This window comes from Curtobacterium sp. SORGH_AS_0776 (assembly GCF_031453355.1).
Classification (GTDB): domain Bacteria; phylum Actinomycetota; class Actinomycetes; order Actinomycetales; family Microbacteriaceae; genus Curtobacterium.
The window spans coordinates 1,866,518-1,979,776 of the sequence record NZ_JAVIYU010000001.1 but is presented as its reverse complement, the minus strand read 5'-3'; the positions used below and the strand labels follow the sequence as shown (position 1 = coordinate 1,979,776).

Sequence of the window (113,259 nt, the reverse complement as noted above, 5' to 3'; positions counted from 1 at the left end):
CCGTGCGCAGCCGCCTCGACGGACTCAACGAATGGACTCGCCTGTCAGCGACTACTGATGAGCGCGAGACGGATGACGAGCACCGAGTCCAAGCGGTGACCTACAAGCTCCGCTCGCCCGAGGAGGTGCAGTGGCGTCACTGCGACGCGACACTGACTCTCCGCGCCGAGTGGAGGGTGGAGGAGCGTACCGACGGCTACAACCGCGCGGTGGAGCTGTCGGACAACGTAGTTCTCGAGAGTCAATTCGATGACGGCCCTCGCTCGTTCTTCGACCACTTCGCAGAGCAACGCAAAGTCGCTTCGCTGCTCGTGTTCCTCTACGGGCGTCAGATCTCGTTCCGAGAGCACAAGGTTCAAGACGAACGGTTCGCGTCGAGGATGATGGACGGGAGGGTCTATCACCACCCATTCGTGGAACTCATCTCCGAACGAACCGTGCGCGAGCGATTCACACCTGCCCCTTCTCGTAAGGAGCTCGGACGAGCCATCGCTCATCTGCAGCAGATCGGGCCGGACGGGCTTTCCGAGTGGTCGACGCAGTACGACGCCTGGAGCCGCTTCATCCTTCCGAGCGCTGGAGTGTTGAGCCGGAAGCGGGCCTTCATCGAAGACCGGGTCATTTCGACGTCAATGAGCCTCGAAGCGGCAGGGGCGATGATCGGCGAACGGCCCGGGGAGAAGGAGACCTACGGGCGTGGCCGTCCATCCACCGCCACGAACATCTACAGGTGCTTGGACCTGCTGCAGGTCGACTGGGGCAAGCATGTGGTCAGCGATGTGGGGCTCGCTCGGGCGATCGCGAACAACTACAACGACGTCAAGCACGCGGACCGGGGTGACTTCCCCAACTCGGAGCACACGTACTTGGTCAGCTCGGTCAACAGCTTGCTCGTTCGGCTTCTAGCTCTTCACCTGACGGGTAAGGGCGACGAACTTCTCGAGCCCTACCGCAACGGTGACGAGCTCTGGGGCATTCGGCAGCGGTTCGAGAGCGTCGGGGTGCGAGTGACGGAGGAGGGCGTGTGGGATGAGGTGACGAGCGAGGATCGCGACCAACAGGTGGGTCGTGGTGGAAGTTGAATCGGGCACAGTCATCGTCGGCGGTAGGTGACACACTCTCACTGAGTCGCCAGAGGGGCGTTCACGAAGGTTGGAGCCAACATGACCGTACAGATCACACACGTCCGCTTCGGCGGGACGACGAAGACTGAGTCGAGCATCGTGAAGTACCGCTGGGTCAACCCCGCAAACGGTAAGACCGGCGACAACGACAAGTCCACGATGGTGGCTTTCCTCGAACAAAAGAACGCAACGGCCTATGTCGGTGTCGGTTCGACGCGTGTTCCTGTTGGGGTGGTTCGCCCCGAATCTGGGGCTCCGTACCTCCGCACCTACGCCGACGGCAAGTGGACGAACAACCTCGTCAACCTGCCGACGTTCTAGCCCGGCCAGCGGGCCGCAACTAACGCTTCAAAGCGGGCGATCTGGTCGTCGTAGTCGGTCGGATACAGGTGCCCATAGATGGTGTCATTCATGGAGACCGAGGCGTGCCCCATCCACCGCCTGGCCTCGTACGGCTTGAAGCCCGCGGCGAGCACGAGCGAGGCGTACGTGTGGCGCAGGTCTTGGAAGCGCATGTGCAGCAGACCAAACAGGCCGCGAGACCCGCAGACTAGGGCTATCGAGGGTAGGCTCTGAGCCATACTCTGCTTTGTGTGAACAAGCACGTTTCCTTCGCCGTCATGGCTATCGCGGCAGTCAGCATCGTGGCGAGCTCCGGCGCGTTCCCATCGGGTGCGGCTTCGGCCGCTCCAGAGCAGACACTTTCAGCAAGCGAGTCGACACCCACAGCGACGCCTAAGAAGTCGAAGCGGATCCAGAAAGCCGAGAAGCTGGTCCTCGCTGAACTGCCGGACGCGCCGATCTGGGAGGGTTTGACCGTCAACGGGGTCAAGGTCAGCAAGCGAGTGATCTGCGTGGACCGCACGTGGGCCCCTGGCGGCGGGCCCGACGACAAGGGCGGTAACGCCGGGTACGTCGTGGTCAAGTTCCCGAAGAAGAAGAAGACCGGCAAGGTCAAGCTCGGCGTCCCGCAGGACGGCCTGTGCGCCGACTACGCACCCGTGGCGGCGACGCCCGCAGCAAAGGTCGACGTGCCCAAAAAGCTCAAGAAGAAGAAGGGCCTCCTCGTCAGCACGAAGTTCGGTGACGAGTGGCCGCTGACGGTGCCGTACGCGGTCGTCCGATGCAAGATCATCACGGCGGGCGGGATGGACCTCAACGTCGTGACGCTCGACGCCCCGGACGGTACCCGCTACGCAGTCAACGGCACCGCGCAGGCCCACACCTCCTACCCGGAGATTGATCCGATCTGGGCACCCGACCCGAACGTTAGCGGCCTGAAGATCAACATTTCTCCGGTGATCGACGCTGGGCTGAAGCTCTGCAAGTAGGGAGAACCGCACCCCGTCAGGAAGCGACACCAACCGCGCTCCGCCGCCCCTACCCGAGCCGAACCGACGTGAACCACCGTAGCCCTCGTGAATGTCCGAAAATACGGGCGAGAACGGCCCAATGAGGGCCGGAACGGTTCACGTCGGTTTGTGCTGGTAATGAATGAGGGACGTTCTTCCAAACTGGCCACGCGGGTTCGATTCCCGTCATCCCCTCCGGTTCCCGTCCGGCTCAGGTCGTCTTCGTGAGTCCGTGCTCGGTCTTCTCCCAGTAGTGCGGGCGCGTGATCAGCTGCCAGAGGCCCTTGTACGCCGCGATCGAGTGCAGGACCCAGTAGAACGGGTTGAGCAGCGCCCACCCCATCAGGTCGAAGCGCGCACGCTTGTACGGCCCCATCATGGTGAGGTAGATCATCGTCGCGTTGCCGAGCAGGAAGTCGAGCACGCAGAGCCAGAGCACGGGCGTCGGGAACACCGGCGCCGTCCACGAGCTCGGGAGCACGAACGTCGCGATGGTGACGACGATCCCGGGCAGCATCCCGAGGAACGTCAGCGGCGTCCCCGCGATGAGCAGCGTGAACGCGGCGGCGCGGCGCACCCCGATCTCTCGGACGAGCGCGCGGGGTCGGCGGGCGTGCACGAGGGCGGTCTGCATGTAGCCCTTGATCCACCGCGACCGCTGCCGCACGAAGTTCGGGATCGACGTGTTCGCCTCCTCCATGGTCGTGGAGTTGACGACGGACACGCGGTAGCCCACGGCGGACGCACGGATCCCGAGGTCGGCGTCCTCGGTGACGTTGTAGGGGTCCCAGCCACCGAGCTCGCGCAGGAGCTCGGTGCGGAAGTGGTTCGAGGTGCCGCCGAGCGGGATCGGGAGGTTCCGGGCGTCCAGCCCGGCGAGCATGTAGTCGAACCAGTAGGAGTACTCGAGCGTGAACATCCGGGTGAGGGCGTTCTCGTCGGCGTTGAAGTAGCTCAGGGCAGCCTGCACGCACACGGTGTCGGCACCGGCGCGGCCGAACGACACGAAGACCTTCTTGAGCTGGTCCGGGTCGGGACGGTCCTCGGCGTCGTAGATCACGACGTACTCGCCGCGCGCGATGGCGAGTCCGACGTTGCACGCGCGGGGCTTCGTCTGCGGCGTGCCCGGGGGGACGATGACGACGCGCATCCACGGCGGCGGGCTCGCGTCGAGGACGGCCTGTCGCGTCTCGTGGTCCTCGGCCTCCACGAGCACGAGGACCTCGAGCCGGTCTTTCGGCCAGTCGAGCACTTCGAGGTTGCGCACCAGGTCGTGCACGATGTTCGCCTCGCGGAAGACGGGCACGAGCACGGTGTACGTCGGCAGGGTCGATTCGTCGAGCGCCTCGATGTCCGCGGTCGACACCTGCTCGACGAGGTCGAACCGCGCCCCGACCATCGACACCCAGAACTTGAAGACGATCCCGGCGAGGAAGCCGAGCGAGAGGACCGCCGTCGCGATCGCGGCCGTGGTGCCTGGGGCGAGGACGAGGCAGAGGACGAACACCAGCAGGGCCGCGGCACCGCCGACCTGCTGTCCGCGCGACAGCACCGTGCGTGCCGACATCGCCGGGTTCGTGCGGGCGAGGTCGTGCGCGGCGATGTCCGCGAGCTCGTCGTCCAGCTCCCACATGATGCGCTGGCGGACGACGGACTCGTCGACGGTCCGGAGCACGACGGGCTCGCCGAACTCCTCGGTCAGCGCCGCCCGCAGCACGTCGGGGTCCGACCGACCGCTGGTGAGCACGAGCACGCCGTCACGGACCCGGGCCGAGGCGACCCAGCCCTCGTCGACGTGCCGACGGACCGAGCACCGGTGGACGGGTCGCCAGTCGGTGTCCGCGCCGCGGTGACGCGGGGCCGCCGTGGGAGCGTCGGTCGGCACGAGCGCGGTCACGAGGCCACCGCCGCGACGAGGACGTGCATCCACTCGAGGACGACCTCGCGCTGGAACGCCGCTGCCCAGGCGAGCGGGATCTGCAGCGCCGCGAGCACGGTGATCAGCACGCTCGTGGTCCGGGTCGTCGCTCGGGGCAGGATCGCCACCGCGACCGCGAGCATCGTCACGAAGGTGTTGCCAGCGGTCGCAGCCGGGATCAGGCCGATCGCGTACCCGGCGAGGATCCCGGCGAACAGGACGAACACGATCGCGATCGCCCCCGGGCGGTGCACGAGGAGGGCGAGCAGGCACCCGGCCAGCACCATGGCACCGAGCAGGAGCCCGTCGAACGAGGTGAAGAGGTGGTCCAGGACCGCCAGACGCTGGGGGTCGAGGCTCACGGTGCGCCGGAGGGCCGCGAACGGATCCCGCAGGACGAGCAGGTCGAGGACGGCCACGGAGCCGAGGACCGCGACGCTCGGGAAGACGAGGACCATCGTGTTCGCGCGCCGGAGCCCGTGCTGCCCCTGCCGGGCCACCTCGAGCAGCGGGACCGTCACGGCTGCGACGACGACGTAGACGAGTCCCATCGGGTCGAGCAGCGTCGAGAGCATGAGCGACAGCCCGGCCCGGAAGCCAGCCTGCGTGTCGCCGTAGGACGAGAACCGCACCATGTCCGTCAGTGCGACGGCGAAGAGCGCGATGCCGAGGAAGGCCTGCAGGTCGTTCAGTGCCACGAACGCGTAGAGGGGGTTCGCCCCGAGCGCGATGGTGAACACGACGACCTTGCGCATCCGGACACCGCGCCGGAGCATCGCCTGTGCGAGGACCTGGAGGAAGACACCTGCCGCGACACCCCCGAGCACCGCGGCGCCGTGCACGCCGAACGGCAGGAACCGCAGCAGGACGCCGGAGAGCAGTGGGTAGAGCTGGCCGATCGCCTGGACCACTCCTCCGTCGAGCGCGGCGGTCGCCCGGTCCAGGGTGGCCTGGTTGCCGGTGGCAGCGAGCTGCGGAGTCGTCGCGGCGCCGACGGTGAGCAGTGCCACCGTCACGTAGGGCAGCGCGAAAGCCGCGCGGAGCAGCCAACGCGTCGTGGACGCAGGGAGCGGCCGGAGGGCGGCGCGGGAAACCGAACGCGCTGGCGTCGAGACGACGATGCGTCGGGGAACCGAGACGGTCATGCGTGCTCCTTCGGGTGAGCAGACGTACGAGCCCCTCCATCCCAGTGCACGGACCGTTCCGCCGACAGACCACGAATGGGGTACAAACTTGTCCTCATTACGGCCCACTTGTGACCCATCCGGGGGGAATTCCCCTTCCCGTCCACAATGCCGGGCATGGGCCATCGGCAAAGACTTGTTTGCAACGTACTGTTTGCAAACAAGTCTTTGCGGTGTACGGTGGAGCCATGACCGACGAGACCCGCATCCTCGACGTCGCCGCCCTCAAGGCGCTGGCGCACCCGCTCCGGGCGCGCCTGCTCGACCTGCTCTCCCAGAACGGCCCCTCGACCGCGACGTCGCTCGGCGCGAAGCTGGGCGAGTCGAGCGGCTCGACGAGCTACCACCTCCGGCAGCTCGAGCGCCACGGGTTCGTCCACGAGCTCCCCGACCGCGGCAACGCCCGCGAGCGCTGGTGGGAACGCACCGCCGGTCGGATCAGCATCGGCAGCCCCGACGAGGGCCCGGCCTCCCCCGCGCAGCAGACGGCGACGCAGCTCGCGAGCCTCGCCGTGATGGACGCCGAGAACGACCTGGTGCGCGAGTGGACCACCCGTGACCCCGACACCGTCCCGGCCGACTGGCGTGGCGTCTCGGGGTCGTCGACCTACGTGGCCCTGACGCCCGATGAGTACGGCGCGATGTGGCGGGAGTTCGAGGCCGTCATCGAGCGGTACCGCGCCATCCGCGGGCAGGCCGCCGATCTGCCCGAGGGCGTCCGTCGTGTGTTCGCCCAGGTCCGCAGCGTCCCGATCATCGACGAGGAGCCGACACCGTGACCACCTACCAGCCCCGCACGCTCCCGGTCCCGCCGATCTCGCCGGTCGAGGTCCTGACCAACCGACTCGGCACCGCGCTCGTCCGCTGGAGCCTCCGCCACGCCGAACGCCGTGCTCTCCGAGCCGTCACGGCCCGCGAACGCGCCCTCCGTCGCGCGCTCGGTGAGCGGGCCCCGGCGATCACGAGCACGACGACCGACCTGGTCGCGGCCGAGCTCCGTCGGCGCTGGTGACCCGGCCGTCTCGGGAAACCACCCAGAACTGGGGATGGGACGCCTGAGTCACCTCTTGCATACTTGAGCGTCCCTCGCCGCACCAAGGAGCTCAGTGTCGAACACCCGCCCGTCCACAAGTCCGATCGCCCGACGCGCTCGGCGTCGAGTACCGATCATCACGTGGCTCGGCATCGTGGGTACCGCCATCCTCGCCTTCGCCGGCTTGGCATCGACAGGGGTCTGGGGGATGCTGATGATGGTCGCCCTCATCGTGTTCCCCACGATGCTCTACGGTGTCACCTTCCGACGCTCGACGTGGCTGCGGATGCCACGGAAGCGCGCGACTGCTGCGATCGGTGCGGGCATCGCCTTGGCGGCGCTGATCGGGTCGACCTCTGCGTACGGCGCGACCCACCCGTTGCCGGAAGCACCGGCGCAGCTCGCCTCTGTGACGGCCCCGAGCTCAACGGCGCACACGAAGCCGACGAACTCCGCTACGCCGACATCCACGGTGACGCACACACCCACCCCCATGCCCACGCCGGTGGTGACGACGGAGACGGTGACCGAGACCTCACGGATCTCATTTGACTCCACCACAGTGGAGAGCTCGACCCTGGCTCGAGGCACGACGTCGGTCACGACGCCAGGGGTGCGCGGTGTCAATACAAAGACGTACGTTGTCACCTACACCGACGGTGTGGAGACCGGACGAGTCCTGAGGAGCGATCGGGTCACCACCCCACCGGTGACACAGGTCACCACGGTCGGAACCTACGTCGCCCCCGTCGCGCCGGCCGCACCCGAAGCACCGACATGCACGAACGGTAGCTACGTCAACACCGCAGGCACAACGGTCTGTCGCCCCGAAGTCGCTTCGAGCGCGCCTGCCGGCGCCACGGCCAAGTGTGGTGACGGCACGTACAGCTTCAGCCAGTCCCGACGAGGAACGTGCTCATCCCACGGCGGCGTCGCCGTCTGGCTGTGAGGCAGTACGGCTGACAGGGCCACCCCATGCCGCACAACGCCTAGAGCGCAGCCACCGGCTCCTCTTCGACTTCCTGCCGCAGCATCCGGTAGTGCCGCTCCCATCCGGGCGTACCTCGGCCGGCGGCGTGCAGCGCCGTCCTGACGGCGCCGAGCGCACGATCGAGCGCACCGAACTCGTCGTCGGCGACCACACCGATCGAGAAGGTGAGGGTGCCGGTCGTGAGGTCGGCGGTCAGATCCTGATCGTGGACGTCTTCAAGATCGAACAGCGCCTCGCCGATGACGTCGAAGTCCGTCGTGAGCTCGGCCCGGATGTCGTCCGCCGCTCCGAACAACATTGCGCACTCGACGCGTACGAGGTAGTTCGTCATGACGTTCTCCTGTCCCAGCAGTCTGTTCGCGCGAGCCGATACTTCAGATGCACAACGTACCAGGGGTTCGACGGCGTCATGTGGACCGTGTGCAGGTGCACACCACACGGGCAGTACGCCTTGTAGTACTTCCGCCCCTTCACGAAGCGCCACCCTCGCGCTTCGGCGGTGCGCATGACGTGCTCGATCTCCTTCTTGGGATGTCGTGGCCGTTCGACCATCGGCACCTCCCCTCCACTGCCTGCGACGGTAGGGAGCGAAGAGGAAGTGCCGAACGTCGGCGGGAGACATTGTGGAGCTGGTCCGTGACCGCCCACGCTGTGGAGGAGTGTCAGGGGCCCGCGAGCTCGAGGGTGATCGCCGGTTCGTCGCCCAGCTCGACACCCGCGCGACGACGTTCCGCTGCCCGGAGGGGCACGAGGTACCCGCCGTCCTTCGGGAAGAGCGAGGTCGTCCAGGTCACCGACCCGATCGTCACGCGGGCGGGGATCACGCCCCAGCCGTAGGTGAGCATCGGCGCGAGGTCGTGGATCACCTCGGCGGCGTCCGGCGGCACGACGGCGTAGAAGAACGGCGCCGGACCGCGCCACTCGATGACCTCGCCGGTGAACTGGAGCTCCACGTCGCGATCGTACGGCGGTCCGCATGCGGACGGGCGGGTTCGGCCGCGTTCGTGGCCGTTCCGGTTCACGGTTCCCGGGTTCCGCGAACCAGAACGGTCTGCGCGCACGTGCAGATCCTGCTCCAGCGACTGCGGCCAGGACCACCGTGGTGCTGGCCTCTCTTCAGCTCACTCCCGTGACATCCGGACCGTCGCGGTACTTCCGGCGATCGTGACCGGGAAACTGATCTCGCTGTCCTCGTAGGAGAAGTCCTTCGTGGCATCGGTTGATGCAAGCAGGGCAGACTCGGTGGCGGCCTCGTCGCGGGTCGAGGTCCAGACGTAGGGCGACGAGTCGTCCGATGGCGGGGTGAAGCTGCCTGCCCAGAACAGGGATGTCGTGTCGCCCCCGTTGGTCACGAAGTTCGCCGTGATCGTGTTCGCGGTGATGGTGGCCGTCATCCAACCGTCAGCACTCGCGGAGTTGTTCTGCTTCCACTCCCCGGCGAGCTCGGGAGGATTGATCGCCTCTGGCGTCGGGGAAGGTGTCGGGGAGGACGTGCCTGTCGCGCGGACCGCCTCGGGGGTCTTCTCGGACGTCGAGAGGGTCGAACAGCCGGCCAGGAGGACGACGATGGCTCCTGCAGCCGCGACGGCGACGAGCGCCTTCTTCGGGATCATGGTGATGCGGTCTCTCGTTGGTGAGCCTCTGTCGAAGCTTCGGGTTCGCTCACGATAGCGACGCCGCGCATCCAAACCCGACCGAACCTCCCCTTCTGGGGGCGAGAGATGCGGTGATCCGCAATGGAGGAGGCGAGGGACGGGACGGACGCGCCCCGCGCCTCCTGGACCGTGCCGAGGAGACGCGGGGCGCGAGCCGCCGCACCGGACTCGACCTCAGTGGTAGGACGCGGCCTGCCCGTAGAGCACCTGCGTCATCGACGACACGTACGACGAGACGTCACCGTCCGGCAGGTTGTACGTCATGAAGACGCCGTACCCGTCGGCCTTCGTGCGCTGTGCGAGCGACACTGCGGTGGACTGCGCCGTGTTCTGGATGTCCACCGCGGCGGCGGACAGCTTCGCCTTCCCGAGGCCCGGGATCGACGGCGCCGAGTAGGTGCCGTAGTACGGGTTCCAGGCGTAGTCGAGCTTCGAGCCGATGGTGCTGCTCGACGACGAGAGCGACGACGACGCCGGGCCGATGTCGTAGAACGAGATGAGCTTGCCGGGCATCTGGGCACGGAGCGCGGTGATGAGCCAGCCGATCGACTGCTGGTTCGGCTGCGGCGTGCCGTTCGCGCCGTAGTCCGAGTACTCGTCGTCGAGGTCGACCCCGTCGAGGCCGTACTTCGTGACCGTGGCGGTGACCTGGGACGCGAAGTCCGCGGCGGCTGCCTGGGTCGGGAAGTTGGCGATCCCGGCGCCCTGGTGGTTGCCGAGGATCGACAGCGAGACCTTGATGCCCTTGGCCTGCAGCGGCTTGATCTGCGTCGCCGCATCGTCGAGCGTCGCCTGCACCTTGTCGTTGTTGTACAGGACGGCCTTCGAGCCGTTCCAGTTGATGTTCGCGGCGAAGATGATCGCCACGTCGAACGCGTTCGCCCCGTTCGCCAGCTGGTAACGGCCGACGTTCGCGAGCTGGTCGTTGTTGACCTCCACGTACGCGATGCTCGTGGGCCCGGACTTCGTCGCGCTGGTCGCAGACGCGGTTGCTCGCGCCGGGTCAGCCGACGCTGCGGACGGCACGAGTGGTGCCGCCACCATCGCGGCGATGGCCGCCACGATGCCGAACTTCATCGTCTTCTTCATCACATTCCTCCTTGAATGGGTCGGTCGTTCAGTTGTGTGGGAAGCGGAAGGTCCGTACCTCGTAGGCGTCGATGGCGAACGAGGTTGCGTCCGTCTGGGTCAGCGGCTCCTCGAGCAAGGTGACCTCCGCCCCCGGACCGAACGGCCCGTCGACCACGATCCCGCCGGTCCCCCGCTGCCCGGACGGCTCGTACACCCGCACGACCAGGTCGCCGGACCGGTCGTCGGCGAGCTTGACGCTCGACAGCACGACGTCCCCGGAGACCTGCACGAGCGGGTCGAACCCGTGCCCACCGGTGGTCACCCGTGCAGCGGCGTTCATGACCACGCCGGCCGCCGTCGCCCCGAGCTGGTCGGTGCCGATGACGATCCCGTACCGGTGCGTCTGCACGCCCTGGTCGGTCTCGGGGTCGGGGAACCGCGGTGCCCGCAGCAGTGAGAGCCGCACGGTGGTGGTCACGTGCCCGTCGACGGCGTCGCGCGTGGTGTCGAACCCGTGGATCGAGTCGTTCACGAGGGCGACGCCGAAGCCCGGCTCGGACACGAGCACGTAGCGGTGCATCGAGGTCTCGAACTTCGCGGCCTCCCACGAGGTGTTCGTGTGCGTCACCCGCTTCTGCGCCCCGAACTGCGTCTCGGCGACGGTGTGCTCGGCGCGGACGTCGAGCGGGAACGCGACCTTGAGGAACTTCTCGGTCTCGTGCCAGTCGGTCATCTGGTCGAACTCGAGGGTGCGGGAGTCCGGCGCGAGCACGAGCTCCTGCCGGACCGTCGAGTCGCCGAACGCCCGCTCGACGACGACGCGCGCGACGCCGTCAGCGTCGACCGAACCGTGCAGCCCGGTGACCGACACGAGGTCCTCGACCCGGTTCCGGTAGTACCGGTCGACGTCCCACGCGTCCCACATGTTCGGGAAGTCCTGGTGCAGCTGCAGCAGGTTCGCCGCCTGCCCGGAAGCGATCGCCTCACGCCCGGTCGCCCGGTCGACGGCGCTCGTCACGAGCCCCTGCGCGTCGACGACGACCCGGACGAGGTCGTTGGCGAGCACGTACCCGCCGTCCTCCTCGGTCAGTCCCACGGCGGTCGGCTCCGGCACGTCGGTCGCCAGGACCGCGCCCTGCGCGGGTGCGCCGGCCTGGAGGAACGGGGCCGGGTTCACGACGACGGCCGCGTCCCCGGTACCGGCGAGCGCCGACAGCGCCTGGTCGATGATCGCGGTCAGGGCGCGGTCCGTCTCGGCGTACTTCGCGACCGCTTCGCGGTGCACCCACGCGATCGAGGTCCCCGGCAGGATGTCGTGGAACTGCTGGAGCAGGACCTGCTGCCAGAGCGCGTCGAGCTCGTCGTACGGGTACTCGTACTCGGTCCGGGCCGCGGCGGTCGTGGCCCAGAGCTCGGCCTCGATGAGGAGCTGCTCGGAACGGCGGTTGCCCTGCTTCGTGCCGTGCTGGCTGGTCAGGGTCGCACGGTGCAGCTCGAGGTAGAGCTCCCCCACCCACACCGGCGGGTCGGTCAGCTCGGACTTCGCCCGGTCGAAGAACGTGTCCGGGTGCTCCCAGCGGACCTTCGCGCTCCCCTCGAGGTCGGCGAGGCGCTTCGCCGTGCCGGTCATCTCGCGGGTCGTACCGCCGCCGCCGTCGCCCCAGCCGACCGGCGCGATCGACCCCGAGGCGAGCCGGTTCTCGCGGAACTGCCGGGAGGCCTTCGCGACCTCGCTGCCGGACAGCCGCGAGTTGTAGGTGTCCATCGACGGGAAGTGCGAGAACACCCGCGACCCGTCGATGCCCTCCCAGAGGAAGGTGTGGTGCGGGAACTTGTTCACCTGGTTCCACGAGATCTTCTGCGTGAAGAACCACTCGAAGCCCGCGCGACGCATGAGCTGCGGCAGTGCCGGGGAGTACCCGAAGCTGTCCGGCAGCCAGACGCCCTTCGGCCGGATCCCGAACTCGCGCTCGAAGAACCGCTGCCCCTGCGAGAACTGGCGGACGATGCTCTCGCCCGTCGGCATCACGGTGTCGGACTCGACCCACATGCCGCCGATCGGCAGGAAGCGTCCGGCCGCCACGGCGGCCTTGACCCGGGCGTAGACCTCGGGCCGGTGCTCCTTGATCCACGCGTACTGCTGCGCGCTCGACATGCCGTACAGGAAGTCGTCGGTCTGGTCGATGAGCTCGGTCATCGTCGAGGTGGTGCGGGCGACCTTGCGGATCGTCTCGCGGACCGGCCAGAGCCAGGCGGAGTCGATGTGCGCGTGCCCGACGGCGGAGATCGTGTGGGCGGAGGCATCGGCGGGCGCGGCGAGGACGTCCGCGAGGGCCGCTCGGGCCTCGGGGGCGGTCGCGGCGATGTGCTGCAGGTCGAGCCGGTCGAGGGCGTCGTCGAGCGCCTGCAGGATCCGCATCCGCCGCGGCCCCTCCGGGAGCTCGGCCTGCAGTTCGAGCAGGACGTCGATGTCGAGCGCGAGTTCGTGCACCTCGGACTCGAAGACGGCGAGGTCCATCCGGCGACTCGTGTAGAGGCGCGTCGACGACGAGGTCTGGACGTCGCCCTCCTGCGTCGGGAGGAAGGGGTGGTAGTCGAGCAGGACGGGGTTCGACGCCGCCTCGACGAAGAGCTCGACGGTCTCGCCGCCGACGGCCTGCTCCGCGACGAGCACCCACTGGTTCCGGGGGTTGATCGACTTCACGGGCGTGCCGTCCGCGCGGTAGACGAGTCCCTCGCACTGGAACCCCGGCATGTTCTTGTCGAAGCCGAGGTCGACGACGGCCTCCACACGGCGGCCGGCCCACTCGTCCGGCACGGTCCCGGTCAGCCGGAACCACGTCGTCCCCCACGCGGCACCCCACGTCGTGCCCACCTCGTACGGCGTGAACTCGAGCGCGAGCCCGGCGGCGGGCGCGATCGGCTCCCCCGGCAGCTCGTGCCACGCGGTGTCGAGCGGCGTCGCGGTGGCGTGCACCGCCGGCAGGATGCGTTCGTCGAGGACGCGTCGCGCCCGGCCGGTGGTGAGGGGGATGTCGTCGTGCATGGAGACCTTCCTGTCGTGCGGTGGTGCTGGACGTGCGGGTGTGCGGGGTGTGCGGCTCAGGCCATCGTGGCCGGGTGGGCCACCGACAGGAGCTCGGTGGCGGTGTCCTCGGGGACGTCGACGCACCGGGTGATGCCCCGGGCGGCGAGCAGCGCGTGGTCGTCGACCCGCGAGCGCAGGACCACCTGGGGGCCGCGTCCGTCCGGGGCCGTCGAGGCGAGGTCGAGCCAGGCGGCGGCGAACCGGCCTCCCGGCGCGCAGTCGGCCCGGAGGCCGCCGCGTGCGGTGCCGTCCGCGAGCACGTCGTCCAGCACGAGGGCGGTGGTCGGCGGCGCGGACACGGCACCGGTCGTGTCGGCCCGACCGCGGGTGCCGTGCTCGCGGGCGAGGGCGGCGAAGGCCTCACCCGCCGGTTTCAGCCGACCGTCGTTCGTGAAGAGGCCGAGGTCGTACTCGAGCTCCGGGAAGTCCGCGAGCGACCGCGAGACGTCGTGCGAGCACCACCACGTGACGCCGAGCACGTGCTGCGCGTCCAGCACGTGCCGGATCGTCTGCTCGGTGAACGCGGCGGCGTCGGCGGGGTCGACCACGTTCGTCGGGGCGCCCACCTCCTGCAGCCAGTTCGGGCGCTCGGGGTCGCGGTTCCACGCGCTCGCGAGCTGCAGCAGGTACTCGCCGTGGCGGACCGAGCCGGCCCCGAGTGCGCCGTGCAGGGTCGCCGAGCCGTTGAACACCCACGAGTGCGTGACGGTCGCGTCGCCGTGGTCTGCCGCGTGTTCGGGGCCGAACGGCTGGGCGTCGTCGTACCAGGCCGCGTCGTACTGCGCGACGGTGACCAGGGGCCGTGGACGCGACCCGGTGCCGGGGCGGGCGGACGGCTCCGAGCCGAGCCGCGCCTCCAGGCCGACCGGACTCGACAGCCCGGCCCGCGCTGCCGCGACCATCGCGGCCGCCCACGCGTGCCCCTGCTCCGCCGTGATGTCGTGCGGTGTCGGGTGCGGCGCGTGCGCGAACTGGTTCACCTCGTTGCCGATGGTGATCCCGAGCAGGTTCGGCTTGTCGGCGACGGACGCGGCGAGCGCCTCGACGTAGGCCGCCGTCGACGCGACCACGTCCGGGTCGGTGAACATGTTCCGGCGGTGCCAGCTCTCGAGCCACGAGGGCACGAAGTCGAAGCTCGACAGGTGCCCCTGCAGCGCGTCGACGTTGACGTCGAGCCCGAACGAGCCCGCGATGTCGACGACCGTCGCGACGTCCCGGAGCGCCGACTGCCGGATGAGCGTCCGGTTCGGCTGCACGACCGGCCAGAGCGGGAAGATCCGCACGTGGTCCGCGCCGAGCGACGCGATCTGCTCCATGTCCCGCGCCGTGTCCGACGGCGAGAAGTCGAGCCACGAGTGGAACCAGCCGACCGAGGGGGTGTGGTTGACGCCGAAGCGCATCAGCCCTTCACCCCGCCCTCTTCGACGCCCTTGAAGAAGAACCGCTGCAGGATCGCGAAGATCACCGCGATCGGGATGAACGCGATCATCGTGCCGGCCGCGATCATGCGCTGGTCGGTCGCGAAGGTGCCCTGCAGGTACTGCAGCCCGACGGTCAGCGTCAGCTTGTCCGGCGACTGCAGCACGATGAGCGGCCAGAGGAAGTCGTCCCACGCGCCGATGAACGAGAAGATCGCGATGACGGCGATGGTCCCCTGCACGGCGGGCAGCGAGATGTACCGGAGCCGCTGCAGGGCGTTCGCGCCGTCCATCACGGCTGCCTGGTCGATCTCCTCGGGGATCTGCCGGAACGCGTTGAACATGAGCAGGACGTTGAGCGCCGCGATCATGCCGGGCAGGGCGACGCCGACGAGGGAGTCGGCGAGGCCGAGGTCCTTCACGGTGACGAACTGGGAGATGATCGTCGCCTCGCCCGGGAGCACCAGGGTGGCCAGGAAGAGCCCGAGCACGGCCTTTCGGAAGCGCCACTGCAGCCGGGCGAGCGCGAAGCCCGCGAGGGTCGCGAACACGATGTTGCCGAGCACGTCGATCGCGGCGACGACGAGGGAGTTGCCGATGTACCCGAACACGGGGATCGCCTCGCCCACCCGCAGGTAGTTGCCGAAGGTCGGCTGCGTGGGGATGAAGGACGGGTTCGCCGTGTAGATGTCCTCCCCCGTGCCCTTCAGCGAGGTCGACAGCTGCCAGAGGAACGGCCCGATCGTGACGAAGAGGACCACGACGAGCAGGACGTAGCGGAGCACCTTCTCGCGGGTGGACATGACGCCCCACGCGGCGCGGCGCCGCTTGCGTCCGTCGCGTCCGTTGCGCCCGTTGCGTCCGTTCGGTCGGGAGGCGCGGCTCCCGTCGGTCGCGCCGGTCACGTCCGGCGTGGGTGCGGCCGCGCCGGCGGCGCCCCCGAGGACGGGTTCGGTGGTCGAGGTCGTGTTGGTCACTTGTCCGCCTTGCTGTTCATCCGGGCGAGGGCGAGCATCGGGATGAGCGTCACGACGAAGAGCAGGAGGCTCAGGGCGGACGCGTAGCCGAGGTTGCCGGTGAAACCGCGGGCGTACTGCTGGATGAGCATGACGAGCGAGTTGTCCTGCCCGCCCGGTCCGCCGGTGCCGTTGGTGAGGATGTAGAGCTCGCTGAACACCCGGAGCGCGCTCACGCACACGAGGATGCCGACGAGGGTCATGGTCCCCCGGACACCGGGCATGGTCACGGACCAGAACCGGCGGACGGAGCCGGCTCCGTCGAGGGCCGCGGCTTCGTGCAGGTCCTTGCCGACGTTCCCGAGGGCCGCCAGGAAGATGATCATGTAGTACCCGAGGCCCTTCCAGACCGTCAGGCTGATCGCGCTGAAGACGAGCAGCCACCGGTCGGTGAGGAACGGGATGGAGCTCTGCACGATCCCGAGGGACTGCGCCATCTCGTTGATGACGCCGCGGTCGTCGAGGATCCAGTTCCAGATGAGTCCGACGACGACGGCGCTGGCGATCACCGGCGTGTAGTACGCGGTCCGGAAGAACGCGATGCCGGGGAGCTTCCGCTCGACGAGCACCGCCATGAGCAGCGGGAGCACCGTCAGCAGCGGCAGGCACACCGCCATGTAGATGACGCTGTTGAGGAGCGCCTCCCACACCTGCGGGTCGGCGAGCAGCGTCTCGAAGTTCTCGAGGCCCACCCACTGGCTCACGCCCCCGAGCGGGCTGGCGTTCGTGAACGACAGCCGGACGGTGTTGATCGACGGCCAGAGACTGAACGCGAGCAACCAGAGGAGCGCCGGCAGGACGAGCAGCCAGGGCGTGAACCAGCGGTTGGCGCGCATCAGCTGTTCGCCAGCAGGCTGTTCATCTTGGTCTGCGCGGTCTGCAGCGCCTTTTCGGGCGTCGTGCCGCCCTTCATGGCCAGCGCGATCTGCTGGTCGAGGAAGTCGGTCATCGCCGAGTTCGCCTCGACCGGGTTGAGGTTCTTCGCCGTCTTCAGGGCGTCGTTGGCGAGCACGCGGGCCTTGGCCTCGACGGTGCCGTCGTCCTTCGAGAAGTACGGGTCGGACTGCGACGAGGTGGTCGACGGGAAGATGTTCACCAGGTGGGCGAAGGCCTCCTGGTTCTTCGCGTTCGTCATGAACGCGGCGAGCGCCTCGGCCGTGGCGATGTGCTTGCTCTTGGCGCTGACGCTGAGGCCCTGCACGTACAGCGGCGGGTTGTCGAGGGCCGACGACACGACGATGTTGCCCTTGAGCGACGGGTTGTTCTTCTCGAAGTCGCTGATCGCGGTGGCGCCACCGGTGGTCCAGGCGACCTTGCCCTGCGTGAACAGGGTGGAGTTGCCGAGGTAGTCGGTGTTCAGGACGGACGAGGGCATCAGGCCCTCTTTGTAGGCCTTCGCGTACTTCGCGATGAGGTCGGCCGCCTTCGACGAGTTCGCGAAGGTGAACTTCGTGCCCTGGTCGTTGATGATCTTGACGCCGGCGAGCGAGAAGTCCGACAGGCCGGGCTTGCGGCTCATCAGGTAGTCGTCCGGGCACTTCTGGTGCATGGTCTCGGCCTGCGCGAACAGCTCGTCCGTGGTCTTCGGCGGGTTCGCCGGGTCGAGGCCGCACTGCTCGAACATCGTCTTGTTCCAGTAGTCGACGTCGGTGTTGAGGTACCACGGGTAGCCGAAGGTGCCGTCGACGCCCTTGTAGTTGTAGGCAGCGAGCGCACCCTTGACGTACGTGCTCGAGAGCTTCGAGTCGTCCTTCGCGACGTCCTGCAGGAAGCCGCGCTTGGCGAGGGGCAGGGCGATGTCCGGCGGCAGGTTGATCACGTCGGGCAGGGAGTTCGACGACGCCTGGCTGAGGACCTTGTCGGCGTAGCCGTCGCCGGGCTGGTCGACGAGCTTCACCTTCGCGTCCGGGTACTTCGCCTCGAAGTCCTTGATCACGCCGTTGAGGTAGTCCGTGTAGGTCGGGGTCAGCGCCCAGGTCTGCAGGGTGATCGATCCGTCGACCTTGCCGCTCCCGCCGCCGCTGCCGGCGCTGCTGCCGCTCGAGCAGGCGGTCAGCGCGAGGGCCGTGACGGCCGCTCCGGCGAGGACCGCGAGGGCGCGTCCCGTCGTCCTGCGTGTGGTGTTCTTCATCGCTCGTGACTCCTTCGTCGTGGTGCGCGTCGTGCTGAACCGGTTCAGTCCCCGTCACCGATCCGTGTGAATGGAGCGATGATTTCCGACTAAAGCGTTATAGTCAACCCTGTGGCCCAGAACCGTCGCACGACGATCGCCGACATCGCCGCACGAGCCGGCGTGTCCATCAGCGCCGTCTCGTTCGCGCTCAACGACCGCCCCGGCGTGTCCGACGAGACCCGCGCGCGGGTGCAGGCCATCGCCCGCGAACTCGACTGGCAGCCGCACACCGCCGCACGCGCCCTGGGCGGTGCGAAGGCCGGGTCGATCGGCTTCGTGCTGAACCGGCCGGCCCGAACACTCGGCACCGAGTCGTTCTTCGGCGACCTCATCTCGGGGATCCAGCTCGGGCTCGCCGGCAGTCACGTCGGCATGAACCTCCTCGTCGCGCGGGACGCCGCCGAGGAGCTCCAGACCTACCGCGACTGGTGGCGCGGACACCGGGTCGACGGCGTGATCGTGATCGACCCCCGCCGCGACGACGACCGGCTCACGCTGCTCACCGAGCTCGGGATGCCCACCGTCGTCGTCGGGTCGCACCCCTCGGCCGAGCCCGCGGCACCGACGGTCTGGATCGACGACTCCGACGCGACCGACACCGTGCTGCGGTACCTGCACGCGCTCGGGCACCGGCGGATCGCGCACGTCGCCGGACGACCGGAGTTCGAGCACACGGCGATGCGGATCGACCGCCTCCGCGAGTTCACCGCGGCCGAGGGGCTCGAGGACGCCGTGTCGATCCCGACCGACTACTCCGCCGAGGCCGGGGCGAGCGCGACCAGGACCCTGCTCTCCCGGAGTGTCCGCCCCACCGCGATCGTGTACGACAACGACGTGCTCGCGGTCGCCGGACTGGGCGTGGCCAGCGAGATGGGGGTGAACGTGCCGGGGGACGTCTCGATCGTGTCGTTCGACGACTCGGCGATGGTCCGGCTCGTGCGGCCGTCGATCACCTCGCTCACGCGTGACACGGTCGAGCTCGGGCAGCGGGCGGCGACGCTCCTCCGCGAGCAGATCGACACCGGCTCGCCGCTGCCGTCGCGTCCGGGGCCGTCGCTGACGCTGAGCGTCCGGGAGTCGACCGGCCGCGTGCGCCCGTGATCCCTCCGACCCGCGGGACAGTGTGCGAGGTTCCGCCCGCCGTGCGACGTCGCGACCGCCGCACGGTGCGCGGAACCTCGCACACTGCTCGTACGCCCGTCGACACGCCGATCCTGGGCGCCGCGTGCGCACGGGCAGCGCGGCCGACTTGACGCCGGTTCGAACACACGTTCGAATACTCTCGTGGGACGGCGTCGCGAGAACCGGTGGCAGCCCCCGGAACACCCGGAGGTCGAGCGTCCGCGCGCCTACTCCCTCTCCGAGGACGCCCGCGGTCCGGACGTCTGCCACGCCGTCACCCCCGTGCCGGTCTGGGCGTGGGTCCAGTTCCCCACGTTCCACGTCCGCGTGAAGGCCTTCGCGAAGAGCTGGACCCGCGACGCCGTCCTCGTCGAGTGGGCGCAGTTCGGGCAGCAGGCGAACGCGTGGGTGTGGCGGTCCGCGGTGAAGCACCGCACCCTGCGCGCGGATGCGACGCGGCGCAGTCCGCAGAACGCACCGCCGCATTGACTTGCCCGGACATGGCGAGGATCGTTTACGGAACACCGGTACAGCAAGTAACTCACTGATCGAGACATTCGGTCCGAGTGCTGACACTGGGAGGAGGCACCATGAAGAAGAGCGAGGTGCCGTCCTGGGTCGCCCACGTGCTCACCCCGCCCGAGGTCATCGCGGCCTACGTCGAACGACGGGTCAACGACCCGGCGTTGCTGACGGGTGAACACACGGAACCCACGTACGCGGACTTCCTCCGCGACGAGTAGACGGTCTTCCCGGAGGCGCGGCACACGTTCCGGACTCACGGAACGGGATCCGCGCCTCCCGTTCGACCGCCCCGATCACGACGTGCGGACAGCGTCACGCCCACGCTCGCGGCGGTGACGCACGCGAGGGCGACGACCTCGAGCAGCGCGAGCCCTTCGTGCAGGATCAGCAGGCCCGCGAGGGCCGCGATCGCCGGCCCGAGGCTCTGCAGCACCCCGAAGACACGGGTCGGCATCCGCCGGAGCGCGAGCATCTCGAGCGCGTAGGGCAGGACGCTCGAGAGCACGGCGACACCGCCGAACACGAGGAGGAGCACCGGTTCACGGACGACCCCGTCGACCGCCGACCGGAGCCCGAACGGCAGCGACACGAGCATCGCGACGAGCATCGACACGGCGAGCCCGTCCACACCGGGGATCGCGGCGCCCACGTGCCGGTTCATGACGATGTAGCCCGCCCAGCACACCGCGGCGAGGACGGCGAACACGACACCGCCGACCGCGGTCACCGCCGCCGGACCGACCCCGAGCAGGACGACCCCGGCGAGCGCCAGCACCGCCCAGAGCACGTCGCGCCACCGCCGGGTGTGCACGAGGGAGAGGGCGAGCGGGCCGAGGAACTCGATCGTCACCGCGACCCCGATCGGGATGCTCGCGAACGCCACGTAGATGAAGACGTTCATCCCGCCGAGCGCCAGTCCGAGGCCGATCGCACCGAGCCACTGCTGCCGGGTCCAGTGCCGGACGCGCGGCCGGACCACGAGCGCGAGGACGACGGCGCCGATGACGAGCCGCAGTGTGGCGGCGCCGACCGAGCCGACGTCGTCGAACCGGGTCTTCGCGATCGCGGCGCCGAGCTGCACGGACACCATCGCCGCGAGGGCGAGGAGCGGCGCCGGGACGCGGTTCACCGGTGCACCGTCACCCGAGGTAGGCGAGCACGGCGAGGACCCGGCGGTGGTCCTCGCCCGTGTCCTCGAGCGCGAGCTTGCCGAAGATGCTCGAGACGTGCTTCTCGACCGCGCCGGTGCCGATCACGAGCGCGCGGGCGATCGCGGCGTTGGTGCGCCCCTCGGCCATCAGCCCGAGGACGTCGCGCTCGCGCGGCGTGAGCGCTGCGAGCGGGTCACGGCGGCGGCTCATGAGCTGGGTGACGACCTCGGGGTCGAGCACGGTGCCGCCGGCGGCGATGCGGCGGACGGCGTCGTCGATCTCCTCGAGCCGGGTGACGCGGTCCTTGAGCAGGTAGCCGATGCCGGTCGCGCCCGCCGCGAGGACGTCCTCGGCGTAGGTGGCCTCGACGTACTGGGAGAGCAGGAGCACGCCGGTGCGCGGAGCCCGGCGCCGGGTCTCGACGGCGGCGCGGACGCCCTCGTCGGTGAAGGTCGGTGGCATCCGCACGTCCATCACCACGACGTCGGGGGCACCGTCGGGGAGCGTGGCGAGGAAGGAGTCGGCGTCGGCGTACTGCCCGATGACGTCGATGCCCGCTTCGTCGAGCACGCGCGAGAGTCCTTCGCGCAGGAGCACGGCGTCGTCGACGACGACGGCCCGGATGCGTGCTGCATCCGGGCCGTCGCTCATGCCGACCAGCCTAGTGGGAGCGCGGACGCTCCCGGGGGCTCACGAGCGCGTCGCGGGCACGCCGTTCAGGGCGCCGAGCGGGATCCGTGCCGTCGCCTCGGTCGGACCGCCCTCGGGGCTCGAGACCGTCAGCTCGCCGTCGAGGGCGCGCATCCGACCCATCAGCCCCTCGATGCCGTGCCCCTCCTGCGGCCGGGCACCGCCGCGGCCGTCGTCGGTGACACTCACCGTGAGGTACCAGACGCCCGACGCGTCGACCACGAGCCCCAGGTACACCCCGGCGGTCGAGGCACCCGCGTGCTTCGTGGTGTTCGTCAGCAGCTCGCTCACCGTGAAGTACACGTTGCGCTGGATCTCGGTCGCGAGTTCGAGCCCGTCGGGCAGGCGGACGTCGAGCCCGACGGGGATGGGGGTCCGGGCGACGAGGGCCTCGAGCGCGGCGACGAGTCCCCGGTCGAGCAGGATGGGCGGTGCGAACCCGCGGGACAGGGCCCGCAGTTCGTCGAGGGCGTCCTGAGCGTGCGTCGACGCTTCGCCGATGAGCTGCTTCGCCTTCGCCGGGTCCTTGTCGAAGGCGCGCTCGGCCGCGGACAGGTCCATGCGCAGGCGGACGAGTCGCTGCTGCGGCCCGTCGTGCAGGTCCCGCTCGATCTGCCGCAGGGCCTGCCCCTCGGCGGTGACGGCACCGGCACGGGAGGCCTGGAGCCCGGCGACCCGACGCTCGAGCTGCTCCGCACGGAACCCGCCGAGCAGACCGAAGTCGATCCAGAAGTGCGCGATCACGGAACCGCGGGCCCACAGCGGGAAGAGCACCACCGAGGCGGCCATCGACAGGAGTCCGAGGAACCCGAAGCCCAAGACGGACGTCATGTCCCACCCGAAGTACTGCGCGCTCATGCCGTTCACGAACGCGACCCCGCCGAGGCCGATCGGCCAGAGGAAGCCGGCGAAGAGGAGTGCGCCGGCCCCCACCGTGCACAGCGCCGCGATCGGGTACACGACCGCCGCGTGCAGCAGGTACAGCCAGTAGTGCGGGTTGGCGACGGCCGAGCCCGTGCGCGTCCACCAGTTCTGCTGCCACCGGGGCGTCCAGTCGACCGGTCGGATCGGGCGGTTGTCGGCCCACCCGATGCGGAGCTTCTCGAACTGGCCGAGCCACCGCGCGACGAACAGCGCGATGAAGAACATCAGCAGGACGAACGGGTTGAAGAGGTCGCGGAAGCCGCCGCCGAAGATCGCCGCGGGGAACGCGGCGTAGAGCGTGCAGAGCAGCACCGCCGTCAGGGCCATGTAGCCGAAGTCGCGCGGCAGGCGCTTCCACGCCTCGCGGTAGAACGCACCGGCGGTCATGCCCGTGCCCGACCCGGACCCGGCGCTCGCGGGCGGCGTCGACGACCACGACGGGGGCGTCTGGTTCGGCTGTGCGGGCATCGGTTCGGTGGTTCCTGGCGGGACGGAGTCGTGCAGCGGGACGGTCTCGGCTTGGTCGAGGCGGGCGGTGTCGGTCATGACACCAAGCCTCGCGATCACCGGCTCGATCCCCCATCCTGCCCCCTCCCGAACCGGAGGTGGGGTTATCCCCCGCACCGGCGTACCGTGTGGGCCATGGGGAACACCACGGGGGTCCGGGTCGCGTCGGCGGCCGCCATTGTCGCAGCGCTCGTCTTCGGTGCCGAGGGGCTCGGCGACGCGTGGGGGGTCCTCGCCTTCGGCCCACCGGCGTTGCGGCTCGGCGGCACGGTCGTCGCCGGTGTCTGCGGAGCGGTCGTGCTCGTGGCTGCGCTGCGTTCCCGGGACCGCCGCGTCCTCGCGTTCGGGGTCGCCGTGCTCGCGTTCGCCCTCGCCTGGGCCGTTCCCGGGCCGATCGCTTCGGGACTGTACTGGGTCGCCCGTGCTGCGCTCGTGGCGTTCGGCGTGCTGACCGTCCGAGGTCTGCGCCGACCGCAGCGCGCGCTCGGCTGGATCGTGACGATCGCCGCTGCCCTGTGGTTCATCGCGGCACTGCTCACGCAGACGGTCCCACCGCCGTCCACCACACAAGCGGTGCTCGTCGTCGTGTACGCGATCCCGAGCCTGCTGCAGGCGATCGCGTTCCTCGCGGCGGCGGTCCTCGTCGCCGTGCCCCTGCTCCGCCCGGTCGGCACCGGCGTCTCGTCGCTCTGGTCCTCCGCCGAGGTCCGCTGACCCGGTCGCCCGGGGCTCACGCGCCGAGCGACGCCAGCCGTTCGGAGCGACGCGCGGCCTGCTCGACCGGGTCCGGCACGGGTGCCGCCTGGATGAGCCGCCGCGTGTACGGGTCCTGCGGCGCGCGCAGGATCGCGTCGCGGCTCCCCTGCTCGGCGACCCGTCCGCCGTGCAGCACCACGACCCGGTCGCAGAGCGTGTCCACCACGGCCAGGTCGTGCGTGACGAAGAGGCAGGCGAACCCGAGTCGTTCCTGCAGCTCCCGGAAGACGTCGAGCACCCGTGCCTGCACCGAGACGTCGAGCGCGCTGGTGGGCTCGTCCGCGATGAGCAGCGCGGGGTCCAACGCGACGGCACGGGCGATCGCGACGCGCTGCCGCTGGCCGCCGGAGAGCTCGTGCGGGAAGCGCTCGCGGAAGCCGCCGTCGAGCCCGACGTCCGCGAGCAGGCGCTCCACCCGCTCCCGGACCTCGTCCGCGGGCAGTCCGAGGATCTGCCGGAGCGGTTCGGCGACCGTCTGCCCGACCGTGTACCGCGGGTTCAGGGAACGCAGCGGGTTCTGGAAGACGACGCCGACGCGACGGCGCATGGCACGCCGGGAGGCACGGTGCGCGCCCGCCACGTCCGTCCCCTCGACGAGGACGGCGCCCGCGGTGATCGGTGCGAGTCCGACGGCGGCTCGGCCGATGGTGGTCTTGCCGCTGCCGGACTCCCCGACCAGGCCGACGATCTCTCCCCGGCCGACGGTGAACGACACGTCGTCGACCGCACGGAAGCGCCCACGGAGTGCGCCGCCGTACTCGACCACGAGGTGCCGGACGTCCAGGACGGGTGTGGCGACCTCCGCGGCGGGGCCGACCCGCGCCTCCTGGACCGCACCGGTGCCCATCCGCGGGACGGCGGCGAGGAGTTCGCGCGTGTAGTCGGCGGCGGGTGCGGCGAAGACCGCGCGCGCCGAGCCGGTCTCGACGACGCTTCCGCGGCGCATGACCACCACGCGGTCGGCGATGTCCGCCACGACGCCCATGTCGTGCGTGATGAGGAGGATCGCGGTCCCGGTGCGTTCGCGCAGCCGGCGGAGGACGTCGAGGACCTCGGCCTGCACGGTCACGTCGAGCGCGGTCGTCGGCTCGTCCGCGATGAGGAGGTCCGGGTCGGCCGCGAGCGCCATCGCGATCATGACGCGCTGGCACTGGCCGCCGGAGAGTTCGTGCGGGTACTGGCCGAGTCGGCGTTCGGGCTCCGGGACCTCGACGGCGCGGAGGAGGTCGAGCGACCGTTCCCGCACCGCGGCACGGTCGAGGCCGTCATCGGCGCGACGGACGGCCTCGGCGAGCTGGAACCCGACCGTGAAGACCGGGTTCAGTGCGGCGGACGGATCCTGGAAGATCATCGAGACCCGGCGGCCGCGTGCGGCTCGGAGGGTGCGCTCGTCGGCTCCGAGGACCTCGAGGTCACCGAGGCGGATGCTGCCGGTGGCACGTGCGCCGTCCGGGGCGATGCCCATCGCCGTCATCGCGGTCATGCTCTTGCCGGAGCCGGACTCGCCGACGACGGCGACCACCTCGCCACGACCGACGGTGAACGAGGCGTCGTCGACCGCTCGGACCACGGTGCCGTCGACGTCGAACGTGACGCTGAGGTGCTCGACGGTGAGGACGTCGCTCATGGGGTCTCCGATCGGTCGGGGTGGTCGCGGGCGTCCTTGAACGCCTCCCACTCCTCGAGCATCTTGCGGTGGTAGCCCTGCAGCCACTGCATGTAGTCGCGGCCGTTGAGCAGGCGCTCGCGGACCTCGGCGTCGACGTCGCCGGAACCGGTCCGGCCCGCCGCCTCGACGACGGCGAGACCGTGGCCGATGATGTCGCGCTGGCGGTCGAGGTACTTCCGCTCGCTCGCGAGCCAGGACCCCCACACGTCGGCCTCGGCGCGGAAGTAGTGGCTGCGCTCGCCGGGGACGGTGTGTCGCTTCACGAAGCCGGAGTCGACGAGCCGCCTGGTCGCCATCGACACCGAGCCCGAGCTGGCGCCGAGAGCGGCCTGCAGGTCGGCGGACGACGAGTGCGGGGCGCGCGTCATCATGAGGTACCCGAGCACCCGGGCGTCGGTGAGGGGCATGCCCGCGGCGTCGTTGAGCATGAGGGCGAACTCCTCGACGAAGGTCTGCCGCTCCGGTTCGAGGACGACGTCGTCGACGGTGGCCTCGTCGCTGTGGACGCCGGTCGCGCCGCTGCGGGCGTCGTCGCTCACGGCTCGAGTCCCGCCGCGACCTCGGGCCGCTCGGACGGGATCGTCCAGGGCTCCTGGCTCATGCCGCCGCCTCCGCGGATCGAGCGGACCGTGCCGTCGGCGTCGCGCGCGTAGGTGATGTCCTCGTCGATCGACCCGAAGCGGTTGCCGTGGGTCATCCGGAGCGTGTCGGCGTCGACGACCTCGAGCCGGGTCGGGGTGTCGAGCGGCTCGGGGCCCGACGGGTCGACCTCGACGAGTCGGTCCCCGATCCGGGCGATGTCGGTGACGCCCCACGGGTTCGCGAAGCGGCCCGTGAACGTGTCGGTGTCGACGTCGTCGGGTACCGGCGTCCCGGGGGCGTCGTCGTCCGCCGCGGCGTCGAGGATCCGGATGATCGCGGTGGCGATGAGCGTCGCCGGGCCGGCCGCGGCGCTGGTGAGCACCGAGACGACGAGACCGGAGGCCGGGTCGAACATCGACTGCGTGATGTGCCCGGGGAAGCCGCCGGAGTGGCCGCGGATCTCGCGACCGCCGATCCGGTCGACGATGAACCCGGCGCCGTAGCCGCGCGCCGCGGGGTCGTCCGTCGCGCTCCACGCCTTGCGCTGCGCGAGCCGCTTCGAGTGGTCGTCGAGCAGGGTGCCCTGCCCGATGACGTGCTGCGAGAAGTACCGGACGAGGTCGGAGGCGGTGCCGTGGAAGCCCGTCGCCGCTGCCATCGCGCGGGTGTCGACGTGGTCGATCCGCCGACGCTGCCGAGCGACGTGGAACCCGGTGTACCCGACCACGAAGTCGTCGGCGCGCGCGGGGTCCCAGTCGGGCCCGGTGTTCCGCAGGCCGAGCGGTTCGGTGATCGACTCGCGGACGAAGTCGTTGTACGACCGACCGGACACCGCGGCGATGACGAGCCCGAGCAGGGAGTACCCGAGGTTCGAGTAGTTGAACGACGATCCGGTGGGCACCTTCTGCCCGCGGTCGAGGACGAGCGCGAGGAGTTCCTGTTCGTCCGGGAAGGGCCGGAGCAGCGACCAGTAGTCGCCGTCGTGACCGTCCCGGATCACGCCGGCCCCCATCTCCATGAGCTCCCGGATCGTGGCGTCGGCGAGGGGCGAGCCGCCGTCGACGAGCGCCGGGACGTACGTGCCCACCGTGTCGTCGAGCCGCAGCGACCCGCGCTCGGCGAGCTGCAGGAGCGCGGTGGCGGTGAAGGTCTTCGAGTGCGAGGCGATGCGGAACAGGTCGGTGGTGGTGAGGCGGCGCCCGGCCTCGACGTCCGCGTAGCCCCAGGCCTCGTCGAAGAGGACCTCGTTGCCGTACCCGATCGCGACCTGCACGCCGGGGACGCGGAGCTGCCACACCTTGTACGACACCCACTCGTGGATGTAGGGCAGGGTCTTCCGGTAGGCGGCGAGGGTGTCTGTCACGGTGGTCCTTTCGAGGGGCGGTGGGTCGAGTCTGACGGATCAGCGCCGTCGCGGGTCGAGCGCGGCGCGCAGCGTGTCCCCGAGCGCGATGACGCAGAGCACCGTCACGGCGAGGAACACCGCGGGTGCGACGAGCATGTGCGGCGCTCGGAGGAACTGGCTCGTCGCGGCGGAGAGCTGCAGTCCCCACGAGATCGCCGGACTCTCGAGCCCGATGCCGAGGTACGTCAGGGACGACTCCGACACGATGACGCCGCCGACGGTGATCGTCGCGAGCACGAGCAGGGGTGAGATCGACGACGGCAGGACGTACCGCGTCGTGATCCGCCACGTGGAGAGCCCCATCGTCCGCGCGGCGAGCACGAACTCGGCGTTCCGGACGCTCCGCACGCTCGACCGCACGAGCCGGGCCATCGTCGGCCAGCCGAACAGCGCGAGCACGAGCGAGACCGTCAGCACCGAGCGCTCCCCCACGCTGTTCAGGACGACGACGGCGCCGAGCAGGAACGGGAAGCCGAGGAACACGTCGGTGAGCCGCGCGAGCACCGCGTCGACCCAGCCGCCGACCATGCCCGCGACGGTGCCGACGACGACGGCGACGACCCCGGCGAGGACCGTGGTGAGCACGGCGACGGCGATCGACGACCGCGTCCCGTAGACGACGTTGGCGTACACGTCGCAGCCCTGCAGGTCGAAGCCGAACGGGTGACCGCCGGTCGGCGACGCGCCGCTCCGACCGAGGTCGCACACGCGCGGATCGCCGTGGCCGAAGAAGCCGGCGAAGAACCCCGGGAAGACGGCGACGAGCACGACGACGGCGAGGACCCCGGCCGGCAGCCAGAACCCCGGACGACGGACGGCCGCACGCAGGGGACGCCGCTTCGTGACGACGGAGGACGGGACGGTCGCGCCGATGGCGGAGGTGGTCATGCGGAGGCTCCTGTCCGGACGCGCGGATCGAGGGCGGCGTGCAGCAGGTCGACGAGCACGCTCGTGGCGAGGAACACCAGGATGAGTGCCGTCGAGATGCCGACGACGACGGCCCCCTCGTGCGACCGGATGCCCTGGAACAGCAGGTTCCCGACACCGGGGAGGTTGAAGATGCCCTCGATGATCACGGTCCCGCCCATCAGGTAGCCCAGGTCCGTGGCGAGGTAGGTCGCCGTCGGGATGAGCGAGTTGCGCATCACGTGCACGCCGACGATCCGACCCGGAGCGAGTCCCTTCGCCCGGGCGGTCCGCACGAAGTCCGCGTCGAGCGTCTCGATCATCGACGTCCGTGTCAGCCGGGACACCGCCGCGAGACCGAACAGCGCGATCACGAACGCCGGCAGCACGTAGGCCGTCGGCCACCCCGCCGTGGCGCCCGCGACCGGGAACCAGTGGAGCCGGACCGAGAACACGAGCTGCAGCGCGACGCCGAGCACGAAGACGGGGACGGCACCGACGACGATCGTCCCGACCAGGACCGTCTTGTCGAGGACGGTCCCGCGGCGGAGGGCCGAGACCACGCCGAGCCCGATGCCGAGCAGGATCTCGATCGCCCAGGCCGTCAGCGCGAGCGTGATGGTGACCGGCCAGCGCGACGCCATCTGCTCGCCGACGGACTGGCCGCTGAAGTCCGTGCCGAAGTCGCCCCGGAACAGCCCCGCGAGGTACTGCACGTACTGCAGCCACAGCGGCTGGTCGAGGTGGTACTCGGCGCGCAGCGCCCGGACGACGGCGTCGCTGAGCGGCCGGTCGCCGCCGAGCGCCTTGATGGGGTCTCCCGGCAGCGCGAACGTCATCGCGTAGATGAGGAAGGTCACCCCGAGGAAGACGACGACCAGGCCGCCGACCCGGCGACCGACGGCGAGCGCCGGGCGCATCACGCGCCTCCTGGCACGGACGTCGCGAGGGACGGACGGGAGGCGCGGGTCGACCCCGCCACGTGACTCGCGCAGGCGAGGATCGCGCCGAACTGCACCCCCACCAGCTTGCTGATCGGGATCGGCTCCGCGCCGGTCGCCTCGTCGGCCTGCCAGGTCGCGTACCGCTGGGCGAGGCGGTCGCGGAGCCGCCGCAGCGGCGCGGGCGCGGTCCCCGCGGTCGTCTCGGCCTCGAGTGCCCGGAGCAGCATCCCGCCGTACCGCAGGCGGAAGCAGCGCACCAGGTCCTCGCAGCCGAACCGCTCGGCGACGGTGGCCGTCCGGTCCGCGGGCTCACGGTCGGCGCGGGCCCGGTCGGTGTCGGTCATCCCGGCGATCATCGGGATGAACGCGCGGGACCCCTCGAGGAACGGTGACTCGATCGTGAGCATCGGCGAGGCGTCGTCGAGGATCTCCTGCAGTTCCGCGCCCGAAGTACCGAGGTCGTCTGCGCAGCGGCGGAGCAGATCCGCGTAGGACTCCGCCGTCGGGGTCTGGTCGTCGGCGTCCGGGTGGCTCCAGTACGGGAGCTCGGCGACCATGCACAGCGCTCCGTGGCGCATCGCCCACGCGGCGCTGGACGCCCCGTGGATGTGCTCGCCGGGGTCGACGCCGAGGCCCTCGAGGTAGTCGTACGCCGTCTCGATGCCGTCCATCGCGAACACCGCCGGGGCGAGCTCGCGCAGGTACGGCGACTCCGGCTCACCCGTGTCCAGCGGGAGCCCCAGCGAAGCAGGCACCGCGTGCAGGGTGTCGATCACGTCCGGTAGGTCCTCGGACAGGTAGTAGTAGACCCCGCCCATCTCGCCGTTGTGCAGCGACACGAGCAGGTCCGGCCGGGTGTCGTCGATGAGCCGCATGAACGCCAGGGTCTCCGGCAACACCTGGTCGAAGTACACCGACCGGTAGCTGTTCGGGAACGTCCACTCCACCTGGCTGTCCGGCGCCGGACGGTAGAAGTGCCGCGCGTACCAGGCCCGGTCGAACGGGTCGCGGAACCACGCCTCGTTCAACCGCATGCCGTCCGGGTCGATCGTCGGGACGATGTGCCACGTCGTGTCCAGTGCCCGGGCCGTCGCCTCGTCGCCGACCATCGTCTCGGCGAGGTGCAGGGCCGTCCACGAGCCGATCGGTTCGTTCGGGTGCACGCCGCCGACGACGACGGCGGCGTGCGACCCGGAACCGATGCGGTAGCTGTGGAGCGGCTCGCCGAGCCGACTGGTGCCGATCCGGGTGACGGTGACCTGCTCCGGATGGGCCGCGGCGAGCGCGTCGAACCGGGCGTGCAGGTCGTCGACGAGCGGGAAGCCCTCGTGCTCGGGGACCTCGGCGACGAGGCGGAGGATGGTGCGCTGGTCCATGCGGTGGTGCCGGTCCCTACTTGACGGTGATCGCGGGGACGACCGGGCTGCCGTCGACCGCGGGCAGCGAGGCGATCTTGTCGCTCACCACGTACGAGTACTTGTCGAAGAACGTCGGGACGATCGGGAAGTCCTCGAGCACGGCCTTCTGCGTCTGGGCGTAGTACTCGTTCGCCTCGTCCTGCGAGCCGGCGGAGTCCGCCTTCGCGAGGAGCTGGTCGACCTCGTCCGACTGGTAGTAGCCGCTGCAGGGTGCGCAGCCACCCGCGGAGGTGAACAGTGCACGGAGGGTGTTCTGCTGGCTGGCGTAGAGCGCACCCCAGTGCCCGAAGTGCGGCCCCTCGATCTTCTTGTCGGTGAGCTCGGAGTAGTACGAGGCCCAGTCGGTGGTGGCCTTCGCGACGGTGTCGACGCCGAGGTTCTGCCGGATCTGGTTCGCGTACGCCTGGTAGAGCGAGTCGAGGCCGTTGCCGCCGGGGTAGACGAGGGTGATCGTGCCGTCGAATCCGCCGGCCTTCGCGAGCAGCGCCTTGGCCTTCGACGGGGAGAACTCGCACGCCTCGCCGCAGATGCCTTCTTCAGTCCCGGACATGTTCGGCGGGGTCAGCGCGGTGGCGGGTTCGTACAGCCCGCCGTAGATCGCCGTGTTGACCTGCTTGCGGTTGATCGACATCGAGATGGCCCGGCGCACGTCGGGGTCCGAGTAGCGCTCGTCCCAGAGCGGGAAGCCGAGGTAGTCGATGCCGGGTGCGTCGAACGAGTGCAGGCGGTCCCCGAAGTCCGCTCCGGCGCTGGTCATCTTGTCCGCCGGCAGGAAGAGGACGTCGGCGTTGCCCGCGAGCACGTCGGTGTAGGCGGTGTTCATGTCCGAGTAGCTCTTGAAGGTGACGTCCTTCGTCTTCGCCTTCGTGCCCTCGTAGCCCTTCCACGCGGTGACGGTGAACGGCTGGTTCGCCTTCCACGCCTCGGTCATCTCGTAGGGGCCGTTGCCGATCGGCTTGGCGTCGTAGGCCTTCAGGTCCTCGTAGGCGGCCTCGGGCATCGGGTAGAACGCGGTCTGCGCCTGGCTGAGCTGGAGCGGGAACTGGCTGTCCGCGTGGTCGAGCGTCACGGTGAAGGTGTCCTTCCCGGTCACCTTGAGCCCTGACATCTCCTTCGTCTTCGGCGTACCGGACGCCGGGTTGAGGTCCTCGTAGCCGACGATCGCGGCGAGCTCCCCGCTGTTCTCCCACGCGTTCGGGCCGTAGGCGGTGTGGTTCCACGCCTTGACGTAGCTCTCCGGCGTGACCTCCTCGCCGTTCTGGAACGTCCACCCGTCGCGGAGGGTGATCGTCCACGTGGTGTTGTCGGTCGACTCCACGCTCTTCGCGGCGACGTCGTGGAGCTTCCCCTTCGAGTCGGTCTCGGTGAGCGGCGCGAACAGGCTGAGCACCTGGGTGAAGGCCACCGTCTGGCGACCCGGTGTGAGGTGGTCGGGCTCGCCGGTGGCGTAGACGAGGCTCCCGCCGGAGCCGGCCTGATCGTCCGCGTTCCCGGTGGCCGAACAGCCCGTGGCCACCAGCGCCAGCGTGGCTGCTGCAGCCAGCGCGGCGATCGTCCTGCGTCGCATGTGTGCTCCTCGAGTCCCGCTCCCGGGTCCGGCCCGGTCGTCGTTGACCGAGAAGCTAGGCCCGGCGGAAACCCGAACACAAGACTTCTTTCAGTGATCTCTGAAAGCTTTACCGTTCTGAAACACACCGGAAACGGCGGCCCTCGCGCCGTGGTCACCGCGTGTGCCACGCTGGCGGACATGCGACACACACCGCACTTCCTGATGACCGACGTCGACGAGGTGCGACGCCTCATCGGGGGCAACCCGTGGGCGACGATCGTCTCGCACACCGAGGCCGGGCTGGTCGCGTCGCACTACCCGTTCCTGCTCGAGACGCCCACAGCGGGCGACGCTGCCGACCCCGACGAGCTCGTCCTGGTGTCGCACGTCGGCCGCCCGGACGAGGTGGCCCACGAACTCGGTCGACACGAGGTGCTCGTCGTGTTCCAGGGCCCGCACGGCTACGTCTCGCCCGCCTGGTACCCGCCGGAGCAGTTCGTGCCGACCTGGAACCACGTGACGGCGCACTGCTGGGGCACGCCGGAGATCCTGTCCGACGAGGAGAACTTCCACGTCCTCGGTGAACTCGTCGACCACTTCGAGCGGGTGATGCCAGAGCCGGTCTCCCTCGAGGTCGACGAGGAGACGGCACGCCGGATGGCGAAGGGCACCGTCGGGATCCGCATCCGCGTCACCCGGTTCGACGCCCGCGCGAAGCTCTCGCAGAACAAGGCACCGGAGGTGGTGGACCGGATCGTCGCGGGGCTGCGCGGCGACGGTCCGTACGCCTCGCCGGCACTCGCCGACGAGATGGCCCGTGCACACGGCCTGGAGGCGCGGTGAAGGAGATCCTGCTCCGCACCGTCCGGCGGGTGGGCACGTCCGGCGCCCCGTCCGACGTCCGGATCGTCGACGGGCTGGTCACCGCGATCGCGCCGGCCGGCACGCTCGACCCCACGGACGCCGACACCGACGTCGTCGAGACGGCCGGCGCCTGGCTCGGTCCCGGGCTCGTCGACCACCACGTGCACTTCGACCAGTGGGCCCTCGTCCGCCGTCGCGTCGACGTGTCGGCCTGCGACTCGGCGGAGGCGACCGCCGACCTGCTGGCGGAGGTGGCGCGCACCGGTGTGGCGGACCGCGTCCTGATCGGACACGGCTACCGCGACGGGATGTGGCCCCGCCCCGCACGACGTGCGCTGCTCGACCGGATCGAGCCGCGCCTCCCGATCGTCGTCATCAGCGGTGACCTGCACGCCGTCTGGTGCAACGCCGCGGCGCTGGAGCACTTCTCCGGCGTCGTCGGCCGCCCGCTCGTCGCCGGCGACGACGGGGTACTCCGCGAACAGGACGCGTTCGACGTGACCGGCGCGCTCTCCCGCGTGCCGGACGAGGTGCTCGACGGCTTCGTCGCCGACGCCGTCGAGGCGGCCGCCGCCCGCGGCGTGACCCGGGTGACCGACCTCGAGATGACCTTCGGACTCGACCGCTGGACCCGCCGTGTGCAGGCCGGCACGGACGGCCTCCGCGTCGACTCGGGGGTCTACCCGGGCGACCTCGACGCCGCGATCCGACGGGGACTCCGCACCGGCGACGTCGTCGAGGGCACCCGCGGGCTCGTCCGGACGGGCCCGTTCAAGGTGATCACCGACGGCTCGCTCGGCACCCGGACGGCGGCGACGGCCTCCGGCGACGGCGTGCTCGTGTGGTCGTTCGAGGACCTCGTGGCGATGGTCCGTCGGGCGGTCGACGCCGGGCTCGTCCCCGCAGTGCACGCGATCGGCGACCGGGCGAACACCCTCGCGCTCGACGTCTTCGAGGCGGTGGGCGCACGCGGCACGATCGAGCACGCGCAGTTGCTGGCGGACACCGACCTGGAGCGGTTCGCACGGCTCGGGGTGGCCGCGTCGGTGCAGCCCGAGCACGCGATGGACGACCGCGACATCGCCGACCGCTACTGGGCCGGGATGACCGAGCGGGCGTTCCCGTTCGCGACCCTCGACCGTGCCGGTGCCCGGCTGCTGCTCGGCTCGGACGCGCCGGTCGCGCCGCTCGACCCGTGGGTGTCGATGGCCGCGGCCGTCGGACGCGACCGGGACGGCCGCGAGCCGTGGCACCCGGCCGAACGCCTCGGCGCGCTGAAGGCCTGGCGCGGGTCGACCGAGGGCGGTCGGGTCGGGGTGGCCGTCGGCGACGTCGCGGACCTCGTGCTGCTCGAGGCGGACCCGCTCGCGGCGACCGGGTCCGGGCAGCTCCGGCGAGCACGGGTGCTGGCGACCGCGATCGCCGGACGGTTCACGTACCGGGACGTCTGACCGGCGCTACTTCTGGTCCTTCGGGCACCAGTAGAGCTTGCGGCCGGCCATGTCGGCCATCCGGATCTCGGTGCCGCACACCCGGCAGGGCTCACCCTCGCGGTGGTAGACCCAGTGCCGGTCCTTCCGGGACCGGACGGCCTTCGCGTGCTCGCTCTTCGACAGGCCGTCCATGGTCAGCATGAGGCCGTCGCGGACGCCCTCGTGCAGGAGCTTCGACCAGTCGTGCCAGAGCGCCTTCGCCTGCTTGACGGTGAGCTGCTTGCCCGGCTTGTAGGGGTCGATGCGCTGCCGGAACAGCAGCTCGGCGCGGTAGATGTTGCCGATGCCGCTCACGACGGCCTGGTCCATGAGCAGCTGCCCGATCGCGACGTTCCGCTTCCGGACGTTGTCGACGAAGGTCTTCTCAGCCTCGGGGCCGTCGTCGTTGATCGGGTCCGGGCCGAGCTTGTCGAGTGCCTTCTGCACGCCGGCCGGGTCCTCGACGACGCACGCCGTCGGGCCGCGGAGGTCGGCGACCGTGTCCTCGGTGAGCAGCCGCACGCGTACCTGCCCGACGGGGTCCGGCGGGAACGCCTCGATCGGGTCCTCGACCTTCTCCTGCTCGGCCATCCGGTAGCGGGCGAGACGGGGAGCGCCGATCGACGTCAGGGACTCCTCGCCGTCGTCGTCCGACAGTGCCCCGGCGGTGGAGAGGTCCCCCGCGAAGTCCCACGCCCCGTAGAGGCCGAGGTGGACGCGCAGGAACCGGTCGCCCTCGAACTCGAGGAACATCTGCTTGCCGACGGCCCGGGCAGCGACCATGCGCGTGCCGTCGAGCTGGGCGGCACCGGCGGCGAACCGTCCCTGCGGACTCGACACCTCGCAGCGTTTGCCGACGAAGTGCCGGGTGAACTGGTTGGCGATGCGGTGGACGGAGTGACCCTCGGGCATTGCTCTTGTCTACTCGGCCTTACTGGTCGATCTGCTTGCCGGCGATGAGGCCGGTGGTCTCGTACTCGGCGAGCTGCGCGATGCGGCGGGCGTGACGCTCCTCGCCCGAGAACGGCTCGGCGATGAACAGGTCGACGAACCGGATCGCTTCGTCCTCGGTGTGCTGGCGGGCGCCGATCGAGATGACGTTGGCGTCGTTGTGCTGGCGGGCGAGGAGCGCGGTGGACTCGTTCCACACGAGCGCGGCACGGACGCCCTCGACCTTGTTCGCGGCGATCTGCTCGCCGTTGCCGGACCCCCCGAACACGACACCGAGCGCCTGGACGCCCGCACGCTGGTCCTGCAACACGGCGTGCGCGGCGTTGATGCAGAACGAGGGGTAGTCGTCGAGCGCGTCGTACTCGGTCGGACCGTGGTCCACCACCTCGTGCCCGGCCTCCGTCAGGTGGGTGGCGAGGGTCTTGTTGAACTCGAGGCCGGCGTGGTCCGTTCCGAGGTGGATGCGCATGGGATCGATCCTATTCCTGCGACTACTGCCCCCGGACCACGACCACGACGTACCGCGTGGGCTCCTCGCCCGGGTTCCGGTAGACGACGTCGGCGGGGTCCCCGAGCTCGATGCGGTCCCCCGCGGCGAGCCGCGTCGGCTCGCCGCCGACGACGAGTTCGAGCACTCCGTCGACCACCCAGATGCAGTGGCGCAGGAACGCGTACGCGGACGCCGGGTAGGCCACTTCGCGGCCGGACGGGAGGCGCACCTCGGTGACGTCCGCGGGGAAGGCCGCACTCGAGATCGGTCGACGCCGGTACCCGGTCTCGGGATCGGTCCAGGAGTCGGCGGTCGTGCCGCGCTGGACGCCCCGCGCGTCGTCGGGATCGGTCGCCCGGGGCACCTCGTGGTCGAGGGACTCGTCGAGGAGCTGTGAGACCGTGAGTCCGAACGCTCCCGACAGCCGCCCGAGGATGGTCGCCGTCGGGCTCGACACCCCGCGTTCGACGCGGTTGATCATGGCGCGGGAGACCCCGGACTCCTCGGCGAGCTCGGTGAGGCTCCACTTCCGCTCCGTGCGGAGGCGCTGCAGGCGCTCGCCGAGCCGTCGCTGGTCGGCGTCGTCCGCCGTTTCCGGTTCCGACTCCGGTGCGTCTACGATGTGAGACATGACGACAGCATATGCGACGAACGGGTCGGGTCCGGTCACCGTCCGGGAGTGCGAGCCGCGCGACCTCGACGTCGTCCACGCACTGCACGTCGACGCCGTCCTGCACTCCACCGCCATCTGGCAGGAGGAGCCGCACCCGCGCTCGTACTTCGACGGCTGGCTCGCCGAGCGTCGCGCCGACGGCTACCCGGTCCTCATCGCCGAGGTCGATGGGCAGGTCGCCGGCTACGCGACGTACTCGCAGTGGCGGCCGCACCAGGGCTACCGGCTGACGGTGGAGCACAGCGTGTACGTCGTCGAGGCGTTCCGTGGGCGGGGCATCGCGACCGTCCTCATGGACGCCCTCGTCGCACGGGCACGGGCGGAGGGGCGGCACGTCCTGATGGCGGGGATCTGCAGCGAGAACGCCGGGTCGATCGCACTGCACGCGAAGCTCGGGTTCGACACGGTGGCCGTCGTGCCCGAGGTCGGACGCAAGTTCGACCGCTGGCTCGACCTGACGCTCATGCGGCTCCCGCTCGCCTGAGCCGGGCCGGCGGGGCGGACGCGAGCCGCGCCTCCTGGCCCCGCGCGCAACGAAAGCGCATCCGAACCGGACGTTGCCGTGGTTCGGGCGCACTCCGGTTGTGCGGCGACCATCCGCGCCGCGTGGCGAGCGCGACCCGCGCCTCCAGGCCGCCGCGCGCAGCAACCGGCCGGCAGCGAGCGCGACCGGACGGTCCCCGTGGTCGCGGCGCGTGACGGCGCACAACCAAAGCGCACCCGAACCGGACGTTGTCGTGGTTCGGGTGCACTCCGGTCGTGCGGCGACCATCCGCGCCGCGTGGCGGCGCCGCCGGGCCGACGTCAGTCGGTGGTGTCGAAGATCGGGCCGACCGTCCGCGAGCGCTTGAGCTCGAAGAAGCCCGGGTACTTGGCGACCGCGACGACGCCGTCCCAGAGGTCGAGCGCCTCCTGGCCCTTCGGCGCGGGCGAGATGACCGGGCCGAAGAAGGCGGTGCCCTCGACGGCGATGACCGGCGTGCCGACGTCCTGGCCGACCCGGTCGATGCCGTCCTGGTGGCTGGCGCGCACGGCCTGGTCGACCTCGTCCGTCCAGGCGTACTCGAGCAGGTCGGCGTCGAGGCCGAGCTCCGCGAGCACCGCCGGCACGACCTGCTCCGGGTCCGACTCCTGGCGGTGGTGGATGTGCTCGCCGAGCGCGTCGTAGAGCGGCTTGACGATCTCCTGCCCGAGGCGGAGCCGTGCCGCGGTCACGATGCGCGGGTAGACCTGCCCGGCCACGAGCCGCTCGCGGTAGGTGTCCGGGACGTCCTGGTCCTCGTTGAGGACGAACAGGCTCATCACGTTCCAGGTGACGTCGAGGTCGCGGTGCCGGGCGACCTCGCCGACCCAGCGGCTCGTCATCCAGGCCCAGGGGCAGTTCGGGTCGAACCAGAACTCCACAGCGGTGCGGTCGGCGGTCGTCTTGTCCACAGTCGTGTCGGTCACGGATGCGAGCGTACGCGTGCTCGCTAGGCTGGAGGCGACCGTCCCGCCGGTGCACGACGCCGTGCCGGGACCCCCCTCACGCGGACAAGGACCGTCCGTGTGCAACCGCGAAGATGGAGCGTCCGTGCCCGGAGAGAACCTCACCCGAATCGAAGCCCAGGAACGTGCCGCGATCGTCGACGTGCAGACGTACGACGTCGAGCTCGACCTGACCCGCGGCGCCGAGACGTTCGGCAGCACCACGCGGGTGCGCTTCACCGCCACCGACGGTGCGTCCACGTTCATCGACGCCATCACGAAGTCGGTGCACTCGATCACGCTGAACGGCACGGCGCTCGACGTCGCCGCCGTGAACGACGGGGTCCGCATCCAGCTCGACGGCCTGCAGGAGCAGAACGAGCTCGTGGTCGTCAGCGACGCGCTCTACACGAACACGGGCGAGGGCCTGCACCGCTTCGTCGACCCGGTCGACGACGAGGTGTACCTGTACTCCCAGTTCGAGGTGCCCGACTCGCGTCGCATGTTCGCCGTGTTCGAGCAGCCCGATCTCAAGGCCGAGTTCACCTTCACCGTGACGGCGCCGTCCCGGTGGCAGGTCGTCTCGAACTCCCCCACGCCCGAGCCGCACGTCGACGGCGACATCGCCACGTGGGCCTTCCCCCCGACGGCGAAGATCTCGAGCTACATCACCGCGCTCGTCGCCGGCCCGTACGAGGTCGTTCGAGACGAGCTGACGAGCCGCGACGGGCCGGACCATCCCGCTCGGCGTCTTCGCGCGGAAGTCGCTCGCCGAGTACCTCGACCCCGAGTACGTCTTCGAGACCACGAAGAAGGGCTTCGCCTACTACGAGGAGAAGTTCGACGTCCCGTACCCCTTCGAGAAGTACGACCAGCTGTTCGTGCCGGAGTTCAACGCCGGCGCTATGGAGAACGCCGGGGCCGTCACCTTCACCGAGACCTACGTCTTCCGGTCGAAGGTCACCGACGCCATCAAGGAGCGCCGGGTCGTCACGATCCTGCATGAGCTCGCCCACATGTGGTTCGGCGACCTCGTCACCATGAAGTGGTGGAACGACCTGTGGCTCAACGAGTCCTTCGCCGAGTGGGCCTCGACGATCGCCACGGCCGAGGCCACCGAGTGGACCGAGGCGTGGACCACGTTCCAGGCGATGGAGAAGTCCTGGGCCTACCGTCAGGACCAGCTCCCCTCGACGCACCCGATCGTCGCGACGATCAACGACCTCGAGGACGTCCAGGTCAACTTCGACGGCATCACGTACGCCAAGGGCGGCTCCGTCCTGAAGCAGCTCGTGGCGTGGGTCGGCATCGACGCGTTCTTCGCGGGCGTCTCGGCGTACTTCAAGAAGCACCACCACTCGAACACCGAGCTGCGCGACCTGCTCGTCGAGCTCGAGGCCACCAGCGGCCGTGACCTCTCCGAGTGGTCGAAGGCCTGGCTCGAGACCGCCGGGGTGAACACGCTCCGCCCCGAGATCGAGGTCGACGAGTCCGGCGCGATCACGTCGTTCGCCGTGCTGCAGGAAGCGCCGGCCGACTACCCGACGCTCCGTCCGCACCGTCTGGCGATCGGCGTCTACGCCGTCACGCAGGACGCGGACGCACCGTTCGGCGCCGACACCGCGTCCTCCGGCGGCAAGCTCGAGCGCGTGCACCGCGTCGAGATCGACGTCGACGGTGCCCGCACCGAGGTCCCGGAGCTCGTCGGCGTGCAGCGCGGCGACCTCGTGCTCCTCAACGACGACGACCTCGCCTACGCCAAGATCCGTCTCGACGAGCACTCGCGCCGGACCGCCATCGAGCACCTCGCCTCGATCGCGAACCCGCTCGCCCGCTCGATCGTGTGGGGCGCGATGTGGGACGCCACGCGTGACGCCGAGTCGCCCGCCAGCGACTACGTCCGCCTGGTGCTCGGCAACATCGCCACAGAGACCGAGTCGACCACGATCCGCACGACGCTCTCGCAGCTGCTCCTGACCGCGCGCAACTACGTCGCGCCGGCGAAGGTCGACCAGACCGTGCGCACCGTCGGCGACACGCTCTGGAACCTCGCGTCGAGCGCCGAGGCCGGTTCCGACGCGCAGTTCCAGTTCGTGAAGTTCTTCGCGCAGATCGCCTCCACGCCCGAGCACGTGGCCACCCTGAGCGGCCTGCGCGACGGTTCGGCGACGCTGAACGGGCTCGAGATCGACACCGACCTGCGCTGGGAGCTGCTCGAGGGCCTCGTGCTCGCGGGTGCCGCCTCCGGTGCCGAGGTCGACGCCGAGCTCGCTGCGGACAAGACCGCGTCGGGTGAGCAGGCCGCCGCGCGTGCCCGTGCGACGATCCCGACGGCCGAGGGCAAGCTCGCGGCGTTCTCGTCGCTCGTGGACTCGTCCGAGCTGCCCAACGCGATCGTGCGCCAGACGACGGTCGGGTACCAGCACGTGAATAGCCCGGTCGTGCTCGAGGGGCTCGTCCCGAAGTACTTCGACGTGCTCACGCGCATCTGGGCCGAGCGCAGCTACCACATGGCCGACACCATCGTCTCGGGGCTCTACCCGGCGCCGCTCGCGTCGGCCGAGCTGCGGGACGCCGCGGCCGCGTGGCTCGAGGCGCACCCGGAGACCCCGGCGCTGCGTCGCATCGTGTCCGAGAGCCTGGCGGGGACCGAGCGTGCCCTGCGGGTCCAGGCGGCGGACGCCTGAGTCTCGGATGAGGATCGGCGGGGTCCTGGCGTTCCCCAGGGGACGCCAGGGCCCCGCCCTCTAGCATCGACCGGATCATGACCTTGGTTGCAGTTCCCTCCCCGACCCCGTCAGGCCCGGCAGAGGCCGTCTCGCAGACGTTCGGCGAGTTCGTCGCCACCTGGCACGTCCCGATCACGATCGTCATCACGATCCTCGCCGCGCTGGTCCTGCGGATCATCCTGCGGCACTCGATCAAGGGCGTCGTCGACCGCGTCGTGAACGGCGTGAAGAAGCGTCAGGGCGCGACCGACACGCAGGCACTCATCGCCTCGCCGATCCAGACCGCCCGCGTCGTGCAGCGCACCCGCACGCTCGGCAGCGTGCTCGAGAACCTCGCGACGGTGATCGTCGTCGTGCTCGCACTCGTCGTCATCATCCCGCTCGTCATCCCGAACGCGGCCGTCGGGATCGTCGGCGGTGCCTCGCTCGTCGCCGCCGGGCTCGCGGTCGGCGCACAGAGCATCGTGCGCGACCTGCTCTCCGGTGTGTTCATGATCCTCGAGGACCAGGCCGGCGTCGGCGACGTCGTCGACACCGGCCAGGCCACCGGCGTCGTCGAGAACGTCGGGCTGCGGGTCATGCAGATCCGCGACGTGAACGGCATCCTCTGGTTCGTGCCGAACGGGCAGATCCTGCGTGTCGGCAACCTCTCGCAGGGCTGGTCGCGCGTCCTCGTCGACATCACGGTCCCGTACGACACCGACATCGACGCCGTGCAGGACGCCCTCCTCAAGGCCGCGGTCACGATGTCGCAGGAACCCCGGTGGCGCCAGCGCATCGTCGAGAAGCCGGAGATCTGGGGCCTGCAGTCGATCACGGACGCCGGCATGGTGTTCCGGCTCGTCGTGAAGACCCGGGCGTCCGAGCTCGACGTCGTCGGCCGCGAGCTCCGCGTCCGGCTGAAGCACGCCGTCGACGAACTCGGCGTGACCCTGCCCGCGATGGCGATGATCATGCCCGCCGGGTGGGAGAACGCGACATCGATCAACGGTCTCCGCACCGTGCGGACCCAGCCCACGCCCGCGCCGACCAAGCCCCGACGCGGCCGCAAGAACGTCCTCGGTCAGCCGATCCGGACCGACGACCCCGACGCTGGGAAGGACCCGCGATGACCGACCCCACCCCGCCCGCACAGCCGATCACGCTGCGGGTCGGCGAGCACGGCGCCTCGGCCACCGGCTCCCTCTACGAGCGCATCGGCGGCGCACCCACCTTCGACCGGCTCGTCCGGCGCTTCTACGAGGGCGTCCAGCAGGACGACGTCATCTGGCCGATGTACCCGGCGGACGACCTCGAGGGGGCGATCTGGCGTCTCTCGGCCTTCCTGCAGCAGTACTGGGGCGGCCCGGGGACCTACAGCGAGGAACGCGGCCACCCCCGTCTGCGGATGCGGCACATGCCGTTCCGGATCACGTCCGAGGCCCGCGAACGCTGGCTCCACCACATGCGCGACGCGGTCGAGTCCCTCCAGCTCGCGCCCCTCGACGAGGCAGAGCTCTGGGCCTACCTCGACCGGGCGGCGCACGCCATGACGAACACGTTCGACTGACGGACGTGCGCGGCTGACGGACTGGAGGCGCGGTGCCAGCTGGCACCGTCCCTCCTGGCACGGCCGTCACCCCGCTGGCGCGGTGCGCCGGTACCGGCCGGCGGGGCCCACCTCCAGTCCGTCACCCGGTCGCGTCAGCGGACGTAGGAGCCGTCGGCGAGGTCCTCGACGAGCGAGGGCCGGGTCGGGTTCCACCCGAACGCGCTGCGCGCGTGGGCGCCAGAGGCCTCCTGGTGGAGCAGCAGCGCGTCGGCGTACTCGGTGCCGAGGCGCTCGCGGCTGGCGTCGACGCTCTCGGCCACGATCGGCGAACCGTGCGCTCCCGCCTCCGCGATCTCGCGGACCGACGGGTTGTCCCCGGTGGCCGCGACGACGTAGCCGTCCTGCTCACCGCGGTGCAGGGCGAGGACGTAGAGCTCGCCGAGGTCGTCGGTGTGCACCGTCGTCCAGCGCTGCGAACCGTCGCCGACGAGTCGGACCTCGTGCTCGCCGTCCCCGACGAACATGGCGGGGATGCCGGCGCCACGGCCGTAGACGATGCCGGGCGCGATGATCGTCGTCCGGACGCTGCTCGCCCGCACCGTCGCCTCGTTCGGCACACGCCAGGCGGTCAGTGCCGGCGGCGACAGCGGCGACTGCTCGGAGATGTCGGTCGAGTCGCCGAAGGTGAAGATCCCGCCGGTGTGCACGAACGGCTTCGGGGTGCCCTCGAGCGCCGCGAGCACGGTCGCGATGAAGTCCGCGTCGATGCCCTGGGCCGAGGCCGTGTGCACGACGGCGTCCGCCTCGTGTGCGAGCCGGCGGACGACGTCGGTGTCGGTGACGTCACCGACGAGGGCGCGGCCACCCGCGTCGCGGACCGCCTGTGCCTTCTCGTCCGTGCGGACGAGGGCGGTGACCTCGTGCTCGTGGGCGACGAGTGCGCGGAGGACCGAGGAACCGATGTACCCGGACGCGCCGGTGAGGAAGACGTGCATGGAGCCAGCCAACCACGACCGGTCGGGGAACCGGCTGCCTACGAGTTGAGGGTCCAGGCGCGACGCTTGACGAGCACGTGCCCGCGCGAGGTGGTCAGGCGGCTCCACGGGCCGGTCTCGAAGAGTCGCACCGGGTCGTGGCCGAGGAAGCCGAGGCTCTCCCCGGCGAAGCCCGCGCCGGCGGGGACGTGCTCGATGCCCGCGACCGGACGGCCCCAGACCTCTGACCGGACCTTGCGGACGATGGCCTCGCCGGCGTTCGTCGGGACGGCGTCGGCGACCTCGGCGATGCCGTCGCGTGCGGCACGGCGGAGGAGCTCCGGCGAGACGTCGGGCAGCGGGACCCAGCCACCGCGGGGCGGGGAGATCGCGGCCCAGGTGACGGTGTGGACCTCGAGCGGGAGCTCCACCTCGATCGGGGTCGCCCGGGTGGGGTCTGCGCCGTCGGCGTGCTCGGCGTCGTGCGCGTCGGCGAGCAGCCGCAGACGTTCCTGCAGCGAGGCCAGCGGGACGACCGCGTCGACGGTCGCCGGCTGCGCGAGCGAGAACGTCCGCAGCCCGAGGACCGTCGGCAGTTCGTCGAGCAGCCCGAGCGGGTAGAGGATCGCGGTGTAGACCGCGAGGACGCCGGAGTCCGCGATGAGTCGGACGGAGCCGTCCTCGATGCGGGCGGCCCGTCCGAGGTACGTGCGCAGGTCACCGAGGGAGGCTGCGTCGGGAAGCGTGAACGAGGTGCCCATGTCACCCAGCAGCCTACCGGGCACGGCTCGGCGCCGGGGCGTTCGTAGACTGCTCGGTGTGAACGGCGAACCGGACTTCCTGCGGACCCTCAGACTCGAGGACACCGGCGCGAGCACCGGCGAGACCATCCTCACCGGCGCGAGCCACTGGTCCCCCGGCGGCCGGGTGTTCGGCGGGCAGGTGCTCGCGCAGTGCATCGTCGCCGCGCAGGCCACCATCGAGGACCGCGACATCCACTCGATGCACGGCTACTTCCTCCGCCCCGGCGACATCGACGTCCCGATCACCTTCGGTGTCGAACGCATCCACGACGGGCGGTCGTTCGCCGCGCGGCGGGTGCAGGCCTACCAGCGTGGTGTGCCGATCTTCTCGATGATCGCCTCGTTCCAGCGCCCGGACGTCGGCGTCGAGCACCAGGACCCGTTCCCCGTCGACGTGCCCGAACCGGAGTCCCTACCGTCGGCCGCGTCGATCCTGTCGGCCATCGACCACCCCGTCGCTCGGGCGTGGGCCGAACGCTCCATCGACCTGCGGCACGTCAAGGGCCCGGTGTTCGTCGACGTGCAGGGCGAGCAGATCGCCCACCAGGCGGTGTGGTTCCGGGTCGACGGCGAGCTCCCCGCCGACCCGGCGCTGCACCGTGCCGTCCTCGCGTACGCGAGCGACCTGTCCATCCTCGAGCCGATCATGCGGCGTCACGGGGTGGCCTGGGGCACCCCCGGTGTGAAGAGCGCGAGCCTCGACCACGCGATGTGGTGGCACCGTGACGGCCGGGCCGACGAGTGGGTGCTCTACACGCAGGAGTCCCCGAGCGCGCAGGGCGGTCGAGGACTCGCGTTCGGGCGGATGTTCTCGCCGGACGGCCGGCTGCTGGCATCGGTCGCGCAGGAGGGGATGATGCGCGTCCCGCGCTGACCCGGCCGACTGTGCTGCGGTCCGTCCTACGGGCGCGAGAACTCCGCCGGGGCTTCGACGTAGGCGGCGCACGCGTCCCGCTCGGCCTCGGTCAGCCGACGCGGACGGTTGCTGACGGCGTCGACCATCACGAGCGCGGTCGTCGCCCTGGTGTACAGCACCGCGGGCTCGTGCCCGACCGGCGACCAGACCTCGTACGAGACGTCGATGCTCGCGCCGCCGAGCCGACCGATCCACATCTGGATGTCGAGCGGCTGCCGCAGGTACGGGATCGACGCGAGGTACTCGAGGCGCTGCGCCGCGATCACGGTCATGGTGCCGGAACCCGGCCGCCCGTCGATGATCGGCTCCGGGACCGACCCGTCCGGAGCGCGATCCTCGGGGTCGGGTCCCCAGAACCCCACGATGCGCGCCTCTTCCAGGAGGCGCAGCATCGCGGAGTTGTTGACGTGACCGTAGGCGTCGATGTCGCTCCACCGCATGCGGACCGGAGCGTGCAACCGCGCCACGGTCAGTCGCGGGTGAGCTTGCGGTAGGTCGCCCGACCCGGCTTGGCCGCGTCGGCGCCGAGCCGCTCGATCTTGTTCTCCTCGTACGCCTCGAAGTTGCCCTCGAACCAGTACCAGTTCGGCGTGCCGTCCTCGTTCAGGCCTTCCCACGCGAGGATGTGCGTCGCGATGCGGTCGAGGAACCACCGGTCGTGCGTGATGACCACGGCACAACCCGGGTACTCGAGCAGCGCGTTCTCGAGGCTGCCGAGGGTCTCGACGTCGAGGTCGTTCGTCGGCTCGTCGAGGAGCAGCAGGTTGCCGCCCTGCTTGAGCGTCAGCGCCAGGTTCAGACGGTTGCGCTCACCACCGGAGAGCACCCCGGCCTTCTTCTGCTGGTCCGGACCCTTGAACCCGAACTGCGACACGTACGCACGCGACGGGATCTCGGTCTTGCCGACCTGGATGTAGTCGAGTCCGTCGGACACGACCTCCCACAGGTTCTTGTTCGGGTCGATGCCTCCGCGGCTCTGGTCGACGTACGAGATGTCGACCGTCTCGCCGATCTTCAGTGTGCCGCCGTCGAGCGGTTCGAGGCCGACGATCGTCTTGAACAGCGTGGTCTTGCCGACGCCGTTCGGGCCGATCACGCCGACGATGCCGTTGCGGGGCAGCGTGAAGGACAGGTCGTCGATGATGATGCGCTCGCCGAACTGCTTGTGCAGCTTCTCGGCGTCGATGACCTGCGAGCCCAGGCGCGGGCCGACGGGGATGACGATCTCCTCGAAGTCGAGCTTGCGCGTGCGCTCGGCCTCGGTGACCATCTCCTCGTAGCGGGCGAGACGGGCCTTGGACTTCGCCTGGCGGCCCTTCGTGTTGCTTCGGACCCAGTCGAGCTCCGAGGAGAGGCGCTTCGCGAGCTTGGCGTCCTTCTTGCCCTGGACCTCGAGCCGGGCACGCTTCTTCTCGAGGTAGGTCGAGTAGTTGCCCTCGTACGGGTAGAGACGACCGCGGTCGACCTCGGCGATCCACTGCGCGACGTGGTCGAGGAAGTACCGGTCGTGGGTCACGGCCAGGACGGCACCGTGGTACTGCTGCAGGTGCTGCTCGAGCCAGAGGACGGACTCGGCGTCGAGGTGGTTGGTGGGCTCGTCGAGGAGGAGCAGGTCCGGCTTCTGGAGCAGCAGCTTGCAGAGCGCCACACGACGCTTCTCACCACCGGACAGGTGCGTGACGAGCTCGTCCCCCGGGGGGCACTGGAGCGCGGCCATGGCCTGCTCGAGCTGCGAGTCGAGGTCCCACGCGTCCGCCGCGTCGATGTCCTCCTGCAGGGTGCCCATCTCGGCGAGGAGCGCGTCGAAGTCGGCGTCCGGCTCGGCCATCTGCGCGGAGATCTCGTTGAAGCGCGTGATCTTCGCGTGGATCTCGCCGACGCCTTCCTGCACGTTCTCGAGCACCGTCTTCGACTCGTCGAGCTCGGGCTCCTGCATGAGGATGCCGACGGTGAAGCCCGGGGTGAGCTTCGCCTCGCCGTTGGACGGCTGGTCGAGACCCGCCATGATCTTCAGGATCGTCGACTTGCCCGCACCGTTCGGCCCGACGACGCCGATCTTGGCGCCGGGGAGGAACGACATCGTGACGTCGTCGAGGATCAGCTTGTCGCCGACCGCCTTGCGGGCGCGGACCATCTGGTAGATGTACTCAGCCATATCGCGCCAAGTCTACTGACAGTGCGGGGCGTCCGTCTGCCCGGTCGCCGGTTCGCCGGATCACGCACGGGGGCTGTTGCGCTCGCCGACTTCGACGTACCGTTTCCCCGCTCCGCACCGGGAGCACGGTCGATCGACCACCGGAGAGGATCAGGACATGTTCACCAAGCGTCTGCGCCGTCTCGCGCTCCCCCTCGCGGGAGCCACCGCGCTCACCGTCGCGCTGCTCGCCCCGGCGACGGCTGCCTCGGCAGCGTCGCCCGTCCCGCGCGGCAACCCCTACGTCCAGTACACCGCGCACCTCATCGAGAGCGGCTCGGGCACCGGGTACTCGTCGTACATCAACGTCCACGACGCCCACAACAACGCGTTCGCCGTGGGGATCCAGTCCGACACCGCCTCGTCCGTGAGCAAGGGGCAGCCCCGGTTCATCTGGGAGCGGGTGCAGAACGGCAAGTTCACGTACGGCTACATGGGCGGCGCCTCGCACAGCAAGACGTCGGTCGGGCTGCGCTGGTACAAGAACGACGTCGCGTCGGTCATCCTCAACAACCGCACGGTCGGCACGATCGCCCTGAACCTCGACGGGCGGCTCTTCTTCAACGCCGAGGCGAACGCCCGACTCAACGGTGACGTCGTGCACTCGCAGGTGAACGACATCTCGATCAAGGTCGGCGACTCGTCCGGTCGGACCGGGCTCGCCGGCACGTGGAACACGAGCTTCTCGTTCCACGGGCTCAAGGCGAAGCAGACGAACAGCCCGAAGGTCCAGGGTGCGAGCTTCTCGATCGACGGACGGGTCTCGGGGCTCCCCCGGGGCGGCAACTGGGACACCACCGAGGTCGCGGGCATCGCGATGATCGCCCAGAACTGGCGGTAGGCGCCCGGGAGCGGGGACGGGGACCGGCTCAGGCCGCGGCACGCTCGTCCCCGTCCACCACCGGGTCGACGCCCACGACGACGTCGAACTCGTGACCGATCGCCGCCGCGGCGTGGCGAGCGGCCTCGGCACCGTCGGGCAGTTCCTCGCGGACGTCCGGCTCCGTCGGGTCGGGGTCGACACCCGGCACGGGGGTGCGGTCCGTGCCCGCCGCGCCGACCTCGCCGGTGACCGGGTCGACGTGCGGCAGGACGCCCGGGGTGCTCCCCGGAGGCGCGGTCGCCTCACCCGTGTGCCGCGGGACGCGCACCCAGTTGCTGATCCCCCAGGCGAGGTCGTGCCCGAGTGCCTCTGCGTCGATCTCGACGGAGGTGCCGCCGCGACCGTCCCGCTCCCACGTCCGGATGCGGATGCGCCCGGTGACGACGATGCGGTCGCCCTTCTTCAGGGAACGGTGCACGTTGGCCGCGAGCGATCGGAAGGCCGTGACGGTGTACCAGTTCGTGGCGCCGTTGGTCCAGGTCGAGGTCGCCCGGTCCCAGCGTCGGGACGGTGAGGCGAGGCGCATGCTCGTGATGGCGATGCCGGTGTCGGTCACGAGGTGACGTGGCTCGGTGGCGATGATCCCGCAGACGGTGATGGTGTCGTTCATGCGTCGATCGTCATCGAGCCCCGGGTCGCGGAAGCGACCCGGGGCTCGATCTGTGACTGGATGACCCGATCAGGTGCGTTGTGGAGGACGAGTCCCCCGCGCCTCCTGGTCGAGACGTGGGCACCGCGCGTTCAGTGCGCGCGGAACTCGGGTCGGTCCGCCAACGGGCCGAGCGCTGCGTGCACGGCGCCCTTCGCCGACTCGAGCGACGGGTACGTCCCGCCGCCCGCGCTCCGACCGTAGAGCTCGACGCGGAACCCGCCGTCTGCTCGGTGGATGCTGCCGACCGCTCCCGCTGGTCCGACCGCGACCCAGGTCCCGGTGTTGTTCGTCATCGTTCGACCACCTCCTCGTGGCCCCGACGTCCGGAGTCTCAGGACGCCAGGATGTACTGACTGTAGGCCTTGCGGACCTTGTTCACCTTGGGCAGCGCCACCGCGAGGCAGTAGCCCTGACCGGGGTTCTTCGCGAAGAAGTCCTGGTGGTACTCCTCTGCACGGTAGAAGGTACCGAGCGGTTCGATCGTCGTCACGATGCCGCCGTCCCAGATGTCCGAGGCGCGCGCGATCGCCCGCTCGAACAGGGCCTTCTGGTCGTCGTCGGCCGGGAACATCGCCGAGCGGTACTGCGTGCCGACGTCGGCTCCCTGGCGGTTCAGCTGCCGCGGGTCGTGCAGCGTGAAGAACACGTCGAGGATGACGTCGGCCGGGATGACCGTCTCGTCGAAGGTGACCGCCACCGCCTCGGCGTGACCGGTCGTCCCCGTGCACACCGACTCGTACGAGGGGTTCTCGACCTCGCCGCCGACGTAGCCGGACACCACGTCCTGCACGCCCTGGAGCGTGCGGTACACGGCGTCGAGACACCAGAAACATCCACCTGCGAGCACGAACGTCGTCATGGCCGCAACCTACCGTTCCCCGCTCGGAGCGAGCCGCGATCGGGGCACGCCTCCTCCACAACGCGCACGCCCCCGGCAACGCTCCCCGGGTCGTCCGAGCGCACTCGGCGTGTCGGTGGTCGGCCGTACCGTCGGAGACACACCGACGAGCAGGAGGCACCACGATGCAGACGACGAACGAACCGGTCTTCCGGATCCGTACCGCGCCCGTGGCCCGCTCGCGCGGCGACCTCCGGATCCTCGACGTCCGCGACGACCTCAGCCGCGTGACCCGGGCGAACGGCGAGATCGTCGGGTACGTGGACCGCGTCGACGTCGCCGGGGGCACCGCCTACCGCGCCCGTCGGTACGTGTCGACCGAACGACGCTTCGTCGAGCTCCCGAACGTCTGGTCGGCCGACGACGCCGTGGACTGCCTGCGCTGGGGCTGATCCGGCCCCAGCGGACGACATGATGTTCCACATTGGAATCATGTCCGGTCGGATGCGCGGAACACCGCCCGACCTCCCCGATGCCTGACCGTTTCGTGAGTAGGGTGCGCGCATGGACTGGTGGAACGACCTGACCGACTGGATCTCGTCCGACAACGGCTGGCGCGTGATCTCCGGCGCGCTCATCCCGTTCGTCGCGATCGTCGTGGCGGGCTTCATCGCGGCGCTCATCGGCCGCGGGGCGACGAAGCGGGTCGTGGCGATGCAGGAACGCGAAGCGCGGAACGCCGCCGTCGCGGGCATCGTCTCGGCTGCACGCAAGGCCGCGACCTGGGGTTCCCTCGGGCACGACGAGCGTGCGTACGCCGACCACCTCGCCGAGGACGCCGACATCCGACTCCGTCTGCTCCCCGTTGCGGGTGCGCCCCTCGCGGCGAACTGGACGCAGCACGAGATCGCGGACATCAAGAAGAACTCCTCGACCTTCAGCTTCCAGGCGGAGCAGTCGCTCGCCGAGTTCCGTGACCGCATCCTCCAGTGGCAGGCACGACCGAACCGGGCGCGCAAGCTCTTCAAGAGCGACCTCGAGCGCTGGAAGTTCGATTCGCCCGACCCCGACGCCGAGCTGATCACGCGGCAGCAGGACTGGAACGCCGACCAGGCCGCCCCCGCGCGACCCACGGACGCCGGCACGACCACCGCCGTCCCCGCCGAGCGCCCGACGCCGACGATGACCTCCCTCCGGCCCGCTCCGGCGAGCACGCCCGCCCCGTCGAGCACGGCCGCCGCAGCCCCCGGTGCCGGCGCCGCCGCGGCAGGCACCACTGCTGCCCCGTCCGCGGGCGCAGGCTTCTCGGTCACCCGCGGCGGCTCCGCACCGGTCGACCCGAACGCGACGACGCCGATCTCGGACACCTCCAGTACGAACCGGACGACCCCGATCTCCGACACGAACGCCACGCGCGCGTACGGCGACGGCGCGACCCGCGCGTACGGCGACGGCGCCGCCACCCCGACCCGGGCGCCCCTGGGTTCGCCGGCATCGCCCGCCGGCAACCGCGGCTCGGCGACCGCGTCCGGCACGGACACCGACAACGCCGACGCCGTCGACGACGTCCGGCCGAGCAGCCCTCGCGGCACCGACCGTCCCACCACGGTCCCCCGGAGCAGCGGGCCCCGCGGGGCGGACACGACCGGTCCCGACGCGAGCGCGACGCCGCCGGTCGCCAAGCCGACCTCGGCGGACGCGCACGTCAACCGCACCACGGAGTCCGACGCCCGCGGTGTCGACGCCTCGACGACCGCACACACCCGGTCGATCCCGACCCGCATCGCGGACGGCCCCGCCGAACCGGCCGACGCGAACGAGACCTCGGAAGCGCCCTACACGCAGCCGATCAGCGCGAGCGAGCTCCGTCGCCGCGCTGCCGACGACGACGAGTAGGCAGTCGCCGAACGACACGAAGGCCGCCGTCCCGATGGACGGCGGCCTTCGTCGTGTGTGCCCCCGGCAGGAATCGAACCCGCGGCACGGTGGGTAGAAACCACCTGCTCTATCCACTGAGCTACGGAGGCGGACGGCCCCGATTCTATCCGCGACCCTCGCCGAGGTGCTGCACGAACCGGTCGACCTCCCGCTGCGATCGGAGGTGGACGATACGCAGGTGCGGCGCGGTCTCGACGAGCTCGGGTACCCGACGACGCGTCACGTTCCGGGTGCTGATGCCCCAGCGGAGGATGTGGCCGCGATCGGTGAAGAACGTCCACAGCGACGGTTCGACGTTGCCGTTCCACAGCTCGACACGGCCGAACCGTCGTCGCAGGGTCCGACGCAACAACCTCCACAGCGCCACGGCCGTCGGCAGGTCGATCCACACGAGGGTGTCCGCCCGCTCCGCGAGCATCGCCCTGACGGAGGTGTACTGCCACTCCGTCACCCACGCGGGTTCGCTCGTGTACCGCTCGACGTCGGTGACGAAGGTGTCCCGCGGGACCCAGCCGGGCCCGTGGTACAGCGAGTCGATCTCGGTGTGCGGGATCCCGAGGACCCGGCCGATCCGCCCTGCCGTGGTGGTCTTCCCGACGCCCGTGGTCCCGGCGACGAGGACGCGACGGGGCACCGGGTCGAGGGGGTCGTCGGCTCCGAGCACTCGTCGACCCTAGCCCGCCGTGAGGTCGTAGACCGTGACGCCTCCGATCGTCGACGCGGTGAAGGTCGACTCGACCCACTCGGAGATCTCCGACGCCGCATCGCTGCCGCCGTTCGACTGCCCGACGCTACCGGCGATGAAGTAGTGGATCTTCCCCGCAGCGACGTCTGCCTGGAACTCCGCGAGGGTGGGTGACGGGTCCGAGCCGTTGAAGCCGCCGATGGGCATCACCGAGGCGCCCGTGGCGAGCTGGTAGGTCGCGGCACTGTTCGAACCGATGGCGGCGGCGACCCAGGTGTAGTCGTCGGCGTCCTCCAGGAGCACCTTCCGCAGCGCCGAGGAGACCTCGGTGGACCCGCCGAGCAGGCTCCCGGCACCACCGAACCCGCCGCCACCCGCACGACCGGTCCCGGTCCCGGCCCCGCCGCCGGTCCCGCCGGCCGCGCCCGTCCCACCCGGTCCGCCGGTCCCGCCGACGCCACCCGCGCCTCCAGGGCCGCCGCCAGCACCACCGAACCCGCCGCCACCGCGGGCCCCGCCACCAAACCCGCCGCCACCGAACCCGCCGCCCGCGACGGTCGGTCCAGCCGAGGGCAGCGCCCCGGTGTGGGCGGTCGTCACCGTGTCGATCGAGTACGCCGTCGGTCCGAGCAAGCCGGTGACGACCGCGCCGACGACCGCGACGCTGCCGACCGGACGGGACCACCTCGCGAGCCGGCCGACGTGCACCGGCACCAGCACCGCCGCCGCCGTCACCACCCCGACCACGAGCACCACCCACCGGATCCACGGCTGCCACCCCGACGCCGCCGTGAGCAGGTGCCACTGCCACACCACCGTGACGACCACCGCGAACGCCGCCGTCCCACGCCACCACCACGACGCGCGCCGCTCCCACAGCACCCCGGCGCCGATGCCCACGAGCCCGGCGATGTACGGCGCGAGCGCGACCGTGTAGTAGGGGTGGAAGATCCCGCCCACGAAGCTGAACACCAGCCCGGTCACGAGCAGCGACCCACCCAGCGCGATGACCGTGGCGAGGCGGGAGCGAGCAAGCGACGTCCGCTGCCGGAACCCGATCGCGACGAGCGCCGCCACGAGGAGGACCAGTGCGGTGGGCAGCAGCCAGGTGATCTGCCCGGCGAACTCCGACCCGAACAGCCGCAGCAGCCCGGTGGCGCCCCAGGAGCCGGCTCCGGCAGTTCCGCCGCCCCCGGTCACGCTGCCGGTCTCGTCGCCGGTGACCCGTCCGAGGCCGTTGTACCCGAAGGTGAGCTCGAGGAACGAGTTCGTCTGCGACCCCCCGACGTACGGGCGGGACGACGACGGCACGAGTTCCACCACGGCGACCCACCACCCGCCGGCGACGACCACGGCGAGGGCCGCCCACAGCAGGTGCACGACGCGCTTCACGAACGGCAGCGACGAGCAGGACAGGTACACGCCGACGAGCACGGGCAGGATGAGGAACCCCTGCAGCTGCTTCGTCAGGAACGCGATCCCGACGGCCACGCCGGCCAGGACGACCCATCGCACACGTCCGCTCTCGACACCGCGCAGGACGAGCCAGAGCGACAGCACCATGAGCAGCGTGAGCAGTGCGTCCGGGTTGTTGAAGCGGAACATGAGGGTCGCGACCGGGGTCGTCGCGAGTGCGGCGCCCGCGACGAGCGCGGCCCCGGCGGAGAACCGCCGCCGGACGATGACGTACAGCAGTGCCACGGTCCCGACGCCCATGAGTGCCTCCGGCACGAGGATCGCCCACGAGTCGAGGCCGAACAGGCGCACGGACAGCTCCATCACCCAGAGGAACGCCGGCGGCTTGTCGACCGTGATCGAGTTGCCCGCGTCCGAGGAGCCGTAGAAGAACGCCTCCCAGCTCTGGCTCCCCGCCTGCACGGCCGCCGAGTAGAACGCGTTCGCGTACCCGTTCACCCCGAGGTTCACGAGGTACAGGACGGCCGTCGCGACCAGCAGGCCGAAGAAGGCAGGACGTTCCCACCGTGCTCGCTGGACGGCGGGTGTGCGGGAGCTGGTGCGCATGGCCCCAGCGTCACCGGGCCGGCTTTCGGCATCCGTTGGCAGCGCTGTGGAAGCGCCGGGAGGCGCGGCGTGCGTCCGCCCGGTCGGGTTCCGGAACGGTTCGGCGCGCGTCTGCCTGGTGTTCGCCTCCGCGACACCGCGGCTTCGTAGCGTCCCGAGCATGCGCTCCACCGGTTCCGTCGTCGCGGTCGTCCCGGCCCGTGCGGGGTCGAAGGGCATCCCGGGCAAGAACCTCCGCCCCGTCGCCGGGCGCTCCCTGGTCCGTCGCGCGGTGGAGTCCGCCCGAGCAGCGACGACGATCGACACCGTCGTGGTCTCGACGGACGGCGACGCCATCGCCGCCGAGGCCGTGTCCGCCGGCGCCCGGGTCGTCCGGCGTCCCGCAGCGCTCGCCGGGGACGAGGCCTCGTCGGAGTCCGCGCTGCTGCACGTCCTCGACACGCTCGCGGCCGCGGGCGAGGAGCCCGACGTCGTCGTGTTCCTGCAGGCGACCTCGCCGTTCATCGACCCGGCCGACCTCGACGCCGCCGTCAGCCGGGTCCACGACGGCCACGCCGACTCGGTGTTCGCCGCGGCGCCCTCGCACGCGTTCCTCTGGCGGATCGGCGACGACGGCTCCGCCCGTGCCGTGAACCACGACCAGGCCGTCCGCCCCCGGCGGCAGGACCGCGAGCCGGAGTTCCGCGAGACGGGCGCGTTCTACGCCTTCCGGGCCGCCGCCTTCCGCGAGCACCGCCACCGGTTCCACGGCCGCGTCGAACTCGTCGTCGTCGACGGTGCCGGAGCGATCGACGTCGACGACCCGGCCGACCTCGCGCTCGCGTCCGCCCTCGCACCACGGCTCGACCCTCCCGCGCACCGGTCCGACGAGCACGCACCAGACCACCGTCCGGCCACCGAGCCGCACGTCCCCGCACCGAACGGAGCACCATGACCGTCACCATCGGCACGTCCACGATCGGCGCGGGCCACCCCGCGTACCTCATCGGCGAGATCGGCCTGAACCACAACGGCGACGTCGACATCGCCAAGCGACTCATCGACGTCGCGGCCGACGCCGGGCTGCAGGCCGTGAAGTTCCAGAAGCGGACGCCGGAGATCTCCACGCCGGAGCACATGAAGCAGACGCCGCGGAGCACGCCGTGGGGCGAGATGACCTACCTCGAGTACCGGTACCGCGTCGAGTTCGACCGCGACCAGTACATCGAGATCGGCGACCACGCGACGCTCCGCGGGCTCGACTGGTTCGCCTCGCCGTGGGACGAGCCGTCGGTCGCCTTCCTCGAGGACCTCAACGTGGTGGCGTACAAGATCGCCTCGGCGTCGGTGACGGACCTCGGGCTCCTGGCCGAGGTCGCCGCGACCGGCAAGCCCGTGATCCTCTCGACGGGGATGTCGACGCTCGAGCAGATCGACCGTGCCGTGGAGGCCCTCGGCACCGAGCGACTCGTGCTCATGCACGCCACGTCGACGTACCCGCTCCCCGCCGAGGAGGCGAACCTGCGGATGATCGACACCCTCGCGAACCGCTACGCGGGCGTCCCGGTCGGGTACTCCGGCCACGAGCCCGGGCTGCAGATCTCCATCGCCGCCGTGGCACTCGGCGCGACGGCCGTCGAGCGCCACATCACGCTCGACCGCACGATGTGGGGCTCCGACCACGCTGCGTCGCTCGAACCGCACGGGCTGCAGACGCTCGCGCGCGACGTCCGGATCATCGAGACCGCGCTCGGCGACGGCGTGAAGCGGGTCATGCCCGGCGAGCGGGCACCGCTCGCGAAGCTGCGCCGCGTCGGAGCGTGACGGGCGGCGACCTGGACGCGGCCGGCGGCGGGGGCGAGCCGAGTGAAGGACGGGAGGCGCGCCTCCCGTCCGACGCCCTGCCACGCGTCCGACGCGTGGTCGGTCTGGTCGACACCGACTCGTTCGCGAAGTGGGGCGCCCACCTGCTCGCCACGGCACCCGCGCACTGGGACCTCGAACTGCTCACGGTGGCGACGCCGCGATCTGCGAGCCGCGCGCAGCTGCGGTCGGCGTTCCGGGGGCTCGACGACCGGCTGGCGCACCTGGCCGCGGCGCCGCCGGGGGCGCTCGAGGTCGACGCCATCGTCGAACGGCTCCGGCAGGACCCGCCGGACGCCGTGCTGGTGTCCCTGATCGGACCGGTGGCGGAGCTCGTCATCGAGGAGGTCCACCGTCGTGTGCCGCGACGCCCCGTCCTCGTGACGGGGCTGCCCGGGATCTCCTACCCGGCGAAGTGGAAGGGCGTGTTCTTCCGGGCGCGCGCCGACCTGTTCGTGCTGCACAGCCGCCGCGAGGTCCGCGCCTACGAGGAGCTCGCGACCGAGGGCGGCGTCGAGCCGCACTTCGCGCTCGCGACCCTGCCGTTCGCGCGGCCGTCCGGAGCCGCTGCGAGCCGTGACGGCGCTGCGATCATCCGCGACTCCGTCGTCTTCGCCGCACAGCCGAGCGTCCCCGCGGAACGTGCCGAGCGGGAGCGCGTCGTCGGATGGCTCGCCGAGACCGCCCGTCGGCACCCGGAGTGGCGCGTGGTGATCAAGGTCCGTGCCGCCGCCGGGGAGCACCAGACGCACCGCGAACAAGACCCGTACCCGGACCTCGTGCCGACGGACGCGCCGACGAACCTCGTGGTCGAGAGCGGGCCGATGTCCGCGCACCTCGACCGGGCGGTCGCCCTCGTCACGATCAGCTCGACGGCCGTGCTCGAAGCGGCGGCGAGGGGCATCCCCGCGCTCACCCTGACCGATTTCGGCATCGGGCGACACCTCATCAACGAGGTGTTCGTGGGCAGCGGGCTCGAGGGGGACGCCGTCGACCTGGTGGACGGCCGGTTCGGGACGGTCCGGGCCGAGTGGATGCACGACAACCACTTCCACCCGTATTCGGAGAACGACTGGGCCGAACGAACCGAACGGCTCATGGAGTCCCGCGACGCCGGGGTCCTGCGCGACCGACCGGCGGCACGCCGGAGTCGCGGTGGCGTGCTCCGTCGGGCCTGGGAGCGGAAGAACGCCCTCGGGCCGGACGATCGGAGTGTCCTCGGGGCCGTCGCGCTGGTGATCGGGGCGCCGGTGCGGGCGCTGAAGCGGGTTATCCGGCGGGTACGGCGGGTGGTGCGGCCGGCGGAGGTGCCGGTGTTGCTCGCGCCGACGAGTCAGCGTGCTGCGTCCGGGTCGGGTAGGGCCGCATCCGGAGGGGCCGCGTCCGGTGGTGGCCCGTCAGACCGCCTTGGCGATCGCGAGGAGCAGTTGGTCCCGGGTCGGGACGCCGGGTGACCGGAAGACCTCGGCACCGTCGTCCCGCCGCACGATGATCGTGGGGGTCGACCGGATGCCGAGGTCCTCCGCCTGGTCGGGGTGGTTCGCCACGTCGCGCTCGGTCACGTGCAACCCGGGGACGAGCTCGGACGCCTCGGCCGACACCCGGCGGGCGGCGGCGCACGGGGCGCAGAACGAGGACGTCCAGAGATCGAGCTGCATGTGGTCCTGCAACGCGGGCGCGGCCGGATCTACTCCCGGCGCGGCGCGGCGCGGCCTGGCGCGGCGCGGCGCGGTTGCTTACTCGCGGTCGAACTCGCCGCTGCGGTCCCCGCGGTCCGCGAGGTCGTCCACCGGGTCGGACTCCCCCGGCACGTACTCGAACTCGGCCGAGGTCTGGTCGAGCACCTGGCGGGACTTCGTCATTCGGTAGGTGAACGCGGTCTGGAGTCCCTCGACGTCGGCGAACACCGTGACCTCGTCGTCCAGCGCGTCGCTCGTGGCCGTGCGGGTGTCGGTCGTGCCGTCGAAGGGTCCGCCGTGGAAGATCGCGGTGTACTCGTCGCCTTCGTGGATGGTGATGTCGCTCATGCATCCCTTCTACCAGGCACCACCTGTTGACACATTCATAGCCTCGCTATATAGTTTTGCTATGGAATCACCGCGTGAACAGACGATCGAGACGCTCCTCGTCTCCGTCAACCGCCTGATCCGCACCGCAGCGCAGGCGACGGGGAACACCACGTCCTCCGCCGTCTGGCGCACGCTCGGCATCCTCGAGACCGACCAGCCGCTCCGCCTCGGCGAGCTCGCTGCCGCCTCCCGCGTCGCGCAGCCCACGATGACCCGACTCGTCGCGGGCATGCTCGCCGACGGGCTCGTGTCCCGCAGCGTCGATCCAGACGACTCCCGCGGGCAGCTCATCGAGCTCACCGACGCCGGCCGTGAACGCCTGACGTCCTGGCGGGTCACCCTCACCCGGACGGTCGGCCCGCTCTTCGCCGACCTGTCCGACGACGAGTGGGACACCCTGCACGACGCCGTCGAGGTCATCGCCGCCCGAACCTCCACCGCCACCAGAACGGAGACCCACGCGTGAACGCCCACGCACCCGCCGCACAGTCCGGCAGCATCCTCAAGCAGTCATCAGCGGTCTGGGCGATCGCCTTCGCCTGCGTCGTCGCCTTCATGGGCATCGGCCTCGTCGACCCGATCCTCCCCGCCATCGCCTCGTCCCTCAAGGCCACTGCGGCGCAGACCGAGCTCCTCTTCACGAGCTACCTCGCCGTCACCGGTGTCGCGATGTTCTTCACCAGCTGGGTGTCCAGCCGCATCGGCGCGAAGAACACCCTGCTCATCGGCCTCGCCCTCATCGTGCTGTTCTCGGTGCTCGCGGCGACGTCGAACAGCGTGTGGACGATCATCGACTTCCGCGCGGGCTGGGGTCTCGGCAACGCACTCTTCATCTCCACCGCACTCGCGACGATCGTCGGGGCAGCCTCCGGTGGCACCGCGTCCGCGATCATCCTGTACGAGGCGGCGCTCGGCCTCGGCATCGCCGTCGGCCCGCTCGTCGGCGGCCTGCTCGGCTCCGTCAGCTGGCGCGGCCCGTTCTTCGGCGTCACGACGCTCATGGCCATCGCGTTCATCGCCATCGTCACGCTCCTCAAGACGAAGAACCTCGAGAAGCCCTCGCCGACCAAGCTCTCCGCACCGTTCCGTGCGCTCGGTCGCCCGGCACTCGCCGCCCTCGCCGTCACCGCGCTCTTCTACAACATCGGTTTCTTCGTCCTGCTCGCCTACACGCCCTTCCCGCTCGGCTTCGGCGCACTCGGCATCGGCTTCACCTTCTTCGGCTGGGGCGTCGGCCTCGCGATCACCTCGGTCTGGGTCGCCCCGATGCTCACCGCACGACTCCGCCGCACCACCGTGCTGAAGATCGCGCTCCCGCTGCTCGCGCTCGACCTGTTCGCCGCCGCCGTGGTCGTGCAGTCGCAGGTGGGCCTGATCATCTGCGTCATCATCGGCGGCCTCGTGCTCGGTGTCCTCAACACCGTGCTCACCGAGTGCGTCATGGAGGCCACCGACCTCCCCCGCTCCGTCGCCTCGAGCGCGTACTCCGCGGTGCGCTTCATCGGCGGTGCGATCGCCCCGCCCGTGGCCACCCTGCTCGCCGACCAGTTCGCCCCGTCTGCCGCGTACGTGTTCGCCGGGCTGTCCGTCGCCGTCGCGTTCGTCGTCGTGGTGTGCACCACGCGCGTGCTGCGCCGGGTCGACGACGGCGCCGAGCCCGAGCCCGTCGAGGCCGAGGCCATCGCCGCCGGCGAGATGGCGTAGCCCGGCGCCTGCGGCAGGCGGCGCCGGCGGCGCGGCTGGCCGCGCCCCGCGCTCCGCGCTCCGCGCTCCGCGAGCGGGCGAAGTACGTCCCGCTCACCCGCCGCACCCAGCACCTTCCGCCCGCTCGCGCGCTCACCCGCGCGAGCGGGCGTTCTCCGTCCCGGTTGCACTCCGCACCCCGCGCATTCCGCCCGCTCGCGGATTCCGGGGTGACCGCCTCGAGGCGCGGGTCGACCCCCGAGACCGGCGCCGCGCCTCCAGGCACTCGCGCCCACCCCGCGAGCGGACGAAATCGGGCTCGGTCGCGCCCCGCAGCCGTCACATACCGCCCGCTCGCCGCGCCGCACCCGCGAGCGGGCGCAATCGGGCTCGGTCGCGCCCCGCAGCCGTCGCATACCGCCCGCTCGCCGCGCCGCACACGCGGGCGGGCGAATCCTGCGCGGCCCACGCCCCGCACCCCGCGCATTCCGCCCGCCCGCGCTGGTGGCACGGCCGACGCCTGGAGGCGCGGGTCGGCCCCCCGAGACCGGCGCCGCGTGTCCGGACACTCGCCCGCACCCCGCGCCACGAGCGGGCAGAAAAGGTCCCGTTGGCGCCTCGCAACGCGCACATACCGCCCGCTCGCGCTCCCCCCGCACCACGAGCGGGCGGAAAACGTCCCAGCCGCGTCCCGCAGCGCGCGCATACCGCCCGCTCGCGGACCCCGCCCCGCCGCGGAGCCCGCGCGGCACACGGACCCCCAGCGCGGAGCGGGCGGAAAGCGACCCCGCCCCGCCGCGGAATAGGATCGACACCATGGCAACTGCGAACGACCGCCTCGTCTGGATCGACTGCGAGATGACGGGCCTCGACCTCGAGGTCGACGAACTCGTCGAGGTGGCCGTGGTCGTCACCGACTTCGACCTCGTCCCCGTGCACCCCGGCTTCGACATCGTGATCAAGCCCGACCAGTCGGCGCTCGACAACATGAACGAGTTGGTCACGAACATGCACACCACCTCGGGGCTGCTCGAGGAGATCCCGAACGGTGTGAGCCTCGCGGACGCCGAGTACCAGGTGCTCGAGTACATCCTCGAGCACGTCCCCGCCGAGGGCTCCGCTCCCCTCGCGGGCAACACCATCGGCACCGACCGATCGTTCCTGTCGAAGTACATGCCCCGCGTCGACGGACACCTGCACTACCGCAGCGTCGATGTGTCGAGCATCAAGGAGCTCTGCCGCCGCTGGTTCCCGCGCGTGTACTTCAACGCGCCGGAGAAGCACGGTGGTCACCGTGCCCTCGCGGACATCCTCGAGTCCATCCGCGAGCTCGAGTACTACCGCCGTGCGGGCTTCGTGGCCGAGCCCGGCCCCACCTCGGACGACGTCAAGGCCGTCGCGAGCGAGGTCGTCGCCAAGTGGGAACCGCGGCTCGCGCAGTAGGACACACCGCCTGCGGCGCGTCCAGGAGGCGCGGCTCGCCCCTCGTGTTCTGACCCGCCTCCGGCATGTACTACTATTGAGTGGTCGCGCCGGTCGCCCGGTGTGCACATGGTGGATATAGCTCAGTTGGTAGAGCGCCTGGTTGTGGTCTAGGAGGTCGCGGGTTCGAGACCCGTTATTCACCCCAGTGCTGATGCAGATCAGCGGAAGGCCCCGGTCCCTCGGACCGGGGCCTTCGTCGTTCGATCAGGTTGTCCTGCAACGATCGGCGACGTGATGGAGATGTCCGCCGACGCGTTCGAACAGCTCGTGACCGACGAACTCGACCTGCTGCCGGACGAGATGGTCGACGGCCTCGACAACGTGGTGTTCGTCGTCGAGGACGAACCGGAGAACGGCGAAGAGCTCTTCGGCGTGTACGACGGCATCGCGGCGACCGAGCGCGGGCAGTACGGCTTCGGCGAGCTGCCCGACCGGATCGTGGTGTTCCGGAAGCAGCACCTCGCCGAGTGCGACACGCTCGAGGAGCTCAAGGACGAGGTCCACACCACGCTCGTGCACGAGATCGGGCACTTCTACGGCATCGACGACGAGCGCCTCCACGAGCTCGGCTGGGCGTAGCCGCCGCCCACGCCGCCCGAGTCTCGGCTGGGCGGACACTTTCGTGGCGGTGCGGGCGCGAAACTGTCCGCCGGGTCGAGTCTCGCCACCCGCCCGCCCGCCCGCCCCAGCACCTCAGAACCGCGTCGGCCCCACCTCGTGGTACTTCTCCCACGCGTCCACCGGCCCCCGCCCGTGCAGCGCGTACTCCCCCACGAGCCGCTCCTTGTAGACCGCCGGGTTGTGCGACGCCACGACCCGGGCGTTCCGCCAGTGCCGGTCCAACGCCCGCGTGCGATCGGCCGCCGACGCCCCGCCGACCTCGAACAGCTCCGACGCCGCCCGGAGCACCCGCGGCCCGACCTCGATCTGCGCCTGGTAGACCGCGTTCTCGGCGGCGTCCAGCAGGGCACGGTCGACGCCGGCCCCGGGCTCGTTCGTCCCCACGACCCCGTCGAGCAGCCCGGCCGCGGCGACGACGAGCGACCGGGCCGTGAACGCCCCGGCCGACAACCGACCGAGCACGGCCAGCACCTGCGGGTCGTCCCCGGGCCGCGCGGCGTTCGCGTGGATGTACGTCCGGGTCCGCGGTCGCACGAACGCGACGGCGTCGTCAGACACCGCCTGCCCGATCCCGGCGAGGACCGCCAGCAGGTACAGCTGGTAGAAGGCCTGGATGTGGGACAGCGGGGCGTCCCGGTACGCCGACACCACCGAGGGGTCGACCGACACCCCGTCGAACACCGTGGTGCCGGACGCGGTCAACCGCTGCCCGAACCCGTCCCAGTCGTCGACCGAGGTCACGCCGACCGCATCGGTCGGGACCGCGAACGTGACCCGGTCGCCGTCCCGGTCCGCCGCGAGGTAGATCCAGTCCGAGTAGAGCGTCCCGGTCGAGTAGAACTTCCGGCCGTCGAGACGGACGGAACCGTCCTCGGCGACGCGCACCGTGGTGGAGATGTCGGCGAGCGTCGTCCCGGTCCGCTCCGACGTCGCGTTCCCGATGATCGCCCCGTCGACGATCCGCTGCAGCCACTCGTCCCGCCCGGTCGACGACGGCCGGAGGAGCACGAGTTCGGTGTACCCGAAGTGCCCGCGCCACAGGTGCGCGATGTTCGAGTCGGCAGCGGCGAGGTCGGCGACGAGGTGCACGAGTTCGACGAGCGTCACGCCGAACCCGCCACGGTCCTCCGGCACGCGGAGCCGTCCGAACCCCGCGTCGGCGAGCGCACGGACCTCGTCGTGCGGCAGCGGCCGGTCCCCCGGCGTCCCGGACGCCAGCTCGCGATCGACGGCCCCCTCGCGGATGCGGTCGAACAGCGGCTGGAACCGAGCGCGCAGCTCCGTCAGACGGCTGGTCGCGGTGCCGCCCTGGAGGGACGGCTCGCCCCCGGTGGTCGTCGTCGCGTCGGTCATGCGGTCACCTCCACGGCGTAGCGCGCGGCGTCCGCGCCGGTTCCGGCAGCTCCGCCCGTGAACGCTCCCCGCCACCGCCGCGCCGGGTGGCTCTCGGGCAACTGCGGGTGGCCGAAGAGCTTCTCGCGCAACGTCCCCTCGCGGTACTCGGACTGCATCAGTCCGCGTTCCTGCAGGGTCGGGGCGATGTCGTCCACGAACTCCTCGTAGGAGCCGGGCAGGGTCCAGTTGATGACGTTCACCCCGTCGACCCCGGCGCGCTGCCAGTCGGCGAGCTCGTCGGCGATCTGCTCGGGCGTCCCGACCACGCGGGCACGGAGCTTCGCGGAGAGTCGGGCGAGGTCGGCGATCGTCGGCTCGCGGTCGCCGGCGGCCTCCCGGAGCCACTGCAGGTGCGACTGGCCGGCGTGGGTGCGGACCTCGGACAGCGGGGTGTCCGGATCGAGGGCCTCGCCGGTGTCCGGGTCGAAGCCGAGGTTCGAGTGCACCAAGAACCCGTCGGCGGCCAGGTACTCGTCGATCTCCGCTTCCTTGGCCTTCGCCTCGGCTTCGGTCGAGCCGGTGACGAACGTCAGCCCGAGGAAGAAGGCGATGTCGTCCCGCTGCCGCCCCGCTGCCGAAGCGAGGTCACGGGTCTCGCGGATGAGCTGCTCGGTGGCGTCGCGGTTCGACGTCAGGATGAACTGGGCCTCGGCGTTCCGCGCGGCGAAGGCACGGCCGGCCGGCGAGGACCCCGCCTGGAAGAGCACGGGCGTCCGCTGCGGCGAGGGTGCCGACAGGTGCGGGCCCTGCACGTCGTAGCGCTTCCCGTGGTGGTCGATGCGGTGCACCTTGTCGGGATCCGCGTAGCCGCGCACCGGGTCCTTGAGCACGGCGCCGTCCTCCCACGACCCCTCCCAGAGCTTCGCGCAGACCTCGAGGTACTCCTCGGCCCACACGTAGCGCTCGTCGTGCTCCTCGAGCCGATCGGCGCCGAAGTTCCGCGCGGCGCTGTCGAGGGCGCTCGTGACGACGTTCCAGCCGATCCGGCCCCGCGTGATGTGGTCGAGGGTGGAGACCTTGCGGGCGAAGTCGAACGGGTGCGACTGGATGACGCTCGACGTGAACGCGAGCCCGAGGTGCTCCGTCGACACGGCGAGCGCCGAGAGCAGGACGGACGGGTCGTTCGAGGGGATCTGCAGCCCCTCGCGCAGGTTCGTCGAGTAGTCGCCGCGTCCGGGGCCGTACGTCCCGACGACGTCCGCGAAGAACATCGCGTCGAACTTCCCGCGCTCGAGGGTCTTCGCGAGGTCGGTCCACAGCGTGACGTCGTCGAAATCGGCCTGACGGGCGTCCGGGTGCCGCCAGAGGCCGTGCTGGATGTGCGACGTCGTGTTCATGACGAAGGCCGCGAAGCGCAGCGGGCGGTTCGGTGCATCGCTCATGCGGTCCATGTTCCCCGTCGTGGTGTCGCGGGAGGGCGTGACGTGACCTCGCGTTACGCGGGGTGTTCCCCGAGGTGCGCGACGCGACCATGCTCCTGAGGGTGCCGAACTCGACCACCGCAGCCGCGCCTCCAGTCCGTTCCACCGCACCGTCGACCACCGCGACCCGCCGTCGCGTCGCCCTGGCGTCCTTCGTCGGGACGACCGTGGAGTACTACGACTTCTACCTGTACGCGACCGCGTCCGCGCTCGTGTTCGCGCCCACGTTCTTCCCCTCCGTGACCCCCGCGGTCGGCGTCATCGCGTCGTTCGCGACCTACGGTGTCGGGTTCGTCGCCCGCCCGCTCGGCGGGATCATCGCCGGCCACCTCGGCGACCGGATCGGGCGGAAGAAGCTGCTCGTCGCGTCGCTCGTGCTGATGGGGATCGCGTCGACGCTGATCGGGGTGATCCCCTCGGCCGCGACGATCGGCGTCGGTGCCGTCGTCGCGCTCGTGGTCCTGCGGCTGCTGCAGGGTGTCGCGGCCGGCGCCGAGTGGGGTGGGTCGGCGCTGCTGTCCGTCGAGCACGCACCCGAGCGGCACCGCGGACTGTTCGGGGCGTTCACGCAGATGGGCTCCGCGGGCGGGATGCTCCTCGCGACCGGTGTCTTCACGCTCGTCCGGGGGCTGCTCGGCACCGAGGCGTTCCTGGCGTGGGGCTGGCGGCTGCCGTTCCTGTTCTCGGCGGTGATCGTGGCCGTCGGGCTCGTCATCCGGCTCGGCGTGCAGGACGCGCCGGTCTTCCAGGAGCTGCGCGCCTCCGGGGACATCGAGCGGTTCCCGGTGTGGCAGGCGATCCGGCGGCACCCGCGGGCGATCCTCGTCACCGCGGGGCTGCGGCTCGTGCAGCCGGCGCTGTACTCGATCCTGACGACGTACTCACTGACGTACCTCGGGTCGGTGCGGGGCCCCTCCGGCGCTTCGGCCGGGCTCCAGGCCGTGCTCGTCATCTCCGCGGTGTCGCTCGTGTCGACGCCGTTCTGGGGCTGGCTGTCCGACCGGGTCGGCCGACGGGTGCTGACGATCTGGTCGGCGGTGGGGATCGCGGTGCTCATCTGGCCGTTCTTCGCGTTCCTCGACGCGGGGCCGCTCGTGCTGCTGCCGCTCGTGGCGCTGATCGGGATGTGCGTGTTCCACGACAGCATCTACGGGCCCCAGGCAGCGTGGTTCGCGGAGCAGTTCCCGACCGGTCGGCGCTACTCGGGGATGTCGCTCGGGTACCAGATCGGGTCGATCTTCTCGGTGGGGCTCACGCCGTTGCTCGCGGCCGTGTTCGTCGAGCTCGGTGGGGGCTCGCCGTGGATCCTGTGCGGGTACCTCGGGGTGTACGCGGTGCTCTCGATCGTCGCGGCCGTGTTCGCGGTGGACCCGGTGGCGGCGGCCCGGCGGGGGCAGCGCCCGCACGCGGAGCGCCCTACGTCCGCAGCACCACGTCCGCCAGCTCCGCCGGCCGCTCGGCAGCGATGAACGCCGCCTCCTGCGCCGCCCACCGGTCCCACTCCCGCGCGAAGGACTCGCCGTCACGCCCGATCGCCCGCTCCCACCGGGTGTCGTCGTCGGCCTCGAGCCACACCCGCAACGACGCGAGCGGCGCCGAGCCCCGGGACAGCGCACCGCACCCCTCGACCACGATCGGCCGCCCGGGGTCGACGGCGGCCCACTCCGCCGGGCGCGAGGTCGCCCAGTCCCACCGTCGGTAGCCGGAGCGTCCCCCGAGGACGTCGGTCACCACAGCCTCCGCGGCGGCCTGCAAGCCGTCCCATCCCGGGTAGACGTCGTCGAGGTGGACGACCTGCGCGCCGAGCCGGTCCGCCAGGGAGTCGCCGAGCGTCGTCTTGCCCGTGCCCGACCTGCCGTCGACGAGCACGACGAGGCGGGTGCCGGATGCGGTCGCGACCCCGGCGGCCGCGGCGGCGAGGCCCTCGACGAGCGAGTCGTCGGGACCGGCCGTGCCGTCCGCGCCGCGCGCGCCACCCGCGTCGCGTTCCGTCTCAGGCACGCCACGTCCCCGCACCCACGGCCACCGCGATCGACACGACACCGATCCCGACGAGCACGCCGACCATCGCCCACTCCGGCCCCGCGAACCGCACACTCCGCGCCCACGTCCGCCGCCCGGGAGCGCCGAACCCCCGCGACTCCATCGCCACCGCCAGCGTCGTCGCCCGCCGCAGCGCCAGCACGAGCAGCGCGAACGCCATCGACGCGCCGCGCCGCAGCCGTCCGGTGTCCGCGACGCCGCGGGCCCGACGGGCCATGCCGAGCTGTCGCCAGTCGTCCCCGAGGAGCGTCATCATCCGGATCGCCGCGAGCGCCCCGAGCACGAACCGTGCCGGCAGCCGCAGGAGCTGCGCGAGCCCGTCCGCGAGGTCGGTCGGGTCCACCCGCACGAACAACGCCACCGCCGGCATCCCGATCGCCAGGACACGGAGCGCCGTCGCGAGCGCGAGTGCGAGCGACCCGTCGGTGACGTGCGCGAAGCCGAGGTCGAACCAGGACCGCCCGGACGGCCGCCCGTACAACGCGATGCTCAGCGCGGTCAGCGGCACCGCGACCAGGACCGGCGAGGTCCGCAGCAGCAGCGTGCGGGGCGGGATCCGCAGAAGCGGCAGGAGCAGGAGTTCGAGACCGAGCGCGACCGCCGCGGACACGACGTCGAGGCTGAGCACGAGGCACACGCCGAGCGCGAGGACGCCCAGCAGCGAGGCCACCGGCTGGACGCCGCGGACGCCGCGTGCACGCGTGGTGCCGTCGGGTGGTCCAGGAGGCGCGGCTCGTCCGGGCAGACCGGCCGCGGCGTGGTGCGCGGTCACGGTTGCACCTCCGTGGCCGGGTCGCGCAGGTCGGCGGCCGGCCCGACGGCGGTCGCCCCCGTCGTTCCTGTCGCGCCTTTCGCGCCGAGCACGATCTCGTCCGCTTCGAGCGCGCGGACGAGGTCACGGTCGTGCGTCACGGCGACGATCGCGGTGCCGGAGTCGGCGAGTTCGCCGAGCCGGTCCACGACGGCCTGCCAGGTCGCCCGGTCCTGACCGGAGGTCGGCTCGTCGAGCACGACGACGGGCGGCCGGGAGGCGATGACCGTCCCGATCGCCAACCGCCGCTGCTCACCGCCGGACAGCGTGAAGGGGTTGGCGTCGGCGAGGTGCGCGAGGCCGAACGCGTCGAGGAGCTCGTCGACCCGGACGTCGACGTCCGCCGCTCCGAGGGCGCGGGGGCCGACGGCCAGCTCCTCACGCACGGTGCGGGCGACGAACTGGTGCTCCGGGTCCTGGAATACTGTGCCGATCCGACCGGCCAGCTGCCTGCTCGTCCACGCGGCGGGGGCGTCGCCGATGCCGTCGGCGAGTGCCGTGCCCGCGCGGAGCGTCCCCGCGGCGGGGCGCAGGAGCCCGGCGAGCGTGAGGCCGAGCGTCGACTTGCCGATGCCGTTCGGCCCCGTGACCGCGAGGACCCGTCCGGCTCGGACGTCGAGGTCGATCCCGCTCCCGACCGGCTGCCGCCTGCCCCGGGCGGTCCCGAGCCCCCGCGCCGCGAGCAGCACCGGGTCCCGATCGCCGAGCGGGCGGATTCCGTCCGGTCCCCCGCGGTCGGCCCCGCGCATTTCGCCCGCTCGCCGCGACGTGCGGGTGCCCCGGCGCGCCGAACCCCGCTCGGGCTCGGAGCCGGGCACCCACACGCCCGCCGCGGTCAACGCCGGACCGTGCTCGGCGAGCACGTCCGCAGGCGCACCGTCCGCGACGACACCCCCGGCCGGCTCCAGCAGCACGAGTCGGTCGACCAGGTCCAGCCAGGTCCCGATGCGGTGCTCGACGACGAGCAGCGAGCACCCGGTCTCGTCGAGCAGCGCCCGCACGGCGTCGTGCACCTGCACCACGCCGGAGGGGTCGAGGTTCGCGCAGGGCTCGTCGAGCACGAGGACACCGGGGCGCATGGCGAGCACGCCCGCGAGCGCAAGCCGCTGCCGCTGCCCGCCGGAGAGCATCGTGGTGGAGCGGTCGAGCGGCAGGTCGAGCCCGACGACGTCGAGGGCCGACCGGACCCGCTGCCAGATCTCGTCCCGCGGAACGCCGGCGTTCTCGCAGCCGAACGCCACGTCGTCGCCGACGCGGGACATCACCGTGTGCGCCTCGGGGTCCTGCATGACGAGGCCGACGCGGCCGCGGACCGCGCGTGGTTCGGCACCGTCGACCAGGACCGAGCCCTGGACGGAGGCCGCGGTGTCGTCGGTGGCGTCCGGCTCGTCCGGGAGCACGCCCGCGACCGCCCGCAGCAGCGTCGACTTGCCAGCGCCCGAGGGACCGACGATCGCAACCCGCTCCCCCGGCTCGACGGTCAGGTCGACGCCCCGGACGGCCCAAGCGTCACGTTCCGCGTACCGCCAGCCCCAGTCGGAGAAGGTGATCCGCGCGGCTGGCACGGTCACGCGGATGTGCGAGGACCGCGTCTGGAGTGCTCACGGCCCGCCGCGAACGACGACAGGACGCCGGTCGCAGCGAGCGCTCGGACGAGGAACCACGAGCCGACGCCCGCGATCAGCGCACCGGAGACGATCGCCGAGACAACGTAGACGACCTTGAAGGCCAGGTCGAGTCCCGGGTACCACAGCACCGTGTCGTTCAGCCCGAGCGCCAGCCCGGCCGCGGCACCGGCGAGCACGACCACCGGCAGGCGGTAGACGCGGTACAGGAAGAGTGCGAGCACCAGCTCGGCTCCGAGGCCCTGCACGAGGCCGGCCTCGAGCGTCAGCCAGCCCCACTGCGTGCCGAGGAGCGCCTCGACCGAGGCGGCAACCATCTCGGCGTAGAGGGCCGCTCCGGGCTTCCGGACGATGATCGCGACGACGGGCCCGGCGAGCAGCCACACCCCGCCGAAGAGCGCCTGCGTGCCGGGGAGCACGAGCGCGGCGACGGCGCTGATCGGCTCGTAGCCGAACTCCCAGAGCTTGAAGACGACACCGATCGCGACGGCGAGCACGCTCGCGACGACGATGTCGACGACCCGCCAGCGCAGTGAGCGCCTGACGGGGGTGGACGGAACAGCAGTGTGCGTGCTCGTGGACATGGCCCTGGACTCCTCCCTGCGCCGGCATGATCCGGATCAGGTTCGACGGTCGGAGCGCCACTCGCTCCCTCTCAGCCCGGCGATCCCGGACTCCCGTGTGTGTCCCGCCATTGTAGACGTGGTCGCGACCCGGTGACGGATCGCGACCACGGCACGTCCTGGAGGCGCGGTGCGGGCCCGCACCGCGCCTCCAGGTCCGTCAGTGGGTCACTTCTTCAGGACGCGGACCAGCTTGCGCAGGACGGTGCCGGTCACCCAGATGACCGGGACGCTCACCGCGAGGAGGGAGATCAGGTTCGGCTCGAACTCGAGGTCCTTGCCGGGGCGTCGGACGTAGGCGCCGATCGGGATGGAGACGGCACCGCCGCCTCCGCCACCGTTGTCGTCGCCGTCCCCGCCCCCACCGAAGCCGAACCAGCCGAGGGACACCGGGATGAGGGTCTGGTCGCCGACCTCGACCGGCTCCCCGTAGTTCGTGGACACGCCGACGGGGCGTACCTTCTCTGCGATCTGCGTGACGATGTTGGCCATGCGCGCGACGCTACTCGCCCGTTCCTCCACAGGCGGAGCTGCCCGCGCATCCGTCCACAGCCGGAGCTTGTCTGCGGACGCGGTCGGCTCCCACCGATATGTTGGCGGGACCCACACCTGGAGGACCGTTTGCACACCTGGCCCGGCAACCCGTACCCGCTCGGGGCGACCTACGACGGGAGCGGCACGAACTTCGCCCTCTTCAGCGAGGTCGCCGAACGCGTGGAACTCTGTCTCTTCGACGACGACGGGAACGAACAGTGCATCGACCTCGTCGAGGTCGATGCGTACGTCTGGCACGCCTACCTCCCGAACGTCGGCCCCGGCCAGCAGTACGGCTTCCGGGTGCACGGCGAGTACGCCCCCGAGAAGGGGCTCCGCGCCAACGCGAACAAGCTGCTCCTCGACCCGTACGCCAAGGCGACCAGCGGCGACATCGACTGGGACCAGGCACTCTTCTCGTACACGTTCGGCGACCCGGACTCGACCGACGACCAGGACTCGGCGCCCCACATGATGAAGGGCGTCGTCATCAACCCGTTCTTCGACTGGCAGGGCGACCGGGCTCCTCGGATCCCCTACGGCGAGACGGTGATCTACGAGGCGCACGTCAAGGGCCTCACCGAGACGCACCCCGACGTGCCCGAGGAACAGCGCGGGACGTACGCGGGTGTCGCGCACCCGGCCGTGATCGCGCACCTGCAGCGACTCGGCGTCACCACGCTCGAACTCATGCCCGTGCACCAGTTCGTCAACGACTCGACCCTGCAGGACAAGGGGCTGTCGAACTACTGGGGCTACAACACGATCGGGTTCTTCGCGCCGCACTCGCACTACTCGTCCTCGGGCGACCACGGACAGCAGGTGCAGGAGTTCAAGGCGATGGTCCGCGAACTGCACCGTGCCGGCATCGAGGTCGTCCTCGACGTGGTGTACAACCACACGGCCGAGGGGAACCACCTCGGCCCGACGCTGTCCTTCCGCGGGATCGACAACGCCGCCTACTACCGCCTCGTCGAGGACGACAAGCGGTACTACATGGACACCACGGGCACGGGCAACTCGCTCAACGTCGGGCACCCGCACTCCCTGCAGCTCATCATGGACTCGCTGCGGTACTGGGTCACCGAGATGCACGTGGACGGCTTCCGCTTCGACCTCGCGGCCGCCCTGGCGCGTGAGTTCTACGAGGTGGACCGGCTGGCGGCGTTCTTCGAACTGGTCCAGCAGGACCCGATCGTGTCCCAGGTGAAGCTCATCGCCGAGCCGTGGGACGTCGGCCCCGGTGGCTACCAGGTCGGCAACTTCCCGCCGCAGTGGTCCGAGTGGAACGGCAAGTACCGCGACACCGTCCGCGACTTCTGGCGGGGAGAGCCCTCCACCCTCGGTGAGTTCGCATCGCGGATCTCCGGCTCGGCCGACCTCTACGAGCACGACGGCCGCACACCCAAGGCGAGCATCAACTTCATCACGGCGCACGACGGCTTCACGCTGTACGACCTCGTCGCCTACAACGAGAAGCACAACGAGGCCAACGGCGAGGACAACAACGACGGCGAGAGCCACAACCGGTCGTGGAACTCCGGCGCCGAGGGCCCGACCGACGACGAGTCGATCAACGCCCTGCGGCTGCAGCGCCGACGGAACTTCCTCGCGACGCTGCTGCTCAGCCAGGGCGTGCCGATGATCGCCCACGGCGACGAGCTCGGGCGCACGCAGTCCGGCAACAACAACGTGTACGCCCAGGACTCCGCGCTGAGCTGGATCGACTGGGACGCTGCCGACGACGACCTCATCCAGTTCACGGCCGACGTCGTGAAGCTCCGGCACGACCACCCGACGTTCCGCCGCACGCGGTACTTCAACGGGCGTCCGGTCCGTCGCGGGCAGGACGAGCCGCTGCCGGACGTCGTGTGGCTCACGCCCTCCGGCGACGCCATGGAACCCGAGGACTGGGACTCCGGCTTCGGCAAGAGCGTCGGCATGTACCTGAACGGCAACGGGATCCGCGGGCGCGACTCCCGCGGCGAGCGTGTCACCGACGTCGCCTTCATCACGTACTTCAACGCGCACGACGACACCGTGACGTTCACGCTGCCCCCCGAGGAGTACTCGCCGGGCTGGACGGTGCGGATCGACACCGCCGAACCGGGTGCGCGTGACGAGGTCCTCGACGCCGGCACGCCGCTCGACGTCCCGGCACGCTCGATGATCGTGCTGCGGGCCGAGCCCGACCACGAGGTCACGGTGACCCCGGTGGACACCGACTCGTCACGACCGGCCACGGCAGCACCGCAGGACGCCGTCACACCGGTGAACCCCGCCGGCGCCACGGCTCCCTCCGCCACGAGCGGCGGCCAGCAGTGACCGCCCGGCGCGTCCCGACCTCGACGTACCGGCTGCAGGTCACGCCGGACTTCGACCTGTCGGCCGCACGCGACGTCGTCGACTACGTGCGCGACCTCGGCGCGGACTGGCTCTACCTCTCCCCGGTGCTCCAGGCCGAGCCCGGGTCCCAGCACGGCTACGACGTCGTCGACCACGGCCACGTCGACACCGAGCGGGGCGGTGACGACGCGCTCCGTGCGCTCGCCGACGCCGCGCACGCCGTGGGACTCGGCGTCCTGGTGGACGTCGTGCCGAACCACGTCGGTGTGGCGACGCCCGAGGTGAACCCGTGGTGGTGGTCCCTGCTCGAGCACGGCCAGGGGTCCCCCGTCGCCTGGGCCTTCGACGTCGACTGGGACGCCGGGGACGGCAAGCTCCGCGTCCCGGTGCTCGACGACCGGCTGCTCGACGCGGTCGACCTTCGTGACGGCCGGCTGTACCTGGGCGACACGGCCTACCCGACCGCCCCGGGCACGGTGCACGACGGCGACTCGGTGGCCGACGTCCACGCCCGGCAGCACTACGAGTTCGTGCACTGGAAGCGGGCCGACCACGAGCTGAACTACCGGCGCTTCTTCGCGGTGAACACGCTCGCGGCGATCCGGGTCGAGGAACCCGAGGTCTTCGCGGCCTCCCACGGCACGATCGGCGCGTGGTTCCGCGACGGCCTCGTCGACGGACTCCGCATCGACCACCCCGACGGGCTGTACGACCCCGCCGGCTACCTGCAGGACCTCGCGGCGCTCACCGACGGCGCGTACACGCTCGTCGAGAAGATCCTCGAGCCGGGCGAGGAACTCCCCGCGAGCTGGCCGGTCGACGGCACCACCGGCTACGACGCCCTCGGCGTGCTCGACCGGGTGTTCGTCGACCCCGCCGGTGAGGACTCGCTGACCGCGGCGTCCGGGGCCGAACCGACCGACTGGCAACAGCTGACGCACGACACCCGTCGCGGCATCGCGGACGGCATCCTCGGCAGCGAGGTCGAGCGGCTCGCGCGGCTGCTCGGACCCGGCACCGGCAGTGCTGCGTCCGCACCGCTCCCCCACGAGCGGATCGTCGACGCGGTCGCCGAGATCGTGGCCTCGTTCGACGTGTACCGGACGTACCTGCCCGAGGGCGCGCACCACCTCATCGACGCTCTCGAACGTGCGGCCTCGGCGCGGCCGGACCTCGACGACGTCATCGACCGGATCGCCCCGGCGCTGATCGACCCCGCGAACGCCGCGGCGATCCGCCTGCAGCAGACGAGCGGCATGGTGATGGCGAAGGGCGTCGAGGACACCGCGTTCTACCGGACCTCCCGCCTGACGTCCCTGAGCGAGGTCGGCGGCGACCCGAGCGTGTTCTCGGTGTCGGTCCGTGCCTTCCACCAGGCGCAGCGCGACCGGCTCGGCAGCTGGCCGCACACGATGACGACCCTCACGACGCACGACACCAAGCGCAGCGAGGACACCCGCGCGCGCATCGCCGTGCTCGCCGAGCTCGGGCACGAGTGGGCGTCGACGCTCGAACGCCTGCAGTCCCTCGCCCCGCTCGAGGATGCCGTCCTGGCCGACCTGCTCTGGCAGGCGATCGTCGGCGCGCGCCCGGCCAGCCGGGAACGCCTGCACGCCTACGCCGAGAAGGCCTCGCGCGAAGCCGGCGACAGCACCACGTGGACGGCTCCGGACGAGGACTTCGAACGCCGCATGCACGCGCTCGTCGACGCCGCGTTCGACGACCCGGCCGTGGTCGCCGTGCTCGATGCGCTCGACGAACGGATCGACGCCGCCGGGTGGTCGAACGGGCTCGGACAGAAGCTCGTGCAGCTCACCGCACCCGGGGTGCCGGACGTCTACCAGGGCACCGAGTTCTGGGACCGCTCGCTCGTCGACCCGGACAACCGTCGCCCGGTGGACTACACCGAGCGTCGGCACGTCCTGGCCGAACTCGACGGCCCGGACGACGACGGCCCGGAACGGCTCCCCGCCGTCGGGCTCGACGGTGCGGCGAAGCTCCTGGTGACGAGTCGTGCGCTCCGTGTGCGGCGCGACCACCCGGAGCTCTTCACCCGGTACCTCGCGCTCGAGGCGACCGGCAGCGCTGCGGACCACGTGATCGCGTTCGACCGTGGGGGCGCGGTCACGATCGCGACGCGCCTGCCGATCGGGCTCGAGCGGGTCGGCGGATGGGGCGACACCCTCGTGCACGCCGTGCCCCAGGACCGCGTCGACCTGCTCACCGGCCGCAGCGTGCCGGCCGGCCGGGGCATCGCCCTCGCCGAACTGCTCACCGACTACCCCGTCGCACTGCTCGTGCCGGCGCACGTGGCCGAGGCGACGGACCACGGCACGGAGACCCACGCCGACATCGGGGCGACCGCCGACAGCGGCTCCGGCTCTGCCGGAGAGTCCGACGCGCAGGCCGAGATCGACATCCTGGAGGGTCACGCATGACCGCACCCGACCGCTACGCCGTCTGGGCGCCGACACCGGAGCGCGTGCGCCTCGTGGTCGACGGCACCGAGTACCCGCTGACCCGCGGCACCGACGACTGGTGGACGACCGATGCGATCGTCCCCGTCGTCGGTGCCCGCTACGGCTTCCGCATCGGCGACGACGACGCGGTGCGGCCCGATCCGCGCAGCCGCTTCCAGCCCGAGGGGGTGCACGGCCCGTCCGAGGTCGTCGACCCCGCACGGTTCTCGTGGACGGACGACGCGTGGACCGGGCGTCCGGCACGCGGCGGCGTGATCTACGAGATGCACGTCGGCACCTACACGCCCGAGGGCACGCTCGACGCGGCGGCCGCGAAGCTCGAGCACCTCGTCGAGCTCGGCGTGGAGTTCGTCGAGCTCCTGCCCGTCAACGCGGTGAACGGCGAGTGGAACTGGGGCTACGACGGCGTCGGCTGGTTCGCGGTGCACGCTCCCTACGGCGGCCCGGACGCGTACGACCGATTCGTCGACCGTGCGCACGCACTCGGCCTCGGGGTGATCCAGGACGTCGTGTACAACCACCTCGGGCCGAGCGGCAACTACCTGCCGCTCTACGGGCCGTACCTGCTGCAGGGGCTCGGCAACACCTGGGGCGACTCGGTGAACGTCGAGCACCCCGAGGTCCGTCGGTACGTGCTCGACAACGTCCGGATGTGGTTCCGCGATCACCACGTCGACGGGCTTCGGCTCGACGCCGTGCACGCCCTGCGGGACACCACCCGCCCGCACGTGCTGCAGGCGATGGCCTCCGAGACGGACGCGTACTCCGCCTTCGTCGGGCGGCCGCTCTCGCTCATCGCGGAGTCCGACCTCAACGACCCGATCATGTTCCGCCCGCAGGAGGCCTCGGGCTACGGTCTCGCCGGGCAGTGGTCGGACGACTTCCACCACGCGGTCCACGTCGCGCTGACGGGTGAGACGAACGGTTACTACGCCGACTTCGCACCGCTCTCCGCGCTGGCGAAGGTCCTCGAGCACGGGTTCTTCCACGACGGCACGTGGTCGTCGTTCCGGGGGAAGCGGCACGGGAGACCGATCGACCGCGGGACCTCGCCGACGACGGCCCTCGTCGTCGCGAACCAGAACCACGACCAGATCGGCAACCGTGCCGCGGGCGACCGTCTCGCGGCGACCGTGAGTGACGAGGGTCTCGTGATCGCGGCGGCCCTGACGCTGCTCGGCCCGTTCACGCCGATGCTCTTCATGGGCGAGGAGTTCGCCGCCTCGACCCCGTGGCAGTTCTTCACGTCGCACCCCGAGCCGGAGCTCGGCAAGGCCACGGCCGAGGGTCGCATCAAGGAGTTCGCCGAGCACGGCTGGGACGAGTCGGCCGTGCCGGACCCGCAGGACCCCACGACGTTCACGAACTCGAAGCTCGACTGGTCGGACGTCGATTCCGAGCGGGGTGCGGCGATCCTCCGGGCCTACCGCGTGCTCGTCGCCCTGCGGCGGACCGACCAGGCCTTCGTCGACCAGCGGTACGAGGCGAACGCCGTGCGCTGCAGCGAGGACCGGCGCTGGCTCGTGCTCACGCGCGGGTTGCTCGGCCCGGACGCCCGGCCGGTGCACGTCGTGGTGAACTTCCTCGACGACGCGGCCGAGGTGCCCGTCCCCGGCGCCACCGGCGAGGAGCTCTACCGCTTCGGCGAGGCCGACGTCGCGACGGACTGCGTCCGCTTCACCGGGCGTGGAGTCGTCGTCCTGCGCTGACCAGCGCGAAGCTGGTCAGCCCGGAGCCGACCAGCGCGAACCGAACGGCCCGTGGCGACTCCGCCACGGGCCGTTCGTCTGCCCGCCCGCACTCCTCGCCGGGCCTGCCTCGCCCCTCGCCGGGCGCCTCCGCGAAGCGACAGACACCCGCCGTCGCCGTCCGGGAACCTGTCGCTGTGCCGCCACGGACGGCGGACGGATCCGCACGGAGTCGCTTTCGCGCCACGCGGACGCGCTGCGACCACGGACGCCCCGCGACCACGCGACGCGACGCGACCACGGACGCCTCGCGACCACGCGACGCGCCACGACCACGGACGCGACGCGACCGCGGACGGACCGGAAGCGCGGTGCCAGCCGGCACCGCGCCTCCGGGAAGCCGTCAGAAGCCCGTCAGCAGCCCGTCAGGCCGCGTGGTCGGCGACCGCGTGCGCGTTCGCCCGCACCGACGGGAGTCGGCGGTGGTCCTTGACGAGGGACCGGGCCTCACGGATGCGCCGGTCGATGCCCCACTTCGTGACGAGCGTGAGGCTCTCCCGGACGATGTTGCCGCTCATCTTCGAGACACCGAACTCCCGCTCGGTGAACGTGATCGGGGTCTCCACGACGCGCAGACCGGCCTCGAGCGCGCGCCAGCAGAGGTCGACCTGGAAGCAGTAGCCCTTCGAGGCGACGCCGGCGAGGTCGATGCGCTCGAACGCCCGCGAGGTGAACACCCGGAACCCGCCGGTCGCGTCACGCACCGCGATGCCGAGGGCGAGGCGCGTGTAGAGGTTGCCGCCGCGGGAGAGGAGCTCGCGGTACCAGGGCCAGTTCTCCACGGCGCCGCCCTTGATCCAGCGCGACCCGAGGACGAGGTCGTTCGTGTCGGCGAGCTCGATCATCCAGGGCAGGTACTCGGGGTGGTGGGAGCCGTCCGCGTCCATCTCGACGAGCTTGTCGTACCCGTGCTCGAGGCCCCAGGCGAACCCGGCGAGGTACGCACCGCCGAGGCCGTCCTTCACGGTGCGGTGCATCACGTGCACCCGGTCGGTCTCACGCGCGATCTGGTCGGCGATGTCGCCGGTGCCGTCCGGGGAGTTGTCGTCCACGACGAGCACGTGCACGTCGGCGTCGGTGGCCGCCAGGGTGCGCTCGACGATGGGGCGGACGTTCTCCGCCTCGTCGTAGGTCGGGATGATGACCAGTGTCGTGCTCATGGTGCTCCTTGCGCTTGACATCGAAGATATCGGCCGGTCGCTGCGTCAGTCCGACGAGAGGTCTGCGAACACGATCAGATTGTCCGTGTAATGACCTGTGGCCGTGTCGAACGTGCCGTCACACGTGATGAGGCGCAGCTGGGGTGTGGGGGCGGTGCCGTAGACGTCGCTCGTGGGGAACGCCGACTTCGCCGCCCGTTCCGACCGGTCCACCGTGAAGGTGCGGGTGGAGCCGTCGGACATGGCGACGTGGACCTCGTCACCGGGGACCAGTTCGTCGAGCCGGAAGAAGACGGCTGCGGCGGTGGGGCTGTCGACGTGCCCGGCGATGACGGCGGGTCCGACCTCACCCGGGACGATGCCGTCGCTGAACCACCCGGCGCTGTCCCAGTCCTTCGGCGGGTCGAGTTCGCCGGCGGCGCCGCGGTGGAGGTCCTCGAGCGACGAGGACACCCCGATGGCGGGGATGGTCACGCGGACCGGGGTGGCGTCGGACCGGGCTGCGGGGGCTGCCGGGTCCTGGAAGCCGTCGGTCGCGCTCCCGGCCGCGGGTGCCGCAGTGCCCGACGATCCGGCGGTCGGCGAGGCCGACCCGGCCACCGTCGGTCCTCCGGTCCCGTTGGTGGCCGCGACCGCGACGCCGGTGACCCCGCCCACCACGAGCACCCCGGCCACGACGGCCCCGACGAGCACGCCGCGCCGCCGCGGTCCGCGCGCGCCGAGTCTCGGCTCGCCGGACACACCGCGGCCTCCGGCAGCGCGAACTCGTCCGCCCCGCCGAGTCTCGGGCGCGTCCCCGCGCGCACCGGCCCGCCGCCGCCCGCTCACGACGCACCCCCGGCACGGGTCGCGCACCCGCCGAGCACGTCGGACGTGAGCATCGTCGCGCCGAGCGCCGCCCACGCGTCCCCGTAGTACGTCGGCGTCGTCGCAGCCGTCCGGTCCGCCCGGCGCAGGTCCGTCGCCGCCGCTGCCGACTGCCCGGAGGCCTGCTCCGCCGCAGCCCGCGCCACGTACGCCAGCGCGTTCGTGTCCCCCGTCACGGCCGTCCCGCCGAGGTCGAGCTGTGCCGCCAACTGCGTCTGCCGCCGGAGCGTCGGCGCGATCGACCCGGCCAGGGACCGGTCCTGCGCGGCGCAGGCCTCGGCGTACCGGAGCGGCAGCCGCATGGCGTCGTACCCGTACAGCACCCGGTCGTCCCCGCCCGTCGCGGGCATCGGGTCGACCGTGCCGTCGGCGTGCACCTGGGACCAGTCACTCGGCAGGTCGGACCCGGCGAGCACGGCCCGCGTGACCGCTCGCGACCCGGAGCCGAGCGCCTCCCACCGGTCGTCGCCGGTCGCCTTCGCCAGCACGTCGTACGCTGCCGGTGACGCGTACGAGGCGTCGTACCGGTACGGCTCGGAGTCGGCCCACGGCCCGGGCAGCAGGATCGTGCCGAGCTCGGTCGTGGCGGTCTCGTGCTCGAGGATCGCGGACGCCATGGTCTTCCCCGCCGTGGTGTACCGGGACTCGTCCCACGAGGACCCGGCGAGCACGAGTGCCCTGGCGGCGTCGAGGTCGGCGTCGCTCGCGGACTGCCCGTCGGCGATGCCGTCGTCCGGCGTCCACCGCCACGCGAGCAGGTGGTCGTCGGTGAGCAGGTGTCGCTTCGTCCACGTCCAGATCTGGCCGAAGCGATCACGGTCGCCGTTCGCGTAGGCGATCAGGAGCCCGTAGGCCTGCCCCTCGCTGACGGTGTCGCCGCCCTGGTCGGTGCGGACGACGCGGCCGTCCTGCACGTACCGGTCGAGGAAGTCCGTCCGCAGCTGCTCCGGCGAGCGCGCTGCGTCCGGCGCCGCCGAGGACGTCGGGGTCGACGCACCTCCGGCCTCCGGCTGCGGGGCGCCCCACGGGCGCACCGCGACGAGCGCGATGCCGAGCGCGACGAGCACCGCGGCTGCGGCGGTCACGGGGATCCAGGTCCTGCGGGTCATGCGGCCTGCCTTCCTGACTGGGTGCGGTGTGGGACTGGGCCCACGCCGCCGGTTCCGGTCCGACGCGCCAGCGGCGGACCGGCCGTGCCGGTGGGGAGAGGCGCGGACCACGCGGGCGGATCCGCTGGGGTGATCCGCGCCTCCGTTCAGGCGTCAGCGGAACAGCGAGCGGAGCGTCGCGATCAGCTCGTGGGTGGCCTGCTCGACCGGGTCGGCGGCCGCGCCGCCACCACCGGTCTGCACCCCGCCGGACGGCGTGGACGCCGTGGCTGCTGCGTCCGTGACGGGCACGACCGTGAGGTCGCCCTTGCTGTCGTCGAGCACGAACAGCGTCGAGACGGTGTTGCCCGCGAGGTCGACCTTCGCCGTGCCCCGCTGCCCGCTGCCCGAGACGTCGAGCGTCCACTTGCCGGCGTCGACGGTGGCGTACTTCGTGGCGGTGCCGAAGGCGGCGTCCTCGGCAACGGCGGTCCCCTCGGAGGTGCTCACGTCGACCGACTTCGCGGTGGTCGCGGCCTGCACGAGCCGGAGCTTCGCCTTGCCGTCGCCGGGCTGCTGGAGGTCGTCGGTGAACGCGGTCGTCTTGAGCTGCGAGTTCTTGCCGTAGGCGACGACGGTGCTCGCGTCGCCCTTGTCGACCGTGACGTCGGTGGAGATCACCGGGGTCGAGTCGGGGGCGTCGGCGGCGCGCATCGACAGGACGTAGGTGCCGACCGGGAGCTCCTGGTACGGGCTGACCTGGCCGTAGGTGACGTCGTCGAGCTCGAAGACCGTCTTGCCGCCGGCCAGGCTCGACAGCTCGACGTCGACGCCCTTCGTGTCCGGGGAGAGGTGGCCGACGCGGAGCCAGCCCTGGTCGCTCGAGGTGGCGGCGGGTGTGGCGGCGGTCGCTGCTTGCGGCGCGAGGCCGACGGCTGCGGCGACGAGGCTCGTGGCGAGGGCGCCGACGAGGAGGGTGCGACGAGGTGCGGGCATGATGATGCTCCTTCTGGTCGTGGTTCGGGTCTGGTGCGTGGGTGCGGCGGCGGTCACGATGCGCTCGTCGCGGTCGTGGTCGGGTCGGCGGGGGCGTAGACGACGGTCAGGCGCGACCCGTCCCGCTCGACCGAGTCGGGTCGGAACCCGCTGGCCATGGCGTCGAGGGTCGCCTCGACGCGGGACGCCTCGGCGTTCCCCGGGGCCTGCAGGACGACCCGGCGGAAGGGCTGCCCGGTCTCGCCGGACACCGGCGTGAACCGGTCGACCTCGACGAACCCGTCGGCGAGGACCTGCCCGAGCGCGATCATCGCCCGCGAGTCCACCTGTCCGGCGCGGAACTGCGACTTGGTGCCCTCGTCGGCGAAGAGCGCCGGGTTCGAGGCGAGCTCGGTCCCCATCGTCTTCCGGAGGTCGGTCGCGCGGGTGATGGCGGCCTCGGCGGCCGTCGACCCCTCGGCGTGGATGCGTCGGACGTCGACCCGCTGGTTGCCGGTGCCGAAGGCAGCGACGGTCGTCGAGTTCTCGATCGCCTGGCGGATGTCCGACGACGAGTTGCCGCCGGTGCGCATGGAGTCCGTCGTGACGACGTAGTCCGAGTCCTTCCAGCCGTTCGGCGACTGGCGTTCGACCGCAGCGTCGGTGTCGAGCTTGTAGTACCAGATGACATTGTTCCGGGCGAAGCCGTCCTGCACGAGGTCGACCCACATGGCGTCGTCCACGAGCAGCCGCGAGGACTTCGGGACGTTGTCACCGACCCACTGCTCGGCCTGCTGCATCGGCAGGTCGAGGTTGCCGAGCACGAACCCGCGCAGCTGCGTCCCCCAGAGCGGGAGTGCGACGAGGAGTGCCGCGGACGTCACGACCGCCCACGTGGTGCCGAGGCCCCGGCGGACGACGGCCCGCGCATCGGTCCCCGAGGTCCCGCGCAAGCGGCCGAGCACGGCGAGGACGGCACGTTCGGCGGTGTAGGCGACGAGGAGCGCGGCGAACGGGATGAGCATGATCACGTACGGCACGGGCAGGTACCCGTTCGGGCGGAACATCATGAGCAGCAGGAACACGAGCATCGCCGCGATCGGGCGTACCCGGCGGAGGAACAGCCCGACGAACGCTGCGGCCGAGCCGAGCACGATGAACACCGGGTCGAGCGCCCACCACTGCGCGGCGGCTTCGTTCGCGAGGCTCCCCGCGTCGAAGACCGATCCGCTGGCCGCCCGGGAACCGAGCTGGTAGGTGATGCCCTCGAAGAGGCTGACCCGACCGGTGCCGGGCAGGAGCTCGCCCTTCACCGCGGCGAGCAGCAGGTACCCGCCACCGATCACGGCGAGCACGGCCCCGGCGACGCTGAGCGTGTACCGGCGGGTGCTCCGGTCGGCCCGGCGCACCGCGATCCAGATGAGGAACGGCAGGGCGAGCAGGTACGTCTCCTTCGAGAGCACCGCGATGCCGAGGCACGCAGCGGCACCCGCGAAGCCGGCGAGCTGCTGGCGACGGCTGAGCACGAGGACGAACGCGGCGAGGAGCCACGGCGTCGCGACGTTGTCGATGTAGACCGTGCGGTGGTACTGCAGGGCCAGGGGCGACAGCGCGAACACTAGGCCCGCGACCGCCGCGGTGGCACGGCCGGCACCGAGTCGGCGGGCGAGGACGAACAGCAGGATGCTCGACACGGCGGCGAAGAACACCATCGCCTCGCGCCCGGCCTCGACGGCGAACGGGTAGCGCGCGAACGCCCCGGTCAGCGAGGTGTACCCGGCGATCTGGATCCAGCCCAGCGGCGGGTGGTCGTACCAGTACGTGTAGTGGGTGATCTCGCCGAGGTGCGTGATCGCCCACGCCTGGGCGGTGTACGTTCCCTCGTCGTCGATCCGCTGCGGCGTGCCGGACATGTTCCACGACTGCACGACGACGGTCACGGCGAGGACGGGGAGGAGCCAGCCGAGGCTCGCGGCGTGCCGGCGGAACCAGGCGCCGACGCCGGAGCGCTGGCGGGCGACGGCGCCCCGGATCGGGATGCCGGTGGTGTCGGTGATGCTGGCGGTCATCGGGTCCCTCCGGTGGTCGACGCGACGAGTTCACGGTCGTCCGAGCGGTCGTCCGCCCGGTCGGTGGTCACGGCGTTCGCGAAGCCGACGACCTCGGCCGACTGCCCGGCCGTGCGGTGCTGCCCGGTGTGTTCGGTCTTCTCCCACCCGTTCTGCCCCTTGGCGTGCCGGACCACGGCCCGGACCGCCGCCGCGGCGAGGAAGATCTGGTAGGGCACCAGGCCGAGCACGAGCTTCACGTAGTCGCGGATCCGAACCTTCTCCTTGTAGAGCCGACCGAACTCGTTGAGGCCGACGACCTCGACGGCGAGCAGCATGAGCGTCGGGGCGACGGGCACGAACGACACGAGGGCGATCGCCGTCGGCACCTTGACGAACAGGATCATCAGGACGCTGAGCGGGATGAGCAGCCCCGTGGCCGCCTGGATGAACGGCATCGTCAGCATGTAGCGGGCGAAGAACCGCTGGCGGAACGACGGGAGCTTCTTCCACTCCCCCTTGCCGAGCACCTGCAGGAAGCCCTGGTTCCACCGGGTCCGCTGCTTGAGCAGGGAGGCGAAGGTGGGCGGGGTCTCCTCGCGGGTGACGGCCTCGGGGCTGTAGGCGACGACGACCTTGGCGCCGTCGGCGGACAGTCGGACGCCGAGCTCGCAGTCCTCGGCGAGGCAGTGCGCGTCCCAGCCGTTCGACCAGTCCAGGCGTTCCTTCGTCACGAAGACGGTGTTGCCGCCGAGCGGGATGAACTTCGACCCGGCGTGGAAGTGCAGGCGCGAGCGGAACCAGAAGTAGTACTCGAGCACGTTCCGGAGCGACCACCAGCTCGACTTGAAGTTCATCAGCTGCACGCCGCCCTGCACGACGTCGGCGTCGGTCTCCTGGAAGCGCGAGTCGACCAGGGAGAGCAGCCGCGGGTAGACCTCGTCCTCCGCGTCGAACACGCCGACGATGTCGCCCGTCGCGTACTGGAGCGCGAGGTTCATCGCCTTCGGCTTGTTCTTCGGCGCGGTGTCGTCGACGACCACCTTGATGAGTTCGGGGTGCCGGGCCGCGGCGGCACGCACGACGGCGTCCGTCTCGGGGTCGTCCTCGCCGACGATCGCGATGATCTCGAAGTCCGGGTGGTCCTGCTTCGCGAGCATGTCGAGCGTCTCCCCCATGACGTCCTGCTCGTGGCGGCCGGGGACCAGCAGCGTGAACCGGTGCGCCGCCGGGCGCGGCGTCTGGCTGAAGCTCGTGGACTTGAGCGCGTCGCGCGAGCGCCAGGCGTGCAGCATCCACCACAGCGTGGTGAGCGCGATGATCGTGAGCAGCACGGAGATCGCGATGAGGGCCGAGTACCCGACCCACTCGCCGACCGACCAGGCGGCCTGCGGGAGCTGACCCGAGCCTCCTGTCGGGACGTCGGTCGTGCCGCGGTTCGGGACGCTCGACGGAGCCGTCCCCTCGTTCGGCTGGAGCAGCGGCCCTGCGGCCGTCCACAGCGTGGCGGAGATGGTCATTCGGCGAGCTCCTTCGCGTGAGCGTCGGTGGAACGGAAGACGAGGGCCTTGTACGCGGCGAACCGGAACGCGGTGCCGAGCACGAGACCCACCCCGTTGCCGGCGACGTTGTCGGCGAGGGTGGAGGTGAAACCGAGGACGTAGTGCGAGACGAACAGGCACGCTGCGGCGATGCCGAGCCCGATGAGGTTCGTGACCGCGAACAGGAGCCCCTCGCGGAGGGTCTCGCGGCGGCCGGTCTGCCGCTCGGCCCGGAACGTGATGAACCGGTTGCCGATCCAGGCCACGGCCGTGGAGACGACGGCGGAGACGATCTTCGCGGCGATCGGCCCGTCGGGCATCACGGTCGCGCGGAGGAGGTTGTAGACGCCGAGGTCGATGACGAAGCAGACGGCGCCGATGCTGCCGAAGGAGACGAGTTGCCGCGCGAGCACCACCAGGCGCGCGACGGCCGCGCGCGGAGGGACGGGTACCGCGCCGGTTGCGGATGGCACCACAACGGGGGTATCGGTTCGGGTCATGCCCCCGATTCGGGGGGCTTCTCGAGGCGGTTTGGGTGGGGTACAGACTTACGGATGGTTCTGCCAGTTTCGCGACACCCGCTGTTCACATGCGGGTCGCGGTGGACGCGCCCCCACGACGCACTGGAGGCGCGGTGCCAGCTGGCACCGCGCCTCCAGGTCGGGGCTGGTCGCGTCTACGCGGGGCGCGACGCCGGGCTGACGGTCTTCGACGCGTCGCGCTCCGGGATGTCCCCCAGGGCTGCGTCGATCGCCGCGAGTGCGTCGGCGTCCAGGCGCACGCCCGCGGCCTGCACGTTGTCGGTGACCTGCTCCGGACGGGACGCGCCGACGATCGCACTCGCGACGTTCTCGTTCTGGAGCGTCCACGCGATGGCGAGCTGCGCGAGGGTGAGGCCGGCCTGGTCGGCGACGGGCTGGAGGCGCTGGACGGCTTCAAGGACCTCGTCGCGCATGAACCGCTTGATCATGTCGGCGCCGCCCTTCTCGTCGGTGGCGCGGGAGCCCTCGGGCAGCGGCTGACCGGGCTTGTACTTGCCGGTGAGCACGCCCTGGGCGATCGGCGACCAGACGATCTGGCTGAGGCCGACCTGCTTCGACGCGGGGACGACCTCGCCCTCGATGACGCGCCACAGCATCGAGTACTGCGGCTGGTTCGAGATGAGCTGGAAGCCGAGCTCCTTCGCGAGCGCGGCACCGGCGCGGATCTGCTCGGCGTTCCACTCGCTGACACCGATGTACAGCGCCTTGCCCTGGCGGACGACGTCGGCGAAGGCCTGCATCGTCTCCTCGAGGGGGGTCTCGTGGTCGTACCGGTGCGCCTGGTAGAGGTCGACGTAGTCGGTCTGCAGCCGCTCGAGCGACCCGTCGATCGACTCCATGATGTGCTTGCGGCTGAGGCCGACGTCGTTGTGCCCCTTCGGCCCGGTCGGCCAGTAGACCTTCGTGAAGATCTCCAGCGACTGGCGGCGCTCGGCCTGCAGTGCCTCCCCGAGGACGGTCTCGGCGGCGGTGTTGGCGTACGTGTCCGCGGTGTCGAACGTGGTGATGCCGGCGTCGAGCGCTGCCCGCACGCATTGGGTGGCGACGTCGTTCTCGACCTGCGAGCCGTGCGTCAGCCAGTTGCCGTAGGTGATCTCGGAGATCTTGAGTCCGGAGTTGCCCAGGTACCTGAATTCCATGCTCCCGACGCTAGCGGGCTTCCCCGCGCCGTGAGGGGCCGTGCGAGTACCTGGGTGCGGGGGCGCGCTGCGCGCGCGGGGCGGGGGCGAGCTGGAGGGGATGCGCGAGCGGGCGGAATACCCACGGGACCACGCTGGGACCGGGGCCGTTTCGCCCGCTCGCGCCGCGCCTCCCGAGCCCTTCGGACGCGCAGGCGGCGGGGATGCGCGAGCGGGCGGAATACCCACGGGACCACGCTGGGACCGCGCCGGTTCCGCCCGCTCGCGCCGCGCCTCCCGAGCCGCCTCGAGCCGGCCATCCGTCCACAGGCGGTCGCTTGCACCAGCCGTCCACAGATCAGGGCGGGCGCCACTCGCACAGTGCCGCCGGCGGCCACGCTGGCCGCATGCATGTCGACGCGACCTTCCCGATGGCCCTCCGCGGCCGGCCGTTCCGCGTGCGCGAAGCCCTGCACCGCGGCGTCAGCGTCGGCCGACTCCGATCACGAGCGTTCCTCCGCCCGTTCCACGGCATCCGCGCCTGGACCGGTCCGCAGACGCACGACGAGCGCGCACGAGCGGTGCAGCCGCGCCTGCGCCCGGACCAGGCGTTCAGCCACACGACCGCCGCAGCGATCCTCGGCTTCCCGCTCCCGCGCCGGCTCGAGCGCGATCCTCGCGTCCACGTGACGACGATCGGGACGGACCAGGCGCTCCGCGTCCGTGGGACGATCGGGCACCGCGCTCGCCGCGGCAGACTCCGGGTGGTCCACTCGGGCACCGCGGCACTGACCCACCCGGCCGACACGTTCGTCGCGCTCGCGACCCTCCTGAGCCGCGACGAACTCGTCGTGGTCGGCGACGCGATCATCGGCTGGCTCGGCTGGTGCGACCACGCCGAACTGGTCGCCGCAGCTCGTCGCTACCGCGGGGCGAGGGGCATCCGTCGCGTCCGAGCAGCCCTCGCCGAGATGCGCCCAGGGTCACGTTCGCCCGGCGAGACCCGGCTCCGACTCGCCCTCACCCGGCGCGGTCTGCCGCAACCCGCCCTGAACCACGACGTCGTGGCGGACGGCCGGTGGGTCGCCTGCGTCGATCTCGCGTACCCGGACGCCCGTGTCGCGATCGAGTACGAGAGCGACCTCCACCGCACCGACGATCGCACGTTCCGCAAGGACATCACGCGGGGTGAACACCTGAAGGAGGCCGGCTGGTGGCTGCTGCGCGCCACCGCGGACGACGTGGGACCGGCGATCGAGGCGCTCGTGGCGCGCGTCCGTCGCCTCCTCGACGGCGTCTCGACCGGGAGGCACGACCCACGTCCGACACGCCGTCCAGCGTCATCGAGATGAACATTGGTTGACGCTTCAACCAAACACGTGCAGAATGGGCTAGCATCAACTTCGATGCAGGCGCATGGAATCGTGGTTCCGCCCGGCGCCTGCTCGGGAACGCAGTCCACACGCTTCGAAGGAGTCACCATGACGCTCACCGCCTCGACCATCCCCGGCTACCAGACCGGTACCTGGAAGATCGACCCCACCCACTCCGAGGTCACGTTCTCGGTCCGCCACCTCGCGATCAGCAAGGTCAAGGGCAAGTTCGAGACCTTCGACGCCACCGTCGTCACCGCCGAGAACCCGCTCGAGTCGACCGTCGAGGCGAACATCGACGTCGCGTCGATCAACACCGGCCAGGAGCAGCGCGACCAGCACCTCAAGACGAGCGACTTCTTCCTCACCGAGGAGCACCCGCAGCTCACCTTCCGCTCGACGAGCATCGAGGCCAAGGGCGACGACCTGCACATCGCCGGCGACCTGACCCTGCGTGGCGTCACCAAGCCGGTCGTCCTCAAGGCCGAGCTCGGCGGCTTCACGACCGACGGCTACGGCCAGGTCAAGTTCGGCGCCGAGGCCACGACCAAGATCGACCGCACCGAGTTCGGCGTGAACTGGAACGCTGCGCTCGAGGCCGGTGGCTTCACGCTCGGCAACGACGTGACGATCAACCTCGACGTGCAGTTCGTCCTCCAGGCGGCCTGACACCTCGTCCCTCCTGACCCCCGAAGGTCATCGCGTTGCGCGTGACCTGAGGGACATCGAACCGCAGGACACTGCAGTACCCGAAGCGAACGGCCCGGCTCCTCCCCCACGGAGTCGGGCCGTTCGCCGTTGCTGGGTGGGAGCTTTGGGGGGGTCTTGTGCCTGGTCGCTCGCGCGTCCCACGGTCGAGCGGGCGAAGTACGCGCGGTTCGCGGCAAGCGCCCGCCAGCTTCCGCCCGCTCGCCGCGACCGCGACGCGATCGGCTCCGTCGCGCGCGCCGGCGTCCCTGGTCGCGCGCGCCACACACGCCGATCGGGCGGATTCGGCACCGATGGACGTGGCACCCCCGCACATTTCGCCCGCTCGCCCGGCGACCGCGCGCAGTAGCGTGAGACCGCAGCGTCCGCCGACCGGCACCGGGCGACCGCCGCGGGGAATCGGAACCCGAGCTGGAAGGTTGCAGGGGAACACACGGGAACCCGCCTCCGGGCCGGTCGTCGAACACCCACCAACACGCAGCACCCCGCACCCCGCACCCGCAGGACCCACGAACAGGAGCACCACCATGGCCACCGACTGGATCGCGCTGCAGGCACTCGCGGCAGCCGAGTTCGGCCGCCGCGTCGCCGCCGTCACGGACTGGGACGCGTCGACCCCCGACTCCGAATGGACCACCCGAGACCTCGTCCGACACGTCGTCGAGGAGCAGCGGTGGATCCCGAAGCTCCTGACGGGGTGCGACTACGCCCAGGCCGAAGCGGATCTCGAAGCGGTCGGCTCCGACCTCGCGGCCGAGTGGGCGAAGTTCGCGGCCGAAGCCATCGAGGCGTGGCAGAGAACGCCCGCTGACACGCCGGTGCACCTCGCCACGGACGTCGTCCCGGCCGGGCAGTACCTCACCGAGCAGACGAGCGACATCACGATCCACACGTGGGACCTCGCGCGGGCGACCGGCAGCGACGAGACCCTGCCGGACGAACTCGTGCAGGCCGTGTGGGAGCACTTCGAGCCGCAGATCGAGGACCTCGCCGCGACGGGCCTCTACGCCGCACCGGTCGACGTCGGCGAGGACGCGCCGCTGCAGGTCCGCCTCCTCGCGGTCACAGGGCGCGATGCCAGGGTGGCGGCATGACCGAAACCGCCCGCTCGGCAACCCCCGAAACCGCCCGCTCGACGAGCACGAGCACCCCGACCACCCGCCTCGGCGCCTCCGGCCTCCAGATCAGCTCCGTCATCCTCGGCATGATGTCCTACGGCGACCCCGACAAGGGCGCCCACGAGTGGAGCGTCGGCATCGACGAGGCCCGCCCCTTCGTCCGCCGCGCCTACGACCAGGGCATCACCACGTTCGACACAGCGAACGTCTACTCCGCGGGCAGCTCCGAGGAGATCACCGGCACCCTCCTCAAGGAACTCGCCCCGCGCGAGGAGGTCCAGATCTTCACCAAGGTCTTCAACCGCATGCGCCCGGGCCCCAACGGCGCCGGACTCTCGCGGGCGGCGATCATGCACGAGATCGACGCCTCGCTGACCCGCCTCGGCACGGACTACGTCGACCTGTACCAGATCCACCGTTTCGACCCGCACACCCCGGTCGAGGAGACGATGGAGGCCCTCCACGACGTCGTGAAGTCCGGCAAGGCGCGCTACATCGGCGCGAGCAGCATGTGGGCGTGGCAGTTCGCCGAGATGCAGCACATCGCGGAACGGAACGGCTGGACGCGGTTCGTCAGCATGCAGGACCAGTACAACCTCCTCGAACGCGAGGAGGAGCGCGAGATGCACCCCTTCTGCACCCACACCGGCGTCGGCGTGATCCCGTGGAGCCCGATCGCCCGCGGCAAGCTCGCCCGTCCCTGGGACGCGCAGGGCTCCGGCAGCAGGGCCGACACCGACGAGTTCGGCAAGACGCTCTACAAGCAGGACGAGGACGCCAACCGCGCGATCGTCGACGCGGTGCAGCAGGTGGCCGAGGCGCACGACGCGAGCATGGCCCAGATCGCCCTCGCGTGGGTCATGCGGCAGCCCGCGGTCTCCGCCCCGATCGTCGGCGCGACGAAAGAACACCACATCGACGACGCGGTCGCTGCGACGACGATCGAGCTCACGGACGACGAGGTCGCCCGTCTCGAATCCGCGTACACACCCCGGGTGCCGTCCGGTTTCTGACGCACCCACCGGACGGACGGACGGGAGGCGCGGTGCCAGCTGGCACCGCGCCTCCCGTCCGTCAGACGGTCGCGTCCGGAATCCGCCGCTCGCCGCCCAGCCGCGCGATCCGCACGAGCGCCGCGCGCTCCGTCCCCGGCTGGTGCCCGAGCACGGCACCGATGCCGTCGAGCACCACGCCCGCCGTCCGCCGGACCGGGAACTCCACCGGCCCGACCGCAGGCGTCCGCAACCCGAGCATCGAGCGGTGCCGCGGATCGAGGGAGACGACCGCGCCGTCGAAGAGCGCCCGGTACCCGGGGCGCAGCAGGCGCGCGAGCGGCGGGTCCTTGATGAACCGGACGACGTCGAGCGTCCGTGCGGTCGCGACGAGTTCCCCGCGGTCGAGGTACCCGTTCATCTGGGCGCGGAGCTCGGCGTCGGACTCAGGGGCGTCCTCGACGCCCATCAGCCGGCCGGCGATCGCCCACTCACGGACGTAGGCGTCGGCGCCGCCGGGGATGGGTTCGCCCCACAGCTGCGCACTGCGGAGGAAGGCGTCGGTGAACGCGAGGTGCACCCACCGGGCGAGGTCCGGGTCGTTCGCGGCGTACGGCTTCGTGACCCCGTGGCCGTCGACGTACTCGCCACGGACGCGCTCGTGGAGCTTCCGGACCCAGGCGCTCGCGGACCGGGCCGCCGTGGTGTCGCCGTGCGAGACCGTGTAGATCCAGCGGATGGTGCCGGCGAGGCGGCCGAACGGGTCCTCGCGGTAGCGGGAGTGGTCGGCGACGCCGGCGAGCGCCCCGGGGTGGAGCGCCTGGACGAGCAGGGCACGGACACCCGCGAGGATCGTCTGCTTCCCACCGTGCACCGACCAGGTGGCGGAGCCGGGCCCGAAGAACCCGGCGTCGGTGCCCTGTTCGAGCTCGTCGATCCAGGCCGGGCGCTCCGCCGCACCACCGGTGAACGTGTCGTTGAGACGGGATCGGAAGGCATCGGCGACAGAGGGCATGACGCCATCGTCCGTCGTGCCCCTGACAACGCGCTCGGGTGGCCCGCTAGGTTGGTCGGCGTGAGCATCGACACGCCTCGTCCCTGGCTTGCCTCGTACGCCCCGGGGGTCCCGCACGACATCGACGAGCCGACCGGCTCCCTGTACGACATCGTGGAGGGGTCCGCCAGGCGCTTCCCGAAGAAGGTCGCACTCGAGTTCTTCAAGCGGACGACGACGTACGCCGAGCTCGAGGAGCAGATCCTCCGGGCGGCGAACGGCCTCCGCAAGCTCGGGGTGACCGCCGGCGACCGGGTGGCGATCGTGCTGCCGAACTGCCCGCAGCACATCGTGGCCTTCTACGCCGTGCTCCGCCTCGGCGCCGTGGTCGTCGAGCACAACCCGCTGTACACGCCGCGCGAGCTCCGCCACCAGTTCGAGGACCACGGCGCGAAGGTCGCGATCGCGTGGGACAAGTCGGTGGCGACGCTGCAGGACTTCCCCTCGGACGTGAAGCTCGACGCGATCGTCTCGGTCGACCTCACCCGCGCGATGCCGCGCGGGACCCGGATCGCGCTGTCGCTCCCGGTCGCGAAGGCCCGCGAGTCCCGGGCGAAGCTGACCACCAAGGTGCGCGGCACGACGCCGTGGGACGACCTCGTGTCGAACCGGAAGCTGTCGAAGCGCCACCCCCGACCCGCCACCGACGACGTCGCCCTGATCCAGTACACGTCCGGCACGACGGGCGTGCCGAAGGGTGCGGTGCTGTCGCACGGCAACCTCATCGCGAACGCCGCACAGGCCCGGGCGTGGGGTCCCGCAGATCCAGCCCGGTGACGGCAGCGTGGTCTACGCGGTCCTGCCGATGTTCCACGCCTACGGCCTGACGCTCTGCCTGACCTTCGCGATGAGCATGGCGTCGCGGCTCGTGCTGTTCCCGACGTTCGACCCGGCACTCGTGCTCGCCGCGATGAAGAAGCACCCGCCGACGTTCCTGCCGGCCGTGCCCCCGATCTACGCGCGGCTGCAGCACGCGGCGGACTCCGCGAAGGTCTCGCTCGAGGGGATCGAGATCGGCATCTCCGGGGCGATGGCGCTCTCGAAGGAGGTCGTCGAGCCGTGGGAGGCCCGCACCGGCGGCTACCTCGTCGAGGGCTACGGCCTGTCCGAGTGCTCCCCCGTCCTGCTCGCGAACCCGGTGTCCCCGGCCCGGCGCCTCGGGTCGATCGGCCTGCCGCTGTCCTCGACCGAGGCGCGGGTGGCCGACCCGGACGACCCGACGAAGGTCCTCGGGACCGACGAGCCGGGCGAGCTCCAGGTCCGCGGGCCCCAGGTGTTCCGTGGGTACTGGGGCAAGGCCGAGGCCACCGACGAGGTCTTCACGCCGGACGGCTGGTTCCGGACCGGTGACATCGTGGCGATCGACGCCGACGGGTACGTCCGGATCGTCGACCGCCTCAAGGAGCTCATCATCACCGGCGGGTTCAACGTCTCCCCGACCGAGGTCGAGGACGCCCTGCTCAAGCACCCGAGCGTGCGCGAGGTCGCGGTCGTCGGGATCACCCAGGGCGGCAACGAGCAGGTCGTCGCTGCCGTCGTGCCGAAGGACCCCGCGACGTTCGACGCCGATGCCCTGCGGGCGTGGTCGCGCGAGCACCTCGCCGCGTACAAGGTGCCCCGCCGGGTGGTCGTGGTCGAGGACCTGCCGCGCTCGATGATCGGCAAGGTGCTGCGGCGGAAGGTGCGCGACCAGATCCTCGGCGAGTAGCGGCGCACCCGCGGCGGCGCGCCCGAAGCCCCGGCGGCGCACCCCTGGCGGCGCGCCCGCATCGTTAGGCGCGCGTGCGCTCCGGCACGGCCAGGACCGCCAGCCCGACGACCACCAGCCCGATGCCGACCCAGCCTCCGGCACCGAGGTGCTCCCCCACCACGAGCACGGCGAGCACCGCGGCCACGACGGGCTCGAACAGCGACAGCAGCGTCGCGACCGAGGCGCTCACGGACCGCAGCCCGACGGCGTACAGCGAGTGCCCGAGCACCGTCGGCACGAGCGCCAGGTACAGGAACACCGGCCAGTTCGCCGCGACCCCGAGCGACGCCTGCCCGCCCACGACGGCGAGCACCACGAGCGGGACCGCCGCGAGCCCGAACACCGCACCGACGAGTCCACGCTCACCCGGCAGGGACGCGCGAGCCGGCAGGGCCGCGCGAGCCAGCAAGGAAGCACGGTCCGCCACGGACACACCGCCGGGCAGCGCGACGGGAACGGACACCGCACGCATGCCCCGCGCGACCGCCCACGAGTACAGCGCGTACGTCAGCCCAGCGAGCAGCGCACTCCCCAGGCCGAGCACGAGCGACCCGTCCCGGTCGGCACCGTCCGACGCACCCGCGCCCGCGCCCGCGTGCGCGGAGGACCGCGCGAGCGTCACGACGACCATCCCGACCACGCTCACCAGGGTGGCGACGACCCACCTGCGCGTGACGCGCCTCCCGTCCGCCACCCACTCGACGACCCCCGCGAACACGGGCGACGACCCGATGGCCACCGTCGTGCCCAGCGCGACGCCCGCGTCGGCGAGGGCCGCGTAGAACGCGACCGCGTAGACGACGAGCGACGCCGCACCGAGCAGCGCGCAACGACGACTCGCCGGGTCGGCGACCGCGCGGAGCGTGCCGCGACCGGCGCCGAGGGCGAGGACGATCCCGCCGAGGCCGAACGTCACGGCCCCGAACACGAACGCGGGGACCCCGGGCGCGAAGTGCGTCGCGGTGCCGGTGGTCCCCCACACGGCCGCGGCGACGAGGACCGCCGCGAGTCCACCGACGGGCCTGGAGGCGCGGCTCGCGTCCGCCCCGCCCGTCACGACACGTGGACGCTCGGTCGGCGGTTCACGTCGGGTTCCGCCTCGCGCAGCACCTCGCGCGTCACGGGCGCGACGTCACCGACGCCGGTGAACACGAAGCGGATGGCGTTGCGGATCGGGCTGCCCTCGTTCCACTCGAAGTAGATGCTCGGGACGACGCCGGCGATGTCCCGGATGGCGAGGAGCGTCGACGCGATCGTGTTCGGCACGTTGCCCGACCGGACCTTGAGCACGCGGTGCCCGTGGATGACGTGGCCCTCGACGACGAGGTCCTCCTCGAAGTCGGAGGAGTCGGCGGGCAGGACCTCGAGGAACATCGTCGGCACGCGGGCGGGGATGCCGGAGTCGCGGCGTTCCTCGCGCCCCTTCGACCGGTACGCCTCGGCCGTGCCGGCACCCGGCTCGTTCGCGATGATGCAGACCGAGCTGAACTGGTCGGCGTCGGCCTCGATGAACTGCCGGGCGGTGGCGTCCAGCTCGATCGACGACGCACGAAGCTCGAACGACCGGCGGACCCGGGAGACCAGCGAGACCACGACGATCGCGATGATGAAGATCGCGGCGATCCGGACGCCGTCCGGTCGCTCGATGACGTTCGCGACGGTCGTGTACACGAATACCACGGCGATGATGCCGAACCCGATCGTGCGCTTCTTCTGCTGCTTGCGTCGGGCCGACAGGGTCACCGCGACCGCGGCGCTCGTGATGAGGACGAGCACGCCCGTGGCGTAGGCGCCGCCCTGCGCGTCGACGTTCGCCTGGAAGATGATCGTGATCACGAAGGCGATGAGCGTGAAGATGATCACGAGTGGTCGGGTCGCCCGCGCCCACTGCGGTGCCATGCCGTAGCGGGGCAGGAACCGGGGCACGAGGTTGAGCAGACCCGCCATCGCACTCGCACCGGCGAACCACAGGATCGCGACCGTCGAGAAGTCGTACACGGAACCGAACACGCCACCGAGGTACTCGTGCGCCAGGTACGCCAGCGCCCGGCCGTTCGCACCGCCGCCCGGCTGGAACTCGTGCTGCGGGATGAGGAACGTCGTGACGATCGACGAGGTGATGAGGAACGAGCTCATGATGACCGCGGCGACGGTGAGCAGGCGCTTCGTCCCGCGGATCCGGCCCTCGGGTCGGGCGCTCGTGTCGTCGGACGCGTCACCGCGCACCTGCGGCATCACCGCGACGCCGGTCTCGAAGCCGGACAGGCCCAGCGCGAGCTTCGGGAAGACGACGAGGGCGATGCCGATCATCACGAGCGGGTTGCTGTGCTGCGCCGTGAGGCCGCTCCACCAGTCGCTCGCGACCATCGGGTGCTCGAACACGTGCCACAGGGACACCCCGACGACGACCGCGTTGAGCAGCAGGTACACCGCGACGAGGGCGACCGCGATGCCGATCGCCTCCTTGAAGCCGCGGAGGAACACGACCCCGAGCAGGAGCAGCAGTGCGAGCGTGAGCGGCACCGGGATCTCGGTGAACCAGTGCGGCGTGAACGGGTTCTCCGCGATGTGCGCCGTCGCGTCCGCCGCGGACAGCGTCATCGTGATCATGAAGTCCGTCACGGCGAACCCGAGCAGCACGAGCACGAAGAGCTTGCCGGCCCACCAGGGCAGGAGCTTCTCGAGCATCATGATCGAGCCGGCGCCCCGGAAGCTGTCCTGCGCGACCCGGCGGTACACCGGCAGGGCGCCGAACAGCGTGACGAGCACGAGCACGATCGTCGCGATCGGCGACAGGAGCCCTGCGGCGAGCGCGGCGATCGCGGGCTGGTACCCGAGCGTCGAGAAGTAGTCGACGCCCGTGAGGCACATGACGCGCCACCACGAGTGGGTCTTCTCCACCTCGACCTGGTGCGGGCCCTGGTGCGAGGCGCCCTGGTCGGCCCCGTGCAGCATCCAGCGACGCACACGGGTGCTTCGGTCGAGGGGAGGCTCGGTCGCGTCGCGTTCCGCGGCCCGCTCGGCGTCTGTCGCGGTCACGGACACGATCGTAGGCCGTCCTAGCGCCGTGGTCTCGCGATCACCGCCGCGACACCGGCCACCACGAGCAGGACCCCGGCGGTCAGGCAGGCCCCGAGCAGGAGCGTCATCGGGTCGACGGTGAACCACGGCAGGGCGCTCACGGCCATCGCGGCGGCGAACACGAGGAGGACGACCCCCCAGAACACCGTGCCGAAGCGGGGTGCGCGGCGCGGGCGGCGAGCGGGTGCCGGGGCCCCGTCGAACGGGGTGGTCGGGGTGGCCCGGTCGTACGGGGTGGTCCGGTCGTACGGGGTGGTCGGGTCGACCGGGGTGGTCCGGTCGTCCGGGGTGGTCCGGTCGTCCGGGGTGGTCTCGTCGTTCGTCATCGTCTCGTTCCTCACTGGTCGACGGTCACGGCACGCGGCACGTCGACGCCGCCGCCGATGACCCACACGTGCACGGTCGTGGTCTCGGCGGCGTCCGCCGATCGCGCTGCCCGGTTCTCGACGGTCGTCGTGCCGAGCGCGCCACCGAGGCTGTCGTCCGCGTCGTCGTCCGGACGGAGCTCGACGCCGTACCCGACGCCGCTCACCCGGACCCGGACGGGTGCGTCGGTCGGCAGCTGGACCTCGGCTCCCCCGGCTCCGAGCCAGAGGTTCACCGTCCCGCCGCCGTCGGCCTCGTCGAGCCCGCGGAGGTCCAGCGTCGGCCCACCGACCACCATCGCGTAGTTCCGCTCGGTACCCGGCCGGACGTCGTCCACCCGCCAGGTGGTCCCGCCGACGACCGTGACCTGCGTGCCGGTGGGCAGCACCCCCGTCACGACGAGCGCGACGACCCCGATGGTCGAGAACAGCCCGAGGCCACCGCTCTCCCGTCCGCGTACGCCGGCCACGACGGTCGCCACGGCGAGCACGGCGACCGCGGCGGCGATCCCGAGCACCGGCACGGGCAGGTCGGTCTGCTGCGCCCACACCGCGACGCCGGCTCCGACGACGAGGGCGAGGCCCAGGCTCACGGCGACGTACCCGGCGCCGGGGAGCCGATCGGCTCGCTCCGCTCGCCGTTCCGCCTGACGCTGCCGTTCCGCGCGCATCCGCTCGGTGTGCTGACGGTGTCGGTCCGCCGCGGAGGTCGTGTCCCACTGCCAGGAGGCGCTGCTCGCCCCCGCCGCGGACCCACCGGGAGCGACGTGGTCGGGTCCACCCGCCGTCGTCGCGCCCGTCGCCGCCCACGGCGTCGGCGCGGGGTCGTCGGCACTCGTCCAGAAGTCGCGCCGCGTGCCCGGCTCCGCCGGCTCGCCGTGCGCCGCCGGCTCACCGGCCGCCGCCTGGACGCCGGCTGCCGACTGCGAGCCCCGGCGCGCCAGGACCACCACGAGCCACACGGCGCACCCCACGAGGGCGATCGTCCACGCGGTCCCGAGCGTGGCCGAGAGCCAGCCGGGCATCCCCCACGCCACCGGGACACCCTGCCACCAGATGCCCTGGACGGCGGGGACGAAGGTCAGCACCACGAGGACGCCGATGGCGATGAGCGCCGGGTCGAGCACCCCGCGGACCATCCGCTCGACGTGGATGCGTCCGGACGAGTCCGGCAGCAGCGCCCACCCCGCCGCGTAGGCGAGGAACACCGGGCCGCCGAGGAGCGCCACGACGATCGCGACGCCCCGCACCACGAGCGGGTCGAGCCCGGTGCGCTCGGCGACGGCGCCGCACACGCCGGCGAGCCAGCGGTCGTCGGACCGGGTGACGTGGATGCCCCGGATCCAGTCGAAGAACCGTGTCGCCGACGCGGGGCCGCCGGTGTCCTGTTGTGTCATGGCCACCAGCATCGTGGCCGTCGACGGTCGGCACCATCGGGGTTCACCCTGATCGTCCCCTGATCTCCGCCCCGGAGCCCGCGATCGGCGGACCCGGGGTGCCAGGATTGGCCCATGCCGACCGCCACGATGTCCCGCCCGGCCCTCCGGGTCGTCGGTGGCGTGTGCGGCGGGTTCGCTGCCCACACCGGGCTGCCCGTCGGCGCGGTGCGGCTCGCGACCGCGGTGCTGGCGGTGTGCGGCGGGGCCGGTGTCCTGCTCTACGCCTGGCTCTGGGCGACGACGCCGAGCCAGGGTCCGGCGACGCCGACGTCCCTGCGAGCGGTGCTGACCCGTCCCGCAGCGGACGCCGAGGCCGCGCCGGACGAGCCCGCGCGCCGGGCGCCGGTCGTGGAGATCCTGCTCGGCATCGCCCTGCTGACGGCGGGCGGCGCGATGGTCGCCTCACGGCTCGGCGCCGACGTCCCGCTCGCGTTCATCGTGCCGGCGATCGTCGTCGCCACCGGAGCGGCACTCGCGTGGCGGCAACTCGACGCCCTCCGGAACGTCCGCGCCGCGGGGTCCTCCGCCCTCGTCGTCCGGGCCCTCGGCGCGCTCGTGCTCGTCGTGCTCGGCATCCTGCTGTTCTTCACCTCGAGCACGCACCCGAACGTCTGGACGGTCCTCACCGCCGCGACCGCGGTGCTGCTCGGCGTCGCCGTCGTGGTCGCACCCTGGGTGGTCCGGCTCGTCCGCGACCTCGCCGAGGAGCGCGCCGCCCGCGTGCGGGACATCGAGCGGGCCGAGATCGCGGCGCACCTGCACGACTCCGTCCTGCAGACCCTGGCGCTCATCCAGCAGCGGGCCGAGCCGGGCTCCGACGCCGCACGGCTCGCGCGGGCCCAGGAGCGCGAACTCCGGTCGTGGCTGTTCGCCGAGCAGGCCGAGCCGACCGCCGACCTCGGGGCCCAGCTCCGGGCGACCGCGGTCGAGATCGAGACCGAGTACCCGGCGCAGGTCGAGGTGATCGCGATCGGTCCGGCGCGGGCCGACCTGCCCGAGGGCATCGTCGCGGCCGCCCGCGAGGCGATGCTCAACGCCGCTCGGCACGCCGGCGGGACCGTCCGGGTGTACGCCGAGACCGCCCACGACCGCGTGGAGGTCACCATCGGCGACCGCGGGCCGGGCTTCGACCCCGCGGCCGTCCCGGAGGGCCGCTACGGCGTCCGCGAGTCGATCGTCGGCCGAATGCAGCGCATCGGTGGCACCGCGACGATCGCGCCGGGGCCGGGACGCACCGGCACCGAGGTCCGTCTGGTCCTCCCCCTGACCGCCCCCGACCGGCCGACCGAGGAGCACCCGTGACCGACGACCCCACCGCGCAGCCGCAGGCCGCACCGCTCACCGTCGCCATCGTCGACGACCACTCCATCTTCCGGGCCGGCGTGCGCGCCGGGCTGCCGCCGCGCCTCCTGGTCGTCGGTGAGGCCGCGACCGTCGACGAGGCCGTCGACCTCGTCGCCGCGACCCGACCGCGCGTCGTCCTGCTCGACGTCCACCTGCCCGGCGGTGCGGGCGGTGGTGGCGCCGAGGTGATCGCACGCGCCGCCCCGGGCCACCCGGACACCCGGTTCCTCGCGCTGAGCGTCTCGGACGCGGCGGACGACGTGGTGCGGGTGATCCGGGCGGGAGCGCGCGGGTACATCACCAAGAGCTCGTCGGAGGCCGACGTCGCCGAGGCGATCGACCGCGTGGCTGAGGGGGACGCGGTGTTCTCGCCGCGGCTGGCCGGTTTCGTGCTCGACGCGTTCGGCGCGGTGAGCGGCGAGACCGCGCAGGTCGACACGGAACTCGACCGCCTGTCGGCGCGCGAGCAGGAGGTGATGCGGCTCATCGCACGCGGGTACGCCTACAAGGAGGTCGCCGCGGACCTGTTCATCTCGGTGAAGACCGTCGAGACGCACGTGTCGAAGGTGCTGCGGAAGCTGCAGCTGTCCAACCGGCACGAGCTCACGGCGTGGGCGCTCCAGCGGAAGCTCCTCTGAGCACCCGGTCGACGCCTCACTTCGAGCTGATGCGGGTGTACTTGTTCACCGACCACGGCACGAACACCACCAGCATCACCGCGATCCCGATCAGCACCGTCACGATCGGGTGCTGCATCGTCCAGATGTCCGGCACCGGTGCCGAGCCGACGTTGCCGAACAGCTCGCGGGCGGCCTGCACGAGCGACGACACCGGGTTCCACTCCGCGAAGACCCGCAGCACGAGCGGCAGCGTGTCGCTCGGGACGAAGGCGTTGGAGATGAACGTCAACGGGAACAGGATCATGAACGAGGCGTTGTTGATGACCTCGGGCGTCTTGACGCTCATGCCCAGCAGCGCCATCACCCAGCTGAACGCGTAGCTGAAGAGCAGCAGCAGCGCGATGCCGGCGAGGAACTCCAGCGGCGACGAGTTCACCCGCCACCCGACCGCGAGCCCGGTGAGCATCATGATCGCCATCGAGATGCCGTTCAGCACCAGGTCGGAGTTCGTCCGGCCGACGAGCACCGCTGACGCCGACATCGGGAGCGTGCGGAACCGGTCGATCAGCCCTTCCTTGAGGTCCTGCGCCATCGCCGAGCCGGAGAACGTCGCGCCGAACACGACCGTCTGGGCGAAGATCCCCGCCATCAGGAACTGCGTGTAGTCGGTCCCCTGCACCTGGATCGCGCCGCCGTAGACCTGGCTGAAGAGCAGGACGAACATGATCGGCTGCAGCACCGCGAACACGAGCATGTCCGGCGACCGCTTGATCTTGATGAGGTTCCGCTTCGTGACCGTCCAGCCGTCCTCGAACCAGACCGCAGTGGGCGAGGTGACGAGGACGGGCAGCTGCCGGCCGAGTGCCGTGGCGGGTGTGGTGGCGGTCATCGTGCCGCCTCCTTCTGCTTCGTGGCAGCCGGGTCGACCGCATCGTCGTCCGTCGCCGCGTGGCCGGTGAGCCGGAGGAACACGTCGTCGAGGGTGGGGCGTCGCATGCCGGCGTCGTGCAACTCGATGCCGGCGTCACCGAGGTCGGCGAGCACCCGCTGGAGTGCCGAGGGTCCGGCCTCGACCGCGATGGCGTGGGTCCGGCCGTCGCCGGAGGCCTCGACCTCACCGACGCCGTAGCGACGCAGGACGGTCGTGGCGGCGTCCGCATCGGCCTGGTCGACGAGCGTGACGACGACCCGGTGGCCGCCGACCTGGGCCTTGAGGTGGTCGGAGGTGCCCTCGGCGATGACGGTCCCGCCGTCGATCACCGCGATGTCGTCGGCCAACTGGTCGGCTTCTTCGAGGTACTGCGTGGTGAGGAGCACCGTCGTGCCCTCGGCCACGAGCCCCTCGATGACGCCCCAGAGCGCGAGCCGGCTGCGCGGGTCGAGCCCGGTGGTCGGCTCGTCGAGGAACAGCACGCGGGGGTTCATCACGAGCGCTCCGGCGAGGTCGATCCGCCGCCGCATGCCGCCGGAGAATCCCTTCACGGGGCGGTCCCCGGCCTCGGCCAGGTCGAAGACGTCGATGAGCTCGCGAGCCCGTTCCCGCGCCGTCCGACGACCGAGGTGGTAGAGCCGCCCGATCATCTCGAGGTTCTCGAACCCGGTCAGGTTCTCGTCGACCGCGGCGTACTGGCCGGAGACCCCGATGGACCGCCGGGTTGCCTGCGGGTCGGCGATGACGTCGATGCCGTCGATCGTCGCCGTGCCGCTGTCCGGCGTGATGAGCGTGGTCAGCACCTTCACCGTGGTGGTCTTGCCGGCACCGTTCGGCCCGAGCAGCGCCTTGACGGTGCCCTGCGGCACCACCAGGTCGAGCCCGGCCAGCGCGTGCACGGGACCGGACTTCGATCGGTACGTCTTGGTCAGCCCGGAGGCTTCGATGATGGCCATGTCGCTCCCTTGTCGAGCATGGAACATATCAGGTGGTCGGTACCGACCGTGACGCGCTACACGTCGAAGTCACCACCGAAGTCGCTGAAGCCGCCGCCGAAGTCGGATCCGCTGTCGCCCCAGCCCGCACTCTCGAACCCGCCGCCGTCGGACGCGCCGCTGTCGGACGCGCCTCCGTCACCGGAGTCGGCACCAGTGTCCTCCGAACCACCGTCACCCGCAGCATCGGTACCGCCGTCGAACGATCCGGGGTCCGGCAGGAAGGCGCTCATGATGGCCGAACCGATCACGTAGCCGGCGACCGTCCCGAGGATCGAGGCGCCGATCATGCTGCCGAACGAGGGACCGGAGCGCTGCCCGGCGCCGCCGAACATCCCGCCGCGACCGTTCCCGACACCACCGAGCGAGCGCTCCATGAACCCGGGCTGCCGGATCTCGGAGCGCGTCGCGGCCTGGGCCAGGGAGCGCGGGTCGTCGCCGCGCGGGGCCTCGCCGGCCGGCGCGGACCGGGTGAACTCGTCGTAGACCATCCGACGCTGCTCGTCCGTGAGCTTCGCGAAGGCCTCGGCGTGGACCTCCTCGATGCGCTCCGGCGGGGCCGTGCGGAGCAGGTAGCGGTAGCGCTCGACCGCACGCTCGTCGTCGGTGGACGCCTGCTGCCCACCGGTCGGGCCGCCGCCGCCCCACTGCGGCGTGCCGTACTGGGCGCCAGCCGCCGGCGCTCCCGTGGGCGTGGGCTGGTGGTAGGACTGCTGGCCGTAGCGGTACCCCTGCTGCTGCGGCTGTCCCCACTGGTTCTGCTGCGCGGCGCCGTTCTGGTCGCGCTCCGGACGTCCGAGCAGGCGGTCGAGGAATCCCATGGTCGATGCTCCTTCGGGTGCGCCCCGCCGGCGGCGGAGCAGTGCGGCCCGCCGTGGAGCGGTGCCGTGGACTGCCACCCTAGGGAGCGCCGGCGACCACTGACTGAACGCCCGCACAGAGTCACCCGAGAGCCGGCGGTTCGTCACGCGCCCACCTGTGGGCCGGGAGGCGCGGGTCGGGCCCGCACCGCGCCTCCAGGCCCACAGGGGTGACGCTCAGACGGCGGCGAGCGCCGCCGTCCACACGGCGTGCAGTTCGTCCGCCGCACCCGGGTGCGCCACGAGGAACGGCTCGCCCGCCGGCGGGAACCCGTCGACGGGGCCCTCCCGGGTCAGCACGACGCCGCCGGCCTCGTGCACGAGCAGCACCGCAGCACCGTGGTCGATCGGGTCGAACGCCGACACGCACCCGCCGATCCCCCGCCCGGCCGCGACCTGCGCGATCGTCAGCGTCCCGGACCCCTGCACCCGCAGCGTGCACGAGCGGGCCGCGAGGGCGTCGAGGAACGCGCCGAACCCGGGCCACGGCCGGTGCCCGTCGAGCTCGGTCCCGACCACGGCTCCGGCGAGTGCCCGCGGGGCGTCGTCGAGGCGCAGCGTCCGGTCACGGAGGGTGGCTCCGCGGCCGCTCCGGGCCTCGAGCACCTCGCCGCGCCACGGATCGGCGACGACGCCGACGAGCGGACGACCGCCGCGGGTGAGACAGAGCGACATCGAGGTCCACGGCACCCCGTTCGCGAGGTTCGTCGTCCCGTCGACCGGGTCGAGGTACCAGCGGTGCCGGTCGCCGGGTGCCGCGCCGTACTCCTCGCCGGTGAAGCCGTGGGTCGGGAACACCGTCCGGACCCGGGAACGGACGTGCTGTTCGACGAGCCGGTCGACGTCGGTGACGAGGTCGGCCGGGTGCGCCTTCGTGGTGACCTCGCCGACGGGGTGCTCGCGGGTGAAGGCGATCACCTCGTGGGCGATCCGGTACGCCAGTGCTTCGGCGCGTGAGGCCACCTCGGTCTCGGTCGGATCGCGGTCGCGCTCGGGCCAGCCGTCCCGTTCCGCCGCTGCGAGTGCCGCTCGGACCGCGGCGACGTCGTTCGTGGTGATCGAGTCGACGCCGGACATGGCGGCCCAGACCGCCGGCTCGGGGCCGTCCACGGTCCACACCGACACGAGGAGGCCGAGGTCGTGCGCGGCCCGGACGGTGCGCGGGGTGAGGAACGCGACGTCGAGGTTCAGCGTCGAGGGCGCGAGCGGCGCCAGGTCCGCCGGGGTCGGCGCCTCGAGCGACTCCCACGCGAGCCAGACGTCGGCGTCCGGGAGGACCTCGCGGACCGCCGCCATCGCGTCGGGCGCGCCGCACCACGCGACGCCGGTGCTCCCCCGGTGCGCCGCGACGGTCCGCGCGGCGACGAGGGCGTCCTCCGGGTCGGTCAGGTCGACGAGCAGCGAGGTCCGGCAGCCGTCGAGCCGTTCGAGTGCGGCGTCGAGTCGTGGGATCCGGTCGAGGCCGTTCCCGAGCCGGGCGACGTCGCACCAGTCCACCTCTGACACGCGTCGGGCATCGCCCCACATCCGGCCGAGGGTCTCGTCGTGGAGCAGCACGGCGACGCCGTCGGCGGTGCGGCGGACGTCGACCTCGATGGTGTCGGCGCCGAGGGCCTCGGCGACGGCGATGGCCGGCAGGGTGTTCTCGCGCCGGACGCGCGGCGCACCCCGGTGGGCGACGAGGCGGGGCCGACGTACGACGCGCCCGGCGCCGGGGATCGTGCCGGTACCCGCGGCGGCCGGCGCGACCGTGGCCATCGGGCCGCTCTCGGTCGCGGGTGCGTCCGCGGTCGCGGGTGCGTCCGCGGTCATCGGGCTGCCTCCACCAGGACGCCGTCGCGGTACACGAGCACGTCACCGATCCGGACACCGGTCTCAGTGCCGACCGCCGGCGCGACACCGGTCACGAACGCCCGGAGCTCGGCACCGTCGGCGGCGAGCACCACCTCGGCGAAGTGGCCGCGCATGAGCACGCGCACCACCGTCGCGCGGACCGGTGACCCGTCGGTGAGCGTGACCTGCTCCGGCCGGACGAGCACGGCGTCGTCGGCCCTGGGCACCACCGACGTCGCGGCTAGGAACCGTCCGGCGACGACGCTCGTCGACCCGATGAACGACGCGACGAAGCCGGTGGCCGGACGTGCGTACAGCTCGGCGGGCGCGGCGATCTGCTCGATCCGTCCGTCGTGCATGACCGCGATCCGGTCCGAGACGCTGAGGGCCTCGTCCTGGTCGTGCGTCACGATCACGGTCGTGATGCCGAGGCGCTGCTGGATGCGTCGGATCTCGTCGCGGACGCTCACCCGGAGCTTTGCGTCGAGGTTGGAGAGCGGCTCGTCGAGCAGCAGGACGTCCGGCTCCTGCACGATCGCTCGGGCGAGGGCGACGCGCTGCTGCTCGCCGCCGGAGATCGCCGTCGGCTTCGATCCGGCGTGGTGCGTGAGCCCGACGAGCTCGAGCGCCTCGCGGACCCGCTCCGTGGCCTGCTGTCTCGGCACGCGTCGGGTGCGCAGCGGGAACGCGACGTTCTGCGTCACGGTCATGTGCGGCCAGAGTGCGTAGTTCTGGAAGACCATCGCGCTCGGCCGCCGCTCCGGGCCGAGCGTCGTCACGTCGCGGTCCCCCATCGTGACCACGCCCCCGTCGGCGGGCAGGAACCCGGCGACCATGCGGAGGGTCGTCGTCTTGCCGCAGCCGGACGGGCCGAGCAGCGAGACGAGCTCGCCCTTCGCCACATCGAGGTCGATGCCGGCGACGACGTCGCGGCCGCCGAGCGTCTTGCGGAGTCCACGGACGGTCAGTCCGCCGTCGGGCGTCGCGTCCGGACGCACGGCCGGGTCGGTGCGTGCCGGGAGGCGCGGTTCGCGTTCCGCGAGGATCGTTGCGTCCGTCATCGGGTCGCCTTTCGAGCTGGGATCGGTCCGGGACGGACGCGCGGTCGGGCCGGGACCGGTCGGTCTGGTCGGTCGGGTGGATCGGGTCGGTCGGTCCGGGCGGGTCATCGGATCTGGAACCCGTCCGCGAGTCGGCCGCCCATGATGTGCTTCCGCGCGAGCGTCATGAGGACGACCGAGGGGATGCTCAGCGCGATCGCGAACACCGCCGAGACCTGGCGTGGGGAGTTCAGCACGAGCGAGTACATCGCGGTGGGCATCGTCATGTAGGTCGGGGCTCCGACGAGGTAGGTGCCCTGCGCCTCGTCGAACGAGGCGAGGAAGCTCATCACCACGGCGACGAGGATGCCCGGCCACGCGATCGGGAACGTGACGCTCCAGAACGTCCGCCAGCGGCTCGCACCCGCGTCGCGCGCCGCTTCCTCGAGGGAACGCGGTACGGCGGAGAACGCCGCCGCCGGGAGCCAGGTCATGAACACGACGCAGCCGAGGACGTGCACGATGAGTATCCCGGTGACCGTGTTCATGAGGTTCAGCGCGGTGAACATCGCGGACATCGTCACGAAGAGCCCCATCTTGGGGAAGGCGTTCGTCGCGAAGAGGCCGACGAGCACGAGCCGCCGCCCGGGGAACTCGATGCGGCTGATCGCCCACGCCGCCGGCAGGCAGATGACCGCGGCGATCGCGACCGTGAGCGGGGCGAGCACGAGGGAGTTCTGGACGGCGACACCGAGGTTCGGGTCGTCGAACACCCGCCCCCACCACTCGAGGGTCCACCCATCCGGCAACAGGTTCGGGTAGGTCCACGTCGTCGCGAACGCCCGGACGGCGAGCCAGAGCAGTGGACCGGCGATGAACACGGCGAGGACGACGGCGGCGGCCCATACGAGAGCGGTGCCGGTGAGACGACGGATCACGACCGACCCTTCTGCTTCTCGAGCTCGCTCGCGTTCGACCGGACGGTGGAGCGGAGGTAGAACACGCTGGCGGCGGCGGCGAAGGCGAAGACGACGAAGGCCATCGCGGTCGACTGCTGCGGACGGTTGTACGCCTGGAAGTACTTCGAGATGTCGACGCCGAGCATCGTCGGCGCGTTCGGTCCGGTGAAGTACGGCACCGTGAAGGCCCCGAGCACCCCGATCACGGTGAACGTCGTGGCGATGACGAGGGGCGTCCTCGCCATCGGCAGGAGCACCTGCCAGACCACACGCCACGTGCTCGCACCGGCGTCCCGGGCGGCCTCGATGAGCGCGTCCGGGGTGCCCTGCAGCGCGCCGGCGACCATGAGGACCGCGAACGGCAGGCTCGTCCACACGCTGCCGAACACGACGGCGACCAAGGTGTACCCCCAGACGGGGACGTCCACGCCGAACTGGGCGCCGAGGCTGCGGAGGAAGCCCTGGGCGTCGGTGAACGTCAGGATCGACCAGCTCGCGATGACGACGGGCACGAAGATCGGGACGACGGCGAGCACGCTGAGTGTCTTGCCGAGGAACCCGCCGCGGAGCCGCAGGATCACGGCGACGACCACGGCGAGTGACACGGTCACCCCGGTGGAGAGCGCCGTGACGCCGAGCGTCGCCGCGAGGTCCCGGAGGAACGTGGGATTGCCCAGCAGCGTGCCGTAGACCGCGAGCGAGAACCCGTGCACCGTGTCGCCGCCGATGTCCGCGAGCGCCTGGTTCAGGCCGCCGGTGAAGCCGAGGCTGAACAGCGCGGCGTTGACGACCGGGACGCCGACGAACAGCACGACGACGAGGACCGGGGCGGCGACGAGTGCGAGGCCCTGCCACCGCCGACGGCGGTCCAGGCGTTCCTGGGTGGTGGGCCGATGCGCGGTGTCCGGCGTGCCGTGGCCGCGGGACGGGGCGGCCGGGAGGCCCGGGGCGGAGTCGCCGCGGGCCTCCCGGTCGACCGCCGGGCCGTGCTGGACGGTGTCCGTCACTGCGGGACCTTCGCGTCCCACGCCGCGTTCATGTCGGCGGCGAAGTCGCTCTGGAAGCCGAGGCGGAGGTTCGAGGGGTCCGCGTCGGCGAACTGCTCGGAGACCGACTTCGGCAGCGAGTCGAGCGGGACGACCGGGTACCCGGAGACGGCGCTCGCGACGAGCTGCTGTCCCTTCGAGCTGAGGACGAAGTCGGCCAGCTCCTCGGCGGCGCGCTTCTTGGCGGCGGGCTCGGTCTTCGGGATGCCGAGGAAGCTCGCGCTGCCGGTGAACGAGGGGTCGGCGATCTGGACGGCCTTGACGGTCTTCGGGATCACGCCGGTCTTCTGCGAGGTGATGAACTGGTCGCTCCAGACGGGCGCCATCGAGATCTGCCCGCTGCCGAGCAGCTGCACGACCTGGTCGTTCCCGTTCGGGTACACGCCCTTCTGGTACGTGGAGGGCCCGAGGTCCTTCAGGGTCCGGAAGCCCTCGTCCCACTTCGACTCGAGCGACTTGTCGTACGTGGTCTGCATCGTCTTCTGCTCGGACGCGGTCAGGTACTTCGCGAGGACGGTCGCGACGAACGAGCCGCCCGAGCCGCCGGACGACGGGGAGTTGTACGCGAACTGCCCGGGGTTGTCCCGGATCCAGGAGAGCAGGTCGTCGAGGGTCTTCGGCGGGTCGGAGACCTTGTTCGAGTCGTAGGCGAGCAGGACGCTGGAAGCACGGTACGGGATCGCGCTCGTGCCGCCCTGCTGCTTCGTCGCCTCGGGGACGTCCTTGAGGTTCGGGATGCTGCTGTCGCTGACCTTCGTGAGGAGTCCGGCCTTGCCGGCGGTCGAGACGAACCCGGCGTCGACGAGGTCGTACGCGACGTCCTTGCCCGCCTTGACCGCGGTGGCGAGGTTCGCCTGGGTCTGCGCGTCGTGCTCGCCGTGCAGGTCGATGCTCGTGCGCACGGAGATCGTGGGGTGCTGCTCCTCGAAGGCGGGGATGAGTGACTTCTCCCAGAGGTCCTGGACGTTGGTGTCGCCGCTGATGAACACGGTGAGGGCGGTCGTGCCGCTGCTGGAGTCGGCGGCGTTCGAAGCGTTGGCGCTCTGCACGCAGCCGGACAGTGCGACGGTCGCGACGGCGGCGATCGCGAGGCCGGCGAGGGCTCGGGTCTTCACGGCGGTGGTCTCCCTGGGGTGTGGGGTGTGGGGTGCTGGGTGTGGGGTGGCTTGCGGAGTGAGTGCGAGTGTTTGCGGGAACGTTCCCGCATGTGCGACCAGTGTGACGCCGCGGGGTGAACGGCGGGTGCCGTTGGGATCGCCCGCGGATGAACTCCGCGCGGCGCGCACGGTGCCGACTCCACCGACCCGTGCGAGGTTGCCCACCCCGTGTCCGCCTATAACCTCGCACCGAGTGGCCACGTCCAACTCGACTGAATCGCCCCGCACGGTGCCGCGGCGACACCCGCAGCCGACGACCTCGCACGGAGCGACCACGCCGCACTCAGACGTCGGCCGGCGCACCGTGCGGGTTCCCCCTCGGTCCCACGAACCCACACGGTGCGAGGTCGATCAGCGTCAGCGCGACATCCGCACGCCCGCTCTGCGGAGCTTCGCGCGCAGGACCCACTCGTTCTGCAGGTCGGACCAAGTCAGCCTGAGCACGAAGCGAACCTCGGGGAACGACCGGAGCCGGTCCTCCCGGATCTTCTCGGCGACCAGCGCCTGCGCGGGGGTCCGTCCACGGAGGTACTCGCTCTTCTCGTACTTCACCGCCCCGTCGAACTCGATCACGACACCGGCGTCGGGGAACCAGAAGTCCACGACGATGTCCGGCTCTCCCGCCGCACGGAAGCGGTGTTGGAGCACGGGCGCGGGCGTCCCGAACTGGTCGAACCGCGCGCGAGCGAACGACTCCCCCGGAGAGTCCGACGCGCCGTCCGCGAACTCGATCGCGCGCAGGGCACGCCGCCGTCCCTTCTGCCCTCGTCGCTTGGCCGCCGACCGCACCGATCCGCGGTCGACCCCGCGCCGGAGGACGGCGTCGAGCGCGACGACCGCATCGGCGAACGGGAGGGTGAGCGCGAGGTCGGTCGCCAGCCGGTCGAGGGCACAGAGCAGCAGTCCGTCGGGAGTCGCGACGACGGTCCGGTTCCGCTCGGGGTCGAGGTCCGCGTGCACCACGAACGTCGCGTTCGTGGTGCGGCGGTCAGCCCCGCGGGAGGTCACGTGGATCCTCACCGGCGGGGGCGTGAGGAGCGGCACGCCGAACACGACCGCCGCCGACACGTGCGACACCAGGTCGCCGGGCCGGACCCGGTCGGCGAACGCGCGCACCCGCACGTGGTGGCGGCCGGTGGCGTTCAATCCGGCCCACGCCGACGTCTCCGCGTAGAGGCCGCGTGCGACGCGGGTGAGTTCTCCTGCGGCGGCTCGGCGACGGATGACCTCGGACTCATCGGGGCGTCGTGCGGAGGTTCGGTAGGTGATGACTTCGGGGGCCGGTGCGAGTTTCAGATCGATCGTCATGCGCCGATGCTCGACAGTCGCATCCCCGAGCCGGACCCCGTCGATGACAACGGTGGATGGTCTCTCCTGCCTCGACGATGTGGACGAGCAGCCCCGGGCGCGAGACTGCGAGAATGATGGGGTGAACACACGCACCTGGGGTTGGCTCGCAGCCGTCGTCGACGTCGTCCTCATCGTCGTCTTCGCGCTCGTCGGTCGGTCGTCCCACGGCGAGGGCAGCACGGCTCTGGGGGTATGGACGACCGCGTACCCGTTCCTCGCGGGGTGGGCGATCGCCTACGTCACGAGCGGTGCGTGGTCTCGTCCGCTCCGGTTCTGGCCGACCGGCGTCGTCGCCTGGATCCTCACGGTTTTCGTCGGCATGGCGATCCGTGTCGCGACCGGCCAGGGCGACGTGGACGGCAACCCCCTGCCGATCTCCTTCGTCATCGTCGCCACGATCGTCCTCGGACTGTTCCTGGTCGGCTGGCGTGCGATCGCTCAGGGCGCCATCCGTCTCGTCCACCGACGCACACGCGCCGAAGGCAGGCCCGCAGGCCGCGGCGGTGACACCGCAGACGGCAACGGGCCGCAGGAAGCCGCAGCGTCCGACGCGTGAACGGCACCCGCGGGTCACAGCCGACCATCCTCGACGTCGCCGCCCGCGCCGGCGTCTCGAAGTCAGCCGTGAGCCGCGTGCTCTCGGGCACCGGTCGGTTCTCCGACGAGACGCGGGAACGGGTGGAACGAGCTGCCGCCGAACTCGGCTACGTGGCGAACGCGATGGCTCGGGGACTCGTGAGCGGCCGAACGCACACCATCGGCATGCTCGTGCGAGATGCCTCGTCGATGGTCTACACCGCGCTGCACGCTGTCATGGAGCGTCGCGCGTCGGAACTCGGGTACCGCGTCGTCACCACGACCGGCGTTGGTCGTGTCGAGGACGAGAAGTCCGCGCTCGCGGCGCTCGTCTCGATGCGGGTCGACGGACTCGTGGTCTGCAGCGGCCTCATGCCAGCGGCGGACATCGCCGAGTTCGCACCGCGCATCGCAACCGTCGTCGCCGGACGTCCGGAACTGCACCCGGCTCTCTCCAGCGTCTACTGCGACGAGACCGACGGCGGAGCGACCATCGCCGACACTGTCGCGAACGCCGGCCACACCACGGTCGTCGTCCTGACAGTCCCCCTCGACAACGCGATCACCCAGCACGCGCGCTCGAGCGCGATGGTCGAGCGACTCCGCTCCCGTGGAGTGCGCGTGATCGACATCGACGCGAGCTTCGTCCGCACGGCCGACGCCCTCGCCGCCGACGTCGTCGACGCCGTGGCCGAGTCCGGGGCATCGGCGGTGATGTGCCCCACCGACCGGCTCATGCTCGACGTGTGCGACGCTCTCTCCAAGCGGGGCGTGCGGGTCCCGGCGGACGTGTCGGTCACCGGCTTCGACGGGGTGTACCCGCTCGCGAACGACTGGATCGGGTTCACGACGCTCGAGCAGCCGATCGAACGGATCGGCCGGGAGGCGATCGACCTCGTCATCGGCCGCATCGACGATCCCGCTCGGCCCGTCGAGCACCGATCGTTACGCGGCACCGTCATCCCCGGGCGCACGCTGCTCCGACGCTGACCGCCGGACTCAGCACCGTGCGAGGGTGGTCGTCCGGTGGCCTGTTCATCCGGCGCGCACGGTGCGCGGTCGATCAGCTGGTGCGGCCTGCGGCGGCCGGTGCGAGGCTGGCGCAAGGGACATCGTGCGAGGTTGATCGGGCCGTGCGCCGGCCGCGGCTCGGTGCGGTGAAACAGCGACGCACGGAGTGGTCAGGCTCGCACGGCACGGCGAGCACCGCACACGACCGCACGCAGCCCGACCCGGCCCGCCCCCGACCGCACACCGGTCAGAACAGCCCGGCGCGTGGTGCCTCCGGCCCGTCGAACCCGCGGAACATGTCCGACACCAGGGCCTCGATCTGCGGCTCGACGAGTCGTTCGACCGCCTCGGCGATCCGCGGTCGGTGGTCGATGAGCGCCAGGCAGACCGCCGTGCCGGTGGAACGGGCGCACTCGTCGGAGAGGGCGATCTCGTGACGGAGCGCCGACTTCGCCTCGTCCGACAGGGGTTCGCGCGGCGCCTGCTCGTGCGCGCCCGTGCCGGTCAGCTCGCCGAGGGTGAAGAGGAACGGCTCCCCCGGTGACGGCTCCGGGTCGACGTCGAGGCCCTGGAACTCCGGCTGCAGGCCCTCGGTCGGCTGGTACCCGGCGTGACGCTTGCGTGCCGCGGCCCGCTCGAGTTCGCGCTGCAGCAGGGGCAGGTTCTTGGCGGTGTAGTCGTCGACGGCGTCCTCGATGATCGTCGAGATGCGGCCGATCAACGCGTGCTGGACGGCGTGCGGCACGTCCGGTCCGAAGCCCGCGGCGGTGGCGATCGGTGAGCCGGTGCACTTGCGGCAGATGCGTGTCCGGGGCCGCGCGGTGCCGATCTGCCAGCGGGGCAGCCAGCGCAGCCAGACCTCGACAGCGCTGCGCACGCGTCCGTCGATGCCGTCCATGCTCCAAGCGTAGGCCTGGAGGCGCGGATCACCCCCGGCATCCCGCGGAAGTCGACGAAACGGCCGGGTCGTCAGTCCTTCGGCTCGGTCACGAAGTCGATGAGCTCCTCGACACGACCGAGCAACTGCGGCTCGAGGTCGGCGAAGGTGCGCACCTGCCCGAGGATCCGCTGCCAGGCCCGGGCGATGTCGGCCTGCTCGGCGGCGGGCCATCCGAGCGCCTGGCAGATGCCCTTCTTCCACTCGATCGAGCGCGGGATCGTCGGCCACGCCTGGAGTCCGACGCGGGCGGGCTTCACCGACTGCCAGACGTCGACGAACGGGTGCCCGACGACGAGCACGTGCGCGCCCCACTTCCCCCGCATCACGGCGTCGGCGAAGCGGGACTCCTTCGAGCCCGGCACGAGGTGGTCCACGAGCACGCCGACACGACGGTCGCGC

At 71.3% G+C, this 113,259-nt stretch carries 107 protein-coding genes, 2 tRNA genes, 2 pseudogenes and 1 riboswitch (2 of these 112 only partly in view); of the genes and pseudogenes, 41 read left to right on the top strand and 70 right to left on the bottom strand.

The annotated features are described in order from the left end of the window. Together QE359_RS09910 and QE359_RS09905 are read left to right on the top strand one after the other, a co-directional pair. Positions 1-1,082: the 3' portion of a hypothetical protein gene (locus QE359_RS09910; protein WP_309779026.1), read on the top strand. Its footprint begins 367 nt before the window's first position; 1,082 of the gene's 1,449 nt are visible here — the last part of the coding sequence; the start codon falls outside the window, past its left edge; it ends in the stop codon at positions 1,080-1,082. An 81-nt stretch (positions 1,083-1,163) separates the two neighbouring features. Beyond that, positions 1,164-1,445, top strand: a complete 282-nt coding sequence (locus QE359_RS09905) for a DUF3892 domain-containing protein (RefSeq protein ID WP_309779025.1) — start codon at positions 1,164-1,166, stop codon at positions 1,443-1,445. Here QE359_RS09905 and QE359_RS09900 read toward each other — a convergent pair. Then, entirely contained in the window at positions 1,442-1,639 is a 198-nt protein-coding gene (locus tag QE359_RS09900) for a hypothetical protein (protein WP_309779024.1), read from the bottom strand. The two genes, QE359_RS09905 and QE359_RS09900, sit on opposite strands and share 4 nt — an antisense overlap. 78 nt (positions 1,640-1,717) lie before the next feature. Here QE359_RS09900 and QE359_RS09895 point away from each other — a divergent pair, with 78 nt between their 5' ends. Next, positions 1,718-2,455 carry a DUF2511 domain-containing protein gene (locus QE359_RS09895; RefSeq protein ID WP_309779023.1) on the top strand — a complete coding sequence of 246 codons (738 nt, stop codon included), beginning with the start codon at positions 1,718-1,720 and terminating at the stop codon, positions 2,453-2,455. A 232-nt stretch (positions 2,456-2,687) separates the two neighbouring features. Here the strand turns inward: QE359_RS09895 and QE359_RS09890 are convergent, their stop codons facing one another. Further along, entirely contained in the window at positions 2,688-4,373 is a 1,686-nt protein-coding gene (locus QE359_RS09890; protein ID WP_309779022.1) for a glycosyltransferase, read from the bottom strand. Then, positions 4,370-5,539: a hypothetical protein gene (locus tag QE359_RS09885; protein ID WP_309779021.1), complete on the bottom strand. Its 1,170-nt coding sequence runs from the start codon at positions 5,537-5,539 to the stop codon at positions 4,370-4,372. The genes QE359_RS09890 and QE359_RS09885 overlap by 4 nt, the downstream gene beginning before the upstream one ends. Before the next feature lie 227 nt (positions 5,540-5,766). Between QE359_RS09885 and QE359_RS09880 the strand changes: the two genes are divergently transcribed. Both QE359_RS09880 and QE359_RS09875 read left to right on the top strand, forming a co-directional pair. Beyond that, positions 5,767-6,357 (top strand): transcriptional regulator, encoded by a 591-nt coding sequence (locus tag QE359_RS09880; RefSeq protein ID WP_071295888.1) that lies wholly within the window; start codon positions 5,767-5,769, stop codon positions 6,355-6,357. Further along, complete coding sequence (locus QE359_RS09875; RefSeq protein WP_309779020.1) at positions 6,354-6,590, top strand: hypothetical protein; 237 nt, start codon at positions 6,354-6,356, stop codon at positions 6,588-6,590. Before QE359_RS09880 ends, QE359_RS09875 begins: the two co-directional genes overlap by 4 nt. A gap of 270 nt (positions 6,591-6,860) precedes the next feature. Here QE359_RS09875 and QE359_RS09870 read toward each other — a convergent pair whose 3' ends face one another. Continuing rightward, complete coding sequence (locus QE359_RS09870) at positions 6,861-7,214, bottom strand: hypothetical protein (RefSeq protein WP_309780477.1); 354 nt, start codon at positions 7,212-7,214, stop codon at positions 6,861-6,863. Here QE359_RS09870 and QE359_RS09865 point away from each other — a divergent pair. Next, a complete protein-coding gene (locus QE359_RS09865) occupies positions 7,105-7,560 on the top strand; it encodes a DUF3761 domain-containing protein (protein WP_309780418.1) in 456 nt (151 codons plus the stop codon). The two genes, QE359_RS09870 and QE359_RS09865, sit on opposite strands and share 110 nt — an antisense overlap. Positions 7,561-7,600: 40 nt before the next feature. On the opposite strand, the gene QE359_RS09860 is transcribed toward QE359_RS09865, so the two are convergent. From QE359_RS09860 to QE359_RS09820, 9 genes are all read right to left on the bottom strand, one after another. Then, positions 7,601-7,933 carry a hypothetical protein gene (locus QE359_RS09860; RefSeq protein ID WP_309779019.1) on the bottom strand — a complete coding sequence of 111 codons (333 nt, stop codon included), beginning with the start codon at positions 7,931-7,933 and terminating at the stop codon, positions 7,601-7,603. Between the two features lie 331 nt (positions 7,934-8,264). Further along, positions 8,265-8,555: a DUF1905 domain-containing protein gene (locus QE359_RS09855; RefSeq protein ID WP_070416579.1), complete on the bottom strand. Its 291-nt coding sequence runs from the start codon at positions 8,553-8,555 to the stop codon at positions 8,265-8,267. A gap of 168 nt (positions 8,556-8,723) precedes the next feature. Next, complete coding sequence (locus QE359_RS09850; RefSeq protein ID WP_309779018.1) at positions 8,724-9,215, bottom strand: hypothetical protein; 492 nt, start codon at positions 9,213-9,215, stop codon at positions 8,724-8,726. A 216-nt stretch (positions 9,216-9,431) separates the two neighbouring features. Then, positions 9,432-10,346: an endo-beta-N-acetylglucosaminidase H gene (locus QE359_RS09845; protein ID WP_309779017.1), complete on the bottom strand. Its 915-nt coding sequence runs from the start codon at positions 10,344-10,346 to the stop codon at positions 9,432-9,434. 28 nt (positions 10,347-10,374) lie between these two features. Further along, a complete protein-coding gene (locus tag QE359_RS09840; RefSeq protein WP_309779016.1) occupies positions 10,375-13,374 on the bottom strand; it encodes a glycoside hydrolase family 38 C-terminal domain-containing protein in 3,000 nt (999 codons plus the stop codon). Between the two features lie 56 nt (positions 13,375-13,430). Continuing rightward, a complete protein-coding gene (locus QE359_RS09835) occupies positions 13,431-14,816 on the bottom strand; it encodes a cellulase family glycosylhydrolase (RefSeq protein WP_309779015.1) in 1,386 nt (461 codons plus the stop codon). Beyond that, positions 14,816-15,811 (bottom strand): carbohydrate ABC transporter permease, encoded by a 996-nt coding sequence (locus tag QE359_RS09830; protein WP_309779014.1) that lies wholly within the window; start codon positions 15,809-15,811, stop codon positions 14,816-14,818. Before QE359_RS09830 ends, QE359_RS09835 begins: the two co-directional genes overlap by 1 nt. Continuing rightward, the gene (locus QE359_RS09825) at positions 15,808-16,686 is read right to left on the bottom strand and encodes a sugar ABC transporter permease (RefSeq protein WP_309779013.1); all 879 of its coding nucleotides are present in this window, start codon (positions 16,684-16,686) and stop codon (positions 15,808-15,810) included. Before QE359_RS09825 ends, QE359_RS09830 begins: the two co-directional genes overlap by 4 nt. Next, complete coding sequence (locus tag QE359_RS09820; RefSeq protein ID WP_309779012.1) at positions 16,686-17,981, bottom strand: sugar ABC transporter substrate-binding protein; 1,296 nt, start codon at positions 17,979-17,981, stop codon at positions 16,686-16,688. The genes QE359_RS09825 and QE359_RS09820 overlap by 1 nt, the downstream gene beginning before the upstream one ends. 111 nt (positions 17,982-18,092) lie before the next feature. Here QE359_RS09820 and QE359_RS09815 point away from each other — a divergent pair, with 111 nt between their 5' ends. The 3 genes from QE359_RS09815 to QE359_RS09805 all read left to right on the top strand — a co-directional run bounded on the left by QE359_RS09815 (position 18,093) and on the right by QE359_RS09805 (position 19,888). Next, entirely contained in the window at positions 18,093-19,124 is a 1,032-nt protein-coding gene (locus QE359_RS09815) for a LacI family DNA-binding transcriptional regulator (RefSeq protein WP_309779011.1), read from the top strand. 183 nt (positions 19,125-19,307) lie between these two features. Continuing rightward, positions 19,308-19,634, top strand: a complete 327-nt coding sequence (locus QE359_RS09810) for a hypothetical protein (RefSeq protein ID WP_071301719.1) — start codon at positions 19,308-19,310, stop codon at positions 19,632-19,634. A 101-nt stretch (positions 19,635-19,735) separates the two neighbouring features. Then, the gene (locus QE359_RS09805; protein ID WP_156794738.1) at positions 19,736-19,888 is read left to right on the top strand and encodes a hypothetical protein; all 153 of its coding nucleotides are present in this window, start codon (positions 19,736-19,738) and stop codon (positions 19,886-19,888) included. Positions 19,889-19,923: 35 nt separating this feature from the next. On the opposite strand, the gene QE359_RS09800 is transcribed toward QE359_RS09805, so the two are convergent. Genes QE359_RS09800 through QE359_RS09790 form a run of 3 tightly spaced genes read right to left on the bottom strand, consistent with a single transcriptional unit; the run spans position 19,924 to position 22,981 of the window. Then, positions 19,924-20,799, bottom strand: a complete 876-nt coding sequence (locus QE359_RS09800; protein ID WP_309779010.1) for an EamA family transporter — start codon at positions 20,797-20,799, stop codon at positions 19,924-19,926. Positions 20,800-20,809: 10 nt separating this feature from the next. Continuing rightward, positions 20,810-21,472, bottom strand: coding sequence for a response regulator transcription factor (locus QE359_RS09795; RefSeq protein ID WP_070416588.1), 663 nt, complete (start codon positions 21,470-21,472; stop codon positions 20,810-20,812). 39 nt (positions 21,473-21,511) lie between these two features. Then, entirely contained in the window at positions 21,512-22,981 is a 1,470-nt protein-coding gene (locus QE359_RS09790; RefSeq protein ID WP_309779009.1) for a sensor histidine kinase, read from the bottom strand. A gap of 96 nt (positions 22,982-23,077) precedes the next feature. On the opposite strand from QE359_RS09790, the gene QE359_RS09785 reads away from it, so the two are divergent. After that, complete coding sequence (locus QE359_RS09785; RefSeq protein ID WP_309779008.1) at positions 23,078-23,656, top strand: hypothetical protein; 579 nt, start codon at positions 23,078-23,080, stop codon at positions 23,654-23,656. Between the two features lie 16 nt (positions 23,657-23,672). Here QE359_RS09785 and QE359_RS09780 read toward each other — a convergent pair whose 3' ends face one another. From QE359_RS09780 to QE359_RS09750, 7 genes are read right to left on the bottom strand one after another with little or no spacing between them, the layout of a single operon-like run. Further along, complete coding sequence (locus QE359_RS09780) at positions 23,673-25,325, bottom strand: ABC transporter ATP-binding protein (protein ID WP_309779007.1); 1,653 nt, start codon at positions 25,323-25,325, stop codon at positions 23,673-23,675. Continuing rightward, positions 25,322-25,906: a MarR family transcriptional regulator gene (locus QE359_RS09775; RefSeq protein WP_309779006.1), complete on the bottom strand. Its 585-nt coding sequence runs from the start codon at positions 25,904-25,906 to the stop codon at positions 25,322-25,324. Before QE359_RS09775 ends, QE359_RS09780 begins: the two co-directional genes overlap by 4 nt. Continuing rightward, positions 25,903-27,312 (bottom strand): serine hydrolase, encoded by a 1,410-nt coding sequence (locus tag QE359_RS09770; RefSeq protein ID WP_309779005.1) that lies wholly within the window; start codon positions 27,310-27,312, stop codon positions 25,903-25,905. Before QE359_RS09770 ends, QE359_RS09775 begins: the two co-directional genes overlap by 4 nt. Before the next feature lie 39 nt (positions 27,313-27,351). Next, positions 27,352-28,242 carry an ABC transporter permease gene (locus tag QE359_RS09765; RefSeq protein ID WP_309779004.1) on the bottom strand — a complete coding sequence of 297 codons (891 nt, stop codon included), beginning with the start codon at positions 28,240-28,242 and terminating at the stop codon, positions 27,352-27,354. Beyond that, positions 28,239-29,180, bottom strand: a complete 942-nt coding sequence (locus tag QE359_RS09760) for an ABC transporter permease (RefSeq protein ID WP_309779003.1) — start codon at positions 29,178-29,180, stop codon at positions 28,239-28,241. Before QE359_RS09760 ends, QE359_RS09765 begins: the two co-directional genes overlap by 4 nt. Continuing rightward, complete coding sequence (locus QE359_RS09755; RefSeq protein WP_309779002.1) at positions 29,180-30,580, bottom strand: M14 family zinc carboxypeptidase; 1,401 nt, start codon at positions 30,578-30,580, stop codon at positions 29,180-29,182. The genes QE359_RS09760 and QE359_RS09755 overlap by 1 nt, the downstream gene beginning before the upstream one ends. Before the next feature lie 16 nt (positions 30,581-30,596). Further along, positions 30,597-32,189, bottom strand: coding sequence for an ABC transporter substrate-binding protein (locus QE359_RS09750; protein ID WP_309779001.1), 1,593 nt, complete (start codon positions 32,187-32,189; stop codon positions 30,597-30,599). Positions 32,190-32,369: 180 nt separating this feature from the next. Here QE359_RS09750 and QE359_RS09745 point away from each other — a divergent pair, with 180 nt between their 5' ends. Together QE359_RS09745 and QE359_RS09740 are read left to right on the top strand one after the other, a co-directional pair. Continuing rightward, a complete protein-coding gene (locus tag QE359_RS09745; protein WP_309779000.1) occupies positions 32,370-33,014 on the top strand; it encodes an FMN-binding negative transcriptional regulator in 645 nt (214 codons plus the stop codon). Next, the gene (locus tag QE359_RS09740; protein WP_309778999.1) at positions 33,011-34,486 is read left to right on the top strand and encodes an amidohydrolase family protein; all 1,476 of its coding nucleotides are present in this window, start codon (positions 33,011-33,013) and stop codon (positions 34,484-34,486) included. The genes QE359_RS09745 and QE359_RS09740 overlap by 4 nt, the downstream gene beginning before the upstream one ends. 6 nt (positions 34,487-34,492) lie before the next feature. Here QE359_RS09740 and QE359_RS09735 read toward each other — a convergent pair whose 3' ends face one another. The 3 genes from QE359_RS09735 to QE359_RS09725 are packed head-to-tail and all read right to left on the bottom strand — an operon-like array spanning position 34,493 to position 36,579. Then, positions 34,493-35,419 carry a DNA-formamidopyrimidine glycosylase family protein gene (locus tag QE359_RS09735; RefSeq protein WP_309778998.1) on the bottom strand — a complete coding sequence of 309 codons (927 nt, stop codon included), beginning with the start codon at positions 35,417-35,419 and terminating at the stop codon, positions 34,493-34,495. 19 nt (positions 35,420-35,438) lie between these two features. Then, positions 35,439-35,927: a ribose-5-phosphate isomerase gene (locus tag QE359_RS09730; RefSeq protein ID WP_309778997.1), complete on the bottom strand. Its 489-nt coding sequence runs from the start codon at positions 35,925-35,927 to the stop codon at positions 35,439-35,441. A gap of 22 nt (positions 35,928-35,949) precedes the next feature. After that, a complete protein-coding gene (locus QE359_RS09725; RefSeq protein WP_309778996.1) occupies positions 35,950-36,579 on the bottom strand; it encodes an XRE family transcriptional regulator in 630 nt (209 codons plus the stop codon). Between QE359_RS09725 and QE359_RS09720 the strand changes: the two genes are divergently transcribed. Further along, positions 36,578-37,105: an N-acetyltransferase family protein gene (locus QE359_RS09720; protein ID WP_309778995.1), complete on the top strand. Its 528-nt coding sequence runs from the start codon at positions 36,578-36,580 to the stop codon at positions 37,103-37,105. The genes QE359_RS09725 and QE359_RS09720 overlap by 2 nt on opposite strands. A 320-nt stretch (positions 37,106-37,425) precedes the next feature. On the opposite strand, the gene QE359_RS09715 is transcribed toward QE359_RS09720, so the two are convergent. Next, positions 37,426-37,986 carry a disulfide bond formation protein DsbA gene (locus tag QE359_RS09715; protein ID WP_309780417.1) on the bottom strand — a complete coding sequence of 187 codons (561 nt, stop codon included), beginning with the start codon at positions 37,984-37,986 and terminating at the stop codon, positions 37,426-37,428. A 208-nt stretch (positions 37,987-38,194) separates the two neighbouring features. On the opposite strand from QE359_RS09715, the pseudogene pepN reads away from it, so the two are divergent. The 3 genes and pseudogenes from pepN to QE359_RS09700 all read left to right on the top strand — a co-directional run bounded on the left by pepN (position 38,195) and on the right by QE359_RS09700 (position 42,366). Then, positions 38,195-40,775, top strand: a pseudogene (gene pepN / locus QE359_RS09710) (aminopeptidase N). A 77-nt stretch (positions 40,776-40,852) separates the two neighbouring features. Continuing rightward, entirely contained in the window at positions 40,853-41,929 is a 1,077-nt protein-coding gene (locus tag QE359_RS09705; protein WP_309778994.1) for a mechanosensitive ion channel domain-containing protein, read from the top strand. Then, positions 41,926-42,366 (top strand): globin, encoded by a 441-nt coding sequence (locus tag QE359_RS09700; RefSeq protein WP_309778993.1) that lies wholly within the window; start codon positions 41,926-41,928, stop codon positions 42,364-42,366. The genes QE359_RS09705 and QE359_RS09700 overlap by 4 nt, the downstream gene beginning before the upstream one ends. A 134-nt stretch (positions 42,367-42,500) precedes the next feature. On the opposite strand, the gene QE359_RS09695 is transcribed toward QE359_RS09700, so the two are convergent. Then, complete coding sequence (locus tag QE359_RS09695; RefSeq protein WP_309778992.1) at positions 42,501-43,343, bottom strand: NAD(P)H-binding protein; 843 nt, start codon at positions 43,341-43,343, stop codon at positions 42,501-42,503. Between the two features lie 38 nt (positions 43,344-43,381). Then, complete coding sequence (locus tag QE359_RS09690; protein WP_071295907.1) at positions 43,382-44,083, bottom strand: hypothetical protein; 702 nt, start codon at positions 44,081-44,083, stop codon at positions 43,382-43,384. A gap of 58 nt (positions 44,084-44,141) precedes the next feature. On the opposite strand from QE359_RS09690, the gene QE359_RS09685 reads away from it, so the two are divergent. Then, a complete protein-coding gene (locus tag QE359_RS09685) occupies positions 44,142-44,999 on the top strand; it encodes an acyl-CoA thioesterase II (RefSeq protein WP_309778991.1) in 858 nt (285 codons plus the stop codon). Positions 45,000-45,025: 26 nt separating this feature from the next. Here the strand turns inward: QE359_RS09685 and QE359_RS09680 are convergent, their stop codons facing one another. Together QE359_RS09680 and ettA are read right to left on the bottom strand one after the other, a co-directional pair. Further along, entirely contained in the window at positions 45,026-45,481 is a 456-nt protein-coding gene (locus QE359_RS09680; protein ID WP_309778990.1) for a thioesterase family protein, read from the bottom strand. A 29-nt stretch (positions 45,482-45,510) separates the two neighbouring features. Continuing rightward, the gene (gene ettA / locus QE359_RS09675; protein ID WP_070416603.1) at positions 45,511-47,196 is read right to left on the bottom strand and encodes an energy-dependent translational throttle protein EttA; all 1,686 of its coding nucleotides are present in this window, start codon (positions 47,194-47,196) and stop codon (positions 45,511-45,513) included. A gap of 157 nt (positions 47,197-47,353) precedes the next feature. On the opposite strand from ettA, the gene QE359_RS09670 reads away from it, so the two are divergent. After that, the gene (locus tag QE359_RS09670) at positions 47,354-48,076 is read left to right on the top strand and encodes a hypothetical protein (protein WP_070416604.1); all 723 of its coding nucleotides are present in this window, start codon (positions 47,354-47,356) and stop codon (positions 48,074-48,076) included. Positions 48,077-48,104: 28 nt separating this feature from the next. Here the strand turns inward: QE359_RS09670 and QE359_RS09665 are convergent, their stop codons facing one another. The 3 genes from QE359_RS09665 to msrA all read right to left on the bottom strand — a co-directional run bounded on the left by QE359_RS09665 (position 48,105) and on the right by msrA (position 49,629). Beyond that, a complete protein-coding gene (locus tag QE359_RS09665; protein WP_309778989.1) occupies positions 48,105-48,728 on the bottom strand; it encodes a single-stranded DNA-binding protein in 624 nt (207 codons plus the stop codon). A 131-nt stretch (positions 48,729-48,859) separates the two neighbouring features. Further along, a complete protein-coding gene (locus tag QE359_RS09660; protein ID WP_070416606.1) occupies positions 48,860-49,063 on the bottom strand; it encodes a hypothetical protein in 204 nt (67 codons plus the stop codon). Between the two features lie 38 nt (positions 49,064-49,101). Beyond that, positions 49,102-49,629: a peptide-methionine (S)-S-oxide reductase MsrA gene (gene msrA, locus QE359_RS09655; RefSeq protein WP_070416607.1), complete on the bottom strand. Its 528-nt coding sequence runs from the start codon at positions 49,627-49,629 to the stop codon at positions 49,102-49,104. Between the two features lie 164 nt (positions 49,630-49,793). Here msrA and QE359_RS09650 point away from each other — a divergent pair, with 164 nt between their 5' ends. Continuing rightward, entirely contained in the window at positions 49,794-50,060 is a 267-nt protein-coding gene (locus QE359_RS09650; RefSeq protein ID WP_070416608.1) for a hypothetical protein, read from the top strand. Between the two features lie 112 nt (positions 50,061-50,172). Next, a complete protein-coding gene (locus QE359_RS09645; protein ID WP_309778988.1) occupies positions 50,173-51,504 on the top strand; it encodes a hypothetical protein in 1,332 nt (443 codons plus the stop codon). Between the two features lie 58 nt (positions 51,505-51,562). Here the strand turns inward: QE359_RS09645 and QE359_RS09640 are convergent. The 3 genes from QE359_RS09640 to QE359_RS09630 all read right to left on the bottom strand — a co-directional run bounded on the left by QE359_RS09640 (position 51,563) and on the right by QE359_RS09630 (position 54,253). After that, positions 51,563-51,635, bottom strand: a tRNA-Arg gene (locus QE359_RS09640). A gap of 14 nt (positions 51,636-51,649) precedes the next feature. Continuing rightward, positions 51,650-52,210 carry an AAA family ATPase gene (locus tag QE359_RS09635; RefSeq protein WP_309778987.1) on the bottom strand — a complete coding sequence of 187 codons (561 nt, stop codon included), beginning with the start codon at positions 52,208-52,210 and terminating at the stop codon, positions 51,650-51,652. A gap of 9 nt (positions 52,211-52,219) precedes the next feature. Then, positions 52,220-54,253, bottom strand: a complete 2,034-nt coding sequence (locus QE359_RS09630) for a glycosyltransferase family 39 protein (RefSeq protein WP_309778986.1) — start codon at positions 54,251-54,253, stop codon at positions 52,220-52,222. Positions 54,254-54,413: 160 nt separating this feature from the next. Here QE359_RS09630 and QE359_RS09625 point away from each other — a divergent pair, with 160 nt between their 5' ends. From QE359_RS09625 to QE359_RS09615, 3 genes are read left to right on the top strand one after another with little or no spacing between them, the layout of a single operon-like run. Continuing rightward, complete coding sequence (locus tag QE359_RS09625; protein ID WP_309778985.1) at positions 54,414-55,187, top strand: acylneuraminate cytidylyltransferase family protein; 774 nt, start codon at positions 54,414-54,416, stop codon at positions 55,185-55,187. Further along, entirely contained in the window at positions 55,184-56,056 is an 873-nt protein-coding gene (locus QE359_RS09620) for an N-acetylneuraminate synthase family protein (RefSeq protein ID WP_071295915.1), read from the top strand. Before QE359_RS09625 ends, QE359_RS09620 begins: the two co-directional genes overlap by 4 nt. Next, positions 56,053-57,549, top strand: a complete 1,497-nt coding sequence (locus tag QE359_RS09615; RefSeq protein ID WP_309778984.1) for a DUF6716 putative glycosyltransferase — start codon at positions 56,053-56,055, stop codon at positions 57,547-57,549. The genes QE359_RS09620 and QE359_RS09615 overlap by 4 nt, the downstream gene beginning before the upstream one ends. Here QE359_RS09615 and QE359_RS09610 read toward each other — a convergent pair. Both QE359_RS09610 and QE359_RS09605 read right to left on the bottom strand, forming a co-directional pair. After that, a complete protein-coding gene (locus tag QE359_RS09610) occupies positions 57,493-57,753 on the bottom strand; it encodes a thioredoxin family protein (protein WP_092384087.1) in 261 nt (86 codons plus the stop codon). The two genes, QE359_RS09615 and QE359_RS09610, sit on opposite strands and share 57 nt — an antisense overlap. A gap of 78 nt (positions 57,754-57,831) precedes the next feature. Next, a complete protein-coding gene (locus QE359_RS09605) occupies positions 57,832-58,122 on the bottom strand; it encodes a hypothetical protein (protein WP_071295918.1) in 291 nt (96 codons plus the stop codon). Between the two features lie 61 nt (positions 58,123-58,183). Here QE359_RS09605 and QE359_RS09600 point away from each other — a divergent pair, with 61 nt between their 5' ends. The 5 genes from QE359_RS09600 to QE359_RS09580 all read left to right on the top strand — a co-directional run bounded on the left by QE359_RS09600 (position 58,184) and on the right by QE359_RS09580 (position 61,911). Then, complete coding sequence (locus QE359_RS09600; RefSeq protein WP_309778983.1) at positions 58,184-58,630, top strand: MarR family transcriptional regulator; 447 nt, start codon at positions 58,184-58,186, stop codon at positions 58,628-58,630. Then, positions 58,627-59,868, top strand: coding sequence for an MFS transporter (locus tag QE359_RS09595; protein WP_309778982.1), 1,242 nt, complete (start codon positions 58,627-58,629; stop codon positions 59,866-59,868). The genes QE359_RS09600 and QE359_RS09595 overlap by 4 nt, the downstream gene beginning before the upstream one ends. Before the next feature lie 795 nt (positions 59,869-60,663). Continuing rightward, positions 60,664-61,290, top strand: a complete 627-nt coding sequence (orn, locus tag QE359_RS09590; protein ID WP_309778981.1) for an oligoribonuclease — start codon at positions 60,664-60,666, stop codon at positions 61,288-61,290. A gap of 111 nt (positions 61,291-61,401) precedes the next feature. Further along, a tRNA-His gene (locus QE359_RS09585) sits at positions 61,402-61,477 on the top strand. A gap of 89 nt (positions 61,478-61,566) precedes the next feature. Next, a complete protein-coding gene (locus QE359_RS09580) occupies positions 61,567-61,911 on the top strand; it encodes a metallopeptidase family protein (protein ID WP_070416619.1) in 345 nt (114 codons plus the stop codon). Positions 61,912-62,025: 114 nt separating this feature from the next. Here QE359_RS09580 and QE359_RS09575 read toward each other — a convergent pair whose 3' ends face one another. Together QE359_RS09575 and QE359_RS09570 are read right to left on the bottom strand one after the other, a co-directional pair. Further along, the gene (locus QE359_RS09575; protein ID WP_309778980.1) at positions 62,026-63,306 is read right to left on the bottom strand and encodes an acyl-CoA dehydrogenase family protein; all 1,281 of its coding nucleotides are present in this window, start codon (positions 63,304-63,306) and stop codon (positions 62,026-62,028) included. Further along, entirely contained in the window at positions 63,303-64,730 is a 1,428-nt protein-coding gene (locus QE359_RS09570) for an LLM class flavin-dependent oxidoreductase (RefSeq protein WP_309778979.1), read from the bottom strand. Before QE359_RS09570 ends, QE359_RS09575 begins: the two co-directional genes overlap by 4 nt. Positions 64,731-64,831: 101 nt before the next feature. Here QE359_RS09570 and QE359_RS09565 point away from each other — a divergent pair, with 101 nt between their 5' ends. After that, positions 64,832-66,238 (top strand): MFS transporter, encoded by a 1,407-nt coding sequence (locus QE359_RS09565; protein WP_309778978.1) that lies wholly within the window; start codon positions 64,832-64,834, stop codon positions 66,236-66,238. On the opposite strand, the gene QE359_RS09560 is transcribed toward QE359_RS09565, so the two are convergent. From QE359_RS09560 to QE359_RS09540, 5 genes are all read right to left on the bottom strand, one after another. Beyond that, positions 66,186-66,770, bottom strand: a complete 585-nt coding sequence (locus QE359_RS09560; RefSeq protein ID WP_309778977.1) for an ATP-binding protein — start codon at positions 66,768-66,770, stop codon at positions 66,186-66,188. The two genes, QE359_RS09565 and QE359_RS09560, sit on opposite strands and share 53 nt — an antisense overlap. Continuing rightward, positions 66,763-67,584 carry an energy-coupling factor transporter transmembrane component T gene (locus QE359_RS09555; protein WP_309778976.1) on the bottom strand — a complete coding sequence of 274 codons (822 nt, stop codon included), beginning with the start codon at positions 67,582-67,584 and terminating at the stop codon, positions 66,763-66,765. Before QE359_RS09555 ends, QE359_RS09560 begins: the two co-directional genes overlap by 8 nt. Beyond that, positions 67,581-69,194 (bottom strand): ATP-binding cassette domain-containing protein, encoded by a 1,614-nt coding sequence (locus QE359_RS09550; protein ID WP_309778975.1) that lies wholly within the window; start codon positions 69,192-69,194, stop codon positions 67,581-67,583. The genes QE359_RS09555 and QE359_RS09550 overlap by 4 nt, the downstream gene beginning before the upstream one ends. Continuing rightward, positions 69,191-69,832: an ECF transporter S component gene (locus QE359_RS09545; protein ID WP_309778974.1), complete on the bottom strand. Its 642-nt coding sequence runs from the start codon at positions 69,830-69,832 to the stop codon at positions 69,191-69,193. The genes QE359_RS09550 and QE359_RS09545 overlap by 4 nt, the downstream gene beginning before the upstream one ends. Further along, positions 69,829-69,938, bottom strand: a riboswitch (TPP riboswitch). (Overlaps the previous gene by 4 nt.) A 101-nt stretch (positions 69,939-70,039) precedes the next feature. Then, positions 70,040-70,363 (bottom strand): hypothetical protein, encoded by a 324-nt coding sequence (locus tag QE359_RS09540; RefSeq protein ID WP_070416624.1) that lies wholly within the window; start codon positions 70,361-70,363, stop codon positions 70,040-70,042. Positions 70,364-70,492: 129 nt separating this feature from the next. On the opposite strand from QE359_RS09540, the gene glgX reads away from it, so the two are divergent. From glgX to treZ, 3 genes are read left to right on the top strand one after another with little or no spacing between them, the layout of a single operon-like run. Further along, the gene (gene glgX / locus QE359_RS09535) at positions 70,493-72,730 is read left to right on the top strand and encodes a glycogen debranching protein GlgX (RefSeq protein WP_070416625.1); all 2,238 of its coding nucleotides are present in this window, start codon (positions 70,493-70,495) and stop codon (positions 72,728-72,730) included. Beyond that, positions 72,727-75,189, top strand: coding sequence for a malto-oligosyltrehalose synthase (gene treY / locus QE359_RS09530; RefSeq protein ID WP_309778973.1), 2,463 nt, complete (start codon positions 72,727-72,729; stop codon positions 75,187-75,189). Before glgX ends, treY begins: the two co-directional genes overlap by 4 nt. After that, positions 75,186-76,940, top strand: a complete 1,755-nt coding sequence (gene treZ / locus QE359_RS09525) for a malto-oligosyltrehalose trehalohydrolase (protein ID WP_309778972.1) — start codon at positions 75,186-75,188, stop codon at positions 76,938-76,940. The genes treY and treZ overlap by 4 nt, the downstream gene beginning before the upstream one ends. 404 nt (positions 76,941-77,344) lie before the next feature. Here the strand turns inward: treZ and QE359_RS09520 are convergent, their stop codons facing one another. From QE359_RS09520 to QE359_RS09485, 8 genes are all read right to left on the bottom strand, one after another. Continuing rightward, positions 77,345-78,139: a polyprenol monophosphomannose synthase gene (locus tag QE359_RS09520; protein WP_071295927.1), complete on the bottom strand. Its 795-nt coding sequence runs from the start codon at positions 78,137-78,139 to the stop codon at positions 77,345-77,347. A gap of 45 nt (positions 78,140-78,184) precedes the next feature. Continuing rightward, positions 78,185-78,832: a class F sortase gene (locus QE359_RS09515; protein WP_309778971.1), complete on the bottom strand. Its 648-nt coding sequence runs from the start codon at positions 78,830-78,832 to the stop codon at positions 78,185-78,187. A gap of 131 nt (positions 78,833-78,963) precedes the next feature. Further along, a complete protein-coding gene (locus QE359_RS09510; RefSeq protein WP_309778970.1) occupies positions 78,964-80,115 on the bottom strand; it encodes a glycosyl hydrolase family 8 in 1,152 nt (383 codons plus the stop codon). 153 nt (positions 80,116-80,268) lie between these two features. Next, the gene (locus tag QE359_RS09505; RefSeq protein WP_309778969.1) at positions 80,269-81,090 is read right to left on the bottom strand and encodes a DUF4397 domain-containing protein; all 822 of its coding nucleotides are present in this window, start codon (positions 81,088-81,090) and stop codon (positions 80,269-80,271) included. A 53-nt stretch (positions 81,091-81,143) separates the two neighbouring features. Continuing rightward, positions 81,144-83,138: a glycosyltransferase family 39 protein gene (locus QE359_RS09500; RefSeq protein WP_309778968.1), complete on the bottom strand. Its 1,995-nt coding sequence runs from the start codon at positions 83,136-83,138 to the stop codon at positions 81,144-81,146. Then, the gene (locus QE359_RS09495) at positions 83,135-84,637 is read right to left on the bottom strand and encodes a glycosyltransferase (protein WP_071295931.1); all 1,503 of its coding nucleotides are present in this window, start codon (positions 84,635-84,637) and stop codon (positions 83,135-83,137) included. Before QE359_RS09495 ends, QE359_RS09500 begins: the two co-directional genes overlap by 4 nt. Further along, entirely contained in the window at positions 84,634-85,131 is a 498-nt protein-coding gene (locus QE359_RS09490; RefSeq protein ID WP_071295941.1) for a GtrA family protein, read from the bottom strand. The genes QE359_RS09495 and QE359_RS09490 overlap by 4 nt, the downstream gene beginning before the upstream one ends. A 203-nt stretch (positions 85,132-85,334) precedes the next feature. Further along, positions 85,335-86,339, bottom strand: a complete 1,005-nt coding sequence (locus QE359_RS09485; protein ID WP_309778967.1) for an aldo/keto reductase family protein — start codon at positions 86,337-86,339, stop codon at positions 85,335-85,337. A gap of 386 nt (positions 86,340-86,725) precedes the next feature. Here QE359_RS09485 and QE359_RS09480 point away from each other — a divergent pair, with 386 nt between their 5' ends. The 4 genes from QE359_RS09480 (at position 86,726) to QE359_RS09465 (ending at position 90,530) form a co-directional block, all read left to right on the top strand. Then, positions 86,726-87,670: a hypothetical protein gene (locus QE359_RS09480; protein WP_309778966.1), complete on the top strand. Its 945-nt coding sequence runs from the start codon at positions 86,726-86,728 to the stop codon at positions 87,668-87,670. 129 nt (positions 87,671-87,799) lie between these two features. Then, entirely contained in the window at positions 87,800-88,360 is a 561-nt protein-coding gene (locus QE359_RS09475; protein ID WP_070416635.1) for a YceI family protein, read from the top strand. A gap of 566 nt (positions 88,361-88,926) precedes the next feature. Continuing rightward, positions 88,927-89,493 (top strand): TIGR03086 family metal-binding protein, encoded by a 567-nt coding sequence (locus QE359_RS09470; protein WP_309778965.1) that lies wholly within the window; start codon positions 88,927-88,929, stop codon positions 89,491-89,493. A gap of 110 nt (positions 89,494-89,603) precedes the next feature. Beyond that, positions 89,604-90,530, top strand: a complete 927-nt coding sequence (locus tag QE359_RS09465; protein WP_309780416.1) for an aldo/keto reductase — start codon at positions 89,604-89,606, stop codon at positions 90,528-90,530. Positions 90,531-90,591: 61 nt separating this feature from the next. Here QE359_RS09465 and QE359_RS09460 read toward each other — a convergent pair whose 3' ends face one another. Continuing rightward, positions 90,592-91,524 (bottom strand): oxygenase MpaB family protein, encoded by a 933-nt coding sequence (locus tag QE359_RS09460; RefSeq protein ID WP_309778964.1) that lies wholly within the window; start codon positions 91,522-91,524, stop codon positions 90,592-90,594. Positions 91,525-91,584: 60 nt separating this feature from the next. Here QE359_RS09460 and QE359_RS09455 point away from each other — a divergent pair. Further along, a pseudogene (locus QE359_RS09455) lies at positions 91,585-93,271 on the top strand (long-chain-fatty-acid--CoA ligase). 64 nt (positions 93,272-93,335) lie between these two features. On the opposite strand, the gene QE359_RS09450 reads toward QE359_RS09455, so the two are convergent. The 4 genes from QE359_RS09450 to QE359_RS09435 form a co-directional block, all read right to left on the bottom strand. Further along, positions 93,336-94,370, bottom strand: coding sequence for an EamA family transporter (locus QE359_RS09450; protein ID WP_309778963.1), 1,035 nt, complete (start codon positions 94,368-94,370; stop codon positions 93,336-93,338). Continuing rightward, on the bottom strand, positions 94,367-96,268 hold the full coding sequence (locus QE359_RS09445) for an amino acid transporter (RefSeq protein WP_396127757.1): 1,902 nt from the start codon (positions 96,266-96,268) through the stop codon (positions 94,367-94,369). The genes QE359_RS09450 and QE359_RS09445 overlap by 4 nt, the downstream gene beginning before the upstream one ends. Positions 96,269-96,372: 104 nt before the next feature. After that, positions 96,373-96,720, bottom strand: a complete 348-nt coding sequence (locus QE359_RS09440) for a hypothetical protein (RefSeq protein ID WP_309778962.1) — start codon at positions 96,718-96,720, stop codon at positions 96,373-96,375. 11 nt (positions 96,721-96,731) lie between these two features. Further along, positions 96,732-98,156 carry a PspC domain-containing protein gene (locus QE359_RS09435; protein ID WP_309778961.1) on the bottom strand — a complete coding sequence of 475 codons (1,425 nt, stop codon included), beginning with the start codon at positions 98,154-98,156 and terminating at the stop codon, positions 96,732-96,734. Positions 98,157-98,270: 114 nt separating this feature from the next. On the opposite strand from QE359_RS09435, the gene QE359_RS09430 reads away from it, so the two are divergent. Both QE359_RS09430 and QE359_RS09425 read left to right on the top strand, forming a co-directional pair. Continuing rightward, positions 98,271-99,500 (top strand): PspC domain-containing protein, encoded by a 1,230-nt coding sequence (locus tag QE359_RS09430; RefSeq protein WP_309778960.1) that lies wholly within the window; start codon positions 98,271-98,273, stop codon positions 99,498-99,500. After that, positions 99,497-100,180 carry a response regulator transcription factor gene (locus QE359_RS09425; RefSeq protein WP_070416644.1) on the top strand — a complete coding sequence of 228 codons (684 nt, stop codon included), beginning with the start codon at positions 99,497-99,499 and terminating at the stop codon, positions 100,178-100,180. Before QE359_RS09430 ends, QE359_RS09425 begins: the two co-directional genes overlap by 4 nt. A gap of 16 nt (positions 100,181-100,196) precedes the next feature. On the opposite strand, the gene QE359_RS09420 is transcribed toward QE359_RS09425, so the two are convergent. The 9 genes from QE359_RS09420 to QE359_RS09380 form a co-directional block, all read right to left on the bottom strand. Further along, positions 100,197-101,051 carry an ABC transporter permease gene (locus QE359_RS09420; RefSeq protein WP_309778959.1) on the bottom strand — a complete coding sequence of 285 codons (855 nt, stop codon included), beginning with the start codon at positions 101,049-101,051 and terminating at the stop codon, positions 100,197-100,199. Further along, positions 101,048-102,049, bottom strand: a complete 1,002-nt coding sequence (locus QE359_RS09415; protein ID WP_309778958.1) for an ATP-binding cassette domain-containing protein — start codon at positions 102,047-102,049, stop codon at positions 101,048-101,050. The genes QE359_RS09420 and QE359_RS09415 overlap by 4 nt, the downstream gene beginning before the upstream one ends. 56 nt (positions 102,050-102,105) lie before the next feature. Next, positions 102,106-102,909, bottom strand: coding sequence for a hypothetical protein (locus QE359_RS09410; RefSeq protein ID WP_309778957.1), 804 nt, complete (start codon positions 102,907-102,909; stop codon positions 102,106-102,108). A 216-nt stretch (positions 102,910-103,125) separates the two neighbouring features. Further along, the gene (locus QE359_RS09405) at positions 103,126-104,760 is read right to left on the bottom strand and encodes an inositol monophosphatase family protein (protein ID WP_309778956.1); all 1,635 of its coding nucleotides are present in this window, start codon (positions 104,758-104,760) and stop codon (positions 103,126-103,128) included. After that, positions 104,757-105,842, bottom strand: a complete 1,086-nt coding sequence (locus QE359_RS09400; RefSeq protein ID WP_309778955.1) for an ABC transporter ATP-binding protein — start codon at positions 105,840-105,842, stop codon at positions 104,757-104,759. The genes QE359_RS09405 and QE359_RS09400 overlap by 4 nt, the downstream gene beginning before the upstream one ends. A 104-nt stretch (positions 105,843-105,946) precedes the next feature. Then, positions 105,947-106,759 (bottom strand): ABC transporter permease subunit, encoded by an 813-nt coding sequence (locus tag QE359_RS09395; RefSeq protein WP_309778954.1) that lies wholly within the window; start codon positions 106,757-106,759, stop codon positions 105,947-105,949. Further along, on the bottom strand, positions 106,756-107,787 hold the full coding sequence (locus QE359_RS09390) for an ABC transporter permease subunit (protein WP_309778953.1): 1,032 nt from the start codon (positions 107,785-107,787) through the stop codon (positions 106,756-106,758). The genes QE359_RS09395 and QE359_RS09390 overlap by 4 nt, the downstream gene beginning before the upstream one ends. Beyond that, the gene (locus QE359_RS09385) at positions 107,784-108,941 is read right to left on the bottom strand and encodes an extracellular solute-binding protein (protein ID WP_309778952.1); all 1,158 of its coding nucleotides are present in this window, start codon (positions 108,939-108,941) and stop codon (positions 107,784-107,786) included. The genes QE359_RS09390 and QE359_RS09385 overlap by 4 nt, the downstream gene beginning before the upstream one ends. A gap of 399 nt (positions 108,942-109,340) precedes the next feature. Then, entirely contained in the window at positions 109,341-110,291 is a 951-nt protein-coding gene (locus QE359_RS09380) for a hypothetical protein (protein ID WP_309778951.1), read from the bottom strand. Between the two features lie 121 nt (positions 110,292-110,412). Between QE359_RS09380 and QE359_RS09375 the strand changes: the two genes are divergently transcribed. Further along, on the top strand, positions 110,413-110,889 hold the full coding sequence (locus tag QE359_RS09375) for a DUF3054 domain-containing protein (protein WP_309778950.1): 477 nt from the start codon (positions 110,413-110,415) through the stop codon (positions 110,887-110,889). Next, complete coding sequence (locus tag QE359_RS09370) at positions 110,886-111,899, top strand: LacI family DNA-binding transcriptional regulator (protein WP_309778949.1); 1,014 nt, start codon at positions 110,886-110,888, stop codon at positions 111,897-111,899. The genes QE359_RS09375 and QE359_RS09370 overlap by 4 nt, the downstream gene beginning before the upstream one ends. Positions 111,900-112,167: 268 nt before the next feature. Here QE359_RS09370 and QE359_RS09365 read toward each other — a convergent pair whose 3' ends face one another. Together QE359_RS09365 and QE359_RS09360 are read right to left on the bottom strand one after the other, a co-directional pair. Further along, the gene (locus QE359_RS09365) at positions 112,168-112,818 is read right to left on the bottom strand and encodes a spermidine/putrescine ABC transporter substrate-binding protein (RefSeq protein WP_070416650.1); all 651 of its coding nucleotides are present in this window, start codon (positions 112,816-112,818) and stop codon (positions 112,168-112,170) included. A gap of 71 nt (positions 112,819-112,889) precedes the next feature. After that, a protein-coding gene (locus QE359_RS09360) for a DUF3097 domain-containing protein (protein WP_309778948.1) crosses the window boundary here: on the bottom strand, positions 112,890-113,259 show its end. Its footprint extends 572 nt past the window's final position; 370 of the gene's 942 nt are visible here — the last part of the coding sequence; its start codon lies beyond the right edge, outside the window; its stop codon occupies positions 112,890-112,892.

Excerpts from the sequence above, each read along its gene's own strand:
- QE359_RS09460 (WP_309778964.1), bottom strand. The coding sequence starts at position 91,524 with ATGCCCTCTGTCGCCGATGCCTTCCGATCCCGTCTCAACGACACGTTC.
- QE359_RS09745 (WP_309779000.1), top strand. The coding sequence starts at position 32,370 with ATGCGACACACACCGCACTTCCTGATGACCGACGTCGACGAGGTGCGA.
- QE359_RS09715 (WP_309780417.1), bottom strand. The coding sequence starts at position 37,986 with ATGACGAGCCGCTGGGTCGGCGAGGTCGCCCGGCACCGCGACCTCGAC.
- QE359_RS09790 (WP_309779009.1), bottom strand. The coding sequence starts at position 22,981 with ATGACCGACACCGCCCGCCTCGACCAAGCCGAGACCGTCCCGCTGCAC.
- QE359_RS09415 (WP_309778958.1), bottom strand. The coding sequence starts at position 102,049 with ATGGCCATCATCGAAGCCTCCGGGCTGACCAAGACGTACCGATCGAAG.
- QE359_RS09435 (WP_309778961.1), bottom strand. The coding sequence starts at position 98,156 with ATGACACAACAGGACACCGGCGGCCCCGCGTCGGCGACACGGTTCTTC.
- QE359_RS09520 (WP_071295927.1), bottom strand. The coding sequence starts at position 78,139 with ATGAGCACGACACTGGTCATCATCCCGACCTACGACGAGGCGGAGAAC.
- QE359_RS09820 (WP_309779012.1), bottom strand. The coding sequence starts at position 17,981 with ATGAAGAACACCACACGCAGGACGACGGGACGCGCCCTCGCGGTCCTC.
- QE359_RS09680 (WP_309778990.1), bottom strand. The coding sequence starts at position 45,481 with ATGCGGTGGAGCGACATCGACGCCTACGGTCACGTCAACAACTCCGCG.
- QE359_RS09620 (WP_071295915.1), top strand. The coding sequence starts at position 55,184 with ATGACCGTCACCATCGGCACGTCCACGATCGGCGCGGGCCACCCCGCG.
- QE359_RS09420 (WP_309778959.1), bottom strand. The coding sequence starts at position 101,051 with ATGACCGCCACCACACCCGCCACGGCACTCGGCCGGCAGCTGCCCGTC.
- QE359_RS09840 (WP_309779016.1), bottom strand. The coding sequence starts at position 13,374 with ATGCACGACGACATCCCCCTCACCACCGGCCGGGCGCGACGCGTCCTC.
- QE359_RS09645 (WP_309778988.1), top strand. The coding sequence starts at position 50,173 with ATGGACTGGTGGAACGACCTGACCGACTGGATCTCGTCCGACAACGGC.
- QE359_RS09730 (WP_309778997.1), bottom strand. The coding sequence starts at position 35,927 with ATGCGCATCCACCTCGGAACGGACCACGCCGGCCTCGAGTTCAACAAG.
- QE359_RS09580 (WP_070416619.1), top strand. The coding sequence starts at position 61,567 with ATGGAGATGTCCGCCGACGCGTTCGAACAGCTCGTGACCGACGAACTC.
- QE359_RS09705 (WP_309778994.1), top strand. The coding sequence starts at position 40,853 with ATGACCTTGGTTGCAGTTCCCTCCCCGACCCCGTCAGGCCCGGCAGAG.
- ettA (WP_070416603.1), bottom strand. The coding sequence starts at position 47,196 with ATGGCTGAGTACATCTACCAGATGGTCCGCGCCCGCAAGGCGGTCGGC.
- QE359_RS09720 (WP_309778995.1), top strand. The coding sequence starts at position 36,578 with ATGACGACAGCATATGCGACGAACGGGTCGGGTCCGGTCACCGTCCGG.
- QE359_RS09430 (WP_309778960.1), top strand. The coding sequence starts at position 98,271 with ATGCCGACCGCCACGATGTCCCGCCCGGCCCTCCGGGTCGTCGGTGGC.
- msrA (WP_070416607.1), bottom strand. The coding sequence starts at position 49,629 with ATGACGACGTTCGTGCTCGCAGGTGGATGTTTCTGGTGTCTCGACGCC.
- QE359_RS09665 (WP_309778989.1), bottom strand. The coding sequence starts at position 48,728 with ATGAACGACACCATCACCGTCTGCGGGATCATCGCCACCGAGCCACGT.
- QE359_RS09400 (WP_309778955.1), bottom strand. The coding sequence starts at position 105,842 with ATGACGGACGCAACGATCCTCGCGGAACGCGAACCGCGCCTCCCGGCA.
- QE359_RS09610 (WP_092384087.1), bottom strand. The coding sequence starts at position 57,753 with ATGCAGCTCGATCTCTGGACGTCCTCGTTCTGCGCCCCGTGCGCCGCC.
- QE359_RS09630 (WP_309778986.1), bottom strand. The coding sequence starts at position 54,253 with ATGCGCACCAGCTCCCGCACACCCGCCGTCCAGCGAGCACGGTGGGAA.
- QE359_RS09780 (WP_309779007.1), bottom strand. The coding sequence starts at position 25,325 with ATGAGCGACGTCCTCACCGTCGAGCACCTCAGCGTCACGTTCGACGTC.
- QE359_RS09650 (WP_070416608.1), top strand. The coding sequence starts at position 49,794 with ATGCAGACGACGAACGAACCGGTCTTCCGGATCCGTACCGCGCCCGTG.
- QE359_RS09700 (WP_309778993.1), top strand. The coding sequence starts at position 41,926 with ATGACCGACCCCACCCCGCCCGCACAGCCGATCACGCTGCGGGTCGGC.
- QE359_RS09755 (WP_309779002.1), bottom strand. The coding sequence starts at position 30,580 with ATGGACCAGCGCACCATCCTCCGCCTCGTCGCCGAGGTCCCCGAGCAC.
- QE359_RS09485 (WP_309778967.1), bottom strand. The coding sequence starts at position 86,339 with ATGGAATTCAGGTACCTGGGCAACTCCGGACTCAAGATCTCCGAGATC.
- QE359_RS09805 (WP_156794738.1), top strand. The coding sequence starts at position 19,736 with ATGAAGAAGAGCGAGGTGCCGTCCTGGGTCGCCCACGTGCTCACCCCG.
- QE359_RS09600 (WP_309778983.1), top strand. The coding sequence starts at position 58,184 with ATGGAATCACCGCGTGAACAGACGATCGAGACGCTCCTCGTCTCCGTC.
- QE359_RS09690 (WP_071295907.1), bottom strand. The coding sequence starts at position 44,083 with ATGGGCACCTCGTTCACGCTTCCCGACGCAGCCTCCCTCGGTGACCTG.
- treZ (WP_309778972.1), top strand. The coding sequence starts at position 75,186 with ATGACCGCACCCGACCGCTACGCCGTCTGGGCGCCGACACCGGAGCGC.
- QE359_RS09850 (WP_309779018.1), bottom strand. The coding sequence starts at position 9,215 with ATGATCCCGAAGAAGGCGCTCGTCGCCGTCGCGGCTGCAGGAGCCATC.
- QE359_RS09880 (WP_071295888.1), top strand. The coding sequence starts at position 5,767 with ATGACCGACGAGACCCGCATCCTCGACGTCGCCGCCCTCAAGGCGCTG.
- QE359_RS09835 (WP_309779015.1), bottom strand. The coding sequence starts at position 14,816 with ATGCGCTTCGGCGTCAACCACACCCCCTCGGTCGGCTGGTTCCACTCG.
- QE359_RS09470 (WP_309778965.1), top strand. The coding sequence starts at position 88,927 with ATGGCCACCGACTGGATCGCGCTGCAGGCACTCGCGGCAGCCGAGTTC.
- QE359_RS09625 (WP_309778985.1), top strand. The coding sequence starts at position 54,414 with ATGCGCTCCACCGGTTCCGTCGTCGCGGTCGTCCCGGCCCGTGCGGGG.
- QE359_RS09410 (WP_309778957.1), bottom strand. The coding sequence starts at position 102,909 with ATGGGATTCCTCGACCGCCTGCTCGGACGTCCGGAGCGCGACCAGAAC.
- QE359_RS09865 (WP_309780418.1), top strand. The coding sequence starts at position 7,105 with ATGCCCACGCCGGTGGTGACGACGGAGACGGTGACCGAGACCTCACGG.
- QE359_RS09605 (WP_071295918.1), bottom strand. The coding sequence starts at position 58,122 with ATGAGCGACATCACCATCCACGAAGGCGACGAGTACACCGCGATCTTC.
- QE359_RS09510 (WP_309778970.1), bottom strand. The coding sequence starts at position 80,115 with ATGACCCGCAGGACCTGGATCCCCGTGACCGCCGCAGCCGCGGTGCTC.
- QE359_RS09405 (WP_309778956.1), bottom strand. The coding sequence starts at position 104,760 with ATGACCGCGGACGCACCCGCGACCGCGGACGCACCCGCGACCGAGAGC.
- QE359_RS09545 (WP_309778974.1), bottom strand. The coding sequence starts at position 69,832 with ATGTCCACGAGCACGCACACTGCTGTTCCGTCCACCCCCGTCAGGCGC.
- QE359_RS09500 (WP_309778968.1), bottom strand. The coding sequence starts at position 83,138 with ATGACCGCCAGCATCACCGACACCACCGGCATCCCGATCCGGGGCGCC.
- orn (WP_309778981.1), top strand. The coding sequence starts at position 60,664 with ATGGCAACTGCGAACGACCGCCTCGTCTGGATCGACTGCGAGATGACG.
- QE359_RS09725 (WP_309778996.1), bottom strand. The coding sequence starts at position 36,579 with ATGTCTCACATCGTAGACGCACCGGAGTCGGAACCGGAAACGGCGGAC.
- QE359_RS09660 (WP_070416606.1), bottom strand. The coding sequence starts at position 49,063 with ATGACGAACAACACCGGGACCTGGGTCGCGGTCGGACCAGCGGGAGCG.
- QE359_RS09365 (WP_070416650.1), bottom strand. The coding sequence starts at position 112,818 with ATGGACGGCATCGACGGACGCGTGCGCAGCGCTGTCGAGGTCTGGCTG.
- QE359_RS09445 (WP_396127757.1), bottom strand. The coding sequence starts at position 96,268 with ATGCTGCACGGGGCCGACCAGGGCGCCTCGCACCAGGGCCCGCACCAG.
- QE359_RS09505 (WP_309778969.1), bottom strand. The coding sequence starts at position 81,090 with ATGCCCGCACCTCGTCGCACCCTCCTCGTCGGCGCCCTCGCCACGAGC.
- QE359_RS09480 (WP_309778966.1), top strand. The coding sequence starts at position 86,726 with ATGCATGTCGACGCGACCTTCCCGATGGCCCTCCGCGGCCGGCCGTTC.
- QE359_RS09785 (WP_309779008.1), top strand. The coding sequence starts at position 23,078 with ATGGGGAACACCACGGGGGTCCGGGTCGCGTCGGCGGCCGCCATTGTC.
- QE359_RS09795 (WP_070416588.1), bottom strand. The coding sequence starts at position 21,472 with ATGAGCGACGGCCCGGATGCAGCACGCATCCGGGCCGTCGTCGTCGAC.
- QE359_RS09885 (WP_309779021.1), bottom strand. The coding sequence starts at position 5,539 with ATGACCGTCTCGGTTCCCCGACGCATCGTCGTCTCGACGCCAGCGCGT.
- QE359_RS09735 (WP_309778998.1), bottom strand. The coding sequence starts at position 35,419 with ATGCCCGAGGGTCACTCCGTCCACCGCATCGCCAACCAGTTCACCCGG.
- QE359_RS09495 (WP_071295931.1), bottom strand. The coding sequence starts at position 84,637 with ATGACCATCTCCGCCACGCTGTGGACGGCCGCAGGGCCGCTGCTCCAG.
- QE359_RS09465 (WP_309780416.1), top strand. The coding sequence starts at position 89,604 with ATGATGTCCTACGGCGACCCCGACAAGGGCGCCCACGAGTGGAGCGTC.
- QE359_RS09845 (WP_309779017.1), bottom strand. The coding sequence starts at position 10,346 with ATGAAGAAGACGATGAAGTTCGGCATCGTGGCGGCCATCGCCGCGATG.
- QE359_RS09750 (WP_309779001.1), bottom strand. The coding sequence starts at position 32,189 with ATGCGACGCAGGACGATCGCCGCGCTGGCTGCAGCAGCCACGCTGGCG.
- QE359_RS09380 (WP_309778951.1), bottom strand. The coding sequence starts at position 110,291 with ATGACGATCGATCTGAAACTCGCACCGGCCCCCGAAGTCATCACCTAC.
- QE359_RS09670 (WP_070416604.1), top strand. The coding sequence starts at position 47,354 with ATGTTCACCAAGCGTCTGCGCCGTCTCGCGCTCCCCCTCGCGGGAGCC.
- QE359_RS09575 (WP_309778980.1), bottom strand. The coding sequence starts at position 63,306 with ATGACCGACGCGACGACGACCACCGGGGGCGAGCCGTCCCTCCAGGGC.
- QE359_RS09540 (WP_070416624.1), bottom strand. The coding sequence starts at position 70,363 with ATGGCCAACATCGTCACGCAGATCGCAGAGAAGGTACGCCCCGTCGGC.
- QE359_RS09765 (WP_309779004.1), bottom strand. The coding sequence starts at position 28,242 with ATGACCACCTCCGCCATCGGCGCGACCGTCCCGTCCTCCGTCGTCACG.
- QE359_RS09475 (WP_070416635.1), top strand. The coding sequence starts at position 87,800 with ATGACGCTCACCGCCTCGACCATCCCCGGCTACCAGACCGGTACCTGG.
- QE359_RS09905 (WP_309779025.1), top strand. The coding sequence starts at position 1,164 with ATGACCGTACAGATCACACACGTCCGCTTCGGCGGGACGACGAAGACT.
- QE359_RS09440 (WP_309778962.1), bottom strand. The coding sequence starts at position 96,720 with ATGACGAACGACGAGACCACCCCGGACGACCGGACCACCCCGGACGAC.
- QE359_RS09860 (WP_309779019.1), bottom strand. The coding sequence starts at position 7,933 with ATGACGAACTACCTCGTACGCGTCGAGTGCGCAATGTTGTTCGGAGCG.
- QE359_RS09900 (WP_309779024.1), bottom strand. The coding sequence starts at position 1,639 with ATGCGCTTCCAAGACCTGCGCCACACGTACGCCTCGCTCGTGCTCGCC.
- QE359_RS09695 (WP_309778992.1), bottom strand. The coding sequence starts at position 43,343 with ATGCACGTCTTCCTCACCGGCGCGTCCGGGTACATCGGTTCCTCGGTC.
- QE359_RS09570 (WP_309778979.1), bottom strand. The coding sequence starts at position 64,730 with ATGAGCGATGCACCGAACCGCCCGCTGCGCTTCGCGGCCTTCGTCATG.
- QE359_RS09825 (WP_309779013.1), bottom strand. The coding sequence starts at position 16,686 with ATGCGCGCCAACCGCTGGTTCACGCCCTGGCTGCTCGTCCTGCCGGCG.
- QE359_RS09760 (WP_309779003.1), bottom strand. The coding sequence starts at position 29,180 with ATGCGCCCGGCGCTCGCCGTCGGTCGCCGGGTCGGCGGCCTGGTCGTC.